The organism is Aeromicrobium flavum, assembly GCF_007992115.1.
In the GTDB taxonomy this organism is placed as follows: Bacteria; Actinomycetota; Actinomycetes; order Propionibacteriales; family Nocardioidaceae; genus Aeromicrobium; species Aeromicrobium flavum.
In genome coordinates this window covers 1-91,958 of record NZ_BJZQ01000014.1, presented here as the reverse complement: position 1 = coordinate 91,958, position 91,958 = coordinate 1, and the positions used below count along the sequence as shown (strand labels likewise).

Annotated in this window: 95 protein-coding genes and 1 tRNA gene; 26 read left to right on the top strand and 70 right to left on the bottom strand. The window is 71.2% G+C overall.

Translation table 11 applies throughout. The features are described 5' to 3' along the window. The first annotated feature begins 213 nt into the window (after positions 1 to 213). From AFL01nite_RS12475 to AFL01nite_RS12465, 3 genes are read left to right on the top strand one after another with little or no spacing between them, the layout of a single operon-like run. Positions 214 to 558, top strand: coding sequence for a hypothetical protein (locus AFL01nite_RS12475; protein WP_146828015.1), 345 nt, complete (start codon positions 214 to 216; stop codon positions 556 to 558). Between the two features lie 9 nt (positions 559 to 567). Next, positions 568 to 2,553: a DUF6571 family protein gene (locus AFL01nite_RS12470; protein ID WP_146828014.1), complete on the top strand. Its 1,986-nt coding sequence runs from the start codon at positions 568 to 570 to the stop codon at positions 2,551 to 2,553. After that, positions 2,553 to 3,131, top strand: coding sequence for a hypothetical protein (locus AFL01nite_RS12465; RefSeq protein ID WP_146828013.1), 579 nt, complete (start codon positions 2,553 to 2,555; stop codon positions 3,129 to 3,131). Before AFL01nite_RS12470 ends, AFL01nite_RS12465 begins: the two co-directional genes overlap by 1 nt. Here AFL01nite_RS12465 and AFL01nite_RS12460 read toward each other — a convergent pair. The 9 genes from AFL01nite_RS12460 to imuA' all read right to left on the bottom strand — a co-directional run bounded on the left by AFL01nite_RS12460 (position 3,128) and on the right by imuA' (position 15,341). Further along, the gene (locus AFL01nite_RS12460) at positions 3,128 to 4,036 is read right to left on the bottom strand and encodes a hypothetical protein (protein WP_146828012.1); all 909 of its coding nucleotides are present in this window, start codon (positions 4,034 to 4,036) and stop codon (positions 3,128 to 3,130) included. The two genes, AFL01nite_RS12465 and AFL01nite_RS12460, sit on opposite strands and share 4 nt — an antisense overlap. Before the next feature lie 60 nt (positions 4,037 to 4,096). After that, the gene (locus AFL01nite_RS12455) at positions 4,097 to 5,230 is read right to left on the bottom strand and encodes a cysteine desulfurase family protein (protein WP_146828011.1); all 1,134 of its coding nucleotides are present in this window, start codon (positions 5,228 to 5,230) and stop codon (positions 4,097 to 4,099) included. After that, positions 5,227 to 6,063, bottom strand: coding sequence for a carboxylating nicotinate-nucleotide diphosphorylase (gene nadC, locus AFL01nite_RS12450; RefSeq protein ID WP_146828010.1), 837 nt, complete (start codon positions 6,061 to 6,063; stop codon positions 5,227 to 5,229). The genes AFL01nite_RS12455 and nadC overlap by 4 nt, the downstream gene beginning before the upstream one ends. Further along, entirely contained in the window at positions 6,056 to 7,570 is a 1,515-nt protein-coding gene (nadB, locus tag AFL01nite_RS12445) for an L-aspartate oxidase (protein WP_146828009.1), read from the bottom strand. The genes nadC and nadB overlap by 8 nt, the downstream gene beginning before the upstream one ends. Continuing rightward, positions 7,570 to 8,814: a quinolinate synthase NadA gene (nadA, locus tag AFL01nite_RS12440; protein WP_146828008.1), complete on the bottom strand. Its 1,245-nt coding sequence runs from the start codon at positions 8,812 to 8,814 to the stop codon at positions 7,570 to 7,572. The genes nadB and nadA overlap by 1 nt, the downstream gene beginning before the upstream one ends. Continuing rightward, a complete protein-coding gene (locus AFL01nite_RS12435; RefSeq protein WP_146828007.1) occupies positions 8,811 to 9,452 on the bottom strand; it encodes an NUDIX hydrolase in 642 nt (213 codons plus the stop codon). The genes nadA and AFL01nite_RS12435 overlap by 4 nt, the downstream gene beginning before the upstream one ends. 181 nt (positions 9,453 to 9,633) lie before the next feature. Then, positions 9,634 to 13,005, bottom strand: a complete 3,372-nt coding sequence (locus tag AFL01nite_RS12430; protein ID WP_146828006.1) for an error-prone DNA polymerase — start codon at positions 13,003 to 13,005, stop codon at positions 9,634 to 9,636. 81 nt (positions 13,006 to 13,086) lie between these two features. Beyond that, entirely contained in the window at positions 13,087 to 14,658 is a 1,572-nt protein-coding gene (locus AFL01nite_RS12425) for a DNA polymerase Y family protein (protein ID WP_146828005.1), read from the bottom strand. Beyond that, on the bottom strand, positions 14,658 to 15,341 hold the full coding sequence (gene imuA' / locus AFL01nite_RS12420; protein ID WP_146828004.1) for a DnaE2-dependent mutagenesis accessory factor ImuA': 684 nt from the start codon (positions 15,339 to 15,341) through the stop codon (positions 14,658 to 14,660). The genes AFL01nite_RS12425 and imuA' overlap by 1 nt, the downstream gene beginning before the upstream one ends. A 108-nt stretch (positions 15,342 to 15,449) precedes the next feature. On the opposite strand from imuA', the gene AFL01nite_RS12415 reads away from it, so the two are divergent. After that, positions 15,450 to 15,986, top strand: coding sequence for a hypothetical protein (locus AFL01nite_RS12415; RefSeq protein WP_146828003.1), 537 nt, complete (start codon positions 15,450 to 15,452; stop codon positions 15,984 to 15,986). A gap of 9 nt (positions 15,987 to 15,995) precedes the next feature. Here the strand turns inward: AFL01nite_RS12415 and AFL01nite_RS12410 are convergent, their stop codons facing one another. From AFL01nite_RS12410 to AFL01nite_RS12375, 8 genes are all read right to left on the bottom strand, one after another. Next, positions 15,996 to 17,699, bottom strand: a complete 1,704-nt coding sequence (locus tag AFL01nite_RS12410; RefSeq protein WP_146828002.1) for a dipeptide ABC transporter ATP-binding protein — start codon at positions 17,697 to 17,699, stop codon at positions 15,996 to 15,998. Beyond that, the gene (locus AFL01nite_RS12405) at positions 17,699 to 18,688 is read right to left on the bottom strand and encodes an ABC transporter permease (protein ID WP_146828001.1); all 990 of its coding nucleotides are present in this window, start codon (positions 18,686 to 18,688) and stop codon (positions 17,699 to 17,701) included. Before AFL01nite_RS12405 ends, AFL01nite_RS12410 begins: the two co-directional genes overlap by 1 nt. Continuing rightward, a complete protein-coding gene (locus tag AFL01nite_RS12400) occupies positions 18,681 to 19,607 on the bottom strand; it encodes an ABC transporter permease (RefSeq protein WP_146828000.1) in 927 nt (308 codons plus the stop codon). The genes AFL01nite_RS12405 and AFL01nite_RS12400 overlap by 8 nt, the downstream gene beginning before the upstream one ends. A gap of 119 nt (positions 19,608 to 19,726) precedes the next feature. Continuing rightward, complete coding sequence (locus AFL01nite_RS12395; RefSeq protein WP_146827999.1) at positions 19,727 to 21,346, bottom strand: peptide ABC transporter substrate-binding protein; 1,620 nt, start codon at positions 21,344 to 21,346, stop codon at positions 19,727 to 19,729. Between the two features lie 220 nt (positions 21,347 to 21,566). After that, positions 21,567 to 22,514: an electron transfer flavoprotein subunit alpha/FixB family protein gene (locus AFL01nite_RS12390; protein WP_146827998.1), complete on the bottom strand. Its 948-nt coding sequence runs from the start codon at positions 22,512 to 22,514 to the stop codon at positions 21,567 to 21,569. Between the two features lie 15 nt (positions 22,515 to 22,529). Beyond that, positions 22,530 to 23,309, bottom strand: a complete 780-nt coding sequence (locus AFL01nite_RS12385) for an electron transfer flavoprotein subunit beta/FixA family protein (RefSeq protein WP_246119707.1) — start codon at positions 23,307 to 23,309, stop codon at positions 22,530 to 22,532. 163 nt (positions 23,310 to 23,472) lie between these two features. Next, positions 23,473 to 24,252, bottom strand: a complete 780-nt coding sequence (locus AFL01nite_RS12380) for an enoyl-CoA hydratase/isomerase family protein (RefSeq protein ID WP_146827997.1) — start codon at positions 24,250 to 24,252, stop codon at positions 23,473 to 23,475. A gap of 42 nt (positions 24,253 to 24,294) precedes the next feature. Next, positions 24,295 to 24,780 (bottom strand): GNAT family N-acetyltransferase, encoded by a 486-nt coding sequence (locus tag AFL01nite_RS12375; RefSeq protein ID WP_146827996.1) that lies wholly within the window; start codon positions 24,778 to 24,780, stop codon positions 24,295 to 24,297. Positions 24,781 to 24,795: 15 nt separating this feature from the next. Here AFL01nite_RS12375 and AFL01nite_RS15500 point away from each other — a divergent pair, with 15 nt between their 5' ends. Continuing rightward, positions 24,796 to 25,710 carry an NUDIX hydrolase gene (locus tag AFL01nite_RS15500; protein WP_222593518.1) on the top strand — a complete coding sequence of 305 codons (915 nt, stop codon included), beginning with the start codon at positions 24,796 to 24,798 and terminating at the stop codon, positions 25,708 to 25,710. Positions 25,711 to 25,746: 36 nt separating this feature from the next. Here AFL01nite_RS15500 and AFL01nite_RS12365 read toward each other — a convergent pair whose 3' ends face one another. The 6 genes from AFL01nite_RS12365 to AFL01nite_RS12345 all read right to left on the bottom strand — a co-directional run bounded on the left by AFL01nite_RS12365 (position 25,747) and on the right by AFL01nite_RS12345 (position 30,249). Then, positions 25,747 to 26,658, bottom strand: a complete 912-nt coding sequence (locus tag AFL01nite_RS12365) for a tetratricopeptide repeat protein (RefSeq protein ID WP_146827995.1) — start codon at positions 26,656 to 26,658, stop codon at positions 25,747 to 25,749. A gap of 22 nt (positions 26,659 to 26,680) precedes the next feature. Next, the gene (locus tag AFL01nite_RS12360; RefSeq protein ID WP_246119706.1) at positions 26,681 to 27,340 is read right to left on the bottom strand and encodes a PH domain-containing protein; all 660 of its coding nucleotides are present in this window, start codon (positions 27,338 to 27,340) and stop codon (positions 26,681 to 26,683) included. A gap of 7 nt (positions 27,341 to 27,347) precedes the next feature. Then, positions 27,348 to 27,503 carry a hypothetical protein gene (locus AFL01nite_RS15355; protein WP_186813940.1) on the bottom strand — a complete coding sequence of 52 codons (156 nt, stop codon included), beginning with the start codon at positions 27,501 to 27,503 and terminating at the stop codon, positions 27,348 to 27,350. Between the two features lie 76 nt (positions 27,504 to 27,579). After that, complete coding sequence (gene meaB, locus AFL01nite_RS12355) at positions 27,580 to 28,533, bottom strand: methylmalonyl Co-A mutase-associated GTPase MeaB (RefSeq protein ID WP_146827994.1); 954 nt, start codon at positions 28,531 to 28,533, stop codon at positions 27,580 to 27,582. Between the two features lie 23 nt (positions 28,534 to 28,556). Continuing rightward, positions 28,557 to 29,750: an acetyl-CoA C-acetyltransferase gene (locus tag AFL01nite_RS12350; protein ID WP_146827993.1), complete on the bottom strand. Its 1,194-nt coding sequence runs from the start codon at positions 29,748 to 29,750 to the stop codon at positions 28,557 to 28,559. A 73-nt stretch (positions 29,751 to 29,823) separates the two neighbouring features. Continuing rightward, positions 29,824 to 30,249 (bottom strand): pyridoxamine 5'-phosphate oxidase family protein, encoded by a 426-nt coding sequence (locus AFL01nite_RS12345; RefSeq protein WP_146827992.1) that lies wholly within the window; start codon positions 30,247 to 30,249, stop codon positions 29,824 to 29,826. Between the two features lie 67 nt (positions 30,250 to 30,316). Between AFL01nite_RS12345 and mce the strand changes: the two genes are divergently transcribed. From mce to AFL01nite_RS12330, 3 genes are all read left to right on the top strand, one after another. Beyond that, positions 30,317 to 30,763 carry a methylmalonyl-CoA epimerase gene (mce, locus tag AFL01nite_RS12340; protein WP_146827991.1) on the top strand — a complete coding sequence of 149 codons (447 nt, stop codon included), beginning with the start codon at positions 30,317 to 30,319 and terminating at the stop codon, positions 30,761 to 30,763. A gap of 101 nt (positions 30,764 to 30,864) precedes the next feature. Next, entirely contained in the window at positions 30,865 to 32,202 is a 1,338-nt protein-coding gene (gene ccrA / locus AFL01nite_RS12335) for a crotonyl-CoA carboxylase/reductase (RefSeq protein WP_186813939.1), read from the top strand. Positions 32,203 to 32,215: 13 nt separating this feature from the next. After that, complete coding sequence (locus AFL01nite_RS12330) at positions 32,216 to 33,259, top strand: acyltransferase family protein (RefSeq protein WP_146827990.1); 1,044 nt, start codon at positions 32,216 to 32,218, stop codon at positions 33,257 to 33,259. A 3-nt stretch (positions 33,260 to 33,262) separates the two neighbouring features. Here the strand turns inward: AFL01nite_RS12330 and AFL01nite_RS12325 are convergent, their stop codons facing one another. From AFL01nite_RS12325 to AFL01nite_RS12315, 3 genes are read right to left on the bottom strand one after another with little or no spacing between them, the layout of a single operon-like run. After that, complete coding sequence (locus AFL01nite_RS12325; RefSeq protein ID WP_146827989.1) at positions 33,263 to 34,042, bottom strand: alpha/beta hydrolase; 780 nt, start codon at positions 34,040 to 34,042, stop codon at positions 33,263 to 33,265. Between the two features lie 28 nt (positions 34,043 to 34,070). Then, complete coding sequence (locus AFL01nite_RS12320; RefSeq protein ID WP_146827988.1) at positions 34,071 to 34,346, bottom strand: Rv1322 family protein; 276 nt, start codon at positions 34,344 to 34,346, stop codon at positions 34,071 to 34,073. A gap of 50 nt (positions 34,347 to 34,396) precedes the next feature. Further along, complete coding sequence (locus tag AFL01nite_RS12315) at positions 34,397 to 35,587, bottom strand: 3-hydroxyacyl-CoA dehydrogenase NAD-binding domain-containing protein (protein ID WP_146827987.1); 1,191 nt, start codon at positions 35,585 to 35,587, stop codon at positions 34,397 to 34,399. Between the two features lie 95 nt (positions 35,588 to 35,682). On the opposite strand from AFL01nite_RS12315, the gene AFL01nite_RS12310 reads away from it, so the two are divergent. Together AFL01nite_RS12310 and nucS are read left to right on the top strand one after the other, a co-directional pair. After that, on the top strand, positions 35,683 to 36,051 hold the full coding sequence (locus tag AFL01nite_RS12310) for a hypothetical protein (RefSeq protein WP_146827986.1): 369 nt from the start codon (positions 35,683 to 35,685) through the stop codon (positions 36,049 to 36,051). Continuing rightward, positions 36,048 to 36,725 carry an endonuclease NucS gene (gene nucS / locus AFL01nite_RS12305; protein ID WP_146827985.1) on the top strand — a complete coding sequence of 226 codons (678 nt, stop codon included), beginning with the start codon at positions 36,048 to 36,050 and terminating at the stop codon, positions 36,723 to 36,725. The genes AFL01nite_RS12310 and nucS overlap by 4 nt, the downstream gene beginning before the upstream one ends. Positions 36,726 to 36,732: 7 nt before the next feature. On the opposite strand, the gene AFL01nite_RS12300 is transcribed toward nucS, so the two are convergent. Both AFL01nite_RS12300 and AFL01nite_RS12295 read right to left on the bottom strand, forming a co-directional pair. Then, positions 36,733 to 37,671, bottom strand: a complete 939-nt coding sequence (locus AFL01nite_RS12300) for an endonuclease/exonuclease/phosphatase family protein (protein WP_146827984.1) — start codon at positions 37,669 to 37,671, stop codon at positions 36,733 to 36,735. A 3-nt stretch (positions 37,672 to 37,674) separates the two neighbouring features. Next, positions 37,675 to 38,199 carry a ferritin gene (locus AFL01nite_RS12295; RefSeq protein ID WP_146827983.1) on the bottom strand — a complete coding sequence of 175 codons (525 nt, stop codon included), beginning with the start codon at positions 38,197 to 38,199 and terminating at the stop codon, positions 37,675 to 37,677. 82 nt (positions 38,200 to 38,281) lie between these two features. Between AFL01nite_RS12295 and AFL01nite_RS12290 the strand changes: the two genes are divergently transcribed. Beyond that, positions 38,282 to 38,452 carry a hypothetical protein gene (locus AFL01nite_RS12290; RefSeq protein WP_246119705.1) on the top strand — a complete coding sequence of 57 codons (171 nt, stop codon included), beginning with the start codon at positions 38,282 to 38,284 and terminating at the stop codon, positions 38,450 to 38,452. A gap of 93 nt (positions 38,453 to 38,545) precedes the next feature. On the opposite strand, the gene AFL01nite_RS12285 is transcribed toward AFL01nite_RS12290, so the two are convergent. From AFL01nite_RS12285 to AFL01nite_RS12215, 16 genes are all read right to left on the bottom strand, one after another. Then, a complete protein-coding gene (locus AFL01nite_RS12285; protein WP_146827981.1) occupies positions 38,546 to 40,531 on the bottom strand; it encodes an ethylmalonyl-CoA mutase in 1,986 nt (661 codons plus the stop codon). Positions 40,532 to 40,600: 69 nt separating this feature from the next. Next, positions 40,601 to 41,182 (bottom strand): cob(I)yrinic acid a,c-diamide adenosyltransferase, encoded by a 582-nt coding sequence (locus AFL01nite_RS12280; RefSeq protein ID WP_146827980.1) that lies wholly within the window; start codon positions 41,180 to 41,182, stop codon positions 40,601 to 40,603. Positions 41,183 to 41,213: 31 nt separating this feature from the next. Further along, positions 41,214 to 41,339, bottom strand: a complete 126-nt coding sequence (locus tag AFL01nite_RS15730) for a hypothetical protein (RefSeq protein WP_281285737.1) — start codon at positions 41,337 to 41,339, stop codon at positions 41,214 to 41,216. Between the two features lie 61 nt (positions 41,340 to 41,400). Further along, positions 41,401 to 41,847 carry a DUF2550 domain-containing protein gene (locus AFL01nite_RS12275; protein ID WP_146827979.1) on the bottom strand — a complete coding sequence of 149 codons (447 nt, stop codon included), beginning with the start codon at positions 41,845 to 41,847 and terminating at the stop codon, positions 41,401 to 41,403. 23 nt (positions 41,848 to 41,870) lie between these two features. Beyond that, complete coding sequence (locus tag AFL01nite_RS12270) at positions 41,871 to 42,242, bottom strand: F0F1 ATP synthase subunit epsilon (RefSeq protein ID WP_146827978.1); 372 nt, start codon at positions 42,240 to 42,242, stop codon at positions 41,871 to 41,873. An 11-nt stretch (positions 42,243 to 42,253) separates the two neighbouring features. Continuing rightward, entirely contained in the window at positions 42,254 to 43,708 is a 1,455-nt protein-coding gene (gene atpD / locus AFL01nite_RS12265; protein ID WP_146827977.1) for a F0F1 ATP synthase subunit beta, read from the bottom strand. Between the two features lie 10 nt (positions 43,709 to 43,718). Continuing rightward, positions 43,719 to 44,648 (bottom strand): F0F1 ATP synthase subunit gamma, encoded by a 930-nt coding sequence (locus AFL01nite_RS12260; RefSeq protein WP_146827976.1) that lies wholly within the window; start codon positions 44,646 to 44,648, stop codon positions 43,719 to 43,721. A gap of 2 nt (positions 44,649 to 44,650) precedes the next feature. Beyond that, positions 44,651 to 46,294, bottom strand: a complete 1,644-nt coding sequence (gene atpA / locus AFL01nite_RS12255) for a F0F1 ATP synthase subunit alpha (protein ID WP_146827975.1) — start codon at positions 46,292 to 46,294, stop codon at positions 44,651 to 44,653. Positions 46,295 to 46,333: 39 nt separating this feature from the next. Further along, the gene (locus AFL01nite_RS12250) at positions 46,334 to 47,137 is read right to left on the bottom strand and encodes a F0F1 ATP synthase subunit delta (RefSeq protein ID WP_146827974.1); all 804 of its coding nucleotides are present in this window, start codon (positions 47,135 to 47,137) and stop codon (positions 46,334 to 46,336) included. After that, on the bottom strand, positions 47,137 to 47,679 hold the full coding sequence (locus tag AFL01nite_RS12245; protein ID WP_146827973.1) for a F0F1 ATP synthase subunit B: 543 nt from the start codon (positions 47,677 to 47,679) through the stop codon (positions 47,137 to 47,139). The genes AFL01nite_RS12250 and AFL01nite_RS12245 overlap by 1 nt, the downstream gene beginning before the upstream one ends. A gap of 19 nt (positions 47,680 to 47,698) precedes the next feature. Beyond that, positions 47,699 to 47,902 (bottom strand): ATP synthase F0 subunit C, encoded by a 204-nt coding sequence (gene atpE / locus AFL01nite_RS12240; protein ID WP_146827972.1) that lies wholly within the window; start codon positions 47,900 to 47,902, stop codon positions 47,699 to 47,701. Positions 47,903 to 47,978: 76 nt separating this feature from the next. Further along, positions 47,979 to 48,785: a F0F1 ATP synthase subunit A gene (atpB, locus tag AFL01nite_RS12235; RefSeq protein ID WP_146827971.1), complete on the bottom strand. Its 807-nt coding sequence runs from the start codon at positions 48,783 to 48,785 to the stop codon at positions 47,979 to 47,981. A gap of 73 nt (positions 48,786 to 48,858) precedes the next feature. Continuing rightward, positions 48,859 to 49,050: a hypothetical protein gene (locus tag AFL01nite_RS12230; RefSeq protein WP_146827970.1), complete on the bottom strand. Its 192-nt coding sequence runs from the start codon at positions 49,048 to 49,050 to the stop codon at positions 48,859 to 48,861. A gap of 91 nt (positions 49,051 to 49,141) precedes the next feature. After that, complete coding sequence (locus tag AFL01nite_RS12225; protein WP_146827969.1) at positions 49,142 to 49,573, bottom strand: Cg1360 family ATP-synthase-associated protein; 432 nt, start codon at positions 49,571 to 49,573, stop codon at positions 49,142 to 49,144. After that, positions 49,570 to 50,694, bottom strand: a complete 1,125-nt coding sequence (locus AFL01nite_RS12220; protein WP_146828018.1) for an MraY family glycosyltransferase — start codon at positions 50,692 to 50,694, stop codon at positions 49,570 to 49,572. The genes AFL01nite_RS12225 and AFL01nite_RS12220 overlap by 4 nt, the downstream gene beginning before the upstream one ends. Beyond that, complete coding sequence (locus AFL01nite_RS12215; protein ID WP_146827968.1) at positions 50,687 to 51,340, bottom strand: L-threonylcarbamoyladenylate synthase; 654 nt, start codon at positions 51,338 to 51,340, stop codon at positions 50,687 to 50,689. The genes AFL01nite_RS12220 and AFL01nite_RS12215 overlap by 8 nt, the downstream gene beginning before the upstream one ends. Before the next feature lie 124 nt (positions 51,341 to 51,464). Between AFL01nite_RS12215 and AFL01nite_RS12210 the strand changes: the two genes are divergently transcribed. Further along, a complete protein-coding gene (locus tag AFL01nite_RS12210) occupies positions 51,465 to 52,334 on the top strand; it encodes a DMT family transporter (protein WP_146827967.1) in 870 nt (289 codons plus the stop codon). A 158-nt stretch (positions 52,335 to 52,492) separates the two neighbouring features. Here AFL01nite_RS12210 and prmC read toward each other — a convergent pair whose 3' ends face one another. The 3 genes from prmC to rpmE all read right to left on the bottom strand — a co-directional run bounded on the left by prmC (position 52,493) and on the right by rpmE (position 54,685). Further along, positions 52,493 to 53,338: a peptide chain release factor N(5)-glutamine methyltransferase gene (prmC, locus tag AFL01nite_RS12205; protein ID WP_146827966.1), complete on the bottom strand. Its 846-nt coding sequence runs from the start codon at positions 53,336 to 53,338 to the stop codon at positions 52,493 to 52,495. After that, positions 53,335 to 54,399: a peptide chain release factor 1 gene (prfA, locus tag AFL01nite_RS12200; RefSeq protein WP_146827965.1), complete on the bottom strand. Its 1,065-nt coding sequence runs from the start codon at positions 54,397 to 54,399 to the stop codon at positions 53,335 to 53,337. The genes prmC and prfA overlap by 4 nt, the downstream gene beginning before the upstream one ends. A 79-nt stretch (positions 54,400 to 54,478) precedes the next feature. Continuing rightward, positions 54,479 to 54,685, bottom strand: a complete 207-nt coding sequence (rpmE, locus tag AFL01nite_RS12195; protein ID WP_146827964.1) for a 50S ribosomal protein L31 — start codon at positions 54,683 to 54,685, stop codon at positions 54,479 to 54,481. A 155-nt stretch (positions 54,686 to 54,840) separates the two neighbouring features. Here rpmE and AFL01nite_RS12190 point away from each other — a divergent pair, with 155 nt between their 5' ends. After that, positions 54,841 to 55,170, top strand: a complete 330-nt coding sequence (locus tag AFL01nite_RS12190; protein WP_146827963.1) for a hypothetical protein — start codon at positions 54,841 to 54,843, stop codon at positions 55,168 to 55,170. A gap of 6 nt (positions 55,171 to 55,176) precedes the next feature. Here AFL01nite_RS12190 and AFL01nite_RS12185 read toward each other — a convergent pair whose 3' ends face one another. The 9 genes from AFL01nite_RS12185 to AFL01nite_RS12145 all read right to left on the bottom strand — a co-directional run bounded on the left by AFL01nite_RS12185 (position 55,177) and on the right by AFL01nite_RS12145 (position 66,123). Further along, the gene (locus tag AFL01nite_RS12185; RefSeq protein WP_146827962.1) at positions 55,177 to 55,659 is read right to left on the bottom strand and encodes a glutathione peroxidase; all 483 of its coding nucleotides are present in this window, start codon (positions 55,657 to 55,659) and stop codon (positions 55,177 to 55,179) included. A 94-nt stretch (positions 55,660 to 55,753) separates the two neighbouring features. Further along, entirely contained in the window at positions 55,754 to 57,706 is a 1,953-nt protein-coding gene (gene rho / locus AFL01nite_RS12180) for a transcription termination factor Rho (RefSeq protein WP_146827961.1), read from the bottom strand. Positions 57,707 to 57,858: 152 nt separating this feature from the next. Beyond that, a complete protein-coding gene (gene thrB / locus AFL01nite_RS12175; protein ID WP_146827960.1) occupies positions 57,859 to 58,737 on the bottom strand; it encodes a homoserine kinase in 879 nt (292 codons plus the stop codon). Continuing rightward, complete coding sequence (thrC, locus tag AFL01nite_RS12170; protein ID WP_146827959.1) at positions 58,734 to 59,798, bottom strand: threonine synthase; 1,065 nt, start codon at positions 59,796 to 59,798, stop codon at positions 58,734 to 58,736. The genes thrB and thrC overlap by 4 nt, the downstream gene beginning before the upstream one ends. Continuing rightward, complete coding sequence (locus tag AFL01nite_RS12165) at positions 59,798 to 61,120, bottom strand: homoserine dehydrogenase (RefSeq protein ID WP_281285736.1); 1,323 nt, start codon at positions 61,118 to 61,120, stop codon at positions 59,798 to 59,800. Before AFL01nite_RS12165 ends, thrC begins: the two co-directional genes overlap by 1 nt. 90 nt (positions 61,121 to 61,210) lie before the next feature. Continuing rightward, positions 61,211 to 62,554 (bottom strand): MFS transporter, encoded by a 1,344-nt coding sequence (locus AFL01nite_RS12160; RefSeq protein WP_186813938.1) that lies wholly within the window; start codon positions 62,552 to 62,554, stop codon positions 61,211 to 61,213. Positions 62,555 to 62,658: 104 nt separating this feature from the next. Beyond that, positions 62,659 to 64,053 carry a diaminopimelate decarboxylase gene (gene lysA / locus AFL01nite_RS12155; RefSeq protein ID WP_146827957.1) on the bottom strand — a complete coding sequence of 465 codons (1,395 nt, stop codon included), beginning with the start codon at positions 64,051 to 64,053 and terminating at the stop codon, positions 62,659 to 62,661. Between the two features lie 2 nt (positions 64,054 to 64,055). Then, positions 64,056 to 65,720 (bottom strand): arginine--tRNA ligase, encoded by a 1,665-nt coding sequence (gene argS, locus AFL01nite_RS12150; RefSeq protein ID WP_146827956.1) that lies wholly within the window; start codon positions 65,718 to 65,720, stop codon positions 64,056 to 64,058. A gap of 22 nt (positions 65,721 to 65,742) precedes the next feature. Beyond that, positions 65,743 to 66,123: a response regulator gene (locus AFL01nite_RS12145; protein ID WP_246119703.1), complete on the bottom strand. Its 381-nt coding sequence runs from the start codon at positions 66,121 to 66,123 to the stop codon at positions 65,743 to 65,745. 55 nt (positions 66,124 to 66,178) lie between these two features. On the opposite strand from AFL01nite_RS12145, the gene AFL01nite_RS12140 reads away from it, so the two are divergent. Then, positions 66,179 to 66,250: transfer RNA gene (locus tag AFL01nite_RS12140), tRNA-Arg, on the top strand. 100 nt (positions 66,251 to 66,350) lie between these two features. After that, positions 66,351 to 67,388: a GNAT family N-acetyltransferase gene (locus AFL01nite_RS12135; RefSeq protein WP_246119702.1), complete on the top strand. Its 1,038-nt coding sequence runs from the start codon at positions 66,351 to 66,353 to the stop codon at positions 67,386 to 67,388. Here the strand turns inward: AFL01nite_RS12135 and AFL01nite_RS12130 are convergent. From AFL01nite_RS12130 to AFL01nite_RS12115, 4 genes are read right to left on the bottom strand one after another with little or no spacing between them, the layout of a single operon-like run. After that, positions 67,378 to 67,644 carry a hypothetical protein gene (locus AFL01nite_RS12130; RefSeq protein WP_146827954.1) on the bottom strand — a complete coding sequence of 89 codons (267 nt, stop codon included), beginning with the start codon at positions 67,642 to 67,644 and terminating at the stop codon, positions 67,378 to 67,380. The two genes, AFL01nite_RS12135 and AFL01nite_RS12130, sit on opposite strands and share 11 nt — an antisense overlap. Positions 67,645 to 67,681: 37 nt before the next feature. Further along, positions 67,682 to 68,209, bottom strand: a complete 528-nt coding sequence (locus AFL01nite_RS12125; protein ID WP_146827953.1) for a Clp protease N-terminal domain-containing protein — start codon at positions 68,207 to 68,209, stop codon at positions 67,682 to 67,684. Then, a complete protein-coding gene (locus AFL01nite_RS12120; RefSeq protein ID WP_146827952.1) occupies positions 68,209 to 68,415 on the bottom strand; it encodes an RNA polymerase subunit sigma-70 in 207 nt (68 codons plus the stop codon). Before AFL01nite_RS12120 ends, AFL01nite_RS12125 begins: the two co-directional genes overlap by 1 nt. Before the next feature lie 31 nt (positions 68,416 to 68,446). Further along, entirely contained in the window at positions 68,447 to 68,809 is a 363-nt protein-coding gene (locus AFL01nite_RS12115; protein WP_146827951.1) for an ArsR/SmtB family transcription factor, read from the bottom strand. An 81-nt stretch (positions 68,810 to 68,890) separates the two neighbouring features. On the opposite strand from AFL01nite_RS12115, the gene arsM reads away from it, so the two are divergent. Next, the gene (gene arsM, locus AFL01nite_RS12110; protein WP_146827950.1) at positions 68,891 to 69,685 is read left to right on the top strand and encodes an arsenite methyltransferase; all 795 of its coding nucleotides are present in this window, start codon (positions 68,891 to 68,893) and stop codon (positions 69,683 to 69,685) included. A gap of 9 nt (positions 69,686 to 69,694) precedes the next feature. On the opposite strand, the gene AFL01nite_RS12105 is transcribed toward arsM, so the two are convergent. Further along, complete coding sequence (locus tag AFL01nite_RS12105) at positions 69,695 to 71,812, bottom strand: thiamine pyrophosphate-dependent enzyme (RefSeq protein ID WP_146827949.1); 2,118 nt, start codon at positions 71,810 to 71,812, stop codon at positions 69,695 to 69,697. After that, positions 71,812 to 72,543 carry an MBL fold metallo-hydrolase gene (locus AFL01nite_RS12100; RefSeq protein ID WP_146827948.1) on the bottom strand — a complete coding sequence of 244 codons (732 nt, stop codon included), beginning with the start codon at positions 72,541 to 72,543 and terminating at the stop codon, positions 71,812 to 71,814. The genes AFL01nite_RS12105 and AFL01nite_RS12100 overlap by 1 nt, the downstream gene beginning before the upstream one ends. A 110-nt stretch (positions 72,544 to 72,653) precedes the next feature. Between AFL01nite_RS12100 and AFL01nite_RS12095 the strand changes: the two genes are divergently transcribed. The 3 genes from AFL01nite_RS12095 (at position 72,654) to AFL01nite_RS15350 (ending at position 77,230) form a co-directional block, all read left to right on the top strand. Further along, the gene (locus AFL01nite_RS12095) at positions 72,654 to 73,100 is read left to right on the top strand and encodes an OsmC family peroxiredoxin (protein ID WP_146827947.1); all 447 of its coding nucleotides are present in this window, start codon (positions 72,654 to 72,656) and stop codon (positions 73,098 to 73,100) included. Positions 73,101 to 73,327: 227 nt separating this feature from the next. Then, a complete protein-coding gene (locus tag AFL01nite_RS12090; protein WP_371862834.1) occupies positions 73,328 to 77,050 on the top strand; it encodes a multifunctional oxoglutarate decarboxylase/oxoglutarate dehydrogenase thiamine pyrophosphate-binding subunit/dihydrolipoyllysine-residue succinyltransferase subunit in 3,723 nt (1,240 codons plus the stop codon). Positions 77,051 to 77,053: 3 nt separating this feature from the next. Continuing rightward, entirely contained in the window at positions 77,054 to 77,230 is a 177-nt protein-coding gene (locus AFL01nite_RS15350; protein WP_186813936.1) for a DUF6104 family protein, read from the top strand. Between the two features lie 35 nt (positions 77,231 to 77,265). Here the strand turns inward: AFL01nite_RS15350 and AFL01nite_RS12085 are convergent, their stop codons facing one another. The 3 genes from AFL01nite_RS12085 to AFL01nite_RS12075 form a co-directional block, all read right to left on the bottom strand. Continuing rightward, complete coding sequence (locus tag AFL01nite_RS12085; protein WP_146827945.1) at positions 77,266 to 78,234, bottom strand: zinc-binding dehydrogenase; 969 nt, start codon at positions 78,232 to 78,234, stop codon at positions 77,266 to 77,268. Between the two features lie 84 nt (positions 78,235 to 78,318). Beyond that, positions 78,319 to 79,533 carry an NAD(P)-dependent malic enzyme gene (locus tag AFL01nite_RS12080; RefSeq protein WP_146827944.1) on the bottom strand — a complete coding sequence of 405 codons (1,215 nt, stop codon included), beginning with the start codon at positions 79,531 to 79,533 and terminating at the stop codon, positions 78,319 to 78,321. A 118-nt stretch (positions 79,534 to 79,651) separates the two neighbouring features. Next, positions 79,652 to 80,044 carry a hypothetical protein gene (locus AFL01nite_RS12075; protein WP_146827943.1) on the bottom strand — a complete coding sequence of 131 codons (393 nt, stop codon included), beginning with the start codon at positions 80,042 to 80,044 and terminating at the stop codon, positions 79,652 to 79,654. Between the two features lie 177 nt (positions 80,045 to 80,221). Between AFL01nite_RS12075 and AFL01nite_RS12070 the strand changes: the two genes are divergently transcribed. Further along, complete coding sequence (locus AFL01nite_RS12070; protein WP_146827942.1) at positions 80,222 to 80,473, top strand: WhiB family transcriptional regulator; 252 nt, start codon at positions 80,222 to 80,224, stop codon at positions 80,471 to 80,473. Positions 80,474 to 80,500: 27 nt separating this feature from the next. Here AFL01nite_RS12070 and AFL01nite_RS12065 read toward each other — a convergent pair whose 3' ends face one another. Further along, positions 80,501 to 81,895 carry a sensor histidine kinase gene (locus tag AFL01nite_RS12065; protein ID WP_146827941.1) on the bottom strand — a complete coding sequence of 465 codons (1,395 nt, stop codon included), beginning with the start codon at positions 81,893 to 81,895 and terminating at the stop codon, positions 80,501 to 80,503. Positions 81,896 to 81,946: 51 nt separating this feature from the next. On the opposite strand from AFL01nite_RS12065, the gene AFL01nite_RS12060 reads away from it, so the two are divergent. From AFL01nite_RS12060 to AFL01nite_RS15795, 5 genes are read left to right on the top strand one after another with little or no spacing between them, the layout of a single operon-like run. Continuing rightward, positions 81,947 to 83,635, top strand: coding sequence for an acetolactate synthase (locus AFL01nite_RS12060; RefSeq protein WP_146827940.1), 1,689 nt, complete (start codon positions 81,947 to 81,949; stop codon positions 83,633 to 83,635). Between the two features lie 22 nt (positions 83,636 to 83,657). Beyond that, a complete protein-coding gene (locus AFL01nite_RS12055; RefSeq protein WP_146827939.1) occupies positions 83,658 to 85,367 on the top strand; it encodes an ABC transporter transmembrane domain-containing protein in 1,710 nt (569 codons plus the stop codon). Then, on the top strand, positions 85,364 to 87,109 hold the full coding sequence (locus AFL01nite_RS12050; RefSeq protein ID WP_146827938.1) for an ABC transporter ATP-binding protein: 1,746 nt from the start codon (positions 85,364 to 85,366) through the stop codon (positions 87,107 to 87,109). The genes AFL01nite_RS12055 and AFL01nite_RS12050 overlap by 4 nt, the downstream gene beginning before the upstream one ends. A 13-nt stretch (positions 87,110 to 87,122) precedes the next feature. Beyond that, a complete protein-coding gene (locus AFL01nite_RS12045; protein ID WP_146827937.1) occupies positions 87,123 to 87,494 on the top strand; it encodes a thioesterase family protein in 372 nt (123 codons plus the stop codon). 40 nt (positions 87,495 to 87,534) lie between these two features. Then, positions 87,535 to 87,609: a 50S ribosomal protein bL37 gene (locus AFL01nite_RS15795; RefSeq protein ID WP_369797015.1), complete on the top strand. Its 75-nt coding sequence runs from the start codon at positions 87,535 to 87,537 to the stop codon at positions 87,607 to 87,609. Between the two features lie 61 nt (positions 87,610 to 87,670). Here the strand turns inward: AFL01nite_RS15795 and rsrA are convergent, their stop codons facing one another. The 4 genes from rsrA to AFL01nite_RS12025 form a co-directional block, all read right to left on the bottom strand. Further along, the gene (gene rsrA, locus AFL01nite_RS12040) at positions 87,671 to 87,937 is read right to left on the bottom strand and encodes a mycothiol system anti-sigma-R factor (protein WP_146827936.1); all 267 of its coding nucleotides are present in this window, start codon (positions 87,935 to 87,937) and stop codon (positions 87,671 to 87,673) included. Beyond that, positions 87,934 to 88,548: a sigma-70 family RNA polymerase sigma factor gene (locus tag AFL01nite_RS12035; RefSeq protein WP_146827935.1), complete on the bottom strand. Its 615-nt coding sequence runs from the start codon at positions 88,546 to 88,548 to the stop codon at positions 87,934 to 87,936. Before AFL01nite_RS12035 ends, rsrA begins: the two co-directional genes overlap by 4 nt. Positions 88,549 to 88,632: 84 nt before the next feature. Further along, complete coding sequence (locus AFL01nite_RS12030) at positions 88,633 to 89,340, bottom strand: SOS response-associated peptidase (RefSeq protein WP_146827934.1); 708 nt, start codon at positions 89,338 to 89,340, stop codon at positions 88,633 to 88,635. An 86-nt stretch (positions 89,341 to 89,426) separates the two neighbouring features. Then, positions 89,427 to 90,074: a hypothetical protein gene (locus tag AFL01nite_RS12025; RefSeq protein WP_146827933.1), complete on the bottom strand. Its 648-nt coding sequence runs from the start codon at positions 90,072 to 90,074 to the stop codon at positions 89,427 to 89,429. Between the two features lie 323 nt (positions 90,075 to 90,397). On the opposite strand from AFL01nite_RS12025, the gene AFL01nite_RS15725 reads away from it, so the two are divergent. After that, positions 90,398 to 91,958 (top strand): sigma-70 family RNA polymerase sigma factor (locus AFL01nite_RS15725; protein WP_186813935.1); only part of this gene is annotated, 1,561 nt, incomplete at its 3' end.

Below are 91,958 nucleotides of genomic sequence, written 5' to 3'. Positions count from 1 at the left end.
TGCTTGCACCATGGTGTTCTCCTCAGTCGGTTCGTCCCCCGAGCACTTCGAACAGGGACTGCGGATGCTGGCACGATCGTAGCGGACACCGGCGGTCGTGGCAGTTCTCCGCGACTAGGCTCACATGGCCCGTTGTGACCACGTCCGCCTGACGAGGGGCCGGAGAATCTGTAGGCTGGCGCCCGAGCACCAACCATCGGCCGGGGGAAGACGATGACACCTGAAGACACCGAGGACAAGCGCGAGCCCAACCTGTTCCTCACCACGCTGGAGTCGGCGAAGACGACGGTCACCAGCTGCGGCACCAACGTCTACGACGGCTACGGGTCGCCGCTCGACGCCATCGCGAACCCGCTGGCCAACGGCGGCTGGGTCTGCACCGAGGCCGACACCTGGATCGCCGAGATGAAGGAGCAGTGCGCCGGCATCACCGAGGCGTTCGACACGGCGGTCAGCACGATCTCGAACCGGATCGGCAACGAGCCCGAGAAGGTGCCCGAGAACGACTGGCGGGGCAACAACTGGCCCCGGCAGTGGCGCATGCAGCAGATGTACTGAGAGGCCGCCATGACCACGGTCAAGATCGAGATCGACAAGATCGACGCGGCGATCACCGCGGCCACGGACCTGGCGTCGGCGATCGACACCCAGAGCTCGGTCGCCGAGCGCTCCAGCCCGATCGCCCTGCCGTCCCTGTCCGACAGCACACTGGGCAAGAAGTCGCAGTGGCTCCGCGACCACCTCGAGGACCTGACGACGCGCCGCGACCTCGCGGTCCTGCTCGACACGGAGGGCACCGGCTCGGCCAGCTACACGGTCACCCGCGACACCCTCTCCAGCGTCAAGGACATGCTCGGCGAGGAGCTCGCCGACGCCGTCGGCGACATCGACTACGAGAGCGACGCCGACGAGGTCGAGCGCGTGTCCGCCCTGCTCGCGACGTGGGGTCAGGACGGCGACGTCATGGCCTCGATGTTCACCGAGCTGGGCGCCGACGGCACCGTCGGCGCCATGGCGAACATCTCGTCGCTCATGGGCTACGGCGGATCCGACGATCCCGACGCGTACGCGACGCTGGCGGAGCGACTGCGCACCGGCCTGTCCACGGCCTCGAACGAGCCTGGCTTCCCGGGGGAGGAGTTCGGTCGCGACATCGTGCGCTACAGCGTCGCCCCGATGCTGACCGACGAGGAGCAGCGCGCCTTCGCCGAGAACTTCCCGACCGGCATGAACGGGGGGAACATCCTCACGTACCTCATGCAGGACACGAACTACGACGACGACTTCCTCCTGGGCGCCGCGCGCACGCTCGACGACTTCGAGCGCATGGCCAAGGACGGACCGATGTCGGCCGACATCTGGTACGGCCACAACGGCCACGGACCGTTAGACACCGGCCGGGGCGACAGCTGGTACGACGACCCGATGGCCGCGATCATGCACAACTTCGGCGAGAACCCCGAGGCGGGCCTGCGGTTCTTCACGGAGGACACCGCCGACGGCTGGGACCGCCAGGCGTACTACTTCAACGACCGCAGCTGGGAGGCCGACGGGTACGGCGGCATCTCGCACGCCGTCGAGGGCATCGGCACCAACGAGACGAACCTGCGCCTGAACCCCAGCGAGACGACCGGACTGGTCTCGCGGTTCCTCGACCAGGTGTCGAACAGCCCCGGTTTCAACCCCGAGGACGCCAAGGCCGCGTCGCCCCACATCGCCAACCTCCTGCAGTTCTACATGCCGGCCGTCGAGACGGCGCTGACGTACCCGAACGGGGACGGCACGGGTGGATCGGACTCCGTGACCATCCCGAACCTCGGGACGTTCGAGGACTACCCGGTGCTGTTCACCGACGACCTCGAGTCCCTCATGCAGGTCGCCATGAGCACCGGCGACGGCATGCAGAGCATCGCCGAGGGCACCGCGTCCTACCAGCAGACGCTGCTCAACAACATCGGTGCGGGCCTGGCGAACGACCCCGACGACCCCGACCTGCGCACCCAGCTGCGCGGCGTCCTGGAGCGGACGGCCGCGCTCAACGGCCTGGCGGAGTACTCCGTCGGCCAGGTCGAGATCGACGGCGCCAAGGACCGCGACGCCCAGCGCCAGGCGTTCATCGACCTCGTCTCCGACGCCACCGGGATGGTGCCGCTGCCCGGTGCCGACGTGGTCGGGACGGCCGGCAGCGAGATCATCGACTTCGCCTGGGGCCAGGCGGTCGACCTGGGCAAGGACGCCAGCGGCGAGGCGTTCACCTCGGAGGCCCAGGGCGCCACCGAGAACGCCAACGACCGCGCCGCGGCCGGCAGCAACCGGATCAAGATCTCGGCCTACCTGGCGCTCGTCGAGTCCGGGGTCATCCCGCGCGAGGAGGTGCCGGAGTCCTTCCTGGAGAACGGGCGCCTCATCACCCTGGGCGACATCCCGCCCGACTCCATGTCGTCGTACGCGCAGACCGCGATGTCGGGGGTCGGCTCCTACGCGACCAACGACGACATCGACGGCGCCTACATGCGGTCGTTCCTCGACCACTACGGGTCGGCCGAGGACTGATGGCACGCCGACGACTGGCGCTCGCAGCACTCCTGCTCGCGACCGTGGCGGCGTGCGGGGACGGGAGCGGCGGGACGGATGTCCCGCCGGAGCTGCTCCAGCGCGACGACGTCGGCGAGGTCGCCGAGGTCGAGGTCGACGAGGGCCGCAGCATCACCCGCACCAACTGCGCCGCGCTGTGGGTCGAGGCGAGCAACGCGCGCACCGAGGAGGACTCCCCCTTCGTGCGCTACGAGCTCGAGAGCGGCGACACGGTGATCTCCACGGTGCAGGGCCCGCGCGGCGGCCAGGTCTCCGTCGACGACACCTTCGACGAGGTCGGGGCGGGCATCGACCAGTGCGTGGCCCAGGACCTCGGCACCGCCGTCGTCGAGCGCCTCACCGACCTGCCCGAGGGCGCGATCGGCTTCCGTGAGGTCCAGGACGACACCGGTGGCGTCCAGGTCACCGAACGCGCCTACGCCCGGGTCGACGACGAGCACGCCGTGGTCGTCACCGTCACCCACACCGGCGCGGGCGAGCCGTCCGTCTCCGTGACGGACCTGCTGCCGCAGGCGCTGGAGCGCGCGTCCGGTTAGCCGAGCAGCGCCTTCGTCGTGTCGGCGACCAGCGCGTCGAAGGCCTTCCGCTCGACGCTCGTCTCCGAGCGCAGGTCCAGGGCACCCGCACGGAAGCTCAACACCTCGTCGCTGGTGATCGCCTTCAACTCGATCACGTTCCCGTCGTCGCTGACGCGCGCCGACTCGGTGCCCTCCAGCTCGGTCGCCTCGCCGCTGCTGCCCAGGAACTGGGCCGGGTTGTCGTCGCCGAACCGGTCGGCGATGAACCGGATGCCGTCGGCGCCCACGTAGTGGCAGTCGACCGCGTCGCCGACCGTGTGCCCACGGGCGGCCTGCACGGTGCCCACGACCTTCGCGACCTCGTCGACCGACGGGCACGGGGCGGAGACCTCGATCTTCTCGATCGAGTCGATGAGCTCGGTGGAGTCGTCGCTGAGCAGCCGCTTCGCGACGTCGACCGTGTCCTGCTCCGTGGACCGCTCCTTGCCGTACGAGATCAGTCGGTTGCGCACGAAGACGATGCGGTCGCCCTTCCGCGCCACCACCTCGTCGCCCAGGTCCGGCGCGACGGGATCGGGCGTGGCCCGGTAGGCCTCGTCGCCCAGGTCGGCGATCTTCTGCGGCTCGGTCTGCAGGTAGTCGGTGAGCTCGCGGCCGTCGTCGACGACCTTCACCCCGAACTCGAACGAGGACATGCCGTCGGTGTCGCAGCCCAGGAACACCTCGTGGCCCAGCATCAGGTCGGGCCGGGCCGTGTAGTCGCCACTGAACCGCTGCAGGTCGTCGGCGTCGAGCACGTCGCACAGGCTGGGCCCGGGCTCCGCCTGCGAGGGAGAGGCCGACGGCTTCGCGTCGGGCTTCGACTCCTTGTCGTCGCCGCCGGTGCAACCGGCCATCGCCAGCGCCATCAGGACGACCGACACCCTCAGAACGTTGCGCACTGCTACTCCCCCGACCAGTCGACTGCACGAACCGTGCCCACCCTAACGAGGCCGTCCCCCGCCTGCACGGGACGCCTCGAGTGCCGACACGACGGCGACGACCCGCTCCGACTCCTCGTCGGTGAAGGACGCGTCAAAGGTGAACCGCACGGCACTCTGGGCCACCTCGCGGTCGTAGCCCATCGCCGTGAGGACGTGACTGGGCTCGTCGCTGCCGGCGGCGCAGGCCGAGCCGCTCGAGCAGACGATCCCGCGTGCCTCGAGGTCGACGAGCAACGACTCGCCGGACCGGCCGGGGAACACGAACGACGCGTGCCCCGGGAGCCGGTGGTCGCGATGGCCGGTCAGGCGCGCCCCGGGCGCCGCGTCGAGCACCCCGGCGACGAAGCGGTCGCGACGCGCGGCGACGGCCTCGGGATCTCCGTGGCCGAGGTCGAGGGCGGTGGCGAGGGCCACGGTCCCGGCGACGTCCTCGGTGCCCGAGCGGCGGCCGTCCTGCTGCCCTCCCCCATGCACGAGCGGCTCGAACCGCTGCCGGCGGTCGACCCAGAGCACGCCGATCCCCTTGGGCGTGCCGAGCTTGTGGCCGCTCAGGCTCATCGCGGTGACGCCGAGCCGCCGGACGTCGAGGTCGAGCCAGCCCGCGGCCTGGACCGCATCGGTGTGGAAGGGCACGCCGCGCTCCGCGGCCACCGCGGCGAGGTCGGCGATCGGCTGGATCGTGCCGACCTCGTTGTTGGCGTACTGGATGCTCACCACGGTCGTGTCGTCGCGCAGCGCACCGGCGAGCACCTCCGGACGGACCACCCCGTCGGCGTCGACGGGCAGGACGGTGACGTCGTACCCGATCCGGCCCAGCCACGCCGCTGACTCCAGCACCGCCGGGTGCTCGACGGCGCTGACGACGACGTGCCGTCCGCGGGGGTCGGCCAGGGCGATGCCCTTGATCGCGGTGTTGTCGGACTCGGTACCGCCGCTGCAGAACGTGACCTCGCCGGCCCGTCCCCCCAGCTGCGCGGTGACCCGACGCCGCGCCTCGTCGAGGGCGTGCCGGGCCGCTTCGCCGACCTCGTGATGGCTGGCCGGATTTCCGAAGTCGCGGGTCAGGAACGGCCACATCGCCTCGAGCACCTCGCGGCGCACGGGCGACGTCGCCGCGTGGTCGAGGTAGATCACGAGACCCGCACATCCAGGCCGAGGTCGAGGTTCCTCACCGAGTGGGTCAGGGCCCCGACGCTGACCACGTCGACCCCCGTGGTGGCGATCTCGGCGATCGTCCCGAGGGTCACGCCTCCGGACGCCTCGACCAGGGCGCGGCCCGCGACGATCTCGACCCCCTGGCGAAGGTCCTCGGGGCTGAAGTTGTCCAGCATGATCGTGTCGACGCCCCCGGCCAGGACCGCCTCGACCTGGTCGAGCCGGTCGACCTCGACCTCGAGGTGCGTCGTGTGCGGCAGTCGGGCCCGCGCGGCACGGATCGCCTCGGTGACGTCGTCGACGAGGGCCAGGTGATTGTCCTTCGCCATGACCGCGTCCGAGAGGCTGAACCGGTGATTGTGGCCACCCCCACAGCGCACCGCGTGCCGCTCGAGGGCACGCAGCCCCGGCGTGGTCTTGCGGGTGTCGGCCACCCGCACGCCGGGCCCGGCCGCCGCGACGTACGCGGCGGTGACGGTGGCGATGCCGCACATCCGCTGGACGAGGTTCAGGGCGATGCGCTCGCCGCGCAGCACCGCGCGAGCGTTGCCGCGCACCGTGGCCAGCGACGCACCGGCGTCGAAGGACTCGCCGTCCACGACGTGGACCGCCACCTCGAGGGTGGGGTCGAGGGCGGTCATCGCGACCTCGAAGACCTCGGCGCCGGCGAACACCCCGGGCTCGCGGGCCACGAGGTCGGCGGTGGCGACGGCCTCCGCGGGCACGAAGACCTCCGAGGTCAGGTCGCCGTGTGGCGCGTCCTCGTCGAGGGCGAGCTCGACGACCCGGACGATCTGGCGGCGATCAAGCATGAGGCGCTCCCACGAGGGTGGAGTGGACGGCGGACCCCGGATCGGACTGGGGGAAGTCGCGACGGAAGTGACCGCCGCGCGACTCGGTCCGGGCGAGTGCGGAGGCCACGACGGCTCGCGCCACCACCAGCAGGTTGGCGTCCTCGGCGGACTTGGCGTCGGTCGGGGCGGGCGCGGCCCACCGCGCGAAGACCCGGGCGGCCTCCCGCAGCCCGGCGTGGTCGCGGGACAGCCCCGCGGCCGACCACATCAGGTGCTGCAGGTCGCTGCGACCGAAGGCCTCGTCGCCACCACCGACGGCGACCACGAGCCGCGGGGCCCATGCCTCGCCGAACGACCCGGCCGGCGCGCCGCCGAGGATCGCCTCGGCGACCCGGTAGCCGAAGACCGCTCCCTCGAGGAGCGAGTTGGACGCGAGCCGGTTGGCGCCGTGGAGTCCGGTGCAGGCGACCTCGCCGACGGCGAAGAGCCCGGGCACGCTCGTGCGCCCCCACAGGTCGGTGCGGACCCCGCCCATGACGTAGTGAGCGGCCGGAGCGACCTGGATCGGCTCGCGGGCCCAGTCGAGGCCCTGCGAGCGCACCACCGCGTCGATGGTCGGGAACCGCGACGCCAGGAAGCGCGCCCCCAGCCCGGTGGCGTCGAGCCGGACGGGCACCCCGCCCTGGCGCGCCATCTGCTCGGCGATCCCCCGGGCCACGACGTCGCGCGGCGCCAGCTCGGCATCGGGGTGCACATCGGTCATGAACCGCCGGCCGTCGGCGTCGACGAGCACCGCTCCCTCGCCGCGCACCGCCTCGGACACCAGGTGGTTGCCCGGCGTCGCCAGCGAGGTGGGATGGAACTGGTGGAACTCCAGGTCGGCCAGCACGGCCCCGGCCCGCAGGGCGATGGCGACGCCGTCGGCCGTGGCGACCGCGGGGTTCGTCGTGAACGGGAACAGCTGACCGGCGCCACCTGTGGCCAGAACCACCACATCGGCCACCAGCACCTCGTCCCCGAGCAGCCGCACGCCCACGGCCCGGCCGCGCTCGACGACCACGTCGAGGACGGTGGTGTTCTCGCGGACGACGACCCCGGAGTCGTCGAGCCGGTCGATCAGCGCCGAGGCGATCGCCGAGCCGGTGGCGTCGCCCCCGGCGTGCACGATCCGCTCGCGCGAGTGGGCCGCCTCGAGGCCGAGCGCCAGCCCCTCCCCCGCGCGGTCGAACCGCACCCCGCGGCGGATCAGCGCGCCGACGGCGATCGGGCCGCTGGCGCACAGCACCTCGGCCGCGTCGACGTCGCAGAGTCCGGCCCCCGCGGCGACGGTGTCGGCCACGTGCGAGGCGACGGTGTCGGTCGGAGCCGTGACGACCGCGACGCCGCCCTGGGCCATGGCCGTGTTGGACTGGTCGAGCCGGGCCTTGGCGACGAGGGTGACCTCGACGCCGGGGCGGGCGGCCAGGTCGAGGGCGGTGGTGAGGCCGGCGATGCCGCTGCCGACCACGACCACGCGGGTCGCCATCAGTCGGCCTGGGGCAGGGCCGCGAGCATCCGCTCGAGGGCCACCTTGGCGTGCGTGGCGACCTCGGCGTCGACCACGATCTCGTTGCGCACCTCGCCCTCGACGAGACCGTCGAGCACCCAGGCGAGGTAGCCGGGGTGGATCCGGTACATCGTCGAGCACGGGCACACGACGGGGTCGAGGCAGAAGATCGTCTTGTCCGGGTGCTCGGCCGCCAGCCGGTTGACCATGTTGATCTCGGTGCCGACCGCGATCACGGACCCCGCCGGCTGGGCGTCGATGAACTTGCGGATCGCGTCCGTCGACCCGGCCGCGTCGGCGGCGTCGACGACCGGCATCGGGCTCTCGGGGTGCACGATGACCCGGCAGCCGGGGTATTCGGCGCGCGCCTGCTCGATCTGGGCGACGGTGAAGCGCTTGTGCACGGAGCAGAAGCCGGGCCACAGCAGCACGCGCGCGTCGCGCAGCACGTCGGCCTCCACGCCGAGGTCGTTGGCTCGCGGGTTGATCATCGGCATCTGATCCAGCGGCACGCCCATCGCCTTGGCGGTGTTGCGGCCCAGGTGCTGGTCGGGGAAGAACAGCACCCGCCGGCCCTGCTCGAACGCCCACTCCAACACGGTCGAGGCGTTGGACGACGTGCAGACGATGCCGCCGTGGCGACCGCAGAACGCCTTCAGCGCCGCCGAGGAGTTCATGTACGTGACCGGGATCGTGTCGTCGTCGCCGTAGAACTCGGTGAGGAACTCCCAGGCCGCCTCGACCGACTCCTCGTCGGCCATGTCGGCCATGGAGCAGCCGGCCGCGAGGTTGGGCAGGATGACGTGCTGCTCGGGACGGGCGAGGATGTCGGCCGTCTCGGCCATGAAGTGCACGCCGCAGAAGACGATCGTGTCGGCGTCCGGGCGGGTCAGCGCCGCGTTGGCGAGCTGGAACGAGTCGCCCACGAAGTCGGCGTACTGGACCACCTCGTCGCGCTGGTAGAAGTGGCCGAGGATCACCAGGCGGTCCCCGAGCGTCTGCTTGGCCGCCCGGATCCGGGCGTGCAGCTCGGCCTCCGGCATCTGCTGGTACGCCACCGGGAGCTGGCCGGGCCGCGTGACCGGCTGCGGGATGACGTCCTGTTCGGACGCGCCCGGGCCGTAGCCCGGGAACCCGTCGAACTCCCACGGCTGCTTGGCCAGGTCGGCGTCGCACGTGCTGCCTGGCGTCGTCACGATGAGGTCGTTGATGGAGAGGGTCATGCTGACTCCAGTCGGTAGAGGGCCGGGGGGCGATGGCTGGTCCCCGTGACGTGGCGGCCCGTGGAGGTGATCCGGGGATTGGCGAGCGCCTGGCGGCGGAAGTTGGCGGGGTCGAGGCGCACCTGGCGCACGGCCTCGTGCACCTCGCGCAGCTGGGCGATGGTGAACTCCTCGCCCGTGAACGCGTGCGCGATGTCGGAGTAGGTGATTTTGGCGCGCAGCCGGCGCAGGGCGTACTCGACGATGGCGTTGTGGTCGAACGCGAGCGCCGGGACCTCGTCGGCCACGAACCACTCGACGTTCTCGCCGTCGATGGCGCGGGCGTCCTCGTCGGGGCGCACGAGCGCCCAGTAGACGATCGAGACGACCCGGTCGGGCGAGCGGTCGATGCCGCCGAAGCTGTAGAGCTGCTCGAGGTGAGCCGGCTCGAGCCCCGTCGTGCGCTGGAGGGTGACGCGTGCCGAGGTGTCGAGGTCCTGCGCGGGCTCGAGCGGGCCACCGGGCAGTGCCCACTGCCCGAGGAACGGCTCGCGGATGCGCTTGACGAGCGGCAGCCAGAGCGTGTCGTGGCCCGTGTCGGGATGCGGGCGCAGCGCGAAGATCACCGTGGACACCGCCAGCTCGATCCGCTGCTCCATCCCGCACCTCCTTAGGGTCACCGCGACACTAAGGGGTGGTTATGGTCATGTCAACCCTAAGGCCCGCACGTCCGCGCCTTGGCGCGCGAGATGTGTAGCGTTCCCCACCCGATTTCCTCCTTCTCGGCACGAATCGAGTGGACAGCGCTACACATCTGGGTCCCGGGCCGGGACAGGGCGCTCAGCGGTAGTCGCGGGAGCGATGGCCGCGCGGGACGGCGGGGTCGACCAGCCGCTCGAGGGTCTCGGCCACGAGGTTGACGGCCCCCTGTTGGTGCTCGAGGCGGCCGCGGATGACGACCGCCGCACTGGAGCGGGCCACCGTGCGATGGCGCTGCCAGACGGCGTCGAACACGACGACGTTGAGCATCCCGGTCTCGTCCTCGAGGTTGAGGAAGGTGACGCCCCCGGCGGTGTACGGGCGCTGGCGGTGGGTGATGAGGCCCGCGACACGCACCCGCCGGTCGGGCTCGTGCTGCAGCAGGCCGCCGACGGCCAGGATCCCCTGCTGCTCCAGCATCGGACGCAGGTGGGCGAAGGGGTGATCGCTCGGTGAGATCTTGGTCGACTCCAGGTCGGCGAGGGTCAGCTCGACGTCGCTCATCCCCGGCAGCATCGGCGGCGGCGCGACGATCGCCGTGCCCGGCAGCCGGTCCGGGCTGTCGGTGTAGCCCGCGTTCCAGATCGCCTGCCGACGGGTCAGGCCGAAGTCGCCGAACGCACCGGCGGTGGCCAGCTGCTCCTGCTGGGACCGGGTGAGCCCACAGCGGCGCACCACGTCGGCCATGTCGTCGAACGGCCGCTCGGCGCGCGCCGCCACGATCCGCTCGGCGTCGGCCGCCCCGATGCCCTGCACCGAGGTCAGCCCGAGTCGCACCGCATGGTGACCGTCGCGGCGGTGCTCGGCGAAGTCGGCCGGGGCCGCGGGGTCGAACTCCCCCACCGGCGGCTGGTCGTGCTCGGCGCAGGACGCCGGGCCCGTGGGACCCGTGCGGTCACCGAGCGGCTCGAGGTCGGCGTGCACACCCGACCGCACGATGTCGGGGCGGCGCACCTCGACGCCGTGCCGCCGCGCGTCGGCCACCAGCGACTGCGGCGAGTAGAACCCCATCGGCTGCGCCCGCAGCAGCCCGGCCAGGAACGCGGCCGGGTGGTGCAGCTTCAGCCAGCTGCTGGCGTACACCAGCAGCGCGAAGCTGATCGCGTGGCTCTCGGCGAAGCCGAAGTTGGCGAACGCCTGGATCCGGCCGTAGATGTCGTCGGCCAGCTCGCCGGTGATCCCCTTGTCGGCCATGCCGCGGTACAGCTGGTCACGCAGCCGGTCGATCTTCTCGATGCCGCGCTTGGAGCCCATCGCCCGCCGCAGCAGGTCGGCCTCGTCGCCGGTGCACCCGCCCAGCACCATCGCGATCTGCATGAGCTGCTCCTGGAACAGCGGGACGCCCAGGGTGCGCTCCAGCACCGGCTCGAGCGTGGGGTGCGGGTAGGTGATCGGCTCCTCCCCCAGCTTGCGCCGGATGTAGGGGTGCACGGCACCGCCCTGGATCGGCCCGGGCCGGATCAGCGCGATCTCGATGACGAGCTCGTAGAACCGGCGGGGCCGCAACCGCGGCAGCGTGCCGATCTGGGCACGGCTCTCGACCTGGAACACGCCGATCGAGTCGGCCCGGCACAGCATGTCGTAGACGCCCTGCTCCTCCTTGGGCATCGTGGCCAGCGTCCACCGCTCACCGACCCGCTCCGCCACGATGTCGAAGGTGTGCTGGATGGCGCCCAGCATCCCGAGGCCGAGCAGGTCGAACTTGACCAGGCCCATGTAGGCGCAGTCGTCCTTGTCCCACTGCAGGACGGTGCGGCCGGGCATCCGGGCGCGCTCGATCGGCACGACCTCGCCGACGGGGCGCTCGGTCAGGACCATGCCGCCGGAGTGGATCCCCAGGTGCCGTGGCGACTTCATCGCCTGCTCGGCCAGCCGCACGACCGGCTCGGGGATGGCGTCGGCTCCCTCGTCGCTGCCGTCGGTGCGGACGGACGACCACGAGTCGATCCGCTTGCTCCAGGCGTCCTGCTGACCCGGCGAGTGCCCCAGCGCCTTCGCCATGTCGCGCACCGCGGACTTGGGCCGGTAGCTGATGACGTTGCAGACCTGGGCGGCGTTGCGGCGGCCGTACTTGTCGTAGACCCACTGGATGACCTCCTCGCGGCGGTCGGAGTCGAAGTCCACGTCGATGTCGGGCTCCTCGTCGCGGGTGGACGAGAGGAACCGCTCGAACGGCAGCCCGTACGCGATCGAGTCGACCGCGGTGATCTCGAGGGCGTAGCAGACCGCCGAGTTGGCGGCCGAGCCGCGACCCTGGCACAGGATCCCGCGGCTGCGGGCGAACGCGACGATGTCGTGGACGATGAGGAAGTAGCCGGCGAAGTCCTTGTCCTCGATGACGGCCAGCTCGCGCTGCAGCCGCGCCTCGGCCTCGTCGCGCATGCCGGCGTAGAGCTTGTCGGCCCCCTGCCGGACCAGCTCGCGCAGCCAGCTCATCGGCGTGTGGCCCGCCGGCACCTCCTGCTTGGGCAGCTTCGGCGAGGCCTTGCGCAGGTCGAACGCGCACGCCTCGGCGATCTCGACCGAGCGGGCCACGGCCCCGGGCCACCGCGCGAACCGCTGGGCCATCTCGGCGCCGGAGCGCAGGAAGGCCGGGGGTGCCAGCCAGCCGTCGAGCTCGGCCAGGCTGCGGCGGGCACGCACCGCGGCGAAGGCCTGGGCCAGCCGGGCGTCGGCGGGCCGCGCGGCGTGGACGTTGCCGGTGGCCACGGTGGGCAGGCCCAGCTCGGCGGCCCACCCGGCCAGCGCGTCGTTGGCGGGACCGTCGCCGGGACCGCCGTGGTCGGTCAGCTCGACGACCACGTGCTCGGCGCCGAAGAGGTCGACCAGCCGGCGCAGGCCGGTCATCCCCTCGCGCCGGACCCAGCCCTTGCGGCACCCGGTGAGCACGACCCACCGGTCACGGCCCCGCTCGGCGAGGTCGGCCAGGTCGTAGGCCGGCCGACCCTTCTCGTCGCCGGCGAGGTTCGCCTCGGTGATCGCCGAGGCCAGCGCGTGGTAGCCCTCGACCCCGCGGGCCAGCACCAGCAGGTGGTCGCCCTCGGGATCGGGCACGCCGCTCTGCGGACCGGTCAGCCCCAGCGAGAGCTCGGCGCCGTAGACCGTGCGCAGCCCGTGCAGCTGGGCGGCCTCGGCGAACCGCGCCGCGCCGCTGAAGCCGTCGTGGTCGGTCAGGGCCAGCGCCGAGAGCCCGAGCCCGACCGCCTCACGGACGAGTTCCTCGGGGTGGCTGGCCCCGTCGAGGAAGCTGTGGTTGCTGTGGCAGTGCAGCTCGGCGTACGGCACGGCCTCGGGAGGCGCGTCGAGCACCGCGGGCGCCTCGTAGGCCCCGCGCTTGCGCGAGAACGCCGGCCCGTCGCCCCCGTCGGGCAGCGGTTGCGCCGGGTCGCGCCACCGTCCCGACAGCCGCGCCTCCAGCTCGCGCCACGACACGTCCGGGTTGTTCCACCCCATCAGGACCCCCCGAACTCGCTGAGTTGCACGTTTGGCCACCTGAACACGGCGTGTCGCTGGCCAAACGTGCAACTCAGCGAGTCAGTCATAGCGGGCCTCGGTCCACCAGCGGCCGTTCTCGACGACCATGAGCCAGGCGCTGCCGTCGACGCCGACGACCTGGAAGCGGGCGACGCGACGCGCGGCGGCCTCGTCCCACCAGTGCTCGTCGACCGGCCACGGCCCGGCCCAGGCCGCCACCGGCTGCCAGGCGAGGTCGGCCGCCGCACGGAACCGGGTGGGCCGCCCCGACAGGCCACCACGGCCGCTGACGCTGACCGGGAGCCCCTCGGCCCCCACCACCTGCGCGGGCGCCGGGTCGGTGAACACCGTGGCCGGGGCCGGCGCGGGCACGCTGCCGGGCCAGGGCCGGTCGACGGGACGCGCCACGACGGGACGCTCGCCCCAGGCCGCCGACAGCCGCCGGTCGGCCGGTGCGCGACCGCCCTGGACACCGACCGATCGCACTCCTTCAGGACCGACGAGCGCCTGGACCCGCGCCACCGAGCGCTCGACCTGGTCGTCGGGCCCGCCGCCGAACAGGCTCTCGGCGTGCTCGCCCAACGGCTCGACCTCGACCGGGACGCACCGCACGGCCACCACGGGCCCTCCGGGCGGATCGGCCGACAGCTGCCAGCGCAACCGGTCGAGCACGTCACCGGAGCCGAACCAGCGCGGATGGCGCCACAGCCGGCTGGACACCCGCAGGTCGCCCGCCACCTCGGCGTCGACCTCGATCCGCAGGGTCGAGCAGACCAGGCCCGCCCGGTCGAGGCCGCGGACGAAGTCCTCGACACTCTGTCGCGCGCTGAACACGACCGCCTCGGACCGCTCGAGCGGCGGCTCGAAGGCCACCGTCGCCACCAGCTCGGGCGGCGGCGTGCGACGCGAGATCCGACGCACCTCCTCGCCTCGCGCCCACCGATGCAGCAGGGCCCCCTGGGCACCGAACCGGGCCAGCACGTCGGGCGCCGGCAGCGCGGCGAACTCGCCGACCCGGCGGATCCCCAGCCGCCGCAGCACGGTGACCAGGTCGAGTCCCGGCGTGGACGCGTCGGCCGGGGCCGGCACGTCGAGCACCTCGACCGGCAGGTCGCGCAGGAAGTCGACGTTGCCACCGGGTGCCACGACGAGGCAGTCCTGGGCCGTGGCCTGCCGTGCCGCCAGCTCGGCGACGAAGACGCCGTCGGCGATGCCGAACCGCACGTCCCACACACCCAGGGCGACCAGCTGCTCGGCCATCACGGCCGCCGCCTCGGCCTCGCCGCCGTAGTACCGCTCGGGCACGTTCAGCGCGCACAGGCCGGGGCGCAGCGGGGCCACCCCCGGGCTGAGCTCCTCGAGCGTCGTCAGCACCTGCTCGAAGGCGCGGGCGTCGACCTCGGGCCGGTGGTCGCACACGACCAGGTCGGGGCACCGCGACTGGGCGTCGCGGCGGCGCATCCCCCGGCGCACGCCCTGGGCCCGGGCCGCGGGCGTGCAGGCCAGCACCACGCCCTTCTCCAGCACGGCCAGCGCCTCGACCGGAGCCGGACCACCGCGGTGCGCCTCGGCGTGCTCGGCCTGGCGCACGAGGGCCGGCCAGTCGGGCACCCACGCCACCATCGTGCGCATCAGCCGGCCACCTGCTCGATCGGACCCCGCTGAGTTGCACGTTCGACCACCGACATGCCGTCGGCGACTGGCGCAACGTGCAACTCACGGCTGGGGAACCACAGGCGTCGCGAGCCGGTGACCCGTCCGCCGCGTTCGACCTCGACGGTGGCCTGGCGTGCGACGAGGTGGCCGTGGCCGTCCTGCGGGCCGGTCCAGGCCGTGTCGCGCAGCCGCAGCCGGGCGTCGGCGCGGGGCCAGTCGCCGACGGCCACGAGGACGGACTGGCGGCGGTGCAGCCGAGCGCGCAGCCGGACGACCTCGCGCTCGGGCAGGGTGACGCCGCCGACCATGACCACCCCGACCGCGTCGACCAGGGCGCCCAGCACGGAGGCGGGGTCGGCGCCGGCGTCGGGCACCCAGACCATGCGGTCCAGGTCGACCCCCAGCGCGGCGGCGGCCTCGAAGCCGACCCGCTCGGTGCCGACCATCGCGCACCAGGCGCCGTCACGCGACGGACCCGCCAGCAGCAGCAGGGCCAGGCTCATCGCATCGACCGCGTAGCTGCCGCCCGGTTGCAGGGAGATCAGGCCGGCCAGCGCCGGATGGGTGGGCATCGACAGGACCGAGGGCCGGCCCTGCATCCGGCCGATCCGGTCCCTCAGGTCGTCGACCAAGGTGGCGGAAGGGGCGGGGGAACTCACTCCACCATCATCGAACACCTGTTCGATGGAGTCAACCAGAACCCCCTCCTTGCCATCGTCACCCACGCCGCGCTAGGTTCCCGGGGAGCATGCACCGGGGGGAAAGACATGACCAAGCTGCGCACCGCCGTCGCCGCCCTCGTGGGCGCGGGCCTCGTCGCCGTGGCCGTTCCGTCGTCGGCCCAGCCGCGCGACTGCGCGAAGCCGGTCACCACATGGGTCGTCACGGACGTCGCGAGGTCGTATGCGAGCACCGGCATCCAGACCGACTGGACCTATGAGCCCGCGACCGAGCACACCCTCGAGGTCGACCGGACCGCCACGGCGCGCGTGGACGCCCGCGTCAGTCCCGCGCTCGCGAGCGATGCCGAGGCCGTCCTCGCCGCCGCGGCCGCCGCCTCCGACGTCCCGCTGACACGGCGCTTCCGCGCCACCGACCACTGGATCATCGCGGCGTACCTGCCCCAGGACGCCCGCCACCTGTACCGGCTGCGCCTGAGGCAGGAGACCCGCACCTTCACCGCGACGAAGTACGAGCTCGCCCCCGGCACCTGCCGCTACGTGCGACAGCGGTCCGGGACGGGCGAGATGCCTCGCGTCGGCGACGGCCACCTGGTGTGGGACACCGACCGGGCCGACGCCTGACGCTCCCCGTCAGCGGGACAGCTCGATCGACCCTCCGGGGATCGCGTCGAGCAGGCGGCGGGTGTACTCCTGGCGCGGGTTGCTGAAGACCTCGTCGACCGAGGCGTGCTCGACGAGCTTGCCCCGCTCCATCACCAGCACGTCGTCGGCGATCTGGCGCACCACGGCCAGGTCGTGCGTGATGAACAGGTACGACAGGCCCAGCTCGGCCTGCAGGTCGGCCAGCAGCGACAGGATCTGCGCCTGGACCAACACGTCCAGGGCGCTGACGGCCTCGTCGAGGATGACGACCTCCGGCTGCAGCGCGAGGGCGCGAGCGACCGCCACCCGCTGGCGCTGGCCACCGGACAGCTCGTTCGGGAACCGGCGCGACACCGCCCACGGCAGCGACACCTTGTCGAGCAGGTCGCGGATCCGCGCCTCACGCTCGGCGCCGGTGCCGATCTTGTGGGTGCGCAGCGGCTCCTCGATGGACCGGTAGATGGAGTACATCGGATCGAGGGACGCGTACGGGTTCTGGAACACCGGCTGCACCTGGCGACGGAAGGCCAGCTGCTCCTTCTTGCCGCGGAGCGTCGAGATGTCGACACCGTCGAACTCGACCGTGCCGCTGGTGGGCTTGAGCAGGTCCAGCACCATCTGCGCGACGGTGGACTTGCCCGAGCCGGACTCGCCCACGATCGCCAGGGTGGTGCCGCGCTTCAGCTGGAACGAGACGTCGTCGACGGCGGTGAACTCGCTCTTCTTCCACGGTGCGCCACCGGGGATCGGGAAGACCTTGGTCAGGCCCTTGGCCTCCACCACGACGTCGAGGCCCTCGCCGAACTGCGTGTCGCCCTGCGCGACCTCGTCGGCCAGCACCTCGGCGACCTCCTGGGCCTGCTCGCGAACCTCGGCGCGCTGCTGCGACAACAGGCGCTGCGACGCGAGCGACGGGGCGCTCTTGATGAGCCGCTGCGAGTACGGGTGCTGCGGGTGCTGCAGGATCTGCAGCGCCGGACCCGACTCGACGACGCGACCCTTGTACATCACGACCAGGTGGTCGGCGCGCTCGGCGGCCAGGCCCAAGTCGTGGGTGATCAGCAGCACGGCGACCCCGAGGTCGTCGGTGAGCTGGTCGAGGTGGTCGAGGATCTGCTTCTGCACCGTGACGTCGAGGGCGCTGGTCGGCTCGTCGGCGATCAGCAGCTTCGGACGGGCCGCGAGCCCCATGGCGATCAGGGCACGCTGGCGCATGCCGCCACTGAACTCGTGCGGGAACTGCTTCGCCCGGCGCTCGGCGTCGGGCAGCCCGGCCTCCTCGAGCAGCTCGATGACGCGGGCGTCGGCTGCCTTGCCCTTGGCGATCCCGGCGGCCTCGAGGGCCTCCTTGATCTGCTTGCCGACCCGGTACAGCGGGTTCAGGTTGCTCATCGGGTCCTGCGGCACGAGGCCGATCTTGGACCCGCGCACGGCGACGATGTCCTTCTTCGACGCGTGGGCGATGTCGCGGCCCTCGAAGAGGATCTCGCCATCGGTGACCTGACCCGTGCCCGGCAGCAGGCCGATGATCGCGTGGGCGGTCGTGGACTTGCCCGATCCGGACTCCCCCACGATCGCGACGGTCTGACCGGGGTACACCGCCAGCGACGCGCCCTGGACGGCGGGGACCATCGTCCGACCCTGACGGAAGGCGACGTGCAGGTCGTTGATCTTCAGCAGCGGCTCGGTCATCAGTCCTTCTTCCGGCTCTTGGGATCGAGGGCGTCCTGCACGGCGTCGCCGAGCAGGATGAAGCCCAGCACCGTGACGGCCAGGGCGCTGGCCGGCCAGAACAGCACGCCGAGTCGCTGCCCGGAGCGGATCTGGTTCTGGGCGGCCGAGATGTCGTTGCCCCACGAGACGACGCCGTACGGCAGGCCGATGCCCAGGAACGACAGCGTCGCCTCGGCCACGATGAAGATGCCGAGCGAGACGGTGGCGATGACGATCACCGGAGCGAGCGCGTTGGGCACCACGTGGCGCCAGAGGTTGCGCGCCTGGCTGGCGCCGATCGCGCGGGCCGCGTCGACGAACTCGAGGTTCTTGACCTCCAGCACGGCGCTGCGGGCGATGCGGGTGACCTGGGGCCAGCCGAACGCCGCCAGGGCGAAGGTGACGGCGACGACGCCGCCGCCGAACCCGCGGTCGGGCCAGGCGTTGTTCAGGACCGAGAGGCCGACGATCGCACCCAGCAGCAGCGGGATCGCGAAGAAGATGTCGGCGATGCGCGACACGATCGTGTCGACCCAGCCGCCGTAGAAGCCGGCCAGGGCACCGGAGATCAGGCCCAGGATCGTGACGACCAGGGTGCAGGCCACGCCGACCGACACCGACGCGCGGGCGCCGTAGATCGTGCGGGCGAAGACGTCGTACCCCTGCTTGTCGAAGCCGGCGATGTGGCCCGAGCTCGGGCCCTCGAGGCTGCGCGAGAGGTCGGCCTTCAGCGGGTTGAGGTCGGTGAACAGGCCCGGGAAGGCCACGACGACCAGCACGAAGCCGAGGATGATCGCCGAGACCCAGAACAGGACGTTGCGGCGCAGGTTCTTCCAGGCCTCCTTCCACTGGCTCTCGGGCGGCCGGGACGTGTCGAGCGTGCCGGTGGCCTCGAGCGGCGTCTCGCCCAGCGGGGCGACGAAGTGGTCCTGACCGGGCAGGGGGGCGGTGGTGGGAATCTCAGGCATAGCGGATCCTCGGGTCGAGCCAGGCGTAGAGCAGATCGACGAGCAGCGACATCACGACGTAGATCAGCACCATGACCGTGACCACCGAGACGATGGTCGGCGTCTCGCCCTGCTGGATCGCACGCCAGGCGAGGTTGCCGACGCCGGGGACGTTGAAGATGCCCTCGGTGACGATCGCGCCGGCCATCAGGGTGCCGAGGTCGGCGCCGAGGTAGGTCACGACCGGGATGAGCGAGTTGCGCAGCACGTGGCGGCGGTTGACCTGGCCGTCGGTGAGGCCCTTGGCGCGCGCGGTGCGCACGTGGTCGGCGGTGAGGTTCTCGATCATGGACGTGCGCGTGAGGCGCAGGACGTAGGCGAACGACACCAACCCGAGCACGAAGGCCGGGATGAGGAGCCGCGTGAACGACGCGTCACCGCCGACGGTGACCGGGGCCCAGGCGAGCTTCACGCCGAAGACCAGCTGCATGAGGAAGCCGAAGACGAAGATCGGGACGGCGATGACCAGCAGCGACACGACCAGCATGGTGGAGTCGAACAGCTTGCCGCGCTTGATGCCGGCGTAGAAGCCGGCGGCGATGCCCAGCACCGACTCGATGACCAGCGCCATGAAGGCGAGCTTGATCGTGACGGGGAAGGCGCGGGCGATGAGGTCGATGACCGGTTGCCCGGAGAAGGACAGGCCCAGGTCCAGGGTCAGGGCGCCCTTGAGGAAGAGCAGCCACTGCACGAGGAACGGCTTGTCGAAGTTGTACTGCGCCTCGATCTGGGCGCGGACCGCCTCGGAGACCGGCTTGTCGCCGAACAGGGCGACGATCGGGTCTCCGGGGCGAAGGAAGACGAGGGCGTAGATCAACAGCGTGGCGCCCAGCACGACCGGAACGGCCTGCAGGATGCGGCGGATGATGTACCAGGCCATGAGTTCTCCATCCTGGTGGTTCGAGAAGTTCAGACTATCGCCGCGTGTCACGCAAAAGGCGACGGGGGCGGAACACACGTGGGGCGGCACCCGGAGGTGCCGCCCCACTCAGGTGGTCATCACTTCTTGGTGATGTCCTGGTACTCCGGACGGTTCTGCCAGTTGAAGACGACGTTCTCGACGTCCTTGCCAGCAGCACCCGACACGTTGGTGTTCCACAGCGGGATCGCCGGGAGCTCCTTGAACAGGATCGCCTGCGCGTCGACGAACGCCTGGTAGCGCTCCTCGTCGTCCAGGGCGCCCGAGGCCTTCTTCAGCAGGCCGTCGAACTCCTTGTTGCTGTAGTCACCGTCGTTCGAACCCGCACCCGTGCCGAAGATCGGGCCCAGGTAGTTGTAGATCGACGGGTAGTCCGGCTGCCAGCCGGTGCGGAAGGCGGTGCCGATCGAGCGATCGGTGACCTTCGTGCGCAGCTCGTCGAACGTCGGGAACGCCTTCGGCGCCGCGTTGATGCCCGGCAGGTTGTTGTTGAGCTGGTTCACGACCGCCTCAACCCATTCCTTGTTGCCGGGGCCGTCACCGTTGTAGGCGACCTGGAACTTGCCGCTCCACGGAGCGATCGCGTTGGCGTCGTCCCAGAGCTTCTTGGCGGCGTCGGCGTCGAACTCGAGCACCTCGTTGCCCGGGATGTCCTCGGTGTAGCCGGGCATCACGGGAGCGCTGAAGTCCGTCGACGGGCTACGGGTGCCGTCGAAGATCTTCTCGGTGATCGTCTTGCGGTCGATCGCGCGGCTGATCGCCTGGCGACGGAGGTTGCCCTCTTCACCGGCGAAGTGGTCGAGCGACTCCGGGATGGTGATCGTGCTGTTCACCGAGCCGGGCGACTCGAAGTCCTGCACGGAGTCGTCGTCGCGGAACGTGGTCAGCGCGCTCGGCGGGACCTGGTCCAGGACGTCGAGGTTGCCACCCTGCACGTCGGAGAACGCGCTGTCGGGATCGGTGTAGAACTTGAAGGTCACGCCACCGTTCTTGGCCTTGCGGACACCGTCGTACTCGGCGTTCGGGGTCATGACGGCCTCGACGTTGTGGTCCCACTTCTCGAGGACGTAGGGGCCGTTGCCGACCGGCTTCTCGCCGAACTTGTTGATGTCGCCGTACGCCGACTCGGGCAGCGGGTAGTAGGCCGAGTAGCCGAGGCGCAGCGGGAAGTCGGACTCCGGCTGCTTCAGGGTGATGGTGAAGGTCTTGTCGTCGACGACCTTCAGGCCCGAGATCGTGTCGGCGCCCTTGAGGGTCGAGCCCTCGTCGTCGGTGCCCTCGATCGGGTAGTAGAAGTAGCTCTGCAGCTGCTTGTTGTCCGGGTCGGCGCCGAAGCTCCAGGCCTTGACGAAGGACTCGGCGGTCACGGGGGTGCCGTCGGAGAACTTCCAGTCCTTGAGCTTGACGGTCCAGACCTTGGAGTCCTCGGACTCGATGGACTCGGCGACCTCGTTCTCCTGCGAGCCGTCTGCCTTGTAGGAGATCAGGCCGGCATAGAGCAGGTCGATGATGTTGCCGCCACCCACCTCGTTGGTGTTGGTGGTGACCAGCGGGTTCTGGGGCTCGGTCGCGTACGCGGTGATGACCGCGTCCGTGGACTCCGAACCCTCGTCGTCGCCTCCGCTCGAGCAGGCGGCCAGGGTGAGGCTGGCGACTGCTGCGAGGGCGATACCTGCGAGGGCTGTACGCCGAGTTCGCATGAATATCCTCCTGTGAATGTGCGTACGTCAGTGATCGTGCGTGTACGCGCGTGATCCATGAGTACCACCTGCCGGACACCGTTTCCCAGCGCGGATCGCCGACTTCATCGAACTGCAACCAAACGAACGGACCGGGCCCGACGGTCCCGATGGCGGTCGGGACACACGACGACGGCCCCGCTCCCGAGTGGGAGCGGGGCCGTCGTGGCCGGGACCGGAATCAGCCCTTGCGCTTGGTGATCTCCTCGGTCGCCTGGGGCAGGACCGACTTGATGTCACCGACGACGCCGAAGTCGACGAGCTCGAAGATCGGCGCCTCCTCGTCCTTGTTGACCGCGACGATCGTCTTGGACGTCTGCATGCCGGCGCGGTGCTGGATGGCACCGGAGATGCCATTGGCGACGTACAGCTGCGGCGACACGGTCTTGCCGGTCTGGCCGACCTGGAACGTGTGCGGCTTCCAGCCCGAGTCGACCGCGGCGCGCGAGGCGCCCACGGCGGCACCGAGGGCATCGGCGAGGGCCTCGACCTCGGTGAAGTCGCCGCCGGTGCCACGGCCGCCGGAGACCACGATGGCGGCCTCGGTCAGCTCGGGACGGCCGGTCGAGACGCGCGGCTCGGACGACACGATCTTGACGGCCTTGGCCGACTCGGGGACGTCGAACGAGACGGCCTCGACGGCGCCGGCGCCGGCAGCGGCCTCCGGAGCGGCCGAGTTCGGCTTGACCGCGATGACCGGCGCACCCTTGGTGACCTGCGCGGCGACCGTGAAGTTGCCGGCGAACGCCATCTGGGTGGTGGTGATCGCGCCACCGTCGACGGTGACGTCGACGGCGTCGGTGATCAGACCGGACTGCGACTTGAGGGCGACGCGGGCGGCGACCTCCTTGCCCTCGGTGCTGGAGGGCACCAGGACGGCGGCCGGAGCCTTGTCGGCGACGAGCGCGGCCAGGGCCTCGGCCTTGGGCGCGACGAGGTACTCCTCGTAGACGCTGTCGGAGTAGGTGTAGATCTTCTCCGCGCCGTACTCGGTCAGGACGGCGGTGTCGGCGTCACCGAAGACGACGGCCGACGGCTCGCCAATGCGGCGCGCGATGGTCAGGAGCTCCAGCGAGGGCTTCGTGACCTTGCCCTGGGGGGCTTCGATCAGAACGAGAACTTCACTCATTTGTCAGGCTCCTACTCACACGAACTTCTTGGACGCGAGGAACTCGACGAGCTTGGTGCCGCCGTCTCCCTCGTCGGTGACGATCTCGCCGGCGGTGCGCGGCGGGCGGGGGGTCGTGGACTCGACCTTGGTCCAGGCGTTCTCGAGGCCGACCTCGGCCCCGTCGATGCCCAGATCGGCCAGGCTCCACTCCTCGACCGGCTTCTTCTTGGCGGCCATGATGCCCTTGAAGGACGGGTAGCGGGCCTCGCCCGTCTGGTCGGTGACCGAGACGACGAGCTTGCCGGAGGCCTCGATCTCGTGGGTGGCGGCATCGCCGTCACGACGGATCTTCACGGTGTCGCCGTCGACGGAGATCTCCGAGGCGAACGTGATGGCCGGCAGGCCGAGACGCTCGGCGACCAGCGTGGGCACGACGCCCATGCCCGCGTCCGTGGAGCCCATGCCGAAGAAGACCATGTCGAACTCGAGCTTCTCGAGCGCCTTGGCCAGGACCAGCGACGTCGCGAAGGCGTCGGATCCGGCGATGGAGTCGTCCTCGACGTGGACGCCCGCGTCGGCGCCCATCTGCAGCGCCTTGCGGACGGCGTCCGAGGCGTCGGCGGGACCGACGGTCAGGACGGTGACCTCACCGTCGCCGGCCTCGACGACCTGCAGGGCCTGCTCGACCGCGTACTCGTCGAGCTCCGAGAGAAGGCCGTCGACGTTCTCACGGTCGACAGTGTTATCAGCGTCGAACGTGCGGTCCGCCGTGGCGTCCGGCACGTACTTCACAGCGACAACGATCTTGGTCACGAGGACCCTCCTGTGAATTCGGGGCGCGAGCGACGGTTTGATCGCCCGCGGGGTATCGGGACAACCTTGCCACGCGGTCACATACGCGGGTGAGGCGACCCTTCCTGGCCTCGATGTTACCGAAAGGTAACGAAGCCGGACATCCCGGCCGACGTGGGATGGATCACTTCCCGGTGAACGTGGCCTTGCCCGGGCCGTTCTCGACGAAGGACCGCATGCCGTCGGCCTGGTCCTGGGTGGCGAACAGGCCCGTGAAGCCGGCCCGCTCGATCTCGAGCCCGGTCTGCAGGTCGACCTCGAGGCCTCGGTCGATGACGTCCTTGGCGGTGCGCAGCGCGATCGCCGGGCCACCCACGAACTGCGACGCCCACTGCACGGCGCGCTCGTACACGGCGTCGGCCGGCAGCACCTCGTCGACCAGGCCGAGCGTCAGCGCCTCGTCGGCGGCGACGAAGCGCCCGGTGTAGATGAGGTCCTTGGCCTTGGCGGGGCCGATCAGCCGCGCGAGCCGCTGGGTGCCGCCGGCGCCGGGGATGATGCCGAGGGCGATCTCGGGCTGGCCGAGCTTGGCGTTGTCGGCGCAGAAGCGCAGGTCGGTGGCCAGGGCCAGCTCGAGGCCGCCGCCGAGCGCGAACCCGGTGATCGCCGAGACGGTGGGCTTGCCGATCGCGGCGACGGCGCGGGTGAAGTCCTGGAGCAGGTGGGCGTGCCGGAACATCTCGGGGAAGCCCATCTCGGCCATCTCCTTGACGTCGGCGCCGGCGGCGAAGACGCGCTCGCCGCCCCACACCACGACGGCGGCGACGTCGTCACGCCGGTCGGCCTCGCGCGCCGCCTCGAGCAGCTCGGTCTGGACCTGCGCGTCGAGCGCGTTCATCTTGGGCCGGTCGAGTCGCAGGGTGCCGACGCCGTCGGTCACCTCGAGTCGGACGAACTCCGCCATGGCTGTGCCTCCTGTGTGGGTTGCGCCGAGCATAGGACAGCGTCAGGACACCGAGCCCAGCGCCTTCAGGGGGTCGCCGGACAGTCGGTAGGTGCGCCAGTCCGCCAGGTCGACGGCCCCGAGCGAGCGGTAGAACGCGATCGACGGCTCGTTCCAGTCGAGCACCTGCCACTGCAGCCGGCTGTACCCGTGCTCGACGCAGCGCCGGGCCAGCTGCGCGAGCAGCGCATGGCCGAGTCCCGCACCGCGGTGGGCCGGGTCGATGAAGAGGTCCTCGAGGTAGATCCCGTGGACGCCGTCCCACGTGGAGAAGTTGAGGAACCAGATCGCCAGCCCGACGACCGCACCGTCGACCTCGGCCACGTCCGCGAACAGCGCCGGGCGCTCGCCGAAGAGTCGCTCGTGCAGCATCTCGTCGGTCAGGACGCACTGCTCGGGGGCTCGTTCGTACGCGGCGAGGTCGTGGACGAGGCGCACCATCGCCGTCACGTCGTCGGGGGCGGCGGGGCGGATCCGCGGATCGGTCATGGGCACGATTGCATCATGCGGCCGGGTAACGTCGGCCGGGTGACCGACCCCGCCGCCCTTCCCGTCCTGCGCGACGACGACCTCGTGCTGGAGCCGACCTCCGGCACCGACGACCTCGACGGGTTCGCCGTGATCCAGGGCGGCGAGCGGATCGGCACGGTCGCCCTCCAGCACGGCCCGGGCCAGGCCGGCCGCCGGCTCGGCTCGCTGCGCTGGAGCTTCTCGTCGGGCCCGGGTCCGATGGTCACCAGTCGCGCGCTCCGGCTCGCCGTGGAGTACGCCTTCGAGACCCTCGGGTGGACCCGCGTCGAGGCCCGCGTGCCGACGATCGACACCCACGGCATGCGCGCCGCCTCCATCGCCGGCCTGCGCCGCGAGGGCGTGGCGCGCGGGGCCGACGGCGACGTCGACCAGGTGATGCTGGCGCGGATCGTCGACGACCCGCCCGCCACGAGCCGCGACGGCTTCGTCGCCATCCTCAACGCCGGGCTCCCCCGCAAGCGCGTGATCGGCCAGGGCGTCCTGCGCGACCGCGACGGCCGCGTGCTGCTGTGCGAGCTGACGTACAAGCGCCAGTGGGACCTGCCCGGCGGCGTCGTCGAGGTGAACGAGAGCCCCGCGACCGGCCTGGTCCGCGAGCTCGAGGAGGAGCTGGGCCTGACTGTCGAGATCGACGGCCTCGTCACGATGAACTGGCTGCCGCCGTGGAGCCGATGGGACGACGCCTGCCTGTTCGTGTTCGACCTCGGCGTCGTCGATGCGGACCTCGTCGACCAGATGGTGTTGCAGCGCTCCGAGATCGCCGCGGTCCACTGGTGCGACATGGACACGGTGCGCGAGCGCGCCACCCTGGCCACCATCGAACTGCTCGAGTCGCTGGCCGACGCTCCCCTGCCGGCCTACCGCGAGGCGCCCCGCCAGCCGGACTGACGGTTCACCACGGTCCCGTGGTGAACCGACGCCCGCTCAGAACAGCGCGGCGGCGAGCGAGCGGCGCGCCAGCGCGACGCGCGGGTCGCTGAGCCCGACGACGGTGAAGAGGTCGACCAGGTGGGTGCGCACCCGCTCGCGCTCGTCGCCGGCGGTGCGCTTGACCAGGTCGATCAGTCGCAGGAAGGCGTCCTCGACGTGCCCGCCCGTGACGTCGAGGTCGGCCACGAGGAGCTGGGCGTCGACGTCGTCGGGCGCGTCCGCGGCGGCCTGACGGGCCGACTGCAGGTCGGCGCCGGCGACGCGGGCGTAGAGCTTCGTGGCGGCGAGCCGCTCGATGACCTCGGCGTCGCCAGGCGCCTGGGCGAGCAGCTTCTCGTACTCGGTGACGGCGGCGTCGAAGTCGCCCCGCCCGTAGGCCTCGTCGGCCACGGCGAAGCGCGGGTCGTCCTCGGGCTCCTGCGGCTCCTCCGCCGCGGGGCCGGCCGAGCCGGACGGCTGGGCGCGACCAGTGAGGCCGTTCTGCTGGGCCAGGCGCACGAGCTCGTCGAAGAAGCGCTTGACCTCGGTGTCGTCGACCGCGCCCTGGAACAGCGGGACGGGCTGGCCCTGGACCAGGCCCACGACCAGCGGCACGGACTGGGCCTGCAGCGCCTGGGCGATCCCGGGGTTGGCGTCGACGTCGACCCGCGCCAGCTGCAGCGCTCCCCCGTACGCGGACGTGGCCCGCGCGAGCTGCTCGTTGAACTGCACGCTCGGCTGCGAGCGCGGCGACCACAGGCTGAGCACCACGAGGTGGCGCATCGACGACTCGACGACCTGCTGGAAGTCGGCCTCCGTCGCGTCGATCACGTAGACCGCGCCGTCGGCGGTCGGAGCGGCGCCGCCCGCGGGGCGGGGCTGGGCCAAGGAGGACAGGTCGAAGGCACCGGGCTGGGAAAAGCTCATGGCGACAGTCTAGGAAGGAGGGTCACAGCCCGCGGATCGGCTCGGTGCGTTCCTCGTCGCCGTCATCGTCGTCCGGCCGCCGTCGCGACGACATCATCTGCTCGCGGCGGCGATTCTCCTTGTTCACGGCGTTGTTGATCTGGCGGTCGACCGCGAGGATGTCGGGCACGAACTTGATCTCGCGCAGGCCTTGCTCCTGGGCGGCCGACTCGAACACGAAGTGCCCGTAGCCCACGAGCCGGCCCAGCAGGGGGCGCGTCATCGTCATGTCGAGGATGCGGTTGATGGGCATCGTCGCGACCCGGGACGTCAGCACGCCGCTGAGCCGCACCACGCGCCAGTTGGTCACGACGAACACGTCCCGCCACTCGATGTAGGCGCGTACGGCGGCCATCGCCACCACGCCGAGCGAGAGGTACCAGAACAGCTGGGCGAGCGGGGAGGTCCAGTGCACCATCAGGACCAGCAGGGCTCCGAGGGATGCCACGATCGCGGCCGGCAGCGGCCAGTACACGGCGACGTGCTTGGGAACGATCTGCAGGACGCGCTCGCCGCTGCGCGGATTGAGTCGCCGGTGGAGCTTGACGTGGTTCTGCGGGTCGGGGAACGGCTCGCGCAGTCGCCACCAGAACCGCATCAGGACCGGCGGCGGCGCCGACTCGATGCCCGGAGGTCCGCTCATGGCGACCTCAGGCCAACTCGGACACGAACACCCCGACCTGTCCGAAGGCCTCGATCGTCGCGTCGAACGCGCTCCGGACGGCCGACGCCGCGTCCGCGGGCGTGCTGAAGAGGGAGTAGAGCGCGAAGCCCACCAGGAAGACGATCAGGATCTTTTTGACCACGACCCGATTGTTTCGAACCGCGGGGATCATCCCCGGGAGGCGCGACCGGCGAATTTCAGCGTCGTTGCAACAATTTTCACTCCAGCCCCGCGAGTAACACGTCGGCCGCGGAGAAGGGGTCGATGTCGCCCGCGAGGGCCCGCAGGGCGAGGGTGTCGAGCTCTCCCCCGCCGTCGATGACGAACCGGCGCCGGACCTGGTCGAGCGCGATCGCCTGGATCTCGCGACGCAGGCGGTCGGTGCGGCGGCGCGCCAGCTCGCCGGAGGTGCGCAGGTGCGCGGCGTGCTGCTGGAGGTGGTCGACGAGTTCGGGGACGCCCGTGCCCTCGGTGGCGACGGTCAGGTCGATGGGCCGCTTCCACCCGTCGTGACGATCCGACATCGACAGCATGGTGCGCAGCTCGCGCCGGGTCGTGGTGGCGCCGTCACGGTCAGCCTTGTTGACGCAGAAGACGTCGCCGATCTCGAGGATCCCGGCCTTCGCCGCCTGGATGCCGTCGCCCATCCCGGGCGCGAGCAGCACGACGGTGGTGTCGGCCAGCCCGGCGACCTCGACCTCGGACTGCCCGACGCCGACGGTCTCGAGCAGCACGACGTCGCACCCCGCCGCGTCGAGGACGCGGATGGCCTGGGGCGTCGCCCACGACAGGCCGCCGAGGTGACCGCGGCTGGCCATCGAGCGGATGTAGACGTCGGGGTCGGTGGCGTGGTCCTGCATCCGCACGCGATCGCCCAGCAGGGCGCCCCCGCTGAACGGCGAGGTCGGATCGACCGCGAGCACCCCGACGCGGCGCCCGCGGGCGCGCAGCTCGGTGACGAGCGCCGAGGTGGTGGTCGACTTGCCGACGCCGGGCGAGCCGGTGAGGCCGATGACGTGCGCGTTCCCGACCAGCGGCGCCAGGGCGGCGCTGACCTCGCGCAGGTGGTCGGACTCGGTCTCGACCAACGTGATCAGACGTGCCACCGACCTGGCCTCGCCGGCTTGCGCCCGCGAGACCAGGTCGGCGACGTCGACGGTCCTGTGGTTCAACTCCGCAGCTTCGCGGTGGCCGATCAGGCCTGCTGCGGGACGCGGATGATCAGGGCGTCGCCCTGGCCACCGCCGCCGCACAGGGCCGCGGCACCGGTGCCGCCGCCGCGACGCTGGAGCTCCAGCGCCAGGTGCAGCACGATGCGGGCGCCGCTCATGCCGATCGGGTGACCGAGCGCGATCGCGCCGCCGTTGACGTTGACCTTGTCCTCGCTGACGCCGAGCTTCTCGGCCGAGACGATGCCCACGGCCGCGAAGGCCTCGTTGAGCTCGAACAGGTCGATGTCGGAGGCAGCGATGCCCTCCTTCTCGGCGGCCTTCAGGATCGCGTTGGCCGGCTGCTCCTGCAGCGTCGAGTCGGGACCGGACACGTTGCCGTGGGCGCCGATCTCGGCGAGCCAGGTGAGGCCGAGCTCCTCGGCCTTCGCCTTGCTCATGACGACCACGGCGCAGGCGCCGTCGGAGATCTGGCTGGCGGTGCCGGCCGTGATCGTGCCCTCCTTGGAGAACGCGGGGCGCAGGCGGCCCAGCGACTCGCCGGTGGTGTCGCCACGGACGCCCTCGTCGGTGGAGACGACGACCGGATCGCCCTTGCGCTGCGGGATCTCGACGGGGACGATCTCGTCGTCGAACACGCCGTTCTTCTGCGCTGCGGCGGCGAGCTGGTGCGACCGGGCGCCGAACGCGTCCTGCGCCTCACGCGTGAGCGTGTCGGTGGTGGCGTTGCGCTGCTCGGTGAGCGAGCCCATCGCCTGGTCGGTCAGCGCGTCCCACAGGCCGTCGTACTCCATGTGGTCGAGCATCGTGACCTTGCCGTACTTGTGGCCGTCGCGCGAGCCCGTCAGCAGGTGCGGGGCCTGGGTCATCGACTCCTGGCCGCCGGCGACGACGACGTCGTACTCGCCGGCGCGGATCAGCTGGTCGGCCAGCGCGATCGCGTTGATGCCCGACAGGCACACCTTGTTGATCGTGAGCGCCGGGACGTCGAGCGGGATGCCGCCCTTGAACGCGGCCTGACGGGCCGGGACCTGGCCCGCGCCGGCGCCGAGGACCTGGCCCATGATCACGTAGTCGACCTGGTCGCCGTTGACTCCGGCACGCTCGAGCGCGCCCTTGATGGCGATGCCGCCGAGATCGGAACCGGACAGCGTCTTGAGGCCGCCCTGGAGGCGACCGATGGGGGTCCGGGCTCCGGCGACGATGACGGAAGTGGTCATGGAACGTGCTCCTTCGGTGCGTGCGTTGGGGTCACTGTACCCGCGGGGACGATCACCCCCGACCGGGCGTGCCCTACATCACAGGCGTCAGGTCCGGCTCGGGACCGAAGCGGAATCGGCGGCCCGAGATCTCGTCCACGTCGATGACGACGAGGTTGTACTTCAGGGTCGGCACCCACGAGTGCAGGTCCTCCAGGTCGAGCTCCTCGAGCTCGGCCTCGGTCTCGATCTTGCGGGCCGTTCCCTTGACCACGACGCTCGTCGCGCCGCCCTCGGCCACCTCGTCGACCTCGAAGGCCACGCGGCTCTCCAGCAGCACGCCCATGAGCTTGGTGCCCTCGGCGGTGCGGAAGACGATCGAGCGGCCCGCCACCGTGTAGTTGACGGGGAAGATCTCCGGCTGACCCAGGATGGTCAGGCCGAGCCGTCCGAAGGTGTGGTCGCTGATGAAGTCCCAGGGCTCGTTCCCGGTCAGTTCGGTGATCGCGGTGGTGTCCATACCCCCATGGTGACCCCGCGAGCGGTCCATGCGAAAGGGCCGAAGGACCCGTACTAGGCTGCGCGGCATGACCAGCGACACGCTCGTTCCGGGCCACCTGCTCACTGCCATCGACCACGTCGGCATCGCCGTCCCCGACCTCGACGACGCGATCGAGTTCTACTCGCGTGTCTTCGGTCTCGAATCGATCCACGAGGAGGTCAACGAGGAGCAGGGCGTCCGCGAGGCGATGCTCGCCGTCGGCGACTCCGGCTCCTGCATCCAGCTGCTCGCGCCGCTGAGCGCCGAGTCCACGATCGCCAAGTTCCTCGACCGCAACGGTCCGGGCATCCAGCAGTTGGCGTACCGTGTCACCGACATCGACGCGGTCTCCACCACCCTGCGCGACCGCGGCGTGCGCCTGCTGTACGACACCCCGAAGCGGGGCACGTCCGACAGCCGCGTCAACTTCGTTCACCCGAAGGACGCCGGCGGCGTACTGGTCGAACTGGTGCAACCCGCCGCCTCCCACTGATCGCGGTCGCGGGCTCACCCCGCTCCCGGCTCGCGGGACATGTTTCCCGCCAGTAACATCTCCGCAGACCACTCTGGCCTCACCGACGCGAAGGACCCCCTGTGCAGCACATCCTCGACGCCATCATGTCCGGCGACCGCTCCGCCGAGACGTACCAGAACCTCGAACTGCCCCAGACCTACCGGGGCATCACCGTCCACAAGGACGAGGAGAAGATGTTCGAGGGGATCGCCACCAAGGACAAGGACCCCCGCAAGAGCCTGCACCTGGACGACGTGCCGCTGCCCGAGCTCGCTCCGGGTGAGGCCCTCGTCGCCGTCATGGCCAGCGCGATCAACTACAACACCGTCTGGACCTCGATCTTCGAGCCGGTCTCGACGTTCGGCTTCCTCGAGCGCTACGGCAAGCTCTCGGAGTACTCCAAGCGCCACGACCTGCCCTACCACGTGGTCGGGTCCGACCTCGCCGGCGTCGTGCTGCGCACGGGCCCGGGCGTCAACGCCTGGAAGGCCGGCCAGGAGGTCGTCGCACACTGCCTCTCGGTCGAGCTCGAGAGCCCCGACGGCCACGACGACACGATGATGGACCCCCAGCAGCGCATCTGGGGCTTCGAGACGAACTTCGGCGGCCTCGCCGAGCTCGCGATCGTCAAGTCGAACCAGCTCATGCCGAAGCCCGCCCACCTGACGTGGGAGGAGGCCGCCTCCCCCGGCTTGGTCAACTCCACCGCCTACCGCCAGCTGGTGAGCAAGAACGGCGCCAACATGAAGCAGGGCGACGTCGTCCTGATCTGGGGCGCCTCGGGTGGCCTGGGCTCCTACGCCACGCAGATGGCCCTCACCGGCGGCGCCATTCCGGTGTGCGTCGTCTCCAGCCCCGAGAAGGCCGAGATCGTGCGCTCGCTCGGCGCCGAGCACATCATCGACCGCTCGGCCGAGGGCTACAAGTTCTGGAAGGACGAGAACACCCAGGACCCGTCGGAGTGGAAGCGCTTCGGCAAGAAGATCCGCGAGCTCACCGGTGGCGAGGATCCCGACATCGTCTTCGAGCACCCGGGTCGCGAGACGTTCGGCGCCAGCGTCTACGTCGCGCGCAAGGGCGGCACGATCATCACCTGCGCGTCGACCTCGGGCTACATGCACCAGTACGACAACCGCTACCTGTGGATGAACCTGAAGAACATCAAGAGCTCGCACTTCGCGAACTACCGGGAGGCCTACGAGGCCAACCGCCTGATCGACAAGGGCCTCATCCACCCGACCGTGTCGAAGGTGTACAAGCTCGAGGACACCGGCCAGGCCGCGCTCGACGTGCACCACAACAAGCACCAGGGCAAGGTCGGCGTGCTCGCGCTGGCCCCGGAGGAGGGCCTGGGCGTCTCCGACGAGGAGAAGCGCGCCAAGCACCTGGCGGAGATCAACCGCTTCCGCGGCATCTGATCAGTCACCGCCGATGACGCGAGTCCGCGGGCTGGACGTCGCCCGCGGACTCGCGCTGATCGGCATGGTGGTCGCCCACCTCGACGCCCGGATCGACTTCGATCCGGGCGTCGCTGCGTCCTGGCACCATGTCGGCGACGGCCGCGCGGCGGTGCTGTTCGTCGTGGTCGCCGGCTTCTCCCTGGCCCTGTCCACCGGCGGCCCGACGCCGCACGCGAGACGCCGGAGGGCCGACGACCGCCTCGCCGTCCTCGCGAGGTCGGCCGTGCTGGCCGGGCTCGGCGCCGCCCTGACGGCCCTCGGCACGCCCGTCGCCGTCATCCTCACGTCCTACGCCGTCTTCTTCGTCCTGGCCCTGCCGCTGCTGCACAGCGGGCCGCTGCCGACGCTGGCCGTGGGCACGGCGCTCGCGCTGGGTGGTCCATTGCTCGTGGCGCTCGCAGCGCGCGAGCTCCCCGAGCTCGCGAGCGATCCCGTCGGCGAGCTCCTCGTGGGCCAGCCCTACCCCGCCGGGCAGTGGACCGGATTCCTGCTCGTCGGCCTCGGGCTCGGCCGCCTGCGCCTGCGCGCCTCGGTGCTGGCCGGTCTGGTCGTGGTGGGGCTCGGGACCGGTATCGCCCTGCACGCGTTCGCGCTCGACCTCAGTGACCGCCTCCGCCTGAAGGACCTGTTCGGCGAGGCGATCCTCACGCAAGCGCTCCGGTCCGACCACCGGTCCGTCAACCCGCTGGAGGCCGCGTCCGCCCTGGCGATCTGCCTCGGAGTGCTGGCCGCCTCGCTGCTGCTCACGCCGCACGCCCGCGGCCTGCTCCGCCCCCTCGAGGCGGTGGGCCGGATGACGCTGACGCTCTACGTCGCGCACCTCGTGGCGTACGCCGTCGCGATCGGGATCGATCCCGCCCTGGAAGAGGGCTCGGGAGCGCTCGCCGCCTGGACCGTGGTCATCGCCCTGGCCGTGGCCGGTGCGTGGTTCGTGCGGTTCCGGCGTGGACCGCTGGAGCAGGCGCTGCACGTCCTCGTGACGCGCGCCCGGGGGGCCGCGGACACCGCCGCCTGAGGATCAGCGCGGCTTGTCCTTGAAGACCGCGGTGGTGCGGTCGGCGTACGCCGAGGAGTCGGCTCGCTCCATCGGTCCGTCCCACTCCCGCGGCAACGGCAGGGCGACGGCGGGGTTCAGCCGCGCGACGATCTCGTCGAGCACGCGCTCGGTGTCGCCGACCCAGAGGTGCTTGGCGCCGTCGACGGCGACGACCTCGGCCTGCGGCACGGCCGCGAAGCGCTCGCGGGCCTCCGCCGGACGCAGGTAGTCGTCGAACTCCGGCACCAGCGCGGTCAGCGGGCGGCCGTCCTGCGCCCACGCGGCGAGGTGCTCGGGCGCACTGAACCTCAGCGGTGGCGACAGCAGGATCGCGCCGGCGACGTCGGGCTCCAGTCCGTACATCAGGGCCAGGTCGGTGCCGAACGACCAGCCGACGATCCACAGGTTCGGCAGTTCGGCGAACTCGGCGTACTCGATCGCGGCGGCGACGTCGAACCGCTCCCCCACCGCCTGATCGAACTCGCCCTCGCTGCGTCCCCGCACGCTCTCGGTGCCGCGCGTGTTGAAGCGCAGCACCGCGATGTCGGCGAGGGCGGGCAGTCGGTGGGCCGCCTTGCGGAAGACCTGGCTGTCCATCATCCCCCCGTGTGTGGGCAACGGATGCAGGCAGATCATCGTGGCGACCGGGGCGCGGTCGGCGGGCAGCGCCAGCTCGCCCACCAGCGTCAGGCCGTCGGCGGTCGTGAGCTCGATGTCCTCACGACGTGCGGGCAGGACCGAGGAGCCGGTGATCTTCTTCACGGCACCATCCTGCCCGAGCGGGCCGACGTCAGGACTGCCGCTGCCAGCAGGCCCGGTGCCAGTGCCGTCGTTCGTTGATGCCGGCGGTCTCCAGCAGGCTCGGCACGTCGGGCCACACCACGTAGTGCGGCGTCGCGGGCGGGATCAGCTGGTCGCACCCCGGGCACCGGTACGGGTTGCTCGACGTGGCGCCGGTGATGAACCGCTGCCAGAAGTCACCGGAGCGTCGGCGCACGAGCTCCTCGCGCTGGGCCGGGGGCTCGCGCCGGGCTGCCCGGGCGGCAGCAGCCTTACGACGCGACATGGCCCCGATCGTACCGATCGGGGCCATGCGGCTGATGAGGCGTGGGCGGCTCAGTAGGTGTGGAAGCCCGCCTTGGTCTTGCGACCGAGCCTGCCCTCGGCGACGACCTGCTTGAGCGACTCGGCCGGCTGCCAGCCCTCGTGGCCGAACGCGCCGACGAGCGTCTCCTGGATCGCCAGCGACACGTCGTTGCCGACCACGTCGAGCAGCTCGAACGGACCCATCGGCAGCTTGGTCTCCTTCATCGCCGTGTCGATGGTCTCCATCGAGGCGGCGCCGGACTCCTGCAGCTTGATCGCGTCGTTCAGGTACGGGAACAGCAGCGCGTTGACGATGAAGCCGGCGCGGTCGCCGCACGAGACCGGGTGCTTGCCCGTGGCCAGGCAGAGCGCACGGACCGTCTCGTCGACGTCGGGATCGGTGGCCTCGGTCGTGACGACCTCGACGAGCTTCATGACCGGCGCGGGGTTGAAGAAGTGCATGCCGATGACGTCGGCCGGGCGGGCCGTGGCGTCGGCGCAGGCGCGGATGGACAGCGACGAGGTCGTCGTGGCCAAGATGGCGCCGGGCTTGCAGATCCGGTCGAGGTCACGGAAGAGCTCGAGCTTGATGTCGAGGTCCTCGGCGATCGCCTCGACGACGAGGTCGACGTCGGCGAGGGCCTCACGCTCGGTGGCGCCGGTGAGCCGCGCGAGGACGGCGTCCTTGCCGGCCTCGTCCAGCTTGCCCTTGGCGACGGCGCGGTCGAGGTTCTTCGTCACGTAGCCGACGACGCCGTCGAGCTTCTCCTGCGAGCGGCCGACGTAGACGACGTCGTAGCCGGCCTGGGCGAAGACCTGGGCGATGCCCGAGGCCATCGTGCCGGTGCCGACGACGCCGACCGAGCTGACGGGGCGCTTGACGGTGGGGACGGGGGTGCCGTCGGCGCCCTCACCCGTGAAGGCGGCGCCCGAGTCCGCGACCTCGACCAGGGCGGGAGCGGGCTGGTGCAGCGGGTCGCCGGTCTGGGCGAACTGCTCGTTCAGGCCGTCGACGACGGTCTTGGCGCCGAGCGCGTCCACGAGGGCCAGCGGGCCGATCGGGTAGCCGCAGCCGAAGCGCATGCCGGCATCGATGTCGGCGGCCGTGGCGTAGCCGTCGCCGTACATCGTGGCGGCGTGGTTCAGGTAGGGGAAGAGCAGTGTCCGGGCGATCCGGCCACCCTCGTCGTCGGCCGTGATGCGATCCACGATCTCCGCCATCAAATTCTCCTTCTGGCTGGGCAGGCCGGTGCTGCTTCCCGGCGAGCGTTCGTGAAAGGGTAGCGTGACAGCACCGATGTCTCGATGGGAGTCCCATGTCCTCACGTCTGGTTGCGACGGCCGTCGCGACAGTCCTGGTGGCCGCCCTGGCCGGATGCGCCAAGGACGAGCCCGCGACCCCCGCGGATCCGACCACGGCCACGCCCAGCGCGACCGTGCCGTCCGACGATCCGCGCGCCGCGCTGGTGGGCTCGTGGCGTGCCGACGACGCCGACTGGACGGTGCACTTCGCCGAGGACGGCACGTACACCGAGGACTTCGAGGGCAACGTCGACTTCCGCCGGGGCGCGTACCGCGTCGAGGACGGCATCGTCTTCCTCGACGGCGATGACGGCGAGACCACCGAGGGTGAGATCTCCGGCGAGACGCTCAACTTCAAGCTCGGGATGCTCGAGCGCCTGTGAGGATCGTCGTCGCCCGCTGCCAGGTCGACTACGCCGGTCGGCTGACGGCCCACCTGCCGCTCGCGCTGCGGGTGATCATGGTGAAGTCCGACGGCTCGGTGCTGGTCCACGCCGACGGCGGCTCCTACAAGCCGCTCAACTGGATGAGCCCGCCGTGCACGCTGCGCGAGGGGATCGCCGAGGACGGCGTCCCCGAGTGGACCGTCACGGCGAAGAAGACCGACGACACCCTGCGCATCCGGCTGGAGGAGGTCCTGCACGACTCCGAGCACGAGCTCGGGGTCGACCCGGGCCTGCAGAAGGACGGCGTCGAGAAGCACCTGCAGGAGCTGCTGGCCGAGCACACCGCGACGATCGAGGACGGGATGTCCCTGGTCCGGCGCGAGTACATGACCGCGATCGGCCCGGTCGACCTGCTGTGCCGCGACGCCGGTGGGGCTTCCGTGGCCGTCGAGATCAAGCGCCGCGGCGACATCGACGGCGTCGAGCAGCTGACCCGCTACCTCGAGCTGATGAACCGCGACCCGAAGCTGCGCCCCGTGCGCGGCATCTTCGCCGCCCAGGAGATCAGGCCGCAGGCCCGCACCCTGGCGAAGGACCGCGGCATCGACTGCGTCGTCGTCGACTACGACGAGCTGCGCGGCCTCGACGACCCGAGCCTGCGCCTCTTCTGACCTCCGGCTAGCGGCGGCAGACGCGCAGGTCGGCCCAGACGGCGCGGTGGTCGGTGCCCTCGATGTCCTCGGTGCCGGCGGCCCTGACGCTCAGCCCGCGCACGAGGACATGGTCGATGTCGGCGAACGGCGGGTGGCTGCGGTCCATCGGCCACGTCGCCGACGGCCACCAGCCCGCGGTGTCGTACATGCCGCGCTTGGCGTCGCGGAACGCCGCGTGCGCGGAGGAGGCGTTGAAGTCGCCCGCCATCACGAGCGGTCGTCCGCGCTGGGTGCGCTGCCACTCCCCCAGGTCGAGCAGGCCCTGACGCCAGTCCGGCAGCCAGGTGTCGACCGGCGGCACGGGATGGACGGCGCGGACGAGGACGTTCGCACCGTCGACGTCGACGGACATGGCGGGCTGCTGGAACGTCTCCGCCTCGCCGGCCGGCACGTCGACCCGACGGGCCCGATCCCGCGAGAGGATCACGGTGCCGTCGGCCTCCCGGCCCTCGACGGTCTGGCCGCTGCGGTGGACGAACCGCTTCCCGGCGTCCGTGCGCAGCAGCGAGGCGATCATCGGCTCCGTGGCCTCCGTCACGACCAGCACGTCGATGTCGTGGCGCTGGATCGCCGTGGAGAGCTGCTCGACGTCGGCCTCGCCGAAGTAGGCGTTGACGGTCATCACCGCCACCCGCGCCTCGCCGGCGTCGCAGTCGGGCCGGTTGCTGACGTTGACGATCGTCACCAGCGCCACCGCGATCGCGACCGCGTTCGCGCCGCCGGCCAGCCAGGCGCGCGTCAGCACGCTCAGCACGACACCCAGCAGCGCCAGGGCGATCCAGAGCCGACCCAGCGCCTGGACCGGCGGCAGCCACGAGGGGTCGATGCGGTCGACCCACGGCGTCGCCGCGAGGAGCAGCAGCACCACCGCGGCGACGGTCAGCAGCGCCCGGACGACCCTCACGCGTCAGGCGCCTGCGATCGGCGGTGCGGTCGGGTCGGAGCCCTCGCCGGTCTCCTCGCGCGCGATCCAGTCCTCGATGCGCTCGTAGTCGTCCTTCGAGCGGGTCACCACGGCCAGCAGGTCGCTCATCTTGGCGACCTCCTCGACCTGCTCCTTGATGAACCACTGCATGAACTGGTCGGACGCGAAGTCGTTGTCGTCGCGGGCGATGCGCGTGAGCTCGTTGATCTGGCTCGTGACGCGCTTCTCCTGCTCGAGGGCGACCTGCACGGGCTCGACGACGTCGGCGAAGGTGACCCGCGGGGCGGCCAGGGCGGGGATGACGATCGGCTGGTCCTGGTCGAGCAGGTACTGGATCATCATCATCGCGTGGTCGCGCTCCTCGACCGCCTGCGCGTAGAACAGCGCCGCCATCTGGGGCATCGTCAGCGCGTCGTAGTACGTGGCGATGCCGACGTACTGCTGATGCGCGCCGAACTCGTGACCGATCTGGTCCTGCAGGGCCTTCACGAACTTCTCGGAAGCCATCTCTCCTCCTTCGGTGAGGCCAGCCTCACCTTGCGGCTGTACCGTGGTCAATGTGCCGAAGCCGCCGAAGAAGAAGTGCTGCGTGAGCAAGCCGCGCTGCAAGCGCTGCCCGATTCGCATGATGGCCGAGGGCACCCTCCCCGACGGCTACACCGTCAAGAAGCGCAAGCTGGTCAAGGTCAAGAAGAAGGACAAGGACAAGAAGAAGTCCTCGAAGTCCTCCAAGACCAAGGCCAAGCCGATGGCCGCCTGATCACTTCGACTGCTTCGATCACGCCGAGCCTAGGGGTCCGGGCGCGCCGAATCCACGAAGGGCAGGCGAGCCTTCGCGCGCCGTCGACGGACCTCAGACCGGCAGGTCGTTGGCCTTGCGGATCTCGTCGACGACGCGGCCCATGATGTCGGTCATGCCGAAGTCCTTGGGCGTGAAGACCGCGGCGATGCCCGCGGCCTCCAGCTTGCGACCGTCGGAGTCGGGGATGATCCCGCCCACGATGACCGGCACGTTCGTCAGGCCGGCGTCGGCCAGGCCCTTCTGGACGTCGGGCACGAGCTCCATGTGCGAGCCGGACAGGATCGACAGACCCACGACGTGGACGTCCTCGGCGACGGCGGCCGCGACGATCTGCTCGGGCGTCAGTCGGATGCCCTGGTAGATCACCTCGAAGCCGGCGTCGCGCGCGCGCACGGCGACCTGCTCGGCGCCGTTGGAGTGCCCGTCCAGGCCCGGCTTGCCCACGAGGAAGCGCAGGCGGCCGCCCAGCTCCTCGCCGGTCTGGCGCACCTTCTCGCGCACCGCGGTCAGCTCGGATCCTGCCTCGGCCACGCCACTCACCCCTGCCACGCCCGTGGGCGCCCGGTACTCGCCGAACACCTCGCGCAGCGCTCCGGCCCACTCCCCCACGGTGGCGCCGGCGCGCACCGCGTCGAGCGTCGCGGCCATCAGGTTCTCGTCTGTCTTGGCGCGCTGCTGCAGCGCCTCGAGCGCCGCGTCGACGGCGGCCTGGTCGCGCTCGTCGCGCCACTGCTGGACGTCGGCGATCGCGTTGGCCTCGGCCTTCGGGTCGGCGACCATGATCGCGGCGTCCAGGTCGGCGGTCAGCGGCGACGGCTCGGTCTCGGTGTAGCAGTTCAGGCCGACGACCTTCATCTCACCGGACTCGATGCGGGCGCGGCGCTCGGCGTGCGAGGTGACCAGCTCCTGCTTCATGTAGCCCGACACCACGGCCGCGACCGCTCCGCCCATCGCCTGCACCCGGTCGATCTCGGCCTTCGCACCCTCGACGAGCTCGGTGACCTTGGCCTCGATGACGTGCGACCCGTCGAAGATGTCGCCGTACTCGAGCAGGTCGGACTCGAACGCCAGCACCTGCTGCAGGCGCAGCGACCACTGCTGGTCCCACGGACGGGGCAGGCCCAGGGCCTCGTTCCAGGCCGGCAGCTGCACGGCGCGGGCGCGGGCGTCCTTGCTCAGCGTGACGCCGAGCATCTCCAGCACGATGCGCTGGACGTTGTTCTCGGGCTGGGCCTCGGTCAGGCCCAGGGAGTTGACCTGCACGCCGTAGCGGAAGCGGCGCATCTTCGGGTCGGTGACGCCGTAGCGGTCGCGGGTGATCTCCTCCCACAGCCGGCCGAAGGCGCGCATCTTGCACATCTCCTCGACGAAGCGGACACCCGCGTTGACGAAGAAGGAGATGCGGCCCACGACCTGCTCGAACTGGTCGTCGGGGACCTGGCCCGAGTCCTTGACCGCGTCGAGCACCGCGATGGCCGTGCTCATGGCGAACGCCAGCTCCTGCACGGGCGTCGCGCCGGCCTCCTGCAGGTGGTAGCTGCAGATGTTCAGCGGGTTCCACTTCGGGATCGTGGAGACCGTGTAGGCGATCATGTCGGTCGTCAGCCGCAGCGACGCCTCGGGCGGGAAGACGTACGTCCCCCGCGAGAGGTACTCCTTGATGATGTCGTTCTGGGTCGTGCCGGCGAGCGCCGACGGATCGACGCCCTGCTCCTCGGCGGCGACCTGGTACATCGCCAGCAGCCACATCGCCGTGGCGTTGATCGTCATCGAGGTGTTCATCTCCGACAGCGGGATGTCCTCGAAGAGACGGCGCATCGCGCCCAGGTGCGGGATCGGGACGCCGACCTTGCCGACCTCACCGCGCGACAGCACGTGATCGGGGTCGTACCCCGTCTGGGTCGGGAGGTCGAAGGCGACCGACAAGCCGGTCTGGCCCTTCGCGAGGTTGCGCCGGTAGAGGGCGTTGGACTCGGCTGCGGAGCTGTGGCCGGCGTAGGTTCGCATCACCCACGGGCGATCAGGCTGCACTGACATGGGCCTAGGGTACCGCCCGGTAGGGGTGGCCGAACGTGGGCCACCTCACCCGGACGGACGGGCCCGGACTCAGGCCCCGGTGCGGTCTCCGCCCGGCACCCACAGCACGTCGCCGCGCTCACGATTGGCGTAGCGGCCGAGGATGAACAGCAGGTCGCTGAGCCGGTTCAGGTACTTCGCGACGAGCACGTTCACGGAGTCGCCGTGCTCCTCGATCGCCTTCCACGCGGCGCGCTCGGCGCGACGCACCACCGTGCGGGCGACGTGCAGCTGAGCCGCGGCCGGCGTGCCGCCGGGCAGGATGAACGAGTCGAGCTTGGGCGTCTCGGCGTTGAACCGGTCGCACCACTGCTCGAGCCGCTCGACGTAGTCGGGCTCGACGCGCAGCGGCTCGTACTCGGGCTCGGCGACGACCGGGTTGCCCACGTCGGAGCCGAGGTCGAACAGGTCGTTCTGGATGTGCGTCAGCACGCCGGCGACGTCGGCGTCCAGCTCGCCGGTCGCGAGAGCGACGCCGATGTGGCTGTTGGCCTCGTCGACGTCGGCGTAGACCACCAGGCGCAGGTCGTTCTTGGACGTCCGGGAGAAGTCGACGAGGTTCGTCGTGCCGTCGTCGCCGGTGCGGGTGTAGATCTTCGTCAGGTGAACCATGGGTTCACCCTAGGGCGCGTGCCCCGCGGGGTCACATCCAGTCGATGAGGTGAACGCGGACCTTGGCGGAGGAGGTGTCGTCGGCGTTGGCGGGCGAGGCGACCGTGCCGGCGGCGACAGCGAGGGCCAGGAGGGTCGCGGCGATGATCTTCTTCATGGGAACAGTGTGGCGGGTGTGCGCTCACGCGGCAAGCGAAACGGACGAACCGGTCCGATGTTCACAGGACGTTGTTGACGCCGCGTCCCGGCGGCGAGGACTCGAGCCAGGACAGCAGGCCGGTCAGGGAGTTGGGACTGAGGGCGAACTGCTCGATGCCGTCGGCGTTCTCGGTGCGCACGACGATGTGTCCGTCGTGCAGCGCGTAGGCCTCGGCGCCCTCAGGGTCGCGCCGGCCCTCGATCAGGACGCGCCCCCGGACGAAGCGGTGCCGGGGCCTCGGGGAGAAGGAGAACGTGCGGTACCAGGTGATGTCCTCGTCGCCGTAGACCGCGACGCCCAGCACCCACCCGGCGGCCGAGTGCTCGGCGCTGCGGTTGACGCTCAGCTCGAAGGAGACACCCTGGCGGGCGATCCAGCGACGACGGGCGACGATCGCGCCCACGAGCAGGAAGCCCAGGACGACGATGATCGCGAGGGAGTCGACCAGCCACAACCACAGCGGCATCGATCACTCCCCCGCGATCACCATCAGGAAGCCTTGCCGATGAGGCGCAGCTTCGCCTCGGCGCGGCGGACCGCGGCCTCGTCGTCGGACGAGCGGGCCTTCTCGAGCTCGGCGGTCAGGGCCGACTCGTCGACCTCGTCGGCCAGGAAGGTGTCCTCGGACAGGATCGAGACCCGGTCCGCGGCAACCGAGATGAAGCCCTCGCTGACCGCGGCGCGGACGGTGTCACCGTCGACCGGGAAGATCTCGACCACGCCGGGAACCAGCAGGGACAGCAGCGGCGCATGGCCGGTGAGCACGCCGATGTCGCCCTCGGCGGTGCGGGCGATGACCTCACGGGCCTCACCCGACCACACGACGCGGTCGGCGGCGACGAGCTCGATCTGCAGTGTCATGTCCGTGGCCCTCAGAGGTTCTTCTGGATCTCGGCCCACTTCTTGTCGACGTCGTCCAGACCGCCGCACATGAAGAACGCCTGCTCGGCCACGTGGTCGTACTCGCCGTTGCAGATCTTGGTGAAGGCGTCGATCGTCTCGTCGAGCGGGACGGTCGAACCCTCGATGCCGGTGAACTGCTTGGCCACGTAGGTGTTCTGCGACAGGAAGCGCTGGATGCGACGGGCGCGCGAGACGATCGTCTTGTCCTCTTCGCTGAGCTCGTCGACACCGAGGATCGCGATGATGTCCTGGAGCTCCTGGTTGCGCTGCAGGATGCCCTTGACCCGGTTGGCCGTCGCGTAGTGGTCCGCGGCGATGTACCGCGGGTCCAGGATGCGCGAGGTCGACGTCAGCGGGTCGACGGCCGGGTAGATGCCCAGCGAGGCGATCTCACGGCTCAGCTCGGTGGTGGCGTCCAGGTGGGCGAACGTCGTGGCCGGAGCCGGGTCGGTGTAGTCGTCGGCGGGCACGTAGATCGCCTGCATCGAGGTGATCGAGTGACCACGCGTCGAGGTGATCCGCTCCTGCAGCACGCCCATCTCGTCGGCCAGCGTGGGCTGGTAGCCCACGGCCGAGGGGACGCGACCCAGCAGGGTCGAGACCTCCGAGCCGGCCTGCGTGAACCGGAAGATGTTGTCGATGAACAGCAGCACGTCCTGACCCTGGACGTCGCGGAAGTACTCCGCCATCGTCAGGGCGGACAGGGCCACGCGCAGGCGGGCTCCCGGCGGCTCGTCCATCTGGCCGAAGACCAGCGCCACCTTGTCGAGGACGCCCGACTCCTCCATCTCGACGATGAGGTCGTTGCCCTCGCGGGTGCGCTCGCCGACGCCGGCGAACACCGACACGCCGTCGTGGTCCTTGGCGACGCGGGCGATCATCTCCTGGATCAGCACGGTCTTGCCGACGCCGGCACCACCGAAGAGGCCGATCTTGCCGCCGAGCACGTACGGCGTCAGCAGGTCGATGACCTTGATGCCGGTCTGGAACATCTCGGTCTTGGACTCGAGCTGGTCGAAGGCCGGAGCCTTGCGGTGGATGCCCCAGCGCTCCTGGACGTCCCAGGTCTCACCCTCGGCGAGGTTCATGACCTGGCCGGTGGTGTTGAAGACCTTGCCGAGCGTCTGGTCGCCGACGGGAACCGAGATCGGCTCGCCGGTGTCGGTGACGGGGGTGCCGCGGACGACGCCGTCGGTGGGACGCAGGCTGATCGCGCGGACCATGCCGTCGCCGATGTGCTGCGCGACCTCGAGGGTCAGCGTCTCCTTGGTGCCGGCGACCTCGGTGTCGACCAGCAGGGCGTTGTAGATCTCCGGCATCTGGTCGGCCGGGAACTCGATGTCGAGCACCGGGCCGATGACGCGGGCGACGCGGCCGGTCACGGCGGCCGAGTCGTTGGTGGTCTCTTCGACGGTTGCAGTCATGGTGTCTTCCTCAATCGGACGCGGAGGCCTCGGCGAGCGCGTTCGCGCCACCCACGATCTCGCTGATTTCTTGGGTGATGCCGGCCTGGCGAGCCTGGTTCGCCAGTCGGGTGTACTTCTCGATCAGGTCCTGCGCGTTGTCGGTCGCGGACTTCATGGCCTTCTGACGCGCGGCCAGCTCGGAGGCGGCCGCCTGCAGCAGGCAGGAGTAGATGCGGCTGTAGAGGTACTTGGGCAGGACCGCCTCGAGGACCTCGGCGGCACTGGGCTCGAACTCGTAGAGCGGCAGCACCTCCGCGTCCTCCGGGGCCTCCTCGCCCTCGACGATCTCGAGCGGGAACAGCCGGATGGCCGTCGGCTCCTGCACGAGCATCGACTTGAAGCGCGTGTAGACCACGAACAGCTCGTCGATGACGGGCAGGTCCTCGGCGTCCTCGTCGGCGTCGTCCATGTGACCGCCACGGGCGATCAGCGCGTCGCCCATGGCGCGCGCGTCGTCGTACGTGGGCTTGTCCGAGAAGCCGGTCCACGACTTCTCGAACTCCCGCTGGCGGAAGTTGAAGTACGTCTCGGCCTTGCGGCCGGCCAGGAAGTACGTGACCTCCTTGCCCTCCCCGCGGAGGCGCTCGGCGAGCTGCTCGGTCTCCTTCAGCACGCTCGAGGCGTACGCACCGGCCAGGCCACGGTCGCTGGCGATCACGAGGATCGCCGCACGCTTCGCGTCCGGGTTCTCGGTGGTCAGCACGTGGTCGACGTTGGAGTACGTGGCCAGGGCCGACACCGCACGCGTGAGTTCACGCGCGTACGGTGCGGCCGCGGCCGCGTGCTGCTGAGCCTTGATGATCCGCGACGCGGCGATCAACTCCATCGCGCGCGTGATCTTCTTGGTCGACTGGGTCGACCTGATCTTCGCGCGGTACTCACGGAGTGAGACAGCCATCGTCAGCCTCGCTTCTGTCGGACGATCTGCTCCTGCTCGACCTCTTCGTCGGCGAGTGCGTCGAACTCCTCGTGCCCGGCCTTGATCGACTCACCGTCGCCGGTCTCGAACTGGTCGAGGAAGGAGTCGTAGGCACCCTCGAGCGCCTGGGCGCTGGAGTCCTCGAACTTGCCGCTCTCGCGGATCGCGTCGAGCACACCGGCGTGCGAGCGCTTGACGTAGTCCTGGAACTCCGCCTCGAAGCGGTGGACGTCCGAGACCGGCACGGCGTCGAGCTTGCCCGTCGTGGCGGCCCACAGCGAGACGACCTGCTGCTCCATCGAGAAGGGGTTGTACTGCGCCTGCTTGAACAGCTCCATCAGGCGCTGACCGCGGGCGAGCTGGGCCTTGGACGCGGCATCGAGGTCGGACGCGAACATCGCGAACGCCTCCATGGCGCGGTACTGGGCCAGCTCGACCTTCAGCGAGCCGGTGACGGCCTTCATCGCCTTGGTCATCGCCGAGCCACCGACGCGCGACACCGAGATGCCGACGTCGACCGCGGGACGCTGGTTGGCGTTGAACAGGTCCGACTGCAGGAAGATCTGACCGTCGGTGATCGAGATGACGTTCGTCGGGATGTAGGCCGACACGTCGTTGGCCTTCGTCTCGATGATCGGCAGACCGGTCATCGAGCCGGCACCCAGCTCGTCGCTGAGCTTGGCGCAACGCTCGAGCAGCCGCGAGTGCAGGTAGAACACGTCGCCCGGGTAGGCCTCGCGGCCCGGCGGGCGGCGCAGCAGCAGCGACACGGCGCGGTACGCCTCGGCCTGCTTCGACAGGTCGTCGAAGATGATCAGGACGTGCTTGCCCTGGTACATCCAGTGCTGGCCGATGGCCGAGCCGGTGTACGGGGCGAGGTACTTGAAGCCGGCCGAGTCGGACGCGGGGGACGCGACGATCGTCGTGTACTCCATCGCTCCGGCCGCCTCGAGCGCGCCACGCACGCCGGCGATGGTCGAGCCCTTCTGACCGATGCCCACGTAGATGCAGCGGACCTGCTTGCTCGGATCGCCCGACTCCCAGAACTCCTTCTGGTTGATGATCGTGTCGATCGCGATCGCGGTCTTGCCGGTCTGGCGGTCACCGATGATCAGCTGACGCTGGCCGCGGCCGACGGGCGTCAGCGCGTCGATCGACTTGAGGCCGGTCATGAGCGGCTCGTGGACGCTCTTGCGCTGCATCACGTTCGGCGCCTGCAGCTCGAGCGCGCGACGGCCCTCGATGCCGGTGATCTCGCCGAGACCGTCGATGGGGTTGCCCAGCGGGTCGATGACGCGACCGAGGTAGCCCTCGCCGACGGGGACCGAGAGGACCTCGCCGGTGCGCTTGACCTTCTGGCCCTCTTCGATACCCGCGAAGTCACCGAGGATGACGACGCCGATCTGGCGGACGTCGAGGTTCAACGCCAGACCCAGGGTGCCGTCGTCGAACTCGAGCAGTTCGTTGGCCATCGCAGAGGGAAGACCCTCGACCTGCGCGATGCCGTCGGCCGCGGACGCGACGACGCCGACTTCTTCGGCCTCGCCCTGCGTCGGGGTGTAGTCCGACACGAACTTCTGCAACGCGTCGCGGATCTCCTCCGGACGAATCGAGAGTTCAGTCATGCTGTGTGCCTGCCTTCTTGTGCGAACGGTGCGTTCTGGTCAGCCTGCGATGCGCCGGCGGGCGGCCTCGAGGCGGGTGGACATGGTGGCGTCGACGACCTCGTCGCCCACGGAGACGGCGATGCCGCCGATGACGGACGGATCGACCACGGTGTTGAGCTGGATCGATCGGCCGTACCGCCGCGACAGCGCCGCGGTGAGCCGGTCACGCTCGGCCTGGTCGAGGTCGTACGCGACGCGAGCCACGGCGACGAGACGATCCTCGCGCGCCGCGACCTGCCGACTGAAGGTGTCGAGGACCCGCTCGAAGGAGCCGGTCCGCGCGACCGCTGCCTGCGTGAGCAGGGCCAGCGTGGCCTCTGAGACCTTGCCGCCGAACACGTCCCGCAGCAAGGTGGTCTTCGCCGCGACCGGAACCGACTTGTCGGAGACGACCTGACGCAGCTCGTCCGAGTCGTGGATGACCCGGCCTGCCTCGAACAGCTCGTTCTCGAGCACGTCGCCCTGGCCGGCAGCGTCCGCTGCGCGCGTGAACGCCGCGACACCGGCGATCTCGAGCCCGTCGGTCAGGTCACGCCCGGCGGCCCAACGACCGCCCACGGCGGCGTCGATCACCGACGCGGTGTCCTGGCTGACCTTGCCGCCGAAGATCCCGGCGGCGAGCGAGCGCTTGCCCTCGGTGTCGATCGACGGGTCGGTCAGGACCCGGCGGGCCGCGACGGCCCCGTCGAGCGCCTCGACGGCGCCGAACAGCTCGGTGCCGACCTGGGTCGCCGACGTGCCCGGCACCGCGGAGACCGCGGACAGGGTCGTGTCGAGCGACTTGGCAGACGATCCGCGCATCAGTTGGCCGACCCCTCGAGTTCATCCATGAAGCGCTGGACCGAGCGACGCTGCGCATCGGTGTCGGCGAGCGACTCGCCGACGATCCGACCCGCGAGCTCGGTGGCCATGCCACCGACCTCGGACTTGAGCTGCGCGATCGCCTGCTGGCGCTCGGCAGCGATCTGCGCCTGTGCCTGCGAGACGATGCGGGCGGACTCGGCCTGAGCCTGCTCGCGCATCTCGATGACGATCTGCGCACCCTGCTCGCGCGCCTCCTCGCGGATGGCGGCGGCCTCGTGGCGAGCATCGGCCAGCTGCGCCGTGTACTGCTCGAGGGCGGCCTGGGCTTCCTTCTGCGCCGACTGCGCCTCCTCGATCCCGCCTTCGATCGCGGCCGTGCGCTCGGCGTAGGCCTTCTCGAAGTTGGGGACGACGTACTTCCTCACGAGGAAGTACAAGATCGCGAAGACGACCAGCGACAGCACGACCTCGGAGAGGATCGGGATGAGCGGGTTGTGCTCCTCGCCTTCGGCGGCCGTGGCGAGAATCGTGGAGTACATCAGTCAGTTCCTGACGTTGTCAGAGGACGAAGGCGAGCGCGATGCCGATGATGGCCAGGGCCTCAGCCAGGGCGAAGCCGAGGATCGCGATCGACTGGAGGCGGCTCTGGGCCTCGGGCTGGCGGGCGACACCGTTGATGTACGCGGCGAAGATGAGGCCGATGCCGATGCCGGGGCCCACGGCCGCCAGGCCGTAACCGATCATGTTCAAGTTGCCGTCCACGGCTTTTCCTTTCGTTGGCGGCGCACAGGCGCCGTCGGTTGCGAAAACTGAGGGTTATGGAGTTGTGACTGACGAGTCAGTGCTCGTCAGCGAGCGCCCCGCCGATGTACATCGCGGTCAGCAGGGTGAAGACGTAGGCCTGCAGGAACAGGACCAGCAACTCGAGGAAGCTCACCAGGATGCCCATGACGAAGGACAGCACGCCGACCGGCGCGTACCAGGGGTTGCCCGAGTCGAGAATGAGGTAGGCGGCGCCCGTCGCGAACAGGATCAGCAGCAGGTGGCCGGCGAACATGTTGGCGAAGAGACGAAGAGCCAGCGTGGCCGGGCGGACCAGGATCGTCGAGAGGAACTCGAGCGGGATGATCAACGCCAGGATCGGGCCCTTGATGCCGCCGGGGACGGTGACGTGCTTGAGGTAGCCCACCAGCCCGTGGCGGGCGACGCCGACGCCGTTGTAGACGACCCAGACCAGCAGCGCGAGCGGCACGACGAACCCAAACCGCGAGAACGACGGGAACTGCAGGAACGGGATGAGGCTGAAGTAGTTGTTCACCAGGACGAAGGTGAAGAGCGCGAAGAGCAGGGGCACGAACTTGAGGAAGTCGTGCGAGCCGATCGAGTCGCGGGCGACGCCGTTGCGCACGAAGCCGTAGACGTACTCGCCGACGAACTGCAGGCGGCCGGGGACGACGGCCTTGTTCTTGGAGGCGGCCCAGAAGAAGCCGACGATCAGCGGCACGGAGAGCGCCAGCAGCAGCATCGGCTTCGTGACGTCGAAGTCACCGATCGAGAAGACCGGCGGCAGCTCGAAGCTCGCCGGGCCGGGAGCGGTGAAGCCGCCCTCGGAATCCGAGGCGGCATTCAGCACGGTGGTCGTCACGGAGGACAATCGATCACCCTTCTGTGGCGTCGGAACCCTGTCGGCCCCGACGTCGGTCGGCAGTTCGCGCAGATCAGCTCTCGCGTTGCGCCATGAAGACGGTGTAGATGCCCAGTGCGGCACCCACCACCACTCCGATGGCGACCATGAACGACGTGTCCCACCAACGATCGAGCAGGAATCCCGCTCCCCCGTAGAAGATCACACCACCGGCCACGCGACCGAAGGCTACCCACGGATCCTGCGGTGGGGGTGTGTCGTTCATCGCTCCCCGAATCTATCAGGGGCCTTTGCAGCGCCTGCAGGCAGGTCGTGAAAGTTTTCACTTCCCCTCGAGGCCGCCGCGTGGGCCTGCCTCAGGGGCGCGGCGGGTCCTCGGAATCGCCCGCGGAGGCGTCCGGGAGGTCGTACATCGGGGTGCGCTCGCGGGTGGAGTCGAAGACGCGGACCGCCAGCCAGACCAAGGTCGTGGCGATCACCGTGACGGAGACGGACTCGGCGTCGATCGCGCCGTCGACTCCGGCGGCACCCTGGAGCACGACGAACAGGACCAGCAGTGCGACGACCTTCGTGACGAAGAAGATCATCGCGAACAGCAGCGACAGCCCCGGGGTCTGCTTGGCCACGGGTCCCAGCACGGCCGGGGTCGCGCCGAAGAAGATGGCGACGATCGCTCCCCCGACGAGCGCTCCCAGCAGGCCCTCGGAGCCCACGACCAGCGCCGCGACGAGAGCACAGGCCCCGATGGTGACGGCGGCAGCCCACGGGGTCAGGCGACGAGGACTCACGACCACACCTTCGATTCGAATCGGGGAAGCAGGAAGATCGCGGCCGTGACCAGGGCGGTGAGCACGGCGATGGCGACGAAGAGCTGCCAGCCGCTGAACAGGCCGATCGCGACCACGCCGAACGCGACGAGGGCGGCGGCGGCGTACATCAGCAGCACGGCGCGCCGGTGCGAGTGGCCGATCTCGAGCAGCCGGTGGTGGATGTGCATCTTGTCGGGGCTGAACGGCGAGCGTCCCGCGCGGGTGCGGCGCAGCACCGCCAGACCCATGTCCAGGAACGGGACGGTGAGGACCGCGAACGGCAGCACGAGCGGCAGGATCGCCGCCGGGAGCAGACTCGAGTCGGCACCGCCGATCCCCTCCGACAGGCTCGTCGCCGGGAACTGCCCGGTGAGGCTGATCGAGGAGCACGCCAGGACGAAGCCGAGCAGCATCGAGCCCGAGTCGCCGATGAACATCCGCGCCGGGAAGAAGTTGTGCGGCAGGATGCCCAGGCACGCGCCGGCGAGGCTGATCGTGAGGATGGCCGCCGCGACCGCGCGGGTCTCGCCGTTCTCGACCGCCAGGACGAAGGCGTACACGAAGAACGCGATGGAGCCGATGGCGGCCATCCCCGCCGCCAGGCCGTCGAGCCCGTCGACGAAGTTCATCGCGTTGGCCGTGGCCACGATGAGGAATACGGTGAGGATCATCGCCTGCGCCTGGTCGAGGCCGAGGTACGTGTTGGGCAGCGGCAGGTAGACGAAGTGCAGGCCCATCGCGACGGTGATGACGCCCGCCAGCACCTGGCCGGCGAACTTGCTGAGGGCGTCGAGCTCGAAGAGGTCGTCGATGACGCCGACGAGGCAGATCACGAAGCCGCCGACCAGCACGGCCCGCAGGTCGGCGAAGAGCGACTCGTCACCGCCGGACAGGAACGGCAGGTGGGTGGCGGTCAGGTACGCCGCGACCAGCCCGCCGAGCATCGCCGGGCCGCCGAAGTACGGCGTGGGGATCGCGTGCACGTCGCGGTCGCGCACCTGGGCGACCGCCCCGAGCTGCTGGGCACTCTGCCGCGCGAGGGACGACAGCAGGTACGCCACGCCGATCGCGACGCCGAAGACGACGAGGTACTCACGCACCGGCTCCACCGCCGGCGGGCTCGATCGTGTTGTTGTAGCGGTGCAGCGTCGCCACGTCGATGGCGCCGGCACGCAGCACCCGCGGGACGGCGCCAGTGACGTCGAGGATCGTCGAGGGCGTGGCACCCGCCGTGGGGCCGCCGTCGAGGTAGACGCGGACGCTGTCGGCGAGCATCGACTCGGCCTCGTCCGCCGAGGCGGCGGCGGGCTGACCGCTCAGGTTGGCGCTGCTGACGGCACTCGGTCCGGCCTTGCGCAGGACGGCCCGCGTGCGGTCGTCGTCGGGGACGCGCACGGCGACAGTGCCGTGCGTCTCCCCCAGGTCCCACGTCAGCGACGGCTGGGCGCGGAAGACGACCGTGAGGGGTCCGGGCCACAGGTCCTCGAGCATCGCCTGCAGCCACGTCGGCGGGCGCTCGGCGACGAGGGCGTCGAGCGTGGCCGGCTCGGCGATCAGGACCGGAGGGGGCATGTCGCGGCCGCGGCCCTTGGCCTCGAGCAGCCGTGCGACGGCCGTGGGGTCGAACGCGTCGGCCGCGATGCCGTAGACCGTGTCGGTCGGCAGCACGACGAGCGCACCGTCGCGCAGGGCCGACACGGCGGCCTCGATGCCGGCGTCGAGCTCGGTCGCGCAGTCGAACCTCATGAGCCCAAGGTTAGGGGTCGGCGACGTCACCCACGCGTGCGGCCACCGGCAGGCCGGTCGGTAGGATCGTCAGGATGCCCATCCTCCCGGCGACTGCGGTCGGCCCCTCGACAGTCGTGACGCGATGACCTCGTCGCCGACCCTCGCGGCCGCCCTCGCCCTGGGGTCCGCCCTCGGCTTCGCCTTCTCGACGTCCTTCCAGCACCTGGCCGCCGGCCGCGTGCACCTCACGGTCACCCATCCCCTGCTGGTGCTGCTGCAGCTGCTGCGCAGCCCGCGCTGGCTCGCCGGCAGCACGATCGGCCTGACCGCCTGGTTCCTGCACGCGATCGCCCTCAACCTCGGCACGCTGTCGCTCGTCCAGCCGATCATCCTGCTGGGCGTTGTGCTCGCCGTCGTGGTGCGCTCTTCCCTGGAGCGGCGCCTGCCGCACTGGAACGAGATCGCCGGCGTCGCCGTGACCATCGTGTCGCTCATCGCCGTGGTGTCCCTCGCGGACCGGAGCCACGAGGGCCGGGACGCCCCGATGGGCTGGATGCTCGGCGTCGCCGCCGCCGGCGTCGTCATCGCCCTGGTGGTGACGCGCGTGGCGAACCAGCTGCCGCGCCGTGGCGTGGCCGCGTTCGTGCTCGGGATGACGGCCGGCATGCTCTTCGGCATCACCGCCTGCCTGATGAAGGTGGTCGGCAGCGCGATCGGCGACGAGGGCGTCCCCGGCTTCCTCGGGACCTGGTCGCCGTGGGTGCTGCTGGCGTGCGCCCTGCTGGCGATGTCGCTCAACCAGCGCGCCTACCAGCTGTCGCGCCTCTCGCACTCGATGCCGGTGCTCAACGTGACCTCGGTGCTGCTGTCGATCCTGCTCGGCTCCCTGCTGTTCGACGAGTCGCTGCCGACCTCGCCGGCCGCCCTGGCGATCCAGGCGCTCGGACTCGTCGGCATCGCCTGGGGCCTCTACCGCATCGCCGACGCCGGCAGCCGCGTCCGCGTCTCCTGAGCCCCGCTCCCCGCTGTCGGAGGCGGTGAGCTGGGTCCGACCGCACCCCAGGGGCGGTGACCCTGGTCCCACGCGCGCCGCCGCCCTGGGACTCAGCTCACCGCCCCTGCCGGAGCCGTGGGACCCAGCTCACCGCCCCGGCCGGAACCGCGTACGGGTCAGGGGCGGCGGGCGGTGACGAAGCGGGGGCGGTCAGCGAGGTCGAGGTGGTCGCGGACCTCGGCCCAGCGCGGGGTGAAGACGGCCGGAGCGGACTCCCCCTGGGCGTCGGCGTGCTCGGCGCCGACCACGCCGCCGGAGCGCAGCAGGCGCCAGGCCACCTGCTCGACCACGCGCATCGCGTCGAGGCCGTCGTCGCCGGACCAGAGCGCCAGCTGAGGGTCGTGGTCGCGGGCCTCGGGCGCGACCGACTCCCACGCGTCCAGCGGGATGTACGGCGGGTTGACCACCACCACGTCGACGGTGCCGTCGAGCTCGGGGAACGCGTCGCCCATGTCGCCGCGGCGCAGGTCGACCCCCGTGCCGTCGAGGTTGCGCAGGGCCCACGCGAACGCGCCCTCGTCGAGCTCGACGGCGTGCACGCGCGACTCCGGCAGCTCGTGGACCATCGACAGCGAGATCGCCCCGGAGCCGGCGCACAGCTCGACGACGACCGGCGGGCGGTCCTCCCCCGTCAGCACGGCGCGGGCCGCGTCGATCGCCCAGCCGGCGAGCAGCTCGGTCTCGGGGCGCGGCACGAACACACCCGGCCCGACCTCGAGGTCGACGTAGCGGAACCCGGCCGAGCCGGTGATGTGCTGCAGGGGCACGCGGCGGGCGCGGGCGTCGATCATCTCCAGGTAGGTGCGGCGCTGGACGTCGTCGACCCTCGCCGTGAGCGTCAGCAGGGCCCGCGGCGTGCCGGTGACGTGGCTGAGCAGCACCTCGGCGTCGTGCCGGGGGGACCCGACGCCGCCCTCCTCCAGCCGCGCGGCGGCGTCCTCCAGCAGCCGGCGGGTGCTCACCGGCGGTCCTCCAGCGCGGCGAGCCGCTCGGCCAGGTCGGCCTCGACGAGCGATCCGATGACGTCGTCCAGCGCCCCGTCGATCACCTGGTCGAGGTTGTACGCCTTGAACCCCGTGCGGTGGTCGGAGATGCGGTTCTCGGGGAAGTTGTACGTGCGGACGCGCTCGGAGCGGTCGACCGTGCGCACCTGCGAGCGACGGGCGTCCGACGCCTGCGCGTCGGCCTCGGCCTGCGCCGCGTCGAGCATCCGCGACCGCAGGATGCGCATCGCCTGCTCCTTGTTCTGCAGCTGCGACTTCTCGTTCTGGCAGCTCACGACGATGCCCGTGGGCAGGTGCGTGATCCGGACCGCGGAGTCGGTGGTGTTGACGCTCTGACCGCCGGGTCCGGACGAGCGGAACACGTCGATCCGCAGGTCGTTGTCGTTGATCTGCACGTCGACGTCCTCGGCCTCGGGCAGCACGAGCACGCCGGCGGCCGAGGTGTGGATCCGGCCCTGCGACTCGGTGACGGGGACGCGCTGCACGCGGTGGACACCGCCCTCGAACTTCAGCAGCGCGTACGGCGCCTCGCCGGGCTCGGGGGTGCCCTTGGCCTTGACCGCGGCCGTGACGGACTTGTAGCCGCCCAGCGCCGTCTCGGTGGCGTCGAGCACCTCGACCTTCCAGCCGTGCTGCTCGGCGTAGCGCGAGTACATCCGCAGCAGGTCGCCGGCGAACAGGGCCGACTCCTCGCCGCCCTCGCCGCCCTTGATCTCGAGGATGACGTCCTTGCCGTCGGCGGGGTCGCGCGGCACCAGCATGCGCTCGAGCCGCTCGGCGAGCGCGGGGACCCGTCGTTCGAGCTCGGCGGCCTCGTCGTCCATGTGGAGCTCCTGGGCGGCCACGAGGTCCTCGCGGGCGTCCTGCCACTCGCGGTACGTCCGGATGACCGCGGTCAGCTCGGCGTACCGGCGGCCCAGGTCGCGGGCGCGACGAGGATCGGCGTGGACGTCCGGGTCGGACATCTGCCGTTCCAACTCCGCATGCTCGTCGATCATCGACTCGACGGCTTCGAACATGACGTCACCTCCTGCGCTGGGTCCGGACACGACAACGGCGCCGGCCGCTCCGGGAGGAGCGACCGGCGCCGGAGAAGTCCTACTTCTTGCCGTAGCGCTTCTCGAACCGGGCCACGCGGCCACCGGTGTCGAGGATCTTCTGCTTGCCCGTGTAGAACGGGTGGCAGGCCGAGCAGACATCGGCGCGGAGGGAGCCCTCGGTGGCCGTGCTCTTGGTCGTGAACGAGTTGCCGCAGGTGCAGGTCACCTGGGTCTCGACGTACGCGGGGTGGATGTCCTTCTTCATGATGTCCTCTCGTGAGGTCGCCGGGTCGGACGCGGGCGCGCACCGTGAACCGGAACCAAGGATCGATTGTGCCAGTCGGCACTCGTATAACCCAAATCGGGTTCGCGATGTTCCCCGCTCCCCCTCGGACCGTGCGACCGCCTACTATGACCCACATGGTGGACAAGAGCAGCAGGATCAAGACCATCGCCGTCACGTTGGCGATGCTCGTGGTGCTCGGCGCTGCGGCTGCCTGGATCGCCACGGAGTACGGAGCCAACCGCGCGATCACCGTGATCGCCGCGATCGGCCTCGTCGCGGCGCTGGTGTGGATCATCCTCACCGTCGTGGCGTTCGTCGGGGCCGCCAACGCGCGACGCGTCGTGACCGAGGAGGACTCGACGCTACGCAACGTGCAGCGCCCCGTGCCGCGGCGCTCGCCGATCCTGTCCGGCGAGGACGAGTCGAAGCGCGTCGGCCGCCGCCGCCGCGACCCCGACGCCTGAGCCGGCTCAGCCCGGAAGCAGCGCCTCGATGTCGGCGGCGATGTCCTTCGGGCTGGTCGTGGAGCCGTAGCGCTTCACCACGTTGCCGTCGGGGTCGACGAGGAACTTGGTGAAGTTCCACTTGATGGCGCCCCCGAGGATGCCCTTCTTCTCGCTCTTGAGCCACTGGAACAGCGGGTGCGCGCCCGACCCGTTGACGTCGACCTTCGAGAACATCGGGAACTGGACGCCGAACTGCGACTCGCAGAACGTGGCGATCTCGTCCTCGGCGCCGGGCTCTTGGCCACCGAACTGGTCGCACGGGAAGCCCAGCACCACGAAGCCGCGCTCGGCGTAGGTGTCGTAGAGCTCCTGCAGGGGCCCGTACTGGGGCGTGAAGCCGCACTGGGAGGCGGTGTTGACGACGAGCGCCACCTTGCCGCGGTAGTCGGCCAGGTGCTGGTCGAGGCCGTCGATGGTCGTGGCGGTGAAGTCCCAGGCGGTGGTCATGCGGCGAGGCTACCCGGGAGTCCCGACCGAGCGAACGCGACCGGCCCGGTCCCCTGTCGGGGCCGGGCCGGTCGTGGTTCGTGCAGGCGGTGCGTCAGCTGCCGTCGTTGGCGCCGCCGGGCATCGTCTTGTTGATCTCCATGAGGAACTCGACGTTGTTCTGCGTCTTCTTGAGCTTGCCCAGGATGAGCTCGAGGCCCTGCTGGCCGTCGAGGCCCGAGAGCAGCCGGCGCAGCTTCCACACGATGGCGAGCTCGTCGCGGGCCATGAGCAGCTCCTCACGGCGCGTGCTCGAGGCGTCGACGTCGATCGCGGGGAAGATGCGCTTGTCGGCGAACTCGCGACGCAGGCGCAGCTCCCAGTTGCCGGTGCCCTTGAACTCCTCGAAGATCACCTCGTCCATGCGCGAGCCGGTCTCGATCAGCGCGGTGGCCAGGATGGTCAGCGAGCCGCCGTCCTCGATGTTGCGCGCCGCGCCGAAGAACTTCTTGGGCGGGTACAGCGCCGAGGAGTCGACACCGCCGGACATGATCCGGCCGGACGCCGGAGCCGCCAGGTTGTAGGCACGGCCCAGGCGCGTGATGCCGTCGAGCAGCACGACGACGTCGTGACCCAGCTCGACCAGCCGCTTGGCGCGCTCGATCGCCAGCTCGGCCACGGTGGTGTGGTCGGACGCCGGGCGGTCGAACGTGGACGCGATGACCTCGCCCTTGACGGTGCGCTGGAAGTCGGTGACCTCCTCCGGACGCTCGTCCACCAGGACGATCATCAGGTGGCACTCGGGGTTGTTCTCGGTGATGGCGTTCGCGATCTGCTGCATGACCATCGTCTTGCCGGCCTTGGGCGGCGAGACGATGAGGCCACGCTGGCCCTTGCCGATCGGCGAGACCAAGTCGATGACGCGACCGGTCAGGCCACTGGCCTGGCCCTCGAGGCGCAGGCGCTCGGAGGGGTACAGCGGCGTCAGCTTGGAGAAGTCGACGCGACGCTTGGACTCCTCGGCGTCGGACCCGTTGACCGAGTCGACCTTGACCATCGGGTTGAACTTCTCCTTGCGCTCGCCCTCGCGGGGCTGGCGCACCTGGCCGGTGATCGCGTCACCGCGACGCAGGCCGAGCTTGCGCACGAGCGACATCGAGACGTAGACGTCGTTCTCGCTCGGCAGGTAGCCGGTGGTGCGCACGAACGCGTAGTTGTCGTGGATGTCGAGGATGCCCGCGGCCGGCACCAGGACGTCGTCCTCGGTGAAGGTGGGGTTGTCCTCGAGGCCACGGCCGCCGCCGATGCCGGTGCTGCGGTTGCGACCACGACGGTTGCGGCGGCGTCCGCCGTCCTCGTCCTGGGTGCGGTTCTGGTTGCCCTGGTTGCGGTCCTGGTTGCGGTCCTGGTTGCGGTCCTGGTTGCCCTGGCCACGCTCCTGGGTGCGGTCCTGGTTGCCCTGGCCACGCTCCTGGTTGCGGCCCTGGTTGCCCTGGCCGCGGTTCTGGTTGCGGCCCTCACGGTCGCCGGACTCGCGCTCGCGGCGCTCGCCCTGCGACCTGTCGCCCTGCTTCTCGTCCTGCGAGCGGTCGCTCTGACCCTTGTCGTCCTGCTTCGGCGTGCGCTCGCGACGCGGCTCGCCCTGGTCGGACGACTCGGACGCGGCGGGAGCCTGCGGGGCCTCGACCTCGGCCTGCTCGACCTTCTCGACCGGAGCGGTGGACTTGGGGGCGCCGGCGGCGCGACTGGCGCGGGCCGGGCGCTTGCGGGCCTTGGGGGCGGACGCCTCGACCGGCGCGGGCGCCTCGGCCGGCGCCTCGGGCAGGGTGTCCTGGCTGGCGCGGGGCGCCTCGGCGGGCTTGGACTCGCCACGCGCGGTCTTGATCGCGTCGATCAGCTGGCCCTTGCGCATCTTGGCGGCGCCCTCGATGCCGAGGCCGGCGGCGATCTCCTGGAGCTCGGCGATCACCTTTCCGCCCAGCGCACCCCCGGACTTGCGGGGAGCCTTCGCGGGGGCCTGGTCGGCGCCGTCCGCGGGAGTGGGATCGACCGTGGTTGATTCCGTCACACGTTGTCCTTATCGGGAGGCCACGTTTCCTGGTTCCGCACTGGTCGGGATTGCCGACGTCGCGTTCAGGATCGCCCGTATCCGACGGGCTCAGAAGTGGCATGGTGCCGGGGAGAGAAACTCGACTCCGACCTCGTCAGCCTAGCACGCAGTCACGGCACGATGTCAGCACCGCGGGGCGACACGCGCAGTTCGCGATGCAGCCATCCGCGGGGGGTCCAGGCCTCCAGCCCACCCGCGAACGCGAGCACCGTCGGACCGGCTCCGGACACGACCGCCGGCACGCCCTCGACGCGCAGCTGACGCACGAGCTTGTAGGAGTCGGGCATCGCCTCGGCACGGTAGGTCTGGTGCAGCCGGTCCTCGGTGGCCGAGATCAGCCGCTCGGGTGCGGTCGTCAGGGCCGCGACCAGCAGCGCCGCCCGGCCCGCGTTGAACGAGGCGTCGGCGTGCGGCACCGTCGCGGGCAGCAGCCCGCGGGCCAGCGAGGTGGCCACCGGCTCGGGCGGCACGAAGACGGTGAGGTCGGACTCGACGTCCAGGCGCAGCGTCTCGGCCGCCGCACCGTCGACCCACGAGATCGTGAAGCCGCCGAACAGGGCCGGCGCGACGTTGTCGGGATGGCCCTCGAGATCGGTCGCGAGGCCGAACATGGTGCGGTCGTCCATGCGGTCGTCACCGCCGACGACGAGCGCCCGGGCCAGGACCACGCCCGCGGCGATCACGGCGGCCGAGGAGCCCAGGCCGCGGCCGTGCGGGATCGTGTTGCGGCAGGTCAGGCGCAGCCCGGCGGGCCGCTCGGCCAGCAGGTCGAACGCGGCGTCCATCGCGCGGTACAGCAGGTGCGTCTCGTCGCGGGGCACCTCGTCGGCGCCCTCGCCCTCGATGTCGAAGACGAGTCCCGAGCCCGTGACCTCGGCCGTGACCTCGTCGTACCAGGTCAGCGCGAGGCCGAGCGAGTCGAAGCCGGGCCCGAGGTTGGCACTGGTGGCCGGCACCCGGACGGTGACGGGCCCGTCGACGAACGTCATGCGAGGCCGGCGGCCTCGGCCGCGGCGTGGACGTCCGCGTCGACGACGGTGTCGACGATGGAGCCGATCTGCGACAGCGGCGTGTCGATGTCCTTGAGGCCGTGGCCCGTGACGGTGATCGTGATCGTCAGCCCCGTCGGCACCTCGCCCGCCGCGACGGCCGCGAGGAGGCCCGCGACACCGGCAGCGGAGGCCGGCTCGACGAAGATGCCCTCGTGCCGGCCGAGCTCTCGCTGGGCGTGCAGGATCTGCTCGTCGGTGACGGCATCGATGCGGCCGCCGGACTCGTCGCGCGCGTTCTCGGCGAGGGTCCACGAGGCCGGGTTGCCGATGCGGATGGCCGTGGCGATCGTCTCGGGGTCGGGCACGACCTCGCCGCGCACGAGCGGCGCGGCACCGGCGGCCTGGAAGCCCCACATCTGCGGGCGCGACGAGGCGTCGCCCGACTCGTGGTACTCGACGAAGCCCTTCCAGTACGCGCTGATGTTGCCGGCGTTGCCGACCGGGAGCACGTGGACGTCGGGAGCGCGACCGAGGACGTCGACGATCTCGAACGCGGCGGTCTTCTGGCCCTCCAGGCGCATCGGGTTGACCGAGTTGACCAGGGCGACCGGGTACTCCTTGGCGAGGCCGCGCGACATGTTCAGGCAGTCGTCGAAGTTGCCGCGCACCTGGATGATGTCGCCGCCGTGCATGACGGCCTGGGCCATCTTGCCCGCGGCGATCTTGCCCTGCGGGACGAGCACGATGGGCGTCAGGCCCGCGCGGGCCGCGTACGCCGTCATCGACGCCGAGGTGTTGCCGGTCGAGGCGCACACGACGGCCTTGGCACCCTCGGCGACCGCCGCGGAGATCGCCGTGGTCATCCCCCGGTCCTTGAAGGAGCCGGTGGGGTTGTCGCCCTCGACCTTGACCCAGACGTCGCCGCCCACGATCCCGGACAGCCAGGACGAGTGGATCAACGGGGTGCCACCCTCGCCGAGCGACACGACGGTCGCGCCCGGCTCGAGCGGGATGCGGTCCCGGTACTCCTGGATGACTCCACGCCACGGGCTGGCCATCACGACACTCCTTCGACTCGCATGACCGACGACACCCCGCGCACCATGTCCAGCTCACGGAGCTGTCCGACGGTGGCTGCCAGGGCGGCATCCTCGGCCTCGTGGGTGACGACGACGAGCTGGGCGTCGTCGCCGCGGCCCTCCTGGCGGACCGTCTTGATCGAGACGTCGTGGACCGCGAACGCCTGCGCCACCGCGGACAGGACGCCCGGACGGTCGTCGACGTCGATCGCGACGTGGTAGCGGGTGCGGGCGCGGCCGATCGGCAGCACCTCGACCTGGGCATGCGCGGTCTCGCCGGGGCCGAAGACCCCGTCGACGCGGTGGCGGGCCACGGTGACGACGTCGCCCAGGACGGCGCTGGCCGTCGGCGAGCCGCCGGCGCCCGGGCCGTAGAACATGAGCTGGCCGGCGGCCTCGCTCTCGACGAAGACGGCGTTGTAGGCGCCGCGGACGCTCGCCAGCGGGTGGGAGTCGGGGATCATCGCCGGGTGCACGCGCGCGGACACGGCCGTGCCGTCCTGGTTGATCTCGCAGATCGCGAGCAGCTTGACGACGCAGCCCATCTCGCTGGCCGACCGGACGTCGGCCGCGGTGACCTCGGTGATCCCCTCGCGGTGGACGTCGCCGATCGTGACGCGGGTGTGGAACGCCAGCCCGGCCAGGATCGCGGCCTTCGCGGCAGCGTCGAAGCCCTCGACGTCGGCGGTGGGATCGGCCTCGGCGAACCCGAGGCGCTGAGCGTCCTCGAGGGCCTCGTCGAAGCTGGCCCCGGTGGTGGTCATGGCGTCGAGGACGAAGTTGGTGGTGCCGTTGACGATGCCCAGCACGCGCTCGACCCGGTCGCCGGCGAGCGACTCGCGCAGCGGGCGGACGATCGGGATGGCGCCGGCCACGGCGGCCTCGTAGTAGAGGTCGCGCTCGGCCTTGACCGCGGCCTCGTAGAGCGTGTCGCCGTCCTCGGCGAGCAGGGCCTTGTTGGCCGTGACGACCGACGCGCCGTTCTCGAGCGCGGCGAGGATGAGCTCGCGGGCCGGCTCGATGCCGCCGATGACCTCGATGACGACGTCGAGGTCGCCGCGCGACACCAGGCCGAGGGCGTCGGTCGTGAACAGGTCGGCGGGTAGGTCGAGGTCGCGCGTGCGCTCGAGGCGGCGGACGGCGATGCCGACGAGCTCGACGGGCGCACCCACGCGACGGCCGAGTTCCTCGGCGTCGCGCACGAGGAAGCGGGCGACCTCGGTGCCGACGACACCGCAGCCGAGCATTGCGATGCGGATCGGACGGACTCCCGCGGGAGCCTCGGGCGAGGGCGTGGTCACCGGGTCAGCCTATCGGCCGCCGGACTCCCCCGGCCCCGGGGCGGAAAAGGCGGGACGGGAGGGTCGAGTGGTTCCGTCGGGCCCTCCCGCTCAGCGCTCGCGCAGGCGCCCGCTGAGCGCCACGGCCCCGAGCGCCACGATCGGCGCGACGCCGAGCACGGCGGCGAAGGCCTGCTCGCTGGACCGGGTCAGGAGCGCGGCGAAGACCGCGCTGCCCAGCGCCAGCCCGAGCGCCTGGACCACCGCGTCGTTCGTCTGCATCGCGGCGCTGGCCGCCCCGTGCTCCCCCGGTGGCGCCGTCTCGAGCAGCAGCACCGAGAGCGTCGACATGGCCATGCCCATCCCGAGCCCCGCGAACGGCCACAGCAGCACGAGCGCCACGAGCGGCAGCGCCTCGACCAGGACCAGGACGCCGGCCAGGCTGCCCACCGCGACCAGCCCGGTGCCGATCCGGACCCGGCGGTGCTTGTCGGCGAGCGCCGGGACGTTGGCGGCCAGCCAGGAGCCGCTGAACCACAGCACCGCGCCACCGGTGAGGAACATGCCGCCCTGCGTCGGCGTGAGGCCGCGGTGCTCGACCAGGGCGAGGGGCAGGTAGGCCTCGACCCCGAAGAAGGCCAGGGAGGCGACGCCCCGTGTGGCGATCACCGCGGGGAGGCCGCGGCGACCGGTCCACGTGCCGCGCGGCAACAACGGCGGGACGGCGAGGACGGCGACGACGAGCCCCAGGAGCAGGAGCGCCCACCAGCCCGCGAAGCCTCGCTGGCCGGCGATGCTGACGGCGAGGACGGAGAGGGCGCCGAGCCCCGCCAGCAGCACCGGCCTCGCGCGGAGTCGCACGTCCGCGTGTGCGCCGGGCGTGCCGAGCGCCGGCATGAGGAGCGCGGCGGCCAGCAGCGCCGGGACGATCGCGCCGAGGACGGCCCACTGCCAGCCGGCGTTCTCGGCGATCCAGCCCGCGATCGGCGGACCCACGAGCGCGGGAAGGACCCAGGCGGACGTCAGCACGACGAAGACGCGCGGGCGGATGCTCTCGGCGAAGGCCTGACCGACCAGCACGTAGAGCGCCACCGTCGTCAGGCCCGACCCGAGCCCCTGCACGGCACGCCCGACGACGAAGAGCTCCATCGTCGGCGCGGTCCCGGAGATGACCAGGCCGAGCACGAACCCCGCGACGCCCGTCAGCAGCGGGACGGTCGGGCCCTCGCGGTCGCACCACGGCGCCGAGACGGTCATCGTCACGACCGACGCCGCGAGCAGGACGGCGAAGGACACGCCGACGAGCGACAGGCCGTCCAGGTCGGCGGCCACGAGTGGGAGCGCCGTCGCGATCGCGTACGCCTCGAAGGCGAAGAGGAAGGCGGTGGCGAAGACACCGGCGACGACCAGCCCCTGCGGACCGGTCCAGAGGCGCTCACGCACGACGACGCTCACGACGCGGCTCCTTCGGTGACGTGCGGGCACAGCACGGACATGGGCTCTCCTTCGGTGGGCTCATGCCAGCGAACAACCTCAACCCGTGTTGAGGTCAAGTCCCGTCATTCGACGTCGAGCCGCAGCAGGTCGTCCTCGGTCTCGCGCCGCAGGACGAGGCGGGCCTCGCCGTCGCGCACGGCCACGACCGCGGCGCGCGGGACGTGGTTGTAGTTGTTGGCCAGCGAGCGGCAGTAGGCGCCGGTGCCGGGCACGGCCAGCAGGTCGCCCGCGGCGATGTCACCGGGCAGGAACTCGGACTTCACCACGATGTCGCCGGACTCGCAATGCTTGCCCACCACGCGGGCCAGCACGGGCCGTGCCTCGGACTCGCGGGACGCGAGCGTGCACGAGTAGTCGGCGCCGTAGAGCGCGGGCCGGATGTTGTCGCTCATCCCGCCGTCGACCGAGACGTACAGGCGCGAGCCGCCGCCGTCGAGGCCGACGGCCTTCGTCGTGCCGACCTCGTAGAGCGTGAACGTCGACGGGCCGGCGATCGCGCGACCGGGCTCGATCGACAGGTGCGGGACGTCGACCCCGAGGGCGCCGCACTCGTCGGTGACGATCTTGACGATCTCGCGACCGAGGTCCTCGGCCGGTCGGGGGTCGTCCTGCGTGGTGTAGGCGATGCCGAAGCCGCCGCCGAGGTCGAGCTCGGGCGCGGTCACGCCCAGCTCGCGGGCGATCTGCGCGTGCAGCCGCAGCACCCGGCGCGCCGCGACCTCGAAGCCGTCGGAGACGAAGATCTGCGAGCCGATGTGCGAGTGCAGGCCGAGGAAGTCGAGCCCGTCGGTGTCGAGCACGCGGCGGACCGCGGCGAGCGCCGCCCCGTCGGAGATCGAGAAGCCGAACTTCTGGTCCTCGTGCGACGTCGAGATGTACTCGTGGGTGTGCGCCTCGACCCCGGCCGTGACGCGCACCATGACCGGGGCGCGGAGGCCGAGCTCGGCCGTGAGGGCACCGAGCCGCTCGATCTCCTCGAACGAGTCGATGACGATGCGGCCGACGCCGACCTCGAGCGCGCGACGCAGCTCGGCCACGGACTTGTTGTTGCCGTGGTGGCCGATGCGCGCGGGCGGGAACCCGGCGCGGAGCGCGACCGCCAGCTCTCCCCCGGTGCAGACGTCGAGGTTGAGGCCCTCCTCGGCGATCCAGCGCGCGGTGGCGACGCACAGGAACGCCTTGCCGGCGTAGAAGACGTCGGCGTCGGGGAACGCCGCCTTGAAGGCGCGGGCCCGCGAGCGGAAGTCGTCCTCGTCCACGACGTACAGCGGCGTGCCGAACTCCTGCGCCAGGTCCGTGGCGGGCTCGCCCGCCACGGTCAGGACGCCGTCGACCTTGCTGACGTTGGCCGACCACAGCTGCGGCACGATCGTGTTGACGTCGTCGGGCTCGCGCAGCCACTCGGGACCGCGGGTGCCCGCCTGTCCGTGCAGGGCGCCGGCTTCGTGGGAGCGCATCGTCACATCCGTTCCGGCGCCGAGACGCCCAGCAGGCCCAGGCCGTTGGCCACCACCTGGCGCGTCGCCGCGACCAGGACGAGGCGGGCCCGGTGGGTGTCGGTCGGGTCCTCGTCGCCCTGCGGCAGCACCCGGCACTCGTCGTAGAACTTGTGGAACGTGGAGGCGGTCTCCTCGAGGTACCGCGCGATGCGGTGCGGCTCGCGCAGTTCGGCGGCGCGGGCGACGACGCGCGGAAACTCGGCCAGGGCCCGCAGCAGGGCACCCGCCCGGTCCTCGACCAGTTGCGCGGGATCGAAGGCGGCCAGGTCGGCGGCCAGCCCGAGGTCGGCGCCGTTGCGCAGGATCGAGGAGAGCCGGGCGTGGGCGTACTGGACGTAGTAGACCGGGTTGTCGTTGCTCGCGCTGGCCCACAGGTCGAGGTCGAGGTCGATCGTCGAGTCCGTGGAGTAGCGGGCCAGGGCGTACCGCGACGCGTCGACGCCGATCGCGTCGACGAGGTCCTCCAGCGTGATCACGGTGCCGGCGCGCTTGCTCATCCGCAGCGGCTGGCCCTCGCGCAGCAGGTTGACCATCTGGCCGATGAGGATCTCGAGGTTGACACCCGGCTCGTCGCCGAACGCCGCGCACATCGCCATCATCCGCGAGACGTAGCCGTGGTGGTCGGCACCGAGCATGATGATCGCCCGGTCGAAGCCGCGCTCGCGCTTGTCGAGGTAGTAGGCCAGGTCGCCGGAGATGTAGGCCGGCTGGCCGTCGGACTTGATGACGACGCGGTCCTTGTCGTCGCCGTAGTCGGAGGTGCGCAGCCACCACGCGCCCTCGGACTCGTACATCTTGTCGAGCTCCTTCAGCCGTGCGATCGCCCGGTCGACGGCGCCGGTCTCGTGCAGGTGGTTCTCGTGGAAGAAGACGTCGAAGTCGACGCCGAAGTCGTGCAGGCTGCCCTTGATCTCGGCGAACATCTGCGTGACGCCCTCGGACCGGAAGAGCTCGGTCGCGTCGGCGTCGGGCAGGGACGCGGCCTCGGGGTGGTCGCCGACGATCCGGGCGGCGATGTCGTGGATGTACTGGCCGCCGTACCCGTCCTCGGGCGCCTCGAGGCCCCGCGCGGACGCCAGCAGCGACCGGGCGAACCGGTCGATCTGCGCGCCGTGGTCGTTGAAGTAGTACTCGCGGGTGACGTCGCCGCCGCTGAACTGCAGCAACCGCCCCAGCGAGTCGCCGACGGCCGCCCACCGGACGCCGCCGATGTGGATCGGGCCGGTGGGGTTGGCGCTGACGAACTCGAGGTTGATCCGCTGGCCCGCGTACGTGTCGTTGCGGCCGTAGTCGGCTCCGGCCTCGAGGACGTGGCGGGCGATCTCGCCCTGCGCGCCGGCGGAGACGCGGATGTTGAGGAAGCCCGGGCCGGCGACCTCGGCGGAGTCGATGCCGTCCGCGGCAGCGAGCTCGGCGGCGAGCAGCTCGGCGAACTCACGCGGGTTCATGCCGGCCTTCTTGCCCAGCTGCATCGCGATGTTCGTGGCGTAGTCGCCGTGCTCCTTGACCTTGGGTCGCTCGACGCGGACCTGGCTCGGGACCGGGTCGGGAAGGGTCACGCGGCCGGCGTCCACGAGGGACGTGAGGGCGGCGACGATGGCGTCGGACAGCTGCTCGGGAGTCACCGACCCAGCCTATCGGCGTGCGCTACCGGCGAGATTCGAGGACCCGGCGCACGGTCGAGATGAGCGTGTCGGGGTCGAACGGCTTGGTGACGTACTCATCGACACCGGCGGCCGCGGCCCGGTTGAGGTCGATCTGCTGGCTCTGGGTGGACACCATGACGAGGCCGATGCCGGCGTAGCGGGGGTTGGCCCGCACGCGCGTGATGGCGGTGACCCCGTCCATGCGAGGCATCATCATGTCCATCGTGATGACGTCCGGGAGCGTCTCCAGCGCGGCCAGCACGTCGAGGCAGTCCTGGCCGTCGTCGGCCTCGATGACGTCGAAGCCGGCGAGCTCCAGGTTGGTCCGGATGAGGAAACGGATGGACGCCGTGTCGTCGACGACCAGCACGGTGGGGGGCACGTCCTCCAACCTACCCGTGCGCTACCGTTGGTTTCCGCGGTATCCACCGTGAACGGCCCCCGTAGCTCAGGGGATAGAGCACCGCCCTCCGGAGGCGGGAGCGCAGGTTCGAATCCTGCCGGGGGCACCGTTGACACCGGCCTTCGACTCGTCCGCGAGTCGGAGGCCGGCGTCGTTCACGAGGCCCACTCGGGTGTCCGGTCCGCGGTTCGACCACAATGGTCTCGATGCCCGAGACCTACGACGCCGCCCAGGACCTTCCCGAACTGCCCCGTCCGTGGCGTGCGCGCGTACCCGGCTACGCCGACATCGACGCCCTCGTCGCGCTGCGGCGCCTGGACGAGCTGCAGGGCACCGGCGAGGCCCACGTCGACCCGGCGGGCATCGAGTCCGAGGTCGCGGGTCAGGCCTCGTGGACCCGCCGCCAGCTCGTCGCCGTCGGACCCGACGACGTGCCGCGGGCCTGGATCACCGTCCACGACCGCGCCGCCGGCCGCGCCCTCGTGTGGGGCTACTTCGACCGCGACGTCCCGGAGGTCGACGCGATCGCGACGGCCTTCTACGCGTGGGCCGAGTCCGCGGCGATCGCGATGGCCCGCTTCCGTGCCGTCGAGACGACGCGGCTCGACGAGAGCCCGTTCGCCGGCGACCTGCGCCAGGCCCGCTGGCTCGAGCAGGCCGGCTACGCGAAGCGCCGCACCTGGCTGCACATGGACCGCCCCGTGACCGCCGGCGACGCCGAGCTCGCGCCGCGGGCCGGCGTCGTCGTGCGACCCGTCGAGCGCCACGAGAACGGCCTGCCCGTCGCGGCGGACCTGCAGGTCGTCCACCGGATGCTCGAGACCTCGTTCCAGGACCACTTCAACTCGTACCGCGAGAGTTTCCCCGAGTTCGTCCAGCGGCTCCGGGAGGATCCCGGCCACAGCTGGGACCACTGGTGGCTCGCCTACGTGGACGAGGAGAACGGCGCCGGTCTGGTGGCCGCGGGCGCCGTCGTCTGCTCGGTCTCGACGGACCCGGACGGCGGTCCGGGCGGCACCTACATCGAGTACATCGGCGTCAACCGGGCCGCCCGAGGTCGTGGCGTCGCCAAGTCGCTGCTGGCGACGGTCATCGCCGACGCCGCGCAGCGGGGCCGCAACCGGGTGGGACTCGAGGTGGACGCCGACTCCCCCACCAGCGCCGACCAGCTCTACCGCTCGCTGGGGTGGGAGACCGAGTACGTCACCGAGTCCTGGTTCAAGGACATCGACCTCAGCGACTGACGCCGGCGGGGTCGGTCCGCTCGCGCAGCCACGTCGTGGTGCCGGGCTCCATGCCGCGCGACTTCGGCGTGCGGTCGACCGGCGACACGATGAGCGCCGCCTCGCCCGGCAGCGACCACTTCAGCGCGTGGTAGACGACCGAGAGCGTCTCGGTGCTCTCGACGAGCCACACGCCCGGCGCGATCGACCGGATCTCCTGCCACGGCCCGGACAGGTCGTCGGGCTGCTCCTGCGTCCACGCCAGGTACACGGTCACCGGTCCATCCTTCCCGGACCGGCGCGCCCGCGCACGATCAGGCGGCTGCCGGCCGCTCGGCCACGGCGCGCAGCGCCTCCACGTCGGCCCCCTGACGCACCAGCAGCTCGCGGCCCGGGCTGTCCGCACGCAGGATTCCGAGCAGCAGGTGGCGGCCGTCGATCGTCCGGTGCTTCAGCCGGATCGCCTCGCGCAGGGCGAGCTCGAGCGACTTCCTGGCGTCGGACGTGAACGGGATGTGCCCACCCCTGCGACGTGCCGCGCGATCCAGCGCATCAGGACCGAAGGTGCGCTCGGCCTCACGGCGGACCGCCTCCAGGTCGATGCCGATGCCCGCCAGCGCGTCGGCGTCGATTCCGCCCGAGCGCAGGTCGGCCGTGGCCGCCGCGACCAGTGCCGCCACGTCCGTCCCGGCCTCGACCAACACGTCGCGCGCCGGTCCGCCGTCGCGGGCGAGCGCGATGAGCAGGTGCCGGGTGTCGATCGTCCGCGTGGACGCGTCGCGTGCGATCTCCTGGGCCGCCGTGACGGCGGCGCGGGCTTCCTTCGTGAACCGTTCGAACATCAGCTGCTCCTGCCGTGCTTCTTGTGGACCGCCTGCTTGGTGACGCCGAGCGCCTCGGCGACCTGCTGCCACGACCAGCCGAGCTGGCGGGCCCGGGCGACCTGCAGGGTCTCGAGCCGGTCCGCGAGCTCGCGCAGCGAGCGGACCGCTCGGAGCCCGACCGCGGGGTCGTCGCCGGCTGCGTCGCTCAGGGCATCGGTGGACATACGTCAACCGTAATTGACGTTCGTCGGGTCGTCAACCGTTGTTGACGGATGGGGCCGCCCCACTCCGCAGCACGCCGGCCAGGGACGTGAGCTCGTCCTGCACGACGCGGTAGTACGCCCATCGGCCGCGCTGCTCGCGGGCGACGAGTCCGGCGGCGGCGAGCAGCTTCATGTGGTGCGACACGGTGGGCTGGCTCAGGCCAAGCGGCTCGGTGAGGTCGCAGACGCAGGCCTCTCCCCCGTCGGCCGCGGCGATGATCGAGACCAGTCGCACGCGCGCCGGGTCGGCGAGCGCCTTGAACTTCGCGGCCAGGGTGCTGGCGGCGGCATCGTCCAGCGCGCCCTCGGTGAGGGGCGAGCAGCAGGTGTCGACGAGCGGGAGCGAGGCGGCCATGACCCCAGCCTGCCACGTATTGACATTCATCGATAGGTGAGGCATTTTCGATTCATCGACATTCATCAATACGGAGGAATCATGAGCACGAACGAGGAACTGGTCGAGCAGGTCCGCCAGCGCTACGCGGCGGCGGCCACCACCGTGACGGCGGGCGCGACGAACCACCTGGTGCTGGAGCAGACGGAGGACGCGAGCTGCTGCTCGGGCAGCTCGTGCGGCGCCGGTGCCACGGACGTCGACACCCGCTTCGGCGCGGGCCTGTACGAGGCGGGGACGGCCGACGAGGTCCCTGCCGAGGCCCTGGCCGCCAGCCTGGGCTGCGGCAACCCCACCGCGGTCGCCGCCCTCCACCCCGGCGAGCGGGTCCTGGACCTCGGCTCCGGCGGCGGCATCGACGTGCTGCTCTCGGCACGCCGCGTCGGCGACACCGGCTTCGCCTACGGCGTCGACATGACCGACGAGATGCTCGACCTCGCGCGGGCGAACGCCGCGAGGGCCGGCGCCCGGAACGTCGAGTTCCTGCGGGGCACGATCGAGGACGTCCCCCTGCCGGACGCCTCTGTCGACGTGGTGATCTCCAACTGCGTGATCAACCTGTCGGTCGACAAGCCGAAGGTCATGTCCGAGATGTTCCGCGTCCTGGTGCCCGGCGGGCGCGTCGGCGTCTCCGACGTCGTGGCCGAGGACCACCTGACACCGGCCGACCGGGCCGAGCGCGGCTCGTACGTCGGCTGCATCGCCGGCGCCCTCTCGCGCTCGGAGTACCTCGAGGCCCTGGCGGACGCCGGCTTCGTGGACGCCGAGGTGGAGTTCACCCACGAGGCGGCACCGGGCCTGCACGGGGCGATCGTCCGCGCGGTCAAGCCCGCCTGAGGCGCCCGGTCACTCCCGGGCCAGCGCCGTCGTCGCCGCCACGATCTCGTCCTCGGTGAGCAGGACGAGGTCGGCGGCGGGGCCCAGCGGGATGAAGCTGTCGGCGCTGGCGACACGCGAGACCCGGCCGGCGTACCGCGCTTCGACCAGGGCCGCGACGACCCCTTCGCCCACGCCGGCGGACCGGCGGGTCTCGTCGACCACCAGGACCCGGTCGAACCCGCGGCACACGTCGACGATGGCCTCGACCGGGAGCGGCGCGAGCCATCGCAGGTCGACGACCGTGACGTCGATGCCCCGGCCGCGCAGCTCCTCGGCGGCCCGCAGGCTCAGGTAGGTGCCGTTGCCGAACGTCACGAGGACGACGTCGCGCCCCTGGCCGTACACGCCCACCTGTCCGGGCGGGATCACCGTGCCGGTCTCGGGGGCGGCGGTCCACAGGCCGTCGCCGTCCTCGTGCAGGTCGCGCGAGTGGTAGCGGGCGATGGGCTCGAGGAACACGCAGACCTTGCCCTGCCGGGCCAGCTCGTGGCACGACCGGAGCAGGCCGGGCGCGTCGGCGGGGTGGCTCGGGACCGCGAGCACGAGTCCGGGGATGTCGCGCAGCACGGCGACGGAGTTGTCGTTGTGGAAGTGGCCGCCGAACCCCCGCTGGTACGCCAGACCGGCGATCCGCACCACCATCCCGTTGCGGTACTGACCCGCCGAGAAGAAGGCCAGCGACGCCGCCTCGCCGCGCAACTGGTCCTCGGCGTTGTGCAGGTAGGCGAGGTACTGGATCTCGGGGATGGGCAGGAACCCCGCCAGCGCCGTCCCGAGCGCCGTGCCCAGGATCGTCTGCTCGTCGAGCAGGGTGTCGAACACCCGCAGACCGCCGAAGCGCTTGCGCAGCCCGCGGGTCACGCCGTAGACGCCGCCCTTGACGGCCACGTCCTCGCCGAAGACCAGGGTGTCGGGCTGGTCCTCCAGCAGCTCGGCCAGCGTCGCGTTGATCGCCTGCGCGAGGGTGCGCCGCGGCCCCTCGGCCTCCCGTCCCGCCACGGACGCGACGTCGGGCAGCGCCAGTGGCGCCATGACGGCCACCGGGGAGTCGAGCCTCGCCTCGGCGAGGACCGACTCGGCCTCGGCCATCACCACGTCGCGCAGGTGCTCGTACGCCGCCAGCGCCGACTCGCCGGTGAGGACGTCGGCGTCGACGAGCACCTGGGCGGTGGCCACGAGCGGGTCGAGCGCGTAGTCCGCTTCGATCTGGCGCCGGGTGCGGTAGGCGACCTCGGCGTCGGACCCGGCGTGGCCCAGGAAGCGGACGGTGCTGAGGTGCAGGACGCCGGGCCGGCGGCTCGAGCGCACCGCGTCGAGCGCCGCCCCGGTCTGGGCCAGCAACCCGACCGGGTCGTCGCCGTCGGCCGCGCGGTACTCGATGCCCGGGAGCCGGTCGAGCATCACGCCGGGCCACCCCTGCGGCGACGCGGTGCTGATGCCGATGCGGTTGTCCTCGCAGACGAACAGGACGGGGCACGGCAGGCCGCGGTGGGCGAGGTACGCCGCGGCGTTGAGCGCACCGACCGCCGTGGAGTGGTTCGCGGAGGCGTCGCCGAAGCTGCAGAGGACGACGGCGTCGTCGGGCCAGGCGGTGTGCCGGCCCAGTCCGTGGGCGAATCCGAGCCCGAGACCGAGGCCGAGGGCCCGTGGCAGGTGGGAGGCGATCGTCGAGGTCTGCGGGATGATGCTGAGCGCCGGGTGGCCGAACACCTTGTGCCGTCCGCCCGACATCGGGTCGCTGCGAGCGCTGACCAGGCTCAGCAGGACCGCGCGCACGCCGTCCTCACGCCCGGCCTTGGCCGAGCGCGCGGCGTACAGGCCGCCGGATCGGTAGTGCAGCAGCGCCGGGTCGGTCACCTCGGACAGCAGGCCGAGGGCCGCGTTGCTCTCGTGACCGGCCGAGCCGATCGTGTAGTGCCCCTGTCCGCGGGCCTGCAGCCATCGCGCCGCGAAGTCCAGGTGGCGGCTCTGGACCTGCGCCGTGAACAGGGCACGCAGGACCTCGAGATCGACGTGGTCCTCCGCGTCGGGCCGGGGCTCCAGCGTGGGCAGGGTCCGGACGACGTACTCGTCGATCGTCTCCATCAGGCCCTCAGCGCCTCGTCGACCGCGCGGGCGATCGGCAGGTGGACGGCGGGGCCGTGACCGGGCAGGACCAGGTCCGCCTCTAGTCGGGCCAGCTCGGGCAGGGTGGCCCGCAGCCGCGCCGTGTCGTGGTGGAAGAACCCGTCGATGGCCTGGGGTCCCTCGACCCGGCTCAGCGAGTGACCCGTGACCCGCGCGTCGCCCGTCGCGATCGCACCGTGCGCCGGGAAGTGGAACGCCGTGTGCCCCGACGTGTGTCCCGGCAGCGCGACCGGCACGGGCGAGCACGGCACGTCGAGCGGCACGCCCGGGCGCACCGCCTCGGGACGGTCGATCCTCGGGTGTTGGGCGCCGCCGAGGCGGGCGATCGTGAGCGCCCAGCGCAGGACGCTGGGACGCCAGGCGCGCACCAGCACGTCGGCGGTCGTGGCGCTCTCGACCCGCTCGCCGCGCAGCATCGGCAGCTCCTCGGCCCCGGCCAGGACCCGCACGCCGCGGGCGGCCAGCGCCGGCATCGAGCCGGTGTGGTCGACGTGGTTGTGGGTCAGCACCAGCGCCTCGACCCGGTCCCACGACGCCCCGGCCCGCCGGACGGACTCCCGGACCAGCGCGGCCTGCCCCGGGTACCCGCAGTCCACGAGCGCCACCCGCCCGTCCTCGACGAGCACGAGCCAGTTGACGACCTCGGTGCGGGCGAACCAGATCCCGTCGGCGACCTCAGTGACCTCCACGGCTCGAACCTAGGAGCCGACCGGGGTCGTGTCCACGGACGCGCCGTGCGGAACCGACGAATCGTGGTTAGCGTCGAGAAGGTACGAGCATCCATCCATCAGGAGGCCTCATGCCCACCCGCACCGCACGCACCGCCTGGGACGGCGGATTCGAGGACGGCTCCGGCCAGGTCGAGCTGACCTCGTCCGGTCTCGGCACGTTCGAGATGTCGTTCCCCAAGCGCTCCTCCGACGACGGGGGCGGCGCCACGAACCCCGAGGAGCTCATCGCGGCCGCCCACTCGTCCTGCTACACCATGCAGCTGACCGCCCTGCTCGGGAAGGCCGGCGCCACCGTCAACGCGGTCGAGACCTCGGCCGACGTCTCGCTCGCGCCCGACCCCGACGGCGGCTTCCGCATCAACCGCATCGCGCTGACCGTGCGCGCCGAGGCCGAGGGCATCGACGAGGCGCAGTTCCAGCAGGTCGCCGAGGAGGCCAAGGAGACGTGCCCCGTCAGCAAGGCCCTCGACGGGGTCGACGAGATGACCCTCGACGCCACGCTCGAGACGCTCTGACTCCGTCCGTCGGAGATTGACGTCCGTTCACCGACGGGTTGCGCGACCTGCCTGCAGCGGTCTATATGCGCGCGTTACCCTGTCATGAGTCCACCACCCGTGCGTCAGCACGTGAGCAACTTTCTCCGGAAGAGGCGATTCAGGCCGTGGCCGAGTCCTCCCCCACCGCGTCGACGACCGACGCTCCCCATCCCGACTTCGGTGCCAACGAATGGCTCGTCGAAGAGATGTACGACCAGTTCTCCGCCGACCCGTCCTCGGTCGGTCCGGAGTGGGCCGACTTCTTCCGCAAGGGAGGGTACGGGTCCAACGGCAGTGCCTCCTCGAACGAGGACAAGGCGACGGCGAACGCCCAGCAGGGCCAGGCGAGCGAGTCCTCCGAGCTGAGGACCGACGAGCCCGCGAACGAGCCCTCCGGCGAGCAGGCGGAGAAGCCGGCGACGCCGGAGAAGACGCCGTCGGCCCGCGCCGCCGAGGAGAAGAACCCGCCGGCGCCCGCCCAGGCCCCGGCCGCGCCGAAGCCGGCGCAGAAGGCCCAGCCCGCGGCGGCCAAGGCGCCGGCCAAGGACCAGCCGGCGTCCACGCCGAACGGCCCCGGCGAGGTCGAGAAGGTCGTCCTCAAGGGCGCCTCGGCCCGCACCGCCACCAACATGGACGCGAGCCTCGCGGTGCCCACCGCCACCAGCGTCCGCTCGGTGCCGGTCAAGCTGCTGTTCGACCAGCGCGTCGTCATCAACAACCACCTCGCCCGCGCCCGCGGCGGCAAGGTGTCGTTCACGCACCTGATCGGCTACGCGGTCGTCAAGGCCGTCTCGGCCATGCCCGAGATGAACACCGGCTTCGAGTACAACGAGAAGGGCAAGCCGGTCCAGCTCAAGCCCGAGCACGTCAACTTCGGGCTCGCGATCGATGTGCAGAAGTCCGACGGCTCGCGCCAGCTCATGGTGCCGAACATCAAGGCCGCCGAGACGATGGACTTCGCGCAGTTCTGGCGCGCCTACGAGACCATCGTGCGCAAGGCCCGCGACAACAAGCTCGAGGTCGTCGACTTCCAGGGCACGACCGTCAGCCTGACCAACCCCGGCGGCATCGGCACCAACCACTCGGTGCCGCGGCTCATGGCCGGCCAGGGCGTCATCGTCGGCGTCGGCTCGATGGACTACCCGCCGGAGTTCCAGGGCGCGTCCGAGGACACGCTGGCCCAGCTGGCCGTCAGCAAGATGATGACGCTGACGTCCACCTACGACCACCGCGTCATCCAGGGTGCGCAGTCCGGCGAGTTCCTGCGTCGCGTCCACCAGCTGCTGCTGGGCGCCGAGAACTTCTACGACGAGATCTTCACGTCGCTGCGGATCCCCTACGAGCCCATCCGCTGGGCCCAGGACATCTCGGTCCGCCACGACGACGACGTCGACCGCCAGGCCCGCGTGCTGGAGCTGATCCACTCCTTCCGCGTGCGCGGCCACCTGATGGCCGACACCAACCCGCTGGACTACCGCCAGCGCACGCACCCCGACCTCGACATCGCGTCGCACGGCCTCACCCTGTGGGACCTCGACCGCGAGTTCCCGGTCGGCTCGTTCGGCAAGGCCTCGGGCAAGCGCTTCATGAAGCTGCGCGAGATCCTGGGCATCCTGCGCGACTCCTACGTCCGCACGATGGCCGTCGAGTACATGCACATGCAGGAGCCCGAGGAGCGCGCCTGGTTCCAGGAGCGCCTCGAGCGCCCGCACGTCAAGGAACCGCGCGAGGAGCAGCTGCGCATCCTGCAGAAGCTCAACCAGGCCGAGGCCTTCGAGACGTTCCTGCAGACCAAGTTCGTCGGCCAGAAGCGCTTCAGCCTCGAGGGCGGCGAGACGATGGTCCCGCTGCTCGACGAGATCTGCGAGGGCGCGGCCGCCGACGGCCTCGAAGAGGTCTGCATCGGCATGGCCCACCGCGGTCGCCTCAACGTGCTGGTGAACATCGCCGGCAAGGACCCGGCCAACGTGTTCCGCGAGTTCGAGGGCAACATCGACCCGCGCACCGTGCAGGGCTCCGGCGACGTCAAGTACCACCTGGGCGTCGACGGCGAGTTCACCTCGGTCCGCGGCGACAAGATCAAGGTCTCGGTGGCGGCCAACCCGTCGCACCTCGAGGTCGTCGACCCGGTGCTCGAGGGCATCGCCCGCGCGAAGCAGGACGTGCTCAACCGCGGCGAGGAGTTCCCGGTGCTGCCGGTCCTCGTCCACGGCGACGCCGCGTTCGCCGGCCAGGGCGTCGTGGCCGAGACGCTCAACCTGTCGCAGCTGCGGGGCTACCGCACCGGCGGCACGGTGCACGTCATCGTGAACAACCAGGTCGGCTTCACCACGAGCCCGTCCTCGTCGCGCTCGTCGACGTACTGCACCGACGTGGCCCGCATGGTCCAGGCGCCGATCTTCCACGTGAACGGCGACGACCCCGAGGCCTGCATCCGCGCCGCGCAGCTGGCCTACGAGTACCGCCGCACGTTCCACAAGGACGTCGTCATCGACCTGGTCTGCTACCGCCGCCGTGGTCACAACGAGGGCGACGACCCGAGCTTCACGCAGCCGCTGATGTACGACACGATCGAGAAGAAGAAGTCGGTGCGCAAGCTGTACACCGAGGCCCTCGTCGGTCGTGGCGACATCACGCTCGAGGAGGCCGAGGAGGCGCTCAAGGGCTACCAGAAGCTGCTCGAGCAGAACCTGGCCAAGGTCAAGCAGGCGCAGCACGACACCGGCTACTCGCGCACCCCGGACTACCCGGAGAAGCCGTACGACGAGGAGCTGGTCACCGCGGTCACGCCCGACACGCTCAAGGCGATCTCCGACGCCTACACGAACGTGCCGGACGGCTTCACGGTCCATCCGAAGGTGCTGCCGCAGCTGCAGCGCCGCGCCGCGTCGATCACGGCCGGTCCCATCGACTGGGGCACGGGCGAGATCATCGCGATGGGCTCGCTGCTCGCCGACGGCCGTCCCGTCCGCCTCGTCGGCCAGGACTCGCGTCGTGGCACGTTCACGACCCGCTTCGCGACGATCATCGACCGCAAGAACGGGTCGGAGTGGACCCCGCTGCAGCACGTCGCCGACGAGCAGGCCTCGTTCCACATCTACGACTCGCTGCTGAGCGAGTACGCCGCGCTCGGCTTCGAGTACGGCTACTCGGTGGCTCGCCCCGAGGCGCTGACGATGTGGGAGGCGCAGTTCGGCGACTTCGTCAACGGCGCCCAGTCGGTCATCGACGAGTACATCAGCTCGGGTGAGACCAAGTGGGGCCAGAAGTCGGGCGTCGTCCTGCTGCTGCCGCACGGCTACGAGGGCCAGGGGCCCGATCACTCGTCAGGCCGCATCGAGCGCTTCCTGACGCTCGCCGCCAACGACGAGATGACGATCGCGCAGCCCTCGACCCCCGCGTCGTACTTCCACCTGCTGCGTCGTCAGAACCTGCAGTCGCAGCACCGTCCGCTCATCGTCTTCACCCCGAAGTCGATGCTGCGCAACAAGCTGGCCGCGAGCCAGCCGGAGGACTTCACCTCCGGCACGTTCCGTCCGGTCATCGGTGACGACACGGTGGACTCGAGCCGCGTCGAGCGGGTCATCCTGTGCTCGGGCAAGGTCACGTGGGACCTGCTGACCGACCGCAAGAACCGCGAGGGCGACAACCCCAAGACCGCCATCGTGCGGCTGGAGCAGCTCTACCCGCGTCCGCTGGCCGAGCTCAAGGAGGAGATCGCGAAGTACCCGAACGCTCGCGAGATCCGCTGGGTGCAGGACGAGCCCGAGAACCAGGGCCCGTGGCCGCACGTCGCGCTGTACCTGCGCGATGCGCTCGGCCTGCCGATGAACCCGGTCACGCGGCCGGAGTCCTCGGCTCCGTCGGTCGGTTCGCACTCGGTGCACGTCACCGAGTTCAAGGACCTGATGAACCGCGCGTTCGCCTGAGCCGTGTACTTCACCGATCGCGGCATCGAGGAGCTGACGGCCCGCCGGGGGGAGGAGGAGGTCTCCTTCGCCTGGCTGGCCGAGCAGTTCTCGATCTTCGTCGACCTCAACCCTGAGTTCGAGGTGCCCGTCGAGCGGCTCGCCACCTGGCTGGCCCGCCTCGACGACGACGACGAATAGTCACCCTGCCACCCCGAATGGCGGAGGTGGGGACGTCAGCGGGTGAGGACGATCTTGCCGAAGACGTCGCCGTCGACGACGCGCTGGAGGCCGTCGGCGGCCTGCTCCATGGGGATCTCGGCGTCGATGAGCGGCTTGGTGCCCGTGACGTCCATGAACTCGGCCAGTCGGCGCAGCTCCTCGCGCGTGCCCATCGTGGAGCCGTGGACGCGCATCTGCTGGAAGAAGATCCGGGTCAGCTCGGCGTGCGACGGGGCATCGCCCGAGGTGGCGCCGGCGATCACGAGGGTGCCGCCGGGACGCATCGACTTGATCGAGTGCGACCACGTGGCGGCGCCGACGGTCTCGATGACCGCGTCGACCTTGACCGGCAGTCGCGCGCCGGACTCGAGCGCCTCGTGGGCGCCGATGTCGAGGGCGCGCTGGCGCTTGTCCTCGTCGCGACTGGTGGCGAAGACGCGGAAGCCGGCCGCGCGCGCGAGCGTGATCGCGGCGGTGGCCACGCCTCCCCCGGCCCCCTGGACCAGGACGGCGTCGCCGGGGTTGAGGTCGGCCTGCGTGAAGAGCATCCGGTAGGCCGTCAGCCACGCGGTGGGCAGGCACGCCGCCTCGGCCATCGTCAGGCCAGCGGGCTTGGGGACGACGTTGCGGCGCGGCACGGCCACCTGGTCGGCGAAGGTGCCCTGGTGACGCTCGGACAGCAGCGAACGGCGCGGGTCGAGCGTCTCGTCACCGACCCAGTCGGGATCGCTGATGACGGCGTGCACGATGACCTCGTTGCCGTCCTCGTCGTAGCCCGCGGCGTCGCAGCCGAGAATCATCGGCAGGGACTCCTCGCGCAGTCCCACGCCGCGCAGGCTCCACACGTCGTGGTGATTGATCGAGGCGGCCTTGACGGTCACCGTGGTCCAGCCGTCCGGCACCTGGGGATCGGGTCGTTCACCGACGACCAGTCCGTCCATGGGGTTCTTCGGGTCCATCGAGGCGGCGTAGACGGCGAACACTGGCGATCTCCTGGGTCGTGACGAGCAACTACGGTGCGACCCTAACCGGGTCGCGCCCCGCCCGCCCGCGAGGGGCGCTGGGGATCAGTAGGGGCGACGGGCCAGGCCGTCGCGACGCGCCGTGTCCGTGACCGCGCGGGCGACCGCCTGCGAGACCCGGGGATCGAACGGCGACGGGATGATGTGCGTCTCGGACAGCTCGTCGTCGTCGACCAGGTCGGCGATGGCGCGGGCCGCGGCGAGCTTCATCGACTCCGAGATCATCGTGGCGCGCACGTCGAGGGCGCCGCGGAAGATGCCCGGGAAGACCAGCACGTTGTTGAGCTGGTTCGGGAAGTCCGAGCGGCCCGTGGCGACGATCCGCGCGTGCCGGTTCGCGATGTCGGGGTGCACCTCGGGCTGCGGGTTGGCCAGCGCGAAGATGATCGCGTCCGGGGCCATCGCCGCGACGGCCTCCTCCGGGATCGTGCCGCCGGAGACGCCGATGAAGACGTCGGCGCCGTCGAGCGCGTCCGACACCGAGCCGGGGCGGGCCCAGCCGGCCGTCTCGTCGGCGAGCCACTGCTTGACCTCGCCGAGGTTCTCGCGCTCGGGCGTGATGACGCCCGTGCGGTCGACGACGCTGATCTTGCGGACGCCCGCCGAGCGCAGGATCTTGGTGATCGCGACGCCCGCGGCGCCGGCGCCGGAGATGACGACCTTGACCTCGTCCGGCTCGCGGTCGGTGAGACGCAGGGCGTTGTACAGGCCGGCCAGGACGACCACGGCCGTGCCGTGCTGGTCGTCGTGGAAGACGGGGATGTCGAGCCGCTCGATGAGCCGACGCTCGATCTCGAAGCAGCGCGGGCTGGAGATGTCCTCGAGGTTGACGCCGCCGAACGTCGGCGCGAGGCGCACGATCGTCTCGACGATCTCGTCGGTGTCGGTGGTGTCCAGCGCGATCGGGATGGCGTCGACGCCGCCGAACTGCTTGAACAGGATCGCCTTGCCCTCCATGACGGGCATGGCGGCGGCGGGACCGATGTCGCCCAGGCCGAGCACGGCGGTGCCGTCGGTGATGACGGCGACGGTGTTGCCGACCCACGTGTACTCGTGGGCGACCTCCGGGTCGGCGGCGATCGCCTCGCACACGCGCGCGACGCCCGGCGTGTACGCCAGCGACAGGTCGTCGGCGTCGGCCACGGGTACCGTCGAGGCGACTTCCATCTTTCCTCCGCGGTGGAGGGCGAAAACGGGGTCGTCGTGTTCGGTGAGCGTCATGAGCAGGTCGGCATCGATCGGGTCGAGTTGGGTGGACATGGTTCCTCGCACAGCATGGACTTCAGGTGCGGACGGCGCCGATCCGGCGGCCGTGTGCGGTCTCGTGCCGCAGGTGAGGACGGGGTGTGCCCCACCGTCCAGTCTCGCACATCGGTCATCACTGCCCGTCGTCGGCCAGCGCCCGGCGGGCCGGTCCGGTGGCCAGGCAGCCGAGCACCACCAGCGCCGAGATCGCGATGGCCAGCGCGACCAGCCGGTTGTCGCCGGTGTTCGGGTCGGGGTGGCGCAGCGACCACGCCAGTCCCAGCCCGATCAGCTGCGCGACCACGACGGGTCCGCGCGCGACGTGCGCACCGCGCAGCAGGCCCACCGCGGCGGCTCCGAGCCCGAGCCCGAGGATCCCCAGCAACAGGCCGATGCCCACGCCCACGGCGATCCGTCCGGACACCAGCCCGGCGAGGTCGAGAACCGCCAGGACGAGGAAGACGAGGGCCTGCAGCGCGACGACGGAGGCGGCGATGACGAGCGGGATCCGGGAGGCGGAGGGCACGCTCTCAGGCTATCGGGGCGCGATTTCAAGCACTGTACCCCTGTGGCTGCTGTGACATTTCCGACAGAACCGCTCGTGTCTATCTGTTGTGATGTGCACGAAACCTTGGGAAACTAAAGGAGTTGAGTCGCGCCCTCTTCACGGCGCACCCCCCAGATCTCGGCCCTAAGGAGCAGTATGGATTGGCGTCATCGTTCGGCATGCCTGGACGAAGATCCCGAGCTGTTCTTCCCGATCGGCAACACCGGTCCTGCGATCCTGCAGGTGGAAGAGGCCAAGCTCGTCTGCCGCCGTTGCGACGTGCAGGAGCAGTGCCTGCAGTGGGCGCTCGAGTCCGGCCAGGACCACGGCGTCTGGGGCGGCCTCAGCGAGGACGAGCGCCGCGCGCTCAAGCGCCGCAACGCCCGCGCCCGCATCCGTACCGCCTGACCTCGGTCCCCCGACCCCGGCGCACCGTCACAGGCCGAACGCGATCGTCACCGTCGTGCCGTCCGCCGGCGACGACTCGTAGTCCAGCTCCCCCTTCAGCTCGCCCCGGACCAGCGTCGACACGATCGACAGTCCCAGGCTGAGCGTCGGATCGAAGTCGTCCGGCAGCCCCCTGCCGTCGTCGCTGACCCGCAGCCGGATCCGCCCGCGGATGCGGTTGACCGCGAGGGTCACCCGCCCGCCCTCCGGGCCGAAGGCGTGCTCCGCGGCGTTCTGCACCAGCTCGGTCAGGGTCATCGCCAGCGGCGTGGCGATCTCGGCCGGCACCAGGCCGAACGACCCGACGCGCTCGGCCTTCACCACGCCCCCGCCCACGTCGAGCACGGTGCGCAGCAGCGTGTCCGCGATCGCGTCGAACTCCACCGACTCGTCGAACGACTGGCTCAGCGTCTCGTGGACGAGGGCGATGGACCCCACGCGCCGCTCCGCCTCCTGCAGCGCCTCGCGGGCCGCCGGGATCTCCATCCGCCGGCTCTGCAGGCGCAGCAGCGCGGCGACGGTCTGCAGGTTGTTCTTGACCCGGTGGTGGATCTCGCGGATCGTCGCGTCCTTCGACACCAGCTCGCGCTCGCGCAGGCGCAGCTCGGTGACGTCGCGCAGCAGGATCAATGAGCCCGTGGCCTGGCCCCCGCTGCGCAACGGCATGATCCGCAGCAGCATCGACGCCCCACCGCTCTCGATCTCGGCCTCGGTCTCGCCCGCGCCGAAGAGGGTGCTGAACGGGCGGTCGGCGTCCGCGCCGATCAACTCGGTGCTCAGCTCGATCAGGTCGGCGCCCTGCAGGTCGCCCACGTACCCCAGGCGCCGGTAGGCCGAGAGGGCGTTGGGGCTGGCGTACGACACCTTCCCCGAGGAGTCGGTCCGCACGAAGCCGTCCCCGACGCGCAGCGAGTCGGCCAGCTCGGACGGGACCCCCGGCAGCGGGAACTCGCCGCGGCGGATCATCTCGAAGAGCTCCTCGCTCGTGCGCCGGTACGCCGACTCGAGCGCGCCGGCCGCACGCCGGTTGGTGGCGGGGCGGCGCTGGACGATCACGCCGATGCGCCGACCGGCCCACATCACCGGGACGGCCGCCTGACGGACCCGCGTGCCGTCGCCGAGCTTCTCGTCGTGCACGTCGGACACGTCCCGGGGCACGAAGGTGCCGACAACGTCCTCCAGCAGCGTCGTCGGACCGGTCGTGGGACGGATCTGCGCAGCCGCCCACATGCCCTTGTCCTCGGCGTCGTCGACCCAGAGCACGAGGTCGCTGAACGACAGGTCGGCGACGATCTGCCAGTCGGTGACCAGCAGCTGCAGACGGTCGATCTGGGCCGTCGTCAGCGCGGTCTGAGCGTCGGCGATGTCTTCGAAGGAGGGCACGTCCTGAGCCTATTGCTCCTCAGAAAGCGACTCGCGGGTAACCTGCGTCACATGACCGAAGAGCCGACCCAGGACGCCGCGTTCCCCGCGCCCACCGGACCTCATGGTGGCCACCACGCGCTCGATGTCGCGCGTGCCCACGGCGCCGAGGCGATGTTCACCCTCTCGGGTGCCCACATCTTCCCGATGTACGACGCCGCCGTGAAGTCCGACGAGCCGATGCCGATCATCGACGTGCGCCACGAGCCGTCGGCGGTCTTCGCGGCCGAGGCCATCGGCAAGCTGACCCGGACCCCCGGCCTGGCCGTGCTGACCGCCGGCCCCGGCGTGACCAACGGTGTCAGCCCGGTCGCCCAGGCGTACTTCTCGGGCGCTCCCCTGGTCGTCATCGGTGGGCGCGCCGCCGCTTCGACGTGGGGCACCGGCACCCTGCAGGAGCTGGACCACCCGCCGATCTTCGAGACCATCACCAAGTACGCGACCACCGCGTCGAGGTTGGCCGACATCGCGCCGGTCGTCGACGAGGCGTTCACGCTGGCGGGGACGTCGCACCGCGGACCGGCCTTCGTCGACATCCCGATGGACGAGTTCTTCAACTCCGGGCCCGTCGGCCACACGTCGACCGGTCCGTCGACCGACCGCCTCGAGCCCGATCCGGACGCGGTGAACGCGATCGCCGGCCTGTTGGCCGGGGCCCGGCGACCCGTCGTCATCCTCGGCTCCGACGTGTGGTCCGACCATGCCGAGGAGGCGGCACTGCGCTTCGTCGAGGAGGCGGGCATCCCCGCCATCGCGAACGGCATGGGTCGAGGCATCGTGCCCGGCGGCCACCCGAACCTCGTCACCAAGGCCCGCTCGCGCGCTCTCGGCACGGCGGACGTCGTCGTGGTCGTGGGCACGCCGCTGGACTTCCGCCTGGGCTTCGGTCGCTTCGGCGGCAAGGAGGGCGGCGACCCGGCTGTCACGGTGCACGTCGCCGACTCCCCCGGTCAGCTGTCGGCGCACGCCGCGCTCGGCGGGTCGGTCGCCGGCGACCTCAGCCTGGTCTTCGACGGCCTGCTCGCCCGACTGCAGGCCGCCCCGACCAGGCCCGACTGGTCGTCGTGGCTCACCGAGCTGCGCGACGTCGTCGCCGCCTCGGTCGAGCGCGACGCAGCGCTGCTCATGGCCGAGGCCGACCCCATCCACCCAGCCAGGATCTACGGTGAGCTGCTGCCGCGCCTGGCCGACGACGCCGTCGTGATCGGCGACGGCGGCGACTTCGTCTCGTTCGCGGGCAAGTTCGTCGAGCCGCAGCGGCCCGGCGGCTGGCTCGACCCCGGCCCGTACGGCTGCCTCGGCGCCGGCCTGGGCGCGGCGATGGCGGCCCGCATCGCGCGGCCGTCGAGCCAGGTCGTCCTGCTCCTGGGCGACGGTGCCGCGGGCATGTCGATCATCGACATCGACACGCTCGTGCGCCACGACCTGCCGGTCGTCATCGTCGTGGGCAACAACTCGGCGTGGGGCCTCGAGAAGCCCCCGATGCAGATGCTCTACGGCTACGACGTCGCGGCCGACCTGGCCCCGAACACGCGGTACGACCAGGTGGCCCAGGCCCTCGGCGCCGGCGGCGAGTTCGTGACCGACCCGAAGGAGATCGGCCCGGCCCTCGACCGCGCGTTCGCCTCGGGCGTGCCGTACCTCGTGAACGTCGCCACGGACGTCAACGCGCTCTACCCCCGCACCACGATGGGCATCTGAGCCGGGACGTAGCATCGGCACGGTGTCCCCGGCCCCGTCCTCGCCGGCGCCGCGTTCCGGCGTCGCGCTCATCGTCCGCGCCCTGCGCCGGCAGCGGCGCCTGCTCGCGTGCGGCTTCCCGCTGATCCTGTGCTGGCAGCTGTGCGAGACGCTCGTCCCCGTCGTCATCGGCTTCGTGGTCGACCACGGGATCGCGTCGGGCGACGCCCGCCGGCTGGTGGAGTCGCTGCTGGTGCTGGTCGTGCTCTTCCTGGTGCTCGCGTTCGCGTACCGGTTCGGCAGCCGGTTCGTGGTGCGTGCCCTCGAGACGGAGGCGCACCTGCTGCGGATGGAGATCACCGGGCACGTGCTGCACCCGCAGGGCGCCAGGACCGACCAGCTGCCCGGCGAGGTGCAGGCGCTCGCCACCTCCGACGCGGCGTTCGTGCCCACGGTGTTCCGCCAGCTGGGCTTCGCGATCGCCTCGCTCACGAGCGTCGTCGTGGTCGCGGCGTACCTCATGGTCGTCGACGTCACGATCGGGCTCCTCGTCCTCGTGGGGGTCCCCGCGGTGCTCGTCATCGTCCAGGTGGTGTCGCCGGTGGTGGCCCGCCGTACCGAGGCCCAGCAGGAGCGCACCGCCGCGGCCACCGGCCTGGCGGCCGACCTGGTGCACGGGCTGCGTCCGCTCAAGGGCATCGGCGGCGAAGGGGTCGCCCTGGCCCGCTACCGCGCGGTCAGTGAGCAGGCCGCCACCGCGACTGTCGGGCTGGCGCGGTCATGGGGCCACCTCGGGGGCCTCACCGCCGGTCTCAGCACCGCACTCCTGGGGGCCGTCACGCTGGTGGCGGGGACGGCCGCCGTCGAGGGCCGGATCAGCCTCGGCGAGCTCATCGCGATCGTGGGCCTGACCCAGTTCCTCGCCGAGCCGATCCGCGCGCTCGGCGACCTCAGCGCGCAGTTCGCGCGGTCCCGCGCCGCCGCCGGACGGATCGCCGCGTTCCTGGCCACGCCTCGCCTGGTCGCGGCCGGCGACGCGCGGCCCACCGTGCCCGAGGCGACCGTGACGCTCGAGACCGTGGACGCCGGGCCCCTGCGCTCCTTCAGCCTCGCCGCGCGCGACGGCGAGGTGCTCGCGGTGACGGTGGACGACCCCGCCGTCGGGGATGCGCTCATGGGCGTGCTCGCGGGCGAGTGCCCCGTCGAGGCGGGCCGGGCCCTGCTGGCCGACGCCGACCTCACCCGACTCGACCTGGACGCCCGGCGGGCCACGCTCACCGTCGCCCCGCACCAGACCTCCATCGGCGAGGGGACGCTGCGCGAGCTGATCGACCCGGACGGCACCCTCTCCCCCGACACGTGGGCCGACGTCCTGCTGGCCTCGGCCGCCCAGGACGTCGTCGCCCTGCACGAGGACGGCCTGGACCGGCGGATCCGCGCCGAGGGCAGCACCCTGTCGGGCGGCCAGCGCCAGCGCCTCGGCCTGGCCCGCGCCCTGGCGCTGGACAGCCCCGTCCTGGTGCTGCACGACCCGACGAGCGCCGTCGACGCGGTGACCGAGCAGGCGGTCGCCGAGGGGCTCGTCCGGCTCCGGCGACGCGCCGGGCGGTCCACGATCGTGCTGACCAGCAGCCCGGCCCTGCTGCAGGCCGCCGACCGCGTCTGCGTGGTGCGCGACGGACACGTGGCGATGACCGGCACCCACGCCGACCTGCTGTCCGACGCGGAGTACGAGCGGGCGGTGCTGCGATGAGCGAGCGCACCCTCCTGCCGGTCGCGAGCGGCCGCGACGCCGCGCGGCGGTCGTGGCGACTGCTGAGGAGCCGGCCCGGCTGGCTGGCCGTCACGGTCTCGGCGTTCGTCGTCGCCGGACTCGCCGGACTCGTCCCCGTCCTCATGATCGGCCGCGTGGTGGACGCCGTCGGCTCGGGTGGGGACCGGGACGACGTCGTGCAGGCCGTGGCGTGGATGGTGGCGGCCGGCATCGTCGCGGCTGGCGCCACCGCCCTGTCCACCGCGAGCCTGGCCCGGGTGGTCGCCCCCTCGCTGGCGCGGCTGCGCGAGGACGTGCTCGACCGGGCGCTCCACCTCGAGACCGAGCGGGTCGAGGCGGCCGGCATCGGCGACGTGGTGTCGCGGGTCGGCGACGACGTCCGGCAGGTCACCGAGTCCCTGGACGAGGCGGTCCCGGCCACCCTGTCGTCCGTGGTCACCCTCGTCTTCACGGTCGGCGGCCTGTTCACCCTCGACTGGCGCCTCGGCCTCGCCGGCCTGGCGGCCACGCCGTTCTACCTCGGCGCGGTCCGCTGGTACGTCCCGCACTCGGGACCGATGTACCGCGAGGAGCGGCGGGCACAGGGCGAGCGCGCGGACGCCCTCGTCACCGGCGTCCACGGCGCCGAGACGATGCGCGCATTCGGGCGCGAGCGGCACGCGATCGAGCGCGTCGAGCGCGCCTCGGCCGCGGCGGTCGACGTCGCCCTGCGCGTGTACGTGATGTTCACGCGCTTCGGCTTCCGGATGAACCTCTCCGAGCTCGTCGGCCTCGGGGCGGTCCTGGTTGCCGGGTACTGGACCGTGAGCTCGGGGGCGGGATCGATCGGCGACGCCACGGCCGCCGCCCTGTTCTTCCACCGCCTGTTCAACCCCATCGGCGCGCTGCTGTTCCTCTTCGACACGGTGCAGGCGGCCGGCGCGGCGCTCACCCGCCTGGTCGGGGTCGCGGACCTCCCCGGTCCTGAGCCGACGCGGCTCGATCCCCGCGACGCCGACCTGCACCTGGTGGACGTCGAGCACGCGTACGAGCCGGGCCACCGGGTGCTCGCGCCGGTGTCGCTGCACCTGCCGGCGGGACGCGTCGTCGCCGTCGTCGGCGCCACCGGCGCGGGCAAGACCACGCTGGGGGCGATCGCCGCCGGGGCCCTGCGCCCGAGCGGAGGTCGCGTGCTGCTCGGCGGGCAGGACCTCGCGAGCGTCGACGAGTCGCAGGTGCGCCGCCACATCGCGCTCGTGACGCAGGAGGTGCACGTCTTCGCCGGCACCGTGCGCGACAACCTCCGACTGGCCGGTCCCGACGCGACCGACCCCGAGCTGTGGGACGCCCTCGCGACGGCGCTCGCCCGCGCGTGGGTCGAGGCGCTGCCCCGCGGCCTCGACACGGTCGTCGGCGACCGCGGCCACCGGCTCACCGCGCCCCAGGCGCAGCAGCTCGCCCTCGCCCGCATCGTGCTCGCCGACCCGCGCGTCGTCGTGCTCGACGAGGCGACCGCCGAGGCCGGGTCGTCCGGCGCCCGCGAGCTGGAGCAGGCGGCCCTGCGCGTGCTGGCCGGGCGATCGGCCGTCGTGATCGCCCACCGCCTGACCCAGACCCGCGACGCGGACGAGGTGGTGGTGCTGCACCACGGCGAGGTCGTCGAGCGCGGCTCGCACGACGAACTCGTGGCCCGCGCCGGGCGCTACGCCGACCTGTGGCGCGCGTGGTCCGTGCGCGCGTGAGTAGCGTGAGCCCATGACTGGAACGGCGTCGGTGACGCACACCGTGGGACCCGAACACACCGCACGGGCCGTGGGCAGCGGCGACCTCGAGGTGCTGGGCACCCCGGTCGTCCTGGCGTGGCTCGAGGAGGCCACGTGCGCGGCGCTCGACCTCGCCGAGGGCCAGAGCAGCGTGGGCACCCGCGTCGAGCTGCAGCACCTCACCGCCAGCGCGGTCGGGGCCACCGTCACCGCGACCGCCACGGTCACCCACCGCGACGGCCGGATGGTGATCTTCGAGGTGTCCGCTCGCGACCAGAACGACGTCCTCGTCGCGAGCGGCCAGGTGCGCCGCGTCGTGGTCGATCGGCAGCGGTTCCTGTCCCGGGTGCCCGCCGTCGACTGAGTGTGGGAGACTTGATGGTCAGCTTTATTAGGAGGAGACCATGGGCAAGACCGGTCGCAAGCGTCGGGCACGCCGCAAGAAGGGCGCAAACCACGGCAAGCGCCCCAACGCGTGAATCGTGCCGAGCATGAACGAAACCCCATCCTGATGGATGGGGTTTCGTCGTCTCGGGACGCTCAGGTCGACGTTTCGGTGCGGATCTCCACGTGCACCGAGCGGATCCGGTAGAGCACCTTGTCGCGCAGCGGCGGCGGGGCGATCTCGGTGCACGAGCGCCCGACGAGCGCCTTCACGACCTGCTCGAGGTGGTACTCGTTGAGGCACTCCGAGCAGTCGTCCAGGTGTGCCTGGATCTCGTCACAGCTGGCGCCGTCGATCTCCTGGTCCAGGAAGACGTACAGGTTCTCGAGGGCCTTCTCGCAATCGGGTCCGTCACAGCTCACTTGGCGTCACCTCCTGCCGGAACCTTCATGCCACGTTCGCGCGCGTAGTCGGTGAGCAGCTCGCGCAGCTGCCGCCGCCCGCGGTGGAGCCTCGACATCACGGTGCCGATCGGCGTGTCCATGATCTCGGCGATCTCCTTGTAGGGGAACCCCTCGACGTCGGCGAGGTACACGGCGTACCGGAAGTCCTCGGGCAGCTGCTGCAGCGCGTCCTTGACGTCGGAGTCGGGCAGGCGCTCGAGCGCCTCCATCTCGGCCGACTTCATGCCTGACGAGCTGTGGGCCGCGGCGGCGGCGATCTGCCAGTCCTCGATCTCGTCGGTGACCTGCTGGGGCTGCCGCTGCTTCTTGCGGTAGTGGTTGATGTAGGTGTTCGTCAGGATCCGGTACAGCCAGGCCTTCAGGTTGGTGCCGGGCTTGAACTGGTGGAAGGCGCTGAACGCCTTGGCGTACGCCTCCTGCACCAGGTCCTCGGCGTCCTGGGGGTTGCGGGTCATGCGCAGAGCGGCCGAGTACAGCTGGTCGAGGAAGGGAAGAGCGTCGGCCTCGAATCGGGCCTGGCGCTCCTCCGGTGTCTCGATCGACGGGTCCACGACGGTGTCGTCAGTCATCGTCCCCCAGCCTACTGTGGCCGGGCGTGCGGGGCATGCGAGCATTCAATCCTCCTGAGAGGTGAAACGGCCCCGGCGGCGGCGCTATTCCCCCGCGAGCGGCAGCGGCTCGACGAGCTCGGGTCCGTTGTTGCGCACGTTGTTGACCTCGGTGGAGACGGGCCAGGCCCGCAGCTCGCCCGGCGTCGCCGGCACGAGGTGGTCGAGCGCATCGGGCCACGGCTCGGCCGCCAGCCACCGGCCCGCCACCTCGGCGTCGACGATCAGGGGGGCCCGGTCGTGGATGCGGCCGTCCTCGCCCTCGGCGGACGTCGTGAGGATCGTGTACGTCAGCAGCCACTCCCCCTCCGGGTCCTTCCAGAACTCGTAGAGCCCGGCCAGCCCCAGGCCGCCCTCCGCGCTCATGAAGAACGGCTGCTTGGGCGGACGCTTGCCGTCGTCGCCGGGCTCGGGCTGGTACCACTCGTAGAAGCCGTCGGCGGGCACGATCGCGCGTCGCTTGGCGAACGCGGACCGGAACGAGGGCTTGTCGGCGACGGTCTCGCTGCGGGCGTTGATCAGCCGGTTGCCGATCGACGGATCCTTGGCCCAGGACGGCACCAGCCCCCACTTCGCGGTGACGAGCTCGCGGCGGAACGTGTCGTCGGACGTGCGCCCGACGACCAGCGGCGCGAGCTTGGTGGGGGCGAGGTTGTAGTCCGGTGGCGTCTCGACGAACAGGTCGCCGAGCTCGGCCTCGAAGTCGTTGACCAGGGTCGCGGGGGTGCGCGAGGTGGCGTAGCGGCCGCACATGCCGACATCGTAGGCGCGCGGGTCCGACACACCGGACCGATCCGGCGGGTTCCGCCACACCCGAGATGGTGGCGGATCCCGCCGGCTCAACCGGTGAGGGCGTCGAGCACCCAGGTCACGTCCTGTGCGACGGGGGGCAAGAGCTCGAGCCACACCCGGGGAGGTGGTGACTCGAACGTCCGCCGCAGCAGGATCGTGACGAGGTTGAGCGTCGGCTGGTCCAATCGATCGCGATCGGCCAGGACGCAGAACCGTCGGGGGCTCAACTGGGCGATGACCTCGTCGCCGGGGAAGGCGGTACGCAGTGCCACGCTCACGTCGACCGCGTGCAGCGTCGACTCGAGCGCGTGACCGAGCTGCCGGGGCAGCTCCACCACGACGAGACCATGTCGGTCCGAGACCGTCGTGTCGTCCCTGATCGCGCCGCGGTACAGCGCGTCCAGGCTGTGCCGCAGGTGCGGCACGGTCGACAGTTGGGTCAGCGGATCCTCGCAGGACTCCTCGAGCTGCAGCGCTCGAGACGTCTCTGCCCATGCCACGGCGACTCCGCGAACCATCGCGAACGACGGTTCGAGGCCGTCGAAGGCCCGCTCCACGCGGTCGAGGACCTCGTGGAGTGGGACTCCGAGGGACGCTGCACTCGCTCCCACCTCGTGTGCAACGTCCACGGCGTCCACCCGGCCGGCACGGACGGCCGAGTCGAGCTCGAGATAGCTCACGTCGAAGGGGTTCATCCGTGCCTCCTCTCGCAGATTCCGGGCGCAATCGCCTGATGACATGGAGGAGACGGGGGCCGAGGGCGTCCATGACGCGACTTTTTCGACCGAAAACCGGGACAAACGCCCAGCATTCGTGCTCGGCCCGCTCGGAAACCCTTTCCGAACTCGCGGGTTAACCGAGAGTTCATCCCCTCACGGCACGGAAAATGGACCACGCGATCTAGTCCCGATGAGCCACGAGAACGGGGGACAGCAGGGATTCAGGGACTTAGACTGACACCGTGGTTCACCGTGGCCACACGCGTCCGCACGTGACCACCCGGGGAAGGGGGCAGACCGTGACCGTCGATGCCCGCACCTCCCCCCTGGGAGACGAGCGCAGCGACGCCGACCTCCTGACCGCGGTCCGCGACGGCGACTCCGTGGCCTACGGCGCACTCTACGAACGCCACCAGGTGGCCGCGATGCGCCTCGCCCGCCAGCTCATGCGCGGTCCCGACGCCGACGACCTCGTGGCCGAGGCGTTCACCAAGGTGCTCGTCACGATCCAGAACGGCGGCGGTCCGCAGGAGTCGTTCCGCGCCTACCTGCTGACGGCCGTGCGCCGCCTGCACGTCGACCGCATCCGCGCCGTCACGCGTGAGCGTCCCACCGACGACCAGTTCGAGCTCGACGGTCGCGTCGACTTCGTCGACACCGCCGAGCTGGGCTTCGAGCGCACGACGACGGCCGAGGCCTTCGCCTCGCTGCCCGAGCGCTGGCAGATGGTGCTGTGGCACCTCGACGTCGAGGGGCAGAAGCCGGCCGACATCGCGCCGTTGCTCGGCATGAGCGCCAACAGCGTCTCGGCGCTGGCGTACCGAGCCCGCGAGGGGCTGCGCCAGGCCTACCTGCAGAAGCACCTCGTCCCGGCGACCACGCCCGACTGCCAGTTCGCGATCGGCAACCTCGGCGCGTTCGTCCGCGGCGGGCTGTCGCGGCGCGACTCGGGCAAGGTCCAGCGCCACGTCGACGAGTGCCGCTCCTGCATGGGCCTGTACCTCGAGCTGCAGGAGTTCAACCACGGTCTCGCCGGCATCCTGGCACCGGCCATCCTCGGCACCGCTGCCTCGGGCTACCTGCAGGGCACCGGCGCGTCCGGTGCGCTGGCCGGCGCCGCGGGCGCGTTGCGCCAAGGTGGCGGCGGCGGTGGCGCGGGCGGCGGCGGGGCCAGTGCGGTGGGCGGTTCGACCTCGGGCGTCATGGGCGTCCTCGGCACGGTGGGGCCGGCCGGCATCGCGGCGGGTGCCGCTGCCAGCGTCGTGGTCATCGCCGGCGCCGCTGCGTTGATGACCGTGGAGCCCGGGCCGTCGATCGAGACCACGACGCAGGCCTCGCGGCCCGGTGTGACGGTGCTGCGGGACGGCGAGGACAACGTGCTCGCCGAGCCGCCGGCCGTCGGACCCGTCGTCGACCCCGACGTCTGGACGCAGGAGACCGAGGAGGACCCCGACGCGGTCGACGATCCGCCGCTGCCGGACGAATCCCTGCCCGACGTGCCCGTGCCCGACGAGCCCCTGCCCGATGACCTGCTCCCCGACGAGCCGCTCCCCGAGGTGCCGGTCCCCACGGACGATCCGACGGCCGAGACTCCGAGCACGGAGCCGACCGACGAGCCCACCGCCGAGCCGACCGAGCCCACCGCCGAGCCGAGCGAGGAGCCCACGGACGAACCCACGGTCGACCCGACGGACGAGCCGACGAGTGAGCCCACCTGGGCACCCACCACCGAGCCCACCACGCTGCCGACCTGGATCCCCACCACCGAGCCCACGGACGAGCCGACGACGGAGCCCACCACCGAGCCCACCGTCGACCCCACGGACGAGCCGACGACGGAGCCCACCACCGAGCCCACCG

Excerpts from the sequence above, each read along its gene's own strand:
- AFL01nite_RS12475 (WP_146828015.1), top strand. The coding sequence starts at position 214 with ATGACACCTGAAGACACCGAGGACAAGCGCGAGCCCAACCTGTTCCTC.
- AFL01nite_RS12470 (WP_146828014.1), top strand. The coding sequence starts at position 568 with ATGACCACGGTCAAGATCGAGATCGACAAGATCGACGCGGCGATCACC.
- AFL01nite_RS12465 (WP_146828013.1), top strand. The coding sequence starts at position 2,553 with ATGGCACGCCGACGACTGGCGCTCGCAGCACTCCTGCTCGCGACCGTG.
- nadC (WP_146828010.1), bottom strand. The coding sequence starts at position 6,063 with ATGCTTGATCGCCGCCAGATCGTCCGGGTCGTCGAGCTCGCCCTCGAC.
- nadB (WP_146828009.1), bottom strand. The coding sequence starts at position 7,570 with ATGGCGACCCGCGTGGTCGTGGTCGGCAGCGGCATCGCCGGCCTCACC.
- nadA (WP_146828008.1), bottom strand. The coding sequence starts at position 8,814 with ATGACCCTCTCCATCAACGACCTCATCGTGACGACGCCAGGCAGCACG.
- AFL01nite_RS12435 (WP_146828007.1), bottom strand. The coding sequence starts at position 9,452 with ATGGAGCAGCGGATCGAGCTGGCGGTGTCCACGGTGATCTTCGCGCTG.
- AFL01nite_RS12430 (WP_146828006.1), bottom strand. The coding sequence starts at position 13,005 with ATGGGGTGGAACAACCCGGACGTGTCGTGGCGCGAGCTGGAGGCGCGG.
- AFL01nite_RS12425 (WP_146828005.1), bottom strand. The coding sequence starts at position 14,658 with ATGCGCACGATGGTGGCGTGGGTGCCCGACTGGCCGGCCCTCGTGCGC.
- AFL01nite_RS12415 (WP_146828003.1), top strand. The coding sequence starts at position 15,450 with ATGACCAAGCTGCGCACCGCCGTCGCCGCCCTCGTGGGCGCGGGCCTC.
- AFL01nite_RS12410 (WP_146828002.1), bottom strand. The coding sequence starts at position 17,699 with ATGACCGAGCCGCTGCTGAAGATCAACGACCTGCACGTCGCCTTCCGT.
- AFL01nite_RS12405 (WP_146828001.1), bottom strand. The coding sequence starts at position 18,688 with ATGCCTGAGATTCCCACCACCGCCCCCCTGCCCGGTCAGGACCACTTC.
- AFL01nite_RS12400 (WP_146828000.1), bottom strand. The coding sequence starts at position 19,607 with ATGGCCTGGTACATCATCCGCCGCATCCTGCAGGCCGTTCCGGTCGTG.
- AFL01nite_RS12395 (WP_146827999.1), bottom strand. The coding sequence starts at position 21,346 with ATGCGAACTCGGCGTACAGCCCTCGCAGGTATCGCCCTCGCAGCAGTC.
- AFL01nite_RS12390 (WP_146827998.1), bottom strand. The coding sequence starts at position 22,514 with ATGAGTGAAGTTCTCGTTCTGATCGAAGCCCCCCAGGGCAAGGTCACG.
- AFL01nite_RS12380 (WP_146827997.1), bottom strand. The coding sequence starts at position 24,252 with ATGGCGGAGTTCGTCCGACTCGAGGTGACCGACGGCGTCGGCACCCTG.
- AFL01nite_RS12375 (WP_146827996.1), bottom strand. The coding sequence starts at position 24,780 with ATGACCGATCCGCGGATCCGCCCCGCCGCCCCCGACGACGTGACGGCG.
- AFL01nite_RS15500 (WP_222593518.1), top strand. The coding sequence starts at position 24,796 with ATGCGGCCGGGTAACGTCGGCCGGGTGACCGACCCCGCCGCCCTTCCC.
- AFL01nite_RS12365 (WP_146827995.1), bottom strand. The coding sequence starts at position 26,658 with ATGAGCTTTTCCCAGCCCGGTGCCTTCGACCTGTCCTCCTTGGCCCAG.
- AFL01nite_RS12360 (WP_246119706.1), bottom strand. The coding sequence starts at position 27,340 with ATGAGCGGACCTCCGGGCATCGAGTCGGCGCCGCCGCCGGTCCTGATG.
- AFL01nite_RS12350 (WP_146827993.1), bottom strand. The coding sequence starts at position 29,750 with ATGACCACTTCCGTCATCGTCGCCGGAGCCCGGACCCCCATCGGTCGC.
- AFL01nite_RS12345 (WP_146827992.1), bottom strand. The coding sequence starts at position 30,249 with ATGGACACCACCGCGATCACCGAACTGACCGGGAACGAGCCCTGGGAC.
- mce (WP_146827991.1), top strand. The coding sequence starts at position 30,317 with ATGACCAGCGACACGCTCGTTCCGGGCCACCTGCTCACTGCCATCGAC.
- AFL01nite_RS12330 (WP_146827990.1), top strand. The coding sequence starts at position 32,216 with ATGACGCGAGTCCGCGGGCTGGACGTCGCCCGCGGACTCGCGCTGATC.
- AFL01nite_RS12320 (WP_146827988.1), bottom strand. The coding sequence starts at position 34,346 with ATGTCGCGTCGTAAGGCTGCTGCCGCCCGGGCAGCCCGGCGCGAGCCC.
- AFL01nite_RS12315 (WP_146827987.1), bottom strand. The coding sequence starts at position 35,587 with ATGGCGGAGATCGTGGATCGCATCACGGCCGACGACGAGGGTGGCCGG.
- AFL01nite_RS12310 (WP_146827986.1), top strand. The coding sequence starts at position 35,683 with ATGTCCTCACGTCTGGTTGCGACGGCCGTCGCGACAGTCCTGGTGGCC.
- AFL01nite_RS12295 (WP_146827983.1), bottom strand. The coding sequence starts at position 38,199 with ATGGCTTCCGAGAAGTTCGTGAAGGCCCTGCAGGACCAGATCGGTCAC.
- AFL01nite_RS12285 (WP_146827981.1), bottom strand. The coding sequence starts at position 40,531 with ATGTCAGTGCAGCCTGATCGCCCGTGGGTGATGCGAACCTACGCCGGC.
- AFL01nite_RS12280 (WP_146827980.1), bottom strand. The coding sequence starts at position 41,182 with ATGGTTCACCTGACGAAGATCTACACCCGCACCGGCGACGACGGCACG.
- AFL01nite_RS15730 (WP_281285737.1), bottom strand. The coding sequence starts at position 41,339 with ATGAAGAAGATCATCGCCGCGACCCTCCTGGCCCTCGCTGTCGCCGCC.
- AFL01nite_RS12275 (WP_146827979.1), bottom strand. The coding sequence starts at position 41,847 with ATGCCGCTGTGGTTGTGGCTGGTCGACTCCCTCGCGATCATCGTCGTC.
- AFL01nite_RS12270 (WP_146827978.1), bottom strand. The coding sequence starts at position 42,242 with ATGACACTGCAGATCGAGCTCGTCGCCGCCGACCGCGTCGTGTGGTCG.
- atpD (WP_146827977.1), bottom strand. The coding sequence starts at position 43,708 with ATGACTGCAACCGTCGAAGAGACCACCAACGACTCGGCCGCCGTGACC.
- AFL01nite_RS12260 (WP_146827976.1), bottom strand. The coding sequence starts at position 44,648 with ATGGCTGTCTCACTCCGTGAGTACCGCGCGAAGATCAGGTCGACCCAG.
- atpA (WP_146827975.1), bottom strand. The coding sequence starts at position 46,294 with ATGACTGAACTCTCGATTCGTCCGGAGGAGATCCGCGACGCGTTGCAG.
- AFL01nite_RS12250 (WP_146827974.1), bottom strand. The coding sequence starts at position 47,137 with ATGCGCGGATCGTCTGCCAAGTCGCTCGACACGACCCTGTCCGCGGTC.
- AFL01nite_RS12245 (WP_146827973.1), bottom strand. The coding sequence starts at position 47,679 with ATGTACTCCACGATTCTCGCCACGGCCGCCGAAGGCGAGGAGCACAAC.
- AFL01nite_RS12230 (WP_146827970.1), bottom strand. The coding sequence starts at position 49,050 with ATGAACGACACACCCCCACCGCAGGATCCGTGGGTAGCCTTCGGTCGC.
- AFL01nite_RS12215 (WP_146827968.1), bottom strand. The coding sequence starts at position 51,340 with ATGAGGTTCGACTGCGCGACCGAGCTCGACGCCGGCATCGAGGCCGCC.
- AFL01nite_RS12210 (WP_146827967.1), top strand. The coding sequence starts at position 51,465 with ATGACCTCGTCGCCGACCCTCGCGGCCGCCCTCGCCCTGGGGTCCGCC.
- prfA (WP_146827965.1), bottom strand. The coding sequence starts at position 54,399 with ATGTTCGAAGCCGTCGAGTCGATGATCGACGAGCATGCGGAGTTGGAA.
- rpmE (WP_146827964.1), bottom strand. The coding sequence starts at position 54,685 with ATGAAGAAGGACATCCACCCCGCGTACGTCGAGACCCAGGTGACCTGC.
- AFL01nite_RS12190 (WP_146827963.1), top strand. The coding sequence starts at position 54,841 with ATGGTGGACAAGAGCAGCAGGATCAAGACCATCGCCGTCACGTTGGCG.
- AFL01nite_RS12185 (WP_146827962.1), bottom strand. The coding sequence starts at position 55,659 with ATGACCACCGCCTGGGACTTCACCGCCACGACCATCGACGGCCTCGAC.
- thrB (WP_146827960.1), bottom strand. The coding sequence starts at position 58,737 with ATGACGTTCGTCGACGGGCCCGTCACCGTCCGGGTGCCGGCCACCAGT.
- thrC (WP_146827959.1), bottom strand. The coding sequence starts at position 59,798 with ATGGCCAGCCCGTGGCGTGGAGTCATCCAGGAGTACCGGGACCGCATC.
- lysA (WP_146827957.1), bottom strand. The coding sequence starts at position 64,053 with ATGCGCTCCCACGAAGCCGGCGCCCTGCACGGACAGGCGGGCACCCGC.
- AFL01nite_RS12135 (WP_246119702.1), top strand. The coding sequence starts at position 66,351 with ATGCCCGAGACCTACGACGCCGCCCAGGACCTTCCCGAACTGCCCCGT.
- AFL01nite_RS12125 (WP_146827953.1), bottom strand. The coding sequence starts at position 68,209 with ATGTTCGAACGGTTCACGAAGGAAGCCCGCGCCGCCGTCACGGCGGCC.
- AFL01nite_RS12120 (WP_146827952.1), bottom strand. The coding sequence starts at position 68,415 with ATGTCCACCGATGCCCTGAGCGACGCAGCCGGCGACGACCCCGCGGTC.
- AFL01nite_RS12115 (WP_146827951.1), bottom strand. The coding sequence starts at position 68,809 with ATGGCCGCCTCGCTCCCGCTCGTCGACACCTGCTGCTCGCCCCTCACC.
- arsM (WP_146827950.1), top strand. The coding sequence starts at position 68,891 with ATGAGCACGAACGAGGAACTGGTCGAGCAGGTCCGCCAGCGCTACGCG.
- AFL01nite_RS12105 (WP_146827949.1), bottom strand. The coding sequence starts at position 71,812 with ATGGAGACGATCGACGAGTACGTCGTCCGGACCCTGCCCACGCTGGAG.
- AFL01nite_RS12095 (WP_146827947.1), top strand. The coding sequence starts at position 72,654 with ATGCCCACCCGCACCGCACGCACCGCCTGGGACGGCGGATTCGAGGAC.
- AFL01nite_RS12090 (WP_371862834.1), top strand. The coding sequence starts at position 73,328 with ATGTACGACCAGTTCTCCGCCGACCCGTCCTCGGTCGGTCCGGAGTGG.
- AFL01nite_RS12080 (WP_146827944.1), bottom strand. The coding sequence starts at position 79,533 with ATGTCCACCCAACTCGACCCGATCGATGCCGACCTGCTCATGACGCTC.
- AFL01nite_RS12070 (WP_146827942.1), top strand. The coding sequence starts at position 80,222 with ATGGATTGGCGTCATCGTTCGGCATGCCTGGACGAAGATCCCGAGCTG.
- AFL01nite_RS12060 (WP_146827940.1), top strand. The coding sequence starts at position 81,947 with ATGACCGAAGAGCCGACCCAGGACGCCGCGTTCCCCGCGCCCACCGGA.
- AFL01nite_RS12050 (WP_146827938.1), top strand. The coding sequence starts at position 85,364 with ATGAGCGAGCGCACCCTCCTGCCGGTCGCGAGCGGCCGCGACGCCGCG.
- AFL01nite_RS12045 (WP_146827937.1), top strand. The coding sequence starts at position 87,123 with ATGACTGGAACGGCGTCGGTGACGCACACCGTGGGACCCGAACACACC.
- AFL01nite_RS12035 (WP_146827935.1), bottom strand. The coding sequence starts at position 88,548 with ATGACTGACGACACCGTCGTGGACCCGTCGATCGAGACACCGGAGGAG.
- AFL01nite_RS12030 (WP_146827934.1), bottom strand. The coding sequence starts at position 89,340 with ATGTGCGGCCGCTACGCCACCTCGCGCACCCCCGCGACCCTGGTCAAC.
- AFL01nite_RS12025 (WP_146827933.1), bottom strand. The coding sequence starts at position 90,074 with ATGAACCCCTTCGACGTGAGCTATCTCGAGCTCGACTCGGCCGTCCGT.